Source organism: Enterococcus sp. DIV0724b (assembly GCF_050531475.1).
In the GTDB taxonomy this organism is placed as follows: Bacteria; Bacillota; Bacilli; order Lactobacillales; family Enterococcaceae; genus Enterococcus_L; species Enterococcus_L haemoperoxidus.
The window spans coordinates 1384112-1499454 of record NZ_CP172890.1 but is presented as its reverse complement, the minus strand read 5'-3'; the positions used below and the strand labels follow the sequence as shown (position 1 = coordinate 1499454).

The following is a 115343-nucleotide window of genomic DNA, read 5'->3' as shown; positions in this document are numbered from 1 at the left end:
GATGTTGACGGGACATTTCGTATCATGCAATTTCAACTCAAAAAACCGAAAGCGTTTTTACAATCAGAATGGGAAAATAGCATCACAGAAATCTTCCCTAATCTCGATGATTTCTTTTTTACTACTGAAAATGATGGCGTTTTAATAGAAAAATACGCTAAAAATCACTATACCTTAGAAGAGCTCCAAAGTATATTTTTAACGTTAGATGCAGATTTTGATTCTTCAACGACTGTTTATGTAGGAAATTTCTTCTTAGCTAGTGATGGGATTTTGACATTATTCCAAGAAGAGCAACAAATTTTTAAAGCAGAAGTAGACAATCTTAAGGTTAAATCCACCTTTTCTTTGTCTGATGTGGCTTTGCATTATTTCACTAAAGAGGCAATGAATCAAAGCAAGATCGTACAAACATTTGCCAAACAACTGGTTTTAACAAGTGAACTTCAAAAAATCATCCTTGCTCTTTGGCATAATCAAGGCAATATTAGTTCAGCTGCCAAAGATTTATACATGCATCGTAATACTCTTCATTACCGTTTAGAAAAATTCTACGAGCAAACAGGACTTTCTTTAAAGAGAATGGATGATCTTGTATTTTGCTATTTATTAATCACAAAATAAAATAAGAGTGACTGGGACATAACTCTATGAGTCATACACCTCAGTCACTCTTATCTTTACATCATTTCTTCAACAAAACTGACTAAACGATCTTTCAAATTCTCCGTATTGTCTTTTAAAGATTCTCCGTAAGAAGAGATTTTTTTTCTACCGTCTTTGACCTTACCTAAAACGTTCATCATAGAATCAAGCTCATCATCAGATAAATCATCTACAATTCCTAGCAATTTTTCATTGCCGCCAAATTTATCGTTTACAAATTTTTTTGCTTTAAAACGATTTGAGACATGGTACACTTTTTTTACAATTTTCTCAGATGCGATCACCGCCACTGAAACACCTGCTACCGCAGCAATACTTAAACCGATACTAATTTTTGTTGATGTTTTCATTCTCTTCAGCTCCTTCTTACTATCTATTCTTATGATAACACACTCTTAAAAATTGAGGTAATAAAACAAAACATCGCAAATTTTAATCTCTACGATTGTTACCACCAAACAAAATAATCAAGCGAAGTAATTGTAAAAACGTAGCTAATGCTGCTGCCACATAAGTCAAAGCTGCCGCAAATAAGACTTTTCTTGCCATAGGTACTTCTTCTTCTGTCAAAATATTGCCATCTGATAGAATTTTTAACGCTCTACGAGACGCATTAAATTCCACTGGTAAAGTAACTAATTGGAAAAGTAATGCCAATGAGAACGCCAATATTCCAATATTGATCAATGTCTGGTTCCAACTAAATAACACACCGACTAAAATAATTGGAAATGACAATGCCGAGCCGAAATTCGCAACAGGGACGATAGCTGCACGAATTTTTAATGGACTATAACCCGTATGATCTTGTACCGCATGACCACATTCATGTGCTGCTACACCAATTGCAGCAACTGAAGTTGATTGTGCTGTCGCTTCAGATAAACTTAATATTTTATTACCAGAATTATAATTATCAGTTAAATCGCCTGCGATTTGTTGAACACCAACATCATTGATTTGTTCTTTTTTCAAAATATATTGCGCGGCGTTTGTACCTGTTACATTATTGCGACTTTGAATTTTATCATATTTTTTAAACGTACTATTTACGTATGCTGATGCAGCCATTGAAATCAACAATCCTACAATTACTAGGATATATGTTGGGTCAAATATTGCATAAAAAGGCATCATTTTTATTCCCCCTATTCTTTTCTATATTGTATCATGAGTTTCTAAAAAAAGTGTAACTATTACTTGACGAATTTATGAACTCCAAAATTCAATTTCTAACAAAATTGTCACATTATTTTAAGTCATTTCAATGGCATCCCAACTAAAAAAAAGGCATACTACATTTAAGAGGTGACTATATTGAAAAAATTTCTACTTTTTATCCTGCCATTCACTCTTTTAACTGGCGGTATCTGGTTTGGTTATAATTATTATTTTGGCGGCAAAGACTACTATACTCGTGTGGAAGCACCAAATGAAGTAAAAACAGGAAACTTCTCAAATGGTGAAAAATATACAGAATATGATTACATACAAACTGCCTATAATAAACAAGGTGAAAAAACAGTGCAGAAGACATACGAAATTAGAGATAAACCATTACGAATCAATGCTTACTTAAAACTAAAAGTCAATCCTAGAAAAGGCGTGCTCAGCTGGGAAGAAGTTCCTGAGACGGCTGTTCCGAAAAAAGCACTTGAAAAATTGTCAGAGTAACATTAAATGATTTAAAAAAACTCCTCATCAAGTTTGATGAGAAGTTTTTTTATTATAGTTGATTGCTAATTTTTTCAATGTTTTTCAATACGATCGAGACTGTTCCATCAGGATTATTAACAAATTCGATTAAGTCCCCATTTCGATATACTTCGATTGGAACAATCAATTCAATCCCATTACTCATCTTTAATTTTTGCTTACCAAACTTTTTCTCTGAAATTTCTCTAGCTTCACGAACAGGCGGCGTTTTATCAACAAACTTCGATTCATTGACCTCATCTTGGTAAGCCATGCGTGCCGAAATATTTTCTTTAAAAACCAATTCAGCTACTTGCTCATTGTCAATTGTTCCAGTTTCTTCAATGCTTTCATAAACTGCTTCTTTCACAGAAGCAATCAATTCGAATTCGTCTTCATTGAATTTTTTACCAATCCGTTTTACGGCTTTTTTAATTTCTTTCATGTTTTCTTCTATAGAAGGTGCTGGTTGTGATTCAATTACTTTCTCAGAAAAATACCAAACTTTTTCCCCTGAAAACTCATAACGTTTTTCTAAAAGCTCATATGCTAAAGTATCTAAGTTGACGGTCATCCCTTCATCAGGCTTTTGTGATTTTGAAGGTAAAATAGCTCGGTTGATGATCAATTTGTTATAAACAGCCTCATCTTCATAATCTACATAGTGAGTGTAACTTTCTTTGTAATTTAATTTGATCATTGCTAAATGCATCACTGTATCTAATTCATATAAAATAAAAAGAACATCCGCACTTGGCGCATCTTCACTCCCTGAATAAACATCATACCAATGCTGAGCTAGTTGCTGACTTTTTTGAATAAAGTCATTAGGAATACCTCGCATTTTATCAACGAATGAACTTTCCTCTGCTAAAATACCTGTTTTCGTTTGAGCCGTTGACAGCTTTGTTATTTTGCTTGTTAGATAAACGCGAATATATTCTGTCGTTAAATCTAATTCTTTTGCTGAAAATACCGGAGTTCCGGTTTCACGATCAATAATGTGTAAAATTGCACTTTTTAAATAAATATCCATCTGTCATTCTCCCTTTTATTAAGCCCTATTTAGTCTACCCGAAAGAAACAAAAAAGCCAACTATTTTATTGATTTAAACATGAAATATCTCGTGAAGTTCTTATTAAAAATAGCTCTATCTATGATTGATTGGTTTAGGTAACAAAAAAAGCAAGGCAACAATTTTTTTGCCCTGCTCACTATTTCCTCTATTTATTTAAAACACTCTATTCCTATTGATTTTCTTCTACAAATAATTTCCCAGTTGCTTCATCGACAGGATCAAGTTTGTTAAAAATACCTTTTGTTCTGAAAATATAAGTTAAAACAAATGGAACAACAACTGCAATCAACATTGCGCCGAAAAATGCCAGATAATATTGAGGAACGATAGATAAAATACCAGGTAATCCGCCAACTCCAATACTGATTGCCTTAACATCAAACAGCGTTGAAAATAATCCAGCACATGCAGAACCGATCATTCCGGCAACAAATGGGTAAACATATTTCAAATTGATACCAAACATTGCAGGCTCTGTGACACCTAGATAACAAGAAATCATCGCTGGAATTGATACTTGTTCTTCTTCTTTGTTCCCTCTGTGCATAAAGACAACAGCCAATACAGCAGATCCTTGAGCAATATTAGACAATGCAATCATCGGCCAAAGGTTTGTCGACTGAAAATCAGCAATCAACTGTAGATCGATCGCGTTTGTCATGTGGTGCAGCCCGGTTATTACTAAAGGCGCATACATGAAACCAAATACAGCTCCAAATAACCAGTTAAGCGATGAGGTTAACCCAGCATTAACAATATCTGAAATCCAGCTTCCAATAGCCCAGCCAATAGGACCTAAGATTACATGTGCAGCAATCACTGTTGGAACTAGAGCAAACAGCGGGACGAAAATCATCGAAACTGCCTGTGGTATAACTTTTCTGAAAAATATTTCTAAATAAGCAAGTAAAAATCCTGCCAACATTGCCGGAATAACCTGAGCTTGATACCCTATCATGTTCACTTGAGCAAAACCAAAATCCCAAAAAGGAATATCAGCGGCAGCTGTACTTGCCACAGAATAAGCATTTAATAATTGCGGCGACACTAAAGTGATTCCTAAAACAATTCCAAGAATTTGAGTTGTGCCCATTTTCTTAGTGATACTCCAGGTAATACCTACAGGTAGAAACTGAAAAATTGCTTCACCAATCAACCATAAAAATGAATTTACACCACTCCAAAATTGTGAAACTTCAACAATTTTCTGTCCATCTAAAAAACCAAAAGGAATTCCTTCTAATACATTACGGAAACCTAAAATCAGCCCACCAATAACTAATGCTGGGATCAACGGTGTAAAAATCTCAGCTAAAACTGAAATCGCCCGCTGTACCGGATTTAGATTTTGTTTTGCAGCTGCTTTCCCCTGCTCTTTGGAAACGCCTTCAACTCCTGAAATAGAAGAAAACTCATTATAAAATTGTGGGACTTCATTCCCAATAATCACTTGAAATTGACCAGCGTTCGTAAAGGTTCCCTTTACAGAAGGTATCTTTTCAATTGCTTCAGTATCCGCTTTACTTGGGTCATTAAGAACAAAACGCATCCTAGTTGCACAGTGCGAAACAGCAGCGATATTTTCTTTTCCCCCTACATATTCTAACAGTTTTTTTGCATCTTCTTGAAACTTACCCATTTCCTTAGCTCCTCTCAATTAACTTGTATATACAATTCAGCTGTATTTGTATAATACTTTATTATTTCTTTTTTTACAAGCGTTTTCTTTTTAAAAACTAAAACTTTTTTCAAATCTTAGTCAAAAAACTAAAATCCTAAACCTTACCATGTAATGATTTATATTTTTTTAATTACTGGTAATTATTTCATAAAATGGTACACTTGGATTTATCAAATAAAAAATAAAAAAAATACTGTTCAGGTCAGTATTTCACCGAGGAAAAGATGAAAAAAAAGAAAATTACTAGCATTGTAAAAAAACGTTTATCAGCTGTTCAGGTTTTAGCTTTAGGATTTATTGTTTTAATTTTTATCGGCGGAGCTCTTTTATCCTTACCACTATTTTCACGTAGTGGTAACGCAACACCTTTTATTGATGCATTGTTCACTTCTGTTTCCGCGGTTTGTGTAACTGGTTTAACAACCGTTAACACGGCCTTGCATTGGAATGCTTATGGTCAGCTGATTATTATGATTTTAATTGAAATTGGCGGATTAGGCTTCATGACGATGCCTGTTCTTTTATATTTTATTTTACGAAAAAAAATTACTCTTAGTACCCGTATATTATTACGTGAGGCTCTTAATTTAGATGATATGTCGGGAGCCTTTCGCTTGATGATATATGTCGTCAAACTAGCAGCAATCATTCAAATTGTAGGGGCAATTTTACTTTCAATTCAATTTGTTCCTGAATTTGGCTGGAGGAAAGGTCTCTTTTTCGGACTGTTTCATTCTATATCAAGTTTCTGTAATGCTGGTTTTGATTTATTAGGTGATAGTTTGACTCCTTACCAAACAAATCCATTTGTATTGTTGGTGATAGGTGGCTTGATTATTTCCGGTGGTCTTGGTTTTATCGTTTGGCAGGATTTGTTACAATTAAAAAAGAAACGTAGATTTTCTTTACACACTAAAATAGCCTTGATTACAACGTTTTCTCTGTTGGTTGGTGGCTTTATCTTATTTTTTGTCACTGAACATAACGCAAGTGATTTAACAGCTGGTACTAATTTTTTTGATCGGTTAGCGAATACTTTTTTCATGTCTGTGACACCCAGAACTGCAGGATATTATTCAATTGATTACATGCAGATGACAAATGCAGGACTGATTACAACCATATTTTTAATGTATGTAGGTGGAACACCCGGTTCTACTGCTGGCGGTCTTAAGACCACGACCTTTGCGGTATTGGTAATTCAAATTGTTTCAATATTTAAAGGACGTACACGGGCAGAATTTCAGGGACGAACGATTCGAAACAGTACTGTCTTTCGTGCTTTGACATTGTTTTTTATCACATTGACTTTATGTGTGTTTTCAATCATGCTCTTGACGATTACGGAAAATATTCCTGAATCCTCTGGCATAGAGTATGTGGCGTTTGAAGTATTTTCTGCATTTGGAACTGTTGGGTTAACAATGGGATTAACCCCTGAATTAAGTGTTCTTGGTAAAGTTATTATTATGTTATTGATGTATATTGGAAGAGTCGGGATTTATACTGTTGGCTTTTCATTATTAACAAGAGGTCAAAAACAGCAAGCTAAATATAAATACCCAGACGAAAGTGTTATGATTGGATAAAATAAAAGATAAAAGAAACATCAAGATTAAAAATCTTGATGTTTCTTTTATCTTTTATTTATGGATCTATACTGATAAATAAAAAAATCCCACCTTCTATTGAAAGTGGGAAAAGGAGTTTTACTCTAAAGAGTAAAATGAAAAAATAAAAAGGGTTGTTGTTGGTATGTACTTATAATACTATTATTTGAATTAATTATCAACTATTTCCCCTCGTATATACACTATTTTTTTAAAAATAAATTTAGAACGTTTTCTTTTTTTGAAATAAATAAAAAAATCCCATCTTCTTTCAAAGATGGGAAAAGGAGTTTTACTCTAAAAGAGTAAAATGAAAAAATAAAAAGGGTTGTTGTTGGTATAGTTGTATATTAACTTTAAATAAATAAAATTTCAAGTAATAAGCCTCGAAACTATACATAATTAAAATAATGTAGTCACAAAATCCTATTTTTTTCAAATTTAAATTATTTCCAAACATCTAAACCATATATGGTGAGTTATTTTTGCGTTATTCTAAAAAAAACGACCTAATAAAATATTAGGTCGTTCTGAAAGTCTTTAAATTAGTTTTTTACGATATTTACTGCTTGTGGTCCACGTTGACCTTCTTCGATATCAAATGATACGCTTTGGCCTTCGTCTAAAGATTTGAATCCGTCACCTTGGATTGCTGAAAAGTGAGCGAATAAATCTGTTCCGTTATCTTGAGTAATAAAACCAAAACCTTTGTCTGCGTTAAACCATTTCACTGTACCTGTATTCATAAATGTGTTCCTCCTAGTGCTTTTAGCACGATTAATTTTTGCAATACCTTTGTGATAAAAAAAGAGGAATTAAAACACCCTTACGAATGAAATGACCTATTAATTTAAATTACAATTATACTACATTTGTTATTATACGATGCTATTAAATAGAAGTATACCTTTTTTTTCATTTATGAGAAAATACTAATTTAACTTGTTAGCCACTTCCTTATTTTCCTTAAAAAGTAAAATCCCACCTCACAAGAGATGGGATAAGGATAGTTATTTGTTAAGGTATTGATTTTTCAGACTTACCTAGTCTACTATACAAAACCGAATCATGCAAATACATTTTATAAAACTTTTTCTTTTTTTGCAGCAAGTATGTTTTCCGATACGGCTCACATAAGATTTGGTGCCCATTATTACTAGTGTTTATTTTCACTTCTACTGCTATACAATACTTCAATTTTCTTGACAAAATTTTGTGCCAATTTCTCTGAATACGTGATGATAATGATCGTATCACTCCCTGCAACTGTGCCAGCAATTTCTTCATATTTTACTTCATCAATGTAATTAGTAATGACATCTGCTAGTCCATTTTCCGTATGAATCAACACAATAAAACCTACTTGTTCTATTTTTTTCAATGTCTCTTGTAAAGATTCACGCAGCTTATTTTCACTATTTTTCTGAGATTCTTGATCTACAATGCTATACTTTATTTTTCCGTCTTCTTGATACGTTTTTACAATATATAATTCTCTAGCATCTCTTGAAATTGTTGATTGTGTTGCATTTACCCCATTTTTCCTGAGTAAAGCTAACAGCTCATCTTGTGTTTCAATCGTATTTTGTGTGACAAGCCGTCTAATGATTTTTTGACGTTCCTCTTTATTCATTTTCACACGTCCTCATTTTATAGACTATAACAACAACATAGCACCAATCAAGATCAAAAGATTCAGCAGACTTATAACAATAATTGGTTTCATCATAAATTTAGTCCATGTCGAGTACTCAATTTTAGAAATCTCTAAGCCACCCATCACAACGCCAGATGTCGGTGTAATTAAATTTATCAAACCACAACCAGCTGTGAAGATCATTACCATAACATCGGGGCTTAACCCAATATTATGAGCTAGACCTCCCATTACCGGGATAGAAACATAAGCTAGTCCGGAGGTCGACGGAATCAAGAAAGATAGTAACAGGTACAAAACGTAGGCACCTATCACAAACAAAACAGGCGACAATCCTTGGAGTGCTGAAGCTGATTTATCTAATATGAATAAATCCAAATGAGTCGTTGCCATCAAAATAGAGGCACCTCTAGCGACAACTATGATCAACACAACAGATAAAATATCTTTTACCCCTTCGATAAATGTCGTGATTGTTTGTTTTTCTGATAATCCATATACAATAGCTATCACCAAACTCATCAAGAAAAACCACATGGCCAGATCTCCAAAATACCAATGACCAAAGCTAGTTCCCGTAAGATAAGAAGTCCAACCATTGAAAATATGAACCCCGAAAGACTCCCAAGGAATCAAGGAAACAACCATAATAAGAAACCCAAAAGAAAATATACTCAAAATAATCTTATGCTTTTTCGTGAATGGTAACTCTTTATTCTCATCTTGACCAAAATATTCCCTCATATCCGCTTGTTCTTGCAATGAAAGGATCGTTGACCCTTTATCTGCTTTCACTTTTTTGGCATATTTCATCATATAAAAAATTGAAAATGCCGTCGTTGTAAACCATAAAATCAATCCTATGATCAAAATTACTCCTGTGTTCGGTTTGATATCAATGCTTTTTAATGCATCCATGGCAACCCCTGTTGCAAATGGATTGACAGTGGAACCAATTACTCCAGATCCAGCTCCAAGTAACACCGTCCCCACAGCAACTAACGTATCAAACCCTGCAGCAACCATTGTCGCTGTGATCAATGCGTAAAAAGGCAATGTCTCTTCTGCCATTCCATAAGTCGATCCTCCGATAGAGAATAAAACCATCAAAATGGGAATAATAATCAATTCATTCCCCTTAAGTTTTCTAACAACATGTTGAATTCCAGCTTCTAAGGCTCCAGTTTTCGTAACAATATTTAAAAATCCGCCCAAAACTAAGATAAATACACAAATTTCAATGGCATCTTTAAATCCGTTAAAAGGAGACATGACCAAATCAGAAAGCTTTGCACCCACAACGTGATCAACAGCCTTTGTCCCACCAGAAGGAATGGTTGGTGTAAATGTTTGACCTGATAGAAACCAAGAAATGATTGTTAACGCAATAATGATAATAAACAAAATACTAAATGAAGATAAAGATTTTTTCTGCTTTTTCTGCTCTTTTTTGTCCATTGTTCTTTCTGTATGAAAACCATACTTTTCCTTTCAAATTTTTTCGTTCATTTCAAAATAAGAGGGGAAAAATACAGGGAAATGCTAGTCATGATCTAGCGAAAAGTAAGCTGGATCAAAAAAAATCAACTCTTTATGCAGATACTGGATTTTCTTTTTTTTAACCAGTTTCTTTATTACAAGGCTGGCCGTTTCTCTTGTCGTGCCACTGCTATGGGAAATATCATTCATTAGAATCGGATAGGGTATAACCACCTGATTAAAATAATTTTTTTCACCTAAATCATGCATTAAGATCGCTAGCGTATTTTTAACACGCTGAGAGGCACTAGAAGTTACACAGCTTTCAATTTTGAGCACATGTTTTTTTAAAGTCAAAGACACTTGGTTAAAATAAAACAGCAACTGCTGATTATTTCCCTGTATCGCTTTTTCAAAAACTTTCGTTGAGAGATAACACACTTCAATATCTGTCATAGCGATCGCTGAGAAATGATAGTTTTTGTCTGTAAAAAGTCCAGTTAATGGAAATACCGCGCTGTCTTTGACAAAGTTCAAATAGAAAAGTGTACCGGTTTGATCGATTTTTTCAAATTTCACAAGCCCCTTTTTTAAAATAAACATACGGTTTCTTTCATCACCGGCATCAAAAAGAACTTGGCCTTTTTTATATGCTCTACAATATGAATTTTTCTGGATGACGATAGATTCTTCTTCATTTAATTCTGAAAAATAGGGACATCCTTTTAGTGAGTCATTCTCTTGTAATACTGTCATTTTCTTCAACTCCAACTTAGTCAATAATTTTCTCTACTAATGCTATAAAGACGGCAGTGTTCTATCCTTCAAAGATAACTTCTGTCCCTACCTCATGTTCACCAAAATCACTTAATTTTTCTAATGAAGTAATAATGGCTTTATTAGCAGGTTTGGCTTTTACATATTGAATTGCTGCTTCCACTTTTGGTAGCATACTTCCTGGTTCAAATTGCCCTTGTTTTATATATTCTTCTAGCTGTTTTATAGTGACTTGTTTTAATTGTTGTTCATTTTCTTTGCCAAAATTTATTGCAACATTTTCAACCCCAGTCAAAATGACAAACAGATCAGCATCCGCCAATTCAGCTATTTTCTCTGAAGAGAAATCCTTGTCGATAACCGCTTCAACCCCAATTAATTCATTGCTCGTAACAGGAATACCACCGCCACCACCGCAAATCGTAATAATATCGTGTTTGATCAATGTCTTAATTACTTCGTGTTCTTGGATTGATATTGGTTTAGGGCTAGGAACAACTTTACGCCAACCACGACCGGCATCTTCTTTATATAAGGTATTATTTTCGCTCATTATGATTTGCGTTGCTTCTTTTGTTAAAAATGGACCGATCGGTTTGGTCGGATTGTCAAAAGCTGGATCATTTTCTGATACGATCACTTGTGTGACAAGTGTTGCAATTTCTTTTTTGATTCCAGCATCGTTCAACTCTTTGGCCAATGCATTTTCCAACCAATAACCAATGCTACCTTGGGTCATGGCAACACAAGTATCTAGCGGCATCGCTGGATTTTCTTTAGAATCTGTAGCTTGTTGCTGGATCAACAGATTCCCTACTTGAGGACCATTCCCGTGAGAAATAACAAGTTGATAGCCTTTTTGAATCAACTTAACTAATTGTTTCGCCGTATAAGTCAATGCTTTTTGTTGCGCCTGTGAACTTGCATCTGTCGACAATATTGCATTCCCGCCTAGAGCGATCACAATTGTCGTTTTTTTCATAAAATCCCTTCTTCCTTTTTATTCATTATGATTGTTGTTGTTTAAACTTTGGGAATAAAAAGGTTACCTAAGGTTGCTGCCATAATTGCTTTGATCGAGTGCATTCTATTTTCAGCTTCTTCGAATTGACGTCCGTATTTACTTCTAAAGACTTCATCTGTGATTTCCATTTCACTGATGCCAAATTTTTCTTCGACCATTTTGCCATATTCTGTTGTTGCGTCATGAAAAGCTGGTAAACAATGTAAGACGATTAACTTACCATCGGCATTACCTGTTTTTTGGACCATGTCCATATTGATTTGATAATCTTTCAATACTCTAACTCGTTCTTCAAATTTATCTTCTTCACCCATCGAAACCCAAACATCTGTATAAAGGACATTCGCATTTTTAACGCCTTGTTCTACATCATCCGTAATCATGATTTCACTGCCTGACTCTGCCGCAAATTTTTTCGCATAAGCCACGACAGATTCTTCAGGAAATAGTGATTCTGGCGCGCATATTCTAACGTTTACACCTAAAATGGCTCCTGTTACTAATAAACTATTCGCCATATTATTACGCCCATCACCAACGTATACAAGTGTAATATCTTCAAGCGTACCAAAATTTTCTTTAATCGTCATATAATCAGCGATCATTTGCGTTGGGTGCCACTCATCTGTTAGACCATTCCAAACAGGAACGCCAGAGAATTTCGCCAAATCTTCCACAACTTTTTGACTAAAGCCTCTGAATTCAATTCCGTCAAACATACTCCCTAAGACCTTAGCAGTGTCTTCAACGGATTCTTTTTTGCCTAATTGAATATCATTTTTTCCGAGAAATTCAGGATGCGCACCCAAGTCAATTGAAGCAGTTGTAAACGCAGATCGTGTCCGAGTCGATGTTTTTTCAAAAAGTAGCGCAATATTTTTCCCTTCAAGATAATGATGTGGAATTCCTTGTTTTTTCAATTTTTTTAAATGGATAGAAAAATCGATCAAGTAATTTAATTCGTCTTTTGTAAAATCCTTTTCCGCTAATAAACTACGTCCTTGAAATACTGAATCTATCATAATAATTTTCCTCCTAAATTTAAAAGTGTAACAACTCGGTTAATCCTGTAGAAAATTAGGAAATTAACATTGAAGCGTTCTTTGCTTCACTGCTAATTTGTCTATTTTCATAAGGATTGATTTGTGCAGCTAGATAATGTTGAAAGTGTAACTGGCTCGTTCAGTCTCGATTGAAAAACAGGAAAATATGTTTGTGACGCTTTTTGTCACAGGCATATTTTATCTTTTTTCCGAGAGGTTAGCCTGTGGAACTAGATAACCTTAAAAGTGTAACTGGCTCGTTCAACCTCGACTAAAAAATAGGAAAATATGGTTGTGACGCTTTTTGTCACAGGCATATTTTATCTTTTTTCCGAGAGGTTAGCCTGTGGAACTAGATAACCTTAAAAGTGTAACTGGCTCATTCAACCTCGACTGAAAAATAGGAAAATATGGTTGTGACGCTTTTTGTCATAGGCATATTTTATCTTTTTTCCGAGAGGTTAGCCTGTGGAACTGGATAACATACGTAATTTTGCTCTCCTTAAATATCTGCTCGATCAAACGGCATGCTCATACAACGAGGACCGCCACGACCACGTACTAATTCACTGCCTGGAATATAATTTAATTTAACACCAGCTTCTTCTAATTTTTGATTTGTAATCGTATTCCGGTCGTAAACAACGACTTCGCCTGGTGCAATCGCTAATGTATTGGAACCATCATTCCATTGTTCACGAGCTGCTGCTGTTGGATTTCCACCACCGCAACGAATCAAAGTAACATGATCTAATTCAAGATATTTACATAAAATATGCTCCAACGTATCTGTTTCCTGTGAAATTTGTAATCCGTCTGATCCTTGAGAAATCGAATAAATCGTTAAGTTTCCCTCAATTTCTGGATGAATCGTGAATTTGTCATAGTCTACCATTGTAAATACAGTATCAAGATGCATGAATTTACGTTGTTCCCCAATATCAAATGCTAAAACACGTTCAAAACCTAAATCTTTTTCAAAAATATTTCTTGCTAGTTTTTCGATTGAGGTAACGTCCGTCCTTTGGGAGATCCCTACAGCAATCAATTTTTTAGAAAGAATCAACTCATCACCGCCTTCGATCCGAGTATTTTCATCTCGACTATAAACCATCGGCACCTGTGAATTTTTGAACATTGGATGATAAGCAAAAATATGTTTTCCGTATAACGTTTCGCGTCTTCTCGTGACAGAGTACATCCGATTCAATGAAACACCATGCCCTATCGTCGCAAATGGATCTCGAGTAAAATACAAATTAGGCATTGGATCAATAATGAATGGATAATGGGAATCAGCAAGGTCAGATAAACTTGTTCTTTCTAATGATGTCAGCTCTGACTTTTGAATTCCTGCCATTGTCTTATCGATCAACTCTCTGTCATCTGAAATGGACATCAGCCGTTCTTTTATAAATTGCTTTGTTCGTTCTTCTTTGATGTCAGCTTCATTTAGGTACTCTGTTACAAAGCGCTCTTTGATAGCTGAGTCAGTCAGCGATTCTGCTGCTAAATCTTCTAAATAAAGAACGTCCACTCCTTTCAACCTCAGTGTCTCTGCAAAAAAATCATGCTCTTTTTGCGCTTGTTCCAGAAATGGAATATCATCAAAGAGAAGTGATTCCAGATAATCTGGCATTAAATTCTCTAATTCCTTTCCTGGTCTGTGCAACATTACAGTGTTCAATTTTCCAATCTCAGAAAAAACGTTAATTGGATTCTTCATCAAAATGCCTCCTTCTTTTGGTTCGTACTTAGATTAACAAAATGATAGCGTTCTCTTCTCAGTGTTTTTCGACTTTAAAATACAAAGATGACCACATTATGCAAAAATGTTGTATATTTTTTCATACACAAAAATAAACTGATAAAAATGAGCTAATGGAATTTATACTTATCCTTTTTTTTCGAGATTATACACACTTTTTATTTAAAAATAATTACTAGGTGTCCCTATTCTTAATAAATGACGATTGATTTACTATTTTTTAATGGATAGAGCATGATTTGATTTTCTCATCTTAAGTAAAATTATCACACTAAAACGCAGTTATCTTATTTTAGCTTTACGTAAAAATAGAATAGCTACGCTTGATTTATGTATTTTTGGCTTCATCCGCATTCATTTTCAAATAACAAATAGAGCTTGAGAGACAACCTTTGTGCTTTCTCCAAGCTCTTAATGTGTTTACAGAACTATGCTAATTTCAGTTTTTTAAATTGATTTCGTAAATGAACTCTTTATTTTGCCAAGCATTATCTTGCACTTTATAAATTTTCAAACTTTGATCATCGTATTCTGTAATTAAGAAACTTTTCTGTGTCGCTCCTCCAGATAAAAATACTGGTACATTACCAAAATAGGCTGGTGAATAATATTCCCCTACTTTGTCATGATAATGACCTGCAAAAACAGCTTTCACATTATATTTTTCAATCAATTGAATAAATTGTGCGCTTGGACCACCTTTCCAATCATCGGGTTTATGGACTCCAATCAACACTTTCATTTGGTTGTTCTTAGCATGATTCAAGGCGTTTTCAATGAAAGAAAAGTTAGGCTTTACACCAATTGGTGCAGGCCCCTTCCAAGATGTCGCTTGATAATCCATTGTTGGATAGTTGTTCAATTGTAAAAGTAATATATTCCCTGGAAGTCTAACTGCATAAGCATAACTTTTAATACCACCAATATCGCTAAATAAGACGTTACTTGTGTCAACATGATGGTATAATCTGTCCAAAGAGAGAGTAAAACAGTAATCTTCAGCACAGTCCCCTTGGTTATTTTCAATATCATGATTACCTAACCCAAAATAATATTTTTTGTTTAAAATCGGCAACAATTCATTTTCCATTTTTTTCCATTGCCATTCGTGACCATAAGCTGTGATATCGCCATTAATAACTACTTTCGCACTGCTTTTCGTGGCATTATAGGCATTGACACTTGTGTATTGTTCGCGAATTAAAGCAGCAGAATTTCCTTCTGCATCAGGATCTGTTTCTCCTCGATCCATTTTATCAGTCCATGGATACTGTGGGTCGGAAGTGAAAACGATGGCATGATTTTCTGATACTGGTGGTGTTAAATCATTGGAAATTTTAAATGTACTTCCGCCTCCAAAAGATAAGTCCACGCCATCTTTGGTTACGGCTAAACTAGGGTTGGGATAGTGACTGTTACGAATACCATAGGTACCGTTCGAATTTGCTTCTATCAACCATTTACTAGTCGTTTCATTCTTTGAAGTGATCTTGCCAAATGATATTTTTCCTTTATCGTCTGGATTCCATATATCTTTGTCCCAGAATAAATAGTCAGTCCCCTCATCTTGTTGCGATTTTAAACGGTACTCATTACTATTGGACATAACACTTGAATGCCAGATTTGGGACTTATCTCCTGACCATTTTCCCCACGAGGTTTTGCCATCTGCATATTGTAAAACTTCACCCGACCCGTCATTTTTTTCAATCTTAATATTGGTGTCATTTAAATTAACACTATATTCCGCTGCACTTGCTTTAGCAGGTAAAAATAGCACGAATAAAGAAACGACTGAAGCAACAAATAATAATGTGTTACGCCACAAAACTTTTTGGTTACAAAACTTCATTGTTCTTCCACCTTTTAGGTTTAATCTTGTTTAAAAATGGAGATTGGAATCAATTTAACGTATACGATACCAACCTCCATCAATTAAATTTCTAGCTTAATACTCAACAAGTACATGTTAAACAACTATGTTTACTTTCGAAAAAATCCGGTTCATACGCTACTCGTGTCGTTGATACACTTTGTAAAGCAAGAATTTCTTTCGCCAATAATACACGCCTTCTTTTGAGTGAAGTTAAACATTTTCGTTTTAGCAAACGCAAGTTAAACAACTGATACCGCTCGCAAAAACTTCATCTTCCCATGTTGCAACTTCAGATGTTACTTCTTGTAATGCAAGAATTTCTTTCGCCATGAATACACACCTCCTTTCGAGTGAAGCTGAAAAATTTCATTTTAGCAAACGCAAGTTAAACAACTGATACCGCTCGCAAAAACTTCATCTTCCCATGTTGCAACTTCAGATGTTACTTCTTGTAATGCAAGAATTTCTTTCGCCATTGAAATCCGCTCCTTTCAAGCTTTTATTTAGATTTTTGGGTTGGGGTATATCTATAAACCCAGGCAGATCATTTATTTTTTTAACGTTGGTAGGAAATCAAATGTATCTTCAATTATATTTGTAATCGTTAAAGCAACTCCAGCAAAACCAGAAAATACATCCATCGTTATTTTCGTTCCGTTATCGCCAGCAATAGCAAGACCTGTACCAATTTGTATAAGATGTGGCTGCAATCCCGTTACAAATGATTGGCTTATCTGTTCGGCATCGCCCAATTTCAATTGTCCGTTTATAAGCAATTGGCTTAATTTCAGACCGCTATAACCATTAAATAAACCTGGAAATACAGAAAAATTAGTTTCTAAAGCTCGGTATAACGGCAATTGTTTAGCACAATTCGCTTGCGTTATGTGTTCGCTATTTTTGGCTATCAACAGACCTAAACCCGCGCTTCCAGTTGCTAAATATGGTAACGATCGATGTTGCTGTTTGCATTGCAAAGTATTTTCTTGACTAACCACATAGTTAGTAAGCTCTGTTTGAATCGCCAAATTTAAGCAATCAATCAATAAATCGTCCTTGGTTAATTTGTACGCTTCGGCAAATAACCACCCTAAACCAGCATGTCCATAGAATAATCCTATTGTCTGTTCAGTAGGGTTATTCGTCAGTCGTCCGATTTGTTCTGCATGAAAAAATTGGTCAGGCTGAACTTGATAAGCGCGTGCAAGTTGTCTAAGTTTAATAAGTAGCAGTTCAGTATTTTCATCCGTTAGCCTTCGCTGACTTAAAAAATAGCTCCCCGTTAGTAAAATTCCTGCTAATCCGTTGTACAAATTAAAATTTTGACAGCCCTGAATCATCGGCTTAAAAAATTGGTTAAAATATTTCGTCGCCTGCTCCGTTTCCCCAAGTTGATCAAGTAGCCAGCACGTTCCCGCTAACCCATCAAATAAACCACCTTGTACTTGTTTCGTCAGTTGAATGTCATTTATAGATTTAGCAATGATTCTTTGTTTTGTTTCAGTTAATCTCCCTTGATCTCCTAATAAATTTTCGAGCTTACTATAAGCCCAAATGATCCCTAGATCGGAAAAGGCTATTCCCTGTTTACTTCTCGTCCCATAATAATGAACTGGAAAATGACGAAAATCATAATCGCGTTGCCACATTTGCATCACTGAATTCGCTCCGTTTAAAAGCTGTTTACCCCATGTCTGCAAAGTTGAGACTGCACTTGACTGATTATTTTCTGATAAATAGGGCTGTAAAACTTTGTTAGCTGATGTGACTTCAATTGTTTGAACTTTCTTTTTTAATTCTGTCAACACCTTAACATACGCATCGATTTCTTCTGCTTTGTAACCTAAGGTCTGAAAATACTGTTGTCCCGCACGTTTAGTTTGTTCACCAAATTGATAGACTAAATCGGCTTGCAAAATGAGCGGATAGAATAAAAAATGAGCCACTTGAAGTACGCCATACCAATCAATTTTCTCCGGTGTCAACGCTTTCCCCCAAGCCCTAAATCCCGGTGCTGCCACTTGATGAAATGGTACTGAATGATTCGTAAAAAGCGCTTCTCCCCAATCAATCAACACCGCTTGTTCATCATCAGTGAGGATAATATTGCTTAAATGAATATCTTGATGATAGACGTCACTTTTATGTGCTGTCTCGACAATTTCAACTAATTGCCTGACAATTTTTCGTATTTTTTGCAAATAATCCATTTGTTTGTTAGTTGAAAAAGGATAATGTCCTGTCACCCAGCGATTAAGCACTACACCTTCTACTTTTTCCATCGCTAAATACTGATGCTCCCAAACGGTGCCATACCAACAATAATCGGGCACACCGCATACGTTGCTTAAAATTTCTAGTGCTTTTTTTTCTGCTGCTAAGCGTTCAGTTGCGTAAGTGCCATAATGATCAATACCAGTGTAAGGACGTGCTTCTTTCAAAATAATCTCATTTTTCGAATCTCCTAACACTGCATGATAAATCCCTCCACAATTGGAAAATTGAATGGCTGATTTTATCCTAAACGGCATATTTTTTTCTTCAGTATCTTCCTCATGTAACCAACTTTCCAAAAATTTGGGCACTTCAATCCCTTTTGAAAGATGAAACATAGCCTCACGCTGATCAGCTACTTCACCATAGCTCGTTTTAAGCTTACTGCTATCAGTCGGCATATTTTCATCTGGATATGAATCTCGAAAAACACCATATCGTAAGTAAATGGGTGCCTTTTTCCAACGTTTATCACTTAAAATATATGGACCAGAAAAACCAGAAAGTTTATTTTCCAAAGCCTCCAAAAACATTTCTAACTGTGCCTGATCTGGGTAGCAAGTAATAAATTTCCCGGAAAACCCTCTGTTGATCTGTTTGCCATTGCGAATTTTAAAGACTTTCTCAGTTGCTAAATGTTTAAAACAAACCTTGTTTTGAAAACAGACCTCTGCGGTGTTTTTGAGTATCGCTTCAACATCCATTAAGCTTGCACTAACATGCACTTTCCAACCTTGCCTTTGGATTTTTTTCTGTAACAGCAACAAAGTTGTCCATTCTTTATTACTTTTGATTTCATGCCAGCCGGCAGGTAAAGGGAGCGAATACGTGGTTGACGTATCTTTTGATAAATTATTTTCTCTGAAAAATAATGGATCTTCTATATAAGCATTAAATGAAGTCATCGCTTAGGTTTCCTTTCATTAGCAAACAGTCAACTTTCAGATTGCTTGATAAAATTTTCAATTTCTTTTTCGCTTTTATCTCCCACTAGTGTTGCGATTATCTCTTTATTTTTATAGATAACTAGAGCAGGTATTTGCTCAATTTTAAAATTTTCCAATTCTTTGGAAAGCAGGCTATCTTGGAGATGGTTGTCAATATTGTAATAATAAAGAACTTTCCCTTGCTTTTTCATAACTGCTTTTAATTTAGGGAAAAAATTTTTACAGTGGGGACAAGAATCGCGACCAAAATATATAATTGCTCTCCCATGTTGAGGTAAAACATGATCAATCGATTGTTCTTTTGGAATTTCAGTCAAACTTTCTTTTGGCGAACACCCTATAAGAAACAATACTATTAAAATAACTAGACTTATTTTTTTCATATCCACACCTATTTTCACCAGCTAATAATAGATCAAGGGGCATGGTTAATTCGCATTTTTCCATTTATGCCCCTTGTAAAAGGTTAAATATCTTGAGAATTTACGTTCAATAATTTAGGATTGTTAGGATCAGTAATGTCGTAATCTTTTGTAACAACGCGATGACCACCTACACCTTCAAAGCTGCCTTCTCCTTTGAAGAAAGGTATTTTTTTTCTCACCTGGTACTTTCGTGTTCATATACATACCAGAATTTTCTAACTCTTGTTTATGAGTATCATCTAAATTGTCATAGATAACTGTGAAATCTTTAGTAAAATCTCTCTTATCCGAATAAGAACAAATTACACCGCCTGGTACTCCTCTACAATTACTAGCCTGAGCCTCAAGCTCTATTTTAATATCATTACTAACTGGTTCAGCCGTAAAGTTAACAGTTCCGCCAAACTCAAGTACATACAGTTCCGTCACTACCTTAATTACTTGCTTAGGTTTCACTGTATATGGTTGTGGTGATGTACTTAGTGTTTCTGATTCTGATTCAGTAATGGATTCTGATTTATTGATATCAAACGGCAAATTTATTCTACCAATGCCGATAACATCTGCACCTACAATGACATTAGCGATATCATCTGGTAAGCTAAAACCTTTCTTAACTGAAGTAGTCATTGATTTTGTTTTGGTATAGGAATACGAATGTGTATTTCTTATTTCTGGTTTGTCACTTGTTTGGTTCGTTAAAATATCTTCTCCAAGATGTTTGATCATAACTTCTCTGTTAGATACATCCCCCGTTTGGCCTTTCACATTTACTTTTAAGTTATGTGTGTTCTTTTCTAGAACTTGAGGGTATGTGCAGGTGGTAAAATTATCGTTACACGGTGTATTCGTTCCTGCAATAAACTTTTCATAGTAAAAAGTTCCCGCTTTTGACATTAGTTCATTAACGTTAGTCGTCCCAACTTGTGGTTAAATACCTTCTTGAACAGTTCTGCTTTTGCAGTACTAAATGGAGAAAATAGTAAAGTGCTTATTATAATACTTGCACTAAATAATTTTGCTAATTTCTTATGCTTATACCTTCCTTTCTTTTTTTGTATTTTTAAGTAACTGTTTAATCTTAAAATATTATTTAAAAAGAAAATCATGGAAATTTAAACTCTCAATTCCTTTCTTAATATAATTTACTACTTCCCCCTCCTCCTATCATTATCTTGATCATAAGGTAACAATTTTTTCGCTCGTTTACTATAAACGTTACGGTCTATTTTTTTAAGGACGTGAAATTAGCTTTTGTAATACTTCGAAAAAATCAAAGTTTAGTCGGGTTTAGAAAAGTTTAGAGCATTTATACCAGTATAGAATTGATAACTATTTTGCCTACCCTTTATATATAACTTCAAAATACTTTTTGAACTTTTTGCCCTATAAATTTTTCACTTTTTTTATATTTACTTGTATAATAATTCTATAAACAAACAATTTATCAAAATGAGGTGACGTATGTTTTCTTTAAATTATTTCGTATTTTTTATGCTCTGCTATTTTGCTGTTGTCGTGTTATCTGTGATACTTTTTTTAAAAGACAAAAACAAAATCACTCGAATGTTATTGATCTATTTTGTACTTTGTTTTTTTAGCGCTTTTTCGGATTATATCAATGTTATCCTTTCGCAAAAGCCTGCTTGTTTATTTTGCATTTTCTTCCCGTTAGTAAATATTTCTATTTACATTCTAACGATTATCTATTCATTTTTGCTTTGTAAACAACATATCCCAGCGTCTAGTTTATGGAAACATGTTTTACTATTAACTCTAACGATTTCATTAATTTTATTACCGATGCACATTGGGAAACATTGGACAGCAAGCATTTTAATTGCTTATTTAACAGATAATATCTTTTTTATTTATCTTGGTTACTTAACAAGAAAAAAACCACAAACACCAAATTCCATTCTCAATCAATTTCTTTTCCAAAATAAAAGTTTTGGTTTAACTTTAATCTTGGGAGGTTCCGTTACAATAATTTTGGACTTATATTATTTTTTTTACTTGTCAGATGCCCAATATTATTTCTTCTCAATCCATGGACAGAATATAAACAATGACAGTGTATCAATTCTGCTGTGCTTTTGGTTGGTTAAGTTTTTCATGCAAAGAATTCACATCGAACCTGTAACTTCTCTTTCTTCTGATTCCTTTGAAAGTTTTTGTTCACACTTTCACTTAACGAAACGTGAAAAAGATATCTTAGCTGAACTATTGACCAATATGACTCATCAAGAAATTGCCGATAAGCTATATATATCGATTGGAACAGTCAAAGCTCACTCTCATAATATTTTTTTGAAAACAGAAGTAAATAGAAAAGAAGATTTAATACAGCTCTATGAACGATTTATGAGCAAAAAAATTTAAAAACAGCCTAACAATTCTCTAAATCTAATGAATTTTGCTGTTTCCTTAAAAAGAATTAACAATAGATATCGTGATATCAGAAGTAAAATTTGGATGAATCAGTAAAGAAATTTAAGAATAAAAAAATAATTGCCAACCACCGGCATGAATTTTGGCGGGTGGTTGGCTCGTATAATATAGTATAGTTATTAATTCATCTCATAAAATAACATTTTGAAATAATATTTCATGAAAAATACAATATAAAATTAGAGTGTTTAAACAATCTTATCAAAATAGTAAAAAGAAATGCCTATAGCTTTAGTAACTACTATAATTAGAAATTTTTTTATCCTTAGGGACCATTATTTTCCAGCCAAACAAAAAAGCGTAGAAGTTTTTTCCTTTACGCTTCATCATTTTTCGATTTAATTCTTTGGATTTTCTTCACTAATATTAGTTGACAAAGAGCCTAAATAAAAAAGCACTCACCTATTCCCATAAGTGAGCGCTATCATAAAAGATATTGTCTATTATTATCATATTTAAAGATAAGGATTTACTTACTCAATGTATACGTTATTCCATGAATGGTAATGTTTTCAATTTTATTTGGCCACCCTTTTGTATGCCATTTTCCAGAGTTGGCTTGCGCTTCAATTTTATCTGCTCCCTGTGCATAAAATTTATTCTGATTCTTATTATACCAAGGGTCGTTATGAGGATTAGGACTAAGCTGATATCTCATCTTACCTGGGTTTATTTCGTATCCTCTGTTTGTTCCTCCAAAGGAAGCTTCCATCCACTTATAAGTTTTACCTTCAATTTTCATACTTCCAGCAATTTTTATTGGCTGTACTGACGATACTTCTACATTATTAATTTGATCCTGCGCCTCAACATGTTGGCTACTATAAAACAACGTACCTCCAAGAAAAATTGCTGCTCCTAGACTAAAAACTAAAAATTTCTTCATAAAATACCTTCCTTTCTGTTTATGTTTTTTTAGTACATATATATTATTGCAAAGATTCATTAAATACATGTTAACGTTTGCAATTAATTTAATATTTTTTTATTTTACATTATTGGTTTTTAATTATATTTTACTTTTCGTTTTGTTAAAAACTTCACATGAGGGTGTCCTACCGACAAAAGAGCGATGTCAAGCTAGGTTTAAACTGATTTTTTTCACTGTTTAAGTCATGTGCAGCTTCGACATTTATAATTAACTTATCAATTAATTCCCTTGTGTAGTATCCTCCTTATTCAAACCATTCTGGATGATATTCTTTCGCCCCTACACCTGTAAAACACAGTCTTTTTCCAGACAGTCCTCTAGTTTCTTTTCATTCTATTTTTTTCATTCAGCGCAATAGTTGTTTTCAACGGTTTCCTCATTGCAATCTGGACACAATAGGCAGTCGTAATCGTCTTGCATCTACTACTAACTCTAGATTTTCATGTATGTTGTCGATTGTCTCTGCCGCTTTTCTTATCTCTATTACTGATGAAAACTGAAATTGTTGATATTTTTGAACAACGGCTAAAAGATATTGCCTTTTAAACAAAAAAATCCCACGAGTTTATACGCTCGTGGGAAAAAAATGTGGGAAAATTATAGTTTTATTTTTGCCTAAAACTCTCAAACCCTTGCTATTTTTTCGGTTCGTCCTCATCCATTTTCAGAACAGCCATGAAGGCTTCTTGCGGAACTTCCACAGAACCAACTTGTTTCATCCTTTTTTTACCATCTTTTTGTTTCTCTAACAACTTACGTTTACGTGAAATATCCCCACCATAACATTTAGCCAAAACGTTTTTGCGTAGCGCCTTGATTGTGGAGCGAGCAGTGATTTTTTGCCCGATTGCGGCTTGAATCGGCACTTCAAATTGTTGTCTAGGAATTAGTTTCTTCAATTTCTCAACGATTACTTTTCCACGTTCAAAAGCAAAATCTTTATGCACAATAAAACTTAGTGCATCGACCTTTTCTGAGTTTAACAAAATATCCATCTTAGATAGATTACTCTTACGGTAACCAATCATTTCGTAATCTAATGAAGCATATCCTTTTGTTCCTGATTTTAAACGGTCAAAGAAATCATACACAATTTCAGATAACGGCATATCATAAATGACATTTACTCGGTATTCATCTAAGTAGTCCATTGTGACAAATTCACCACGTTTACGCTGGGAAATTTCCATAACAGCCCCAACATATTCATTTGGGACCATAATTGTTGCTTTAACGTATGGTTCTTCCACAAAGTCAACAGAGCTTTGATCTGGAAATTCAGCTGGATTGTCAACCACGATCTTCGTGCCATCGGTCTTCGTTACATGATAGATTACTGATGGTGCCGTTGTGATCAAATCAAGGTTAAATTCTCGTTCCAATCGTTCTTGAATAACATCCATATGCAACAGACCTAAAAATCCACAACGATAACCAAAACCTAATGCTTGAGACGATTCAGCTTCAAACTGCAGCGCTGCATCATTTAGTTGTAATTTTTCCAAGGCTTCTCGTAACTCAACATATCGTGAATTGTCGATTGGGTATAATCCACAATAAACCATCGGATTCATTTTACGATATCCTGCTAACGCTTCTTTGGCGGGATTATTAGCTAAGGTTACCGTATCCCCTACTTGCGTATCACGAACCGTTTTGATTGCAGCTGTAATGTAACCAACATCACCGACCATTAAGAAGTCACGGCTGATCGGTTTTGGTGAGAATATTCCAACATCTGTCACTTCAAACGTCTTATTATTATTCATCATCATGATCTTATCACCAGGTTTGACAACCCCGTCCATGATGCGGACATTTAAAATAACTCCACGATAACTGTCATAGACAGAATCAAAAATCAACGCTTTTAATGGTGCTTCAAGATCACCAGTTGGTGCTGGAACCAAATCAACGATTTGTTCTAAAATATCTTCGATCCCAATACCTGCTTTAGCACTTGCTAAAACAGCATCACTGGCATCGATCCCGATCACATCTTCGATTTCCGTACGAACTCTTTCCGGATCTGCTGCTGGTAAATCAATTTTATTGATAACTGGAATAATTTCTAAATCATTATCTAACGCTAAATAAACATTCGCTAATGTTTGTGCTTCAATTCCTTGAGCCGCATCTACAACTAAGATAGCCCCTTCACAGGCTGCCAAACTTCTCGATACTTCATAAGTAAAATCGACATGTCCGGGAGTGTCGATCAAATGAAAGATATAATCTTCGCCGTCTTTTGCTGTATAGGTTAGTTCAACAGCATTTAGCTTGATTGTGATACCACGTTCACGCTCTAAATCCATAGCATCAAGTAATTGATCTTGCATCTCACGATCTGACACAGTCTCAGTCTTTTGTAAAATTCGGTCAGCAAGCGTTGATTTTCCGTGGTCAATATGAGCAATAATGGAAAAGTTACGAATTTTTTCTTGTCTTTGCTTCATTTCATTTATATTCATTAATAGTCCTCATTTCTTTTATGAAAGGCTGAATGAGCGTGTGATTTTGTTGGTTCAAATCGTATCAGCTCATCGCTCAGATCATTTTCAATCAGCACTTTCCATTATAGCAAGATTTCCATCAGAATTAAAGAACTTTCCCACGTTTCCCAATTCCTACTTGCACTTTTCAACTAGAGTAACACACTATTTTCTAACTAAAAAATCCTTCTTTACCATTTCTTAGTAAGTAATACTCTATTTATTCACCTTTTTTTGATATACTGGAGGTAGAAAAACAATTGGAGATGGAAAAATGGACCAAAAAGAGTTCAGAGATAATTTAGAATTAAAAGCGGTAGATGAAAAATATGTGGATCAGTTCAATGAATTATTGAGCTATGTCTTCCAGTTTACAGAAGCAGATTTAGAGGAAAGCGGCTATGAAAGTAAAAAAGAGTTGATCAAATCAAAACAGCCGATTTTAGAGCAGTCAAAAGTATTTGGCTGGTTTCATGAGGATCAATTGATTTCCCAAATTGCAATTTACCCATGTGAAGTAAATATTCACGGGAAACTTTTCAAAATGGGCGGTATCACAGGTGTTGGAACCTATCCTGAATATGCCAATCATGGCTTGATGCAGGATTTGATTCATCTGGCCCTTAAAAATATGAGGGCAGATCAGCAGTGGATTTCGTACCTTTATCCTTATAGTATTCCTTACTATCGTAGAAAAGGCTGGGAAATCATGTCGGATAAGTTGTCGTTCAAAATTCGTGATACTCAATTGCCTAAGCAAGTTTCAGTCCCAGGAATGGTAGAACGCGTAAGCGTCGATCATGAAGATGTATTTACTGTTTATGCAAAATTTGCCCGTCAAAATCATGGTGCTTTAATTCGTAGTGAATTTAATTGGGAAGAATATTGGCGCTTTGAAAATGAAGACGAACGAACTGCTGCTGTTTATTACGGCGCAAATCAAGAACCTTTAGGTGTACTTTTTTACTGGGTAGCTGAAGATGTGTTCCATATCAAAGAAATGTTCTATATCAATCAGGAAGCGCGAAATGCATTGTGGAATTTTATTTCGGCTCATTTTTCAATGATTGATTGGGCTGAAGGGGACATTTATAAAAATGAACCACTAGCTTTTTTATTAGATGACAGCCAAATCAAGGAAACGATCGAACCTTATTACATGGCTAGAATCGTCGATGTCAAAGAAATGCTATTGGCTTATCCATACGCTAGCACCGCAAAACCATTTCACTTTGTAGTAAGCGATCCTGTTGCAGAATGGAATAATGGTGTGTTTAGTTTATTATGGGATGAAGATGATCAAGTTTCTGTAACAGATGAGCCATTAGGACAGTCTGTACATATCGATATTCAAACCTTGACTTGTTTATTGATGAATTACCGCCGTCCAACTTATCTACATCGAATCGAACGTTTAGGTACAGATAAGGAAACATTGAATTCATTAGAACGAATCTTGCCTGATCAAGAAGCTTATTTTAGTGATTATTTTTGATCACATTACTAATAAATGCTCAACAAAGGATGATTTTATGAATGACTTTCTTGTTATTCCAACGTTACTAGCCAAAACTACAAACTTACAATTATCATTTGCAGAAATAGAGGCCCAAATGAACCATAATCATATGCTACCTGAACTGGCTAAAACCTATAGTGCCTGGTGGACAAAAAAAGAACATTCTTTTTCAAGTGGATGGGCTGCCTATGGTTATCAAGTTGATAAAGTCGATTTAGTGAATCAGCTCGTCTTTTTTTCAAAAAAATAGAATTACTAAACTAACTTAGAGGTGACACAATGAACATATATTTTGCAGGACCGATGTTTGCTAAAGCAGACTTACTATATAATGAATACTTAGTAAAAGAAATTCGTGCTTTAGATGATTCAATCAAGGTTTATTTACCACAAGAAAATGGTGCAATCAACGACAAAACTGCCTATGCCGATAGTAAGATGATTGCACTAGCCGATACTGAAAAAGTGCTTGAAAGTGATTTGCTTGTAGCTGTTTTAGATGGTATTACAATTGATGCAGGTGTGGCTTCTGAAATCGGCGTAGCTTACGCTAAAAATATTCCAATGGTTGGTCTTTATACTGATACTCGCCAACAAGGAGCTGATAATCAAAAAAAATTAGCAGCAATAGGTGATATTGCTGAAAATCAATTTCATTATCTAAACCTGTATACCATTGGCTTAGTAAAATTAAATGGAGCAGTTGTTAGCGGTGAGCAAGCATTTTTAGGTTTAATCAAAGAAAAGTTAAATAAATAAGCAAATCGGAGGCTTTTATATGAAGTTAGAATTTGAGGATAAACAAGAAAAAAGTGCCTTTTATTTTTTACTTGTGTTTGGTGTTATCACCTTGATCGTCAATATTGTTAAAACATTTGTAGTACAACCAACGGAACAATACGTATTATTGACGTTTGAAATGATTGCAGGAATTGCTGTGATCTTCGTACCCTTTATATTCACAAAATTTACAGGCTTGGTTTTTCCCAAAATGGTACGTCTTTATTATTGGTTTTTCATTTGGATCGCAGTTTTTCTTGGAACGGGTTTACGCTTGATCATTATTGTACCGTTTTGGGATAAAATTCTTCATGCTGTCAGTCCAATTTTATTAGTAGCTGTGGGATATGCGATTATTGGCTATTGTTTACGTGAGTCGGATTTTTCTAAAATCAGTCCTTGGTTGTTTATTATTATGGGATTTGCTTTTGCCGGGTTATGCGGTGTTTTCTGGGAGTTCTGGGAATTTCTTTGTGATTCACTTGGTAATATGAATTTACAGCGTTATATGACGGAAGCCGGACAACCTTATATTGGTCGTGAGGCGCTGATGGATACCATGGGAGATTTGCTTACCAATACGATTGGTGCGTTGATTCTAACAGTATATAGTTTTACGCAACGACATAAACCAGAGTATTTTAAAGCTTATGCATTTAGAAAAGTAAATAAATAAAAAATCGGCACTTTAGATGTTCTAAAGTTGCCGATTTTTTATTTATTCTACTTCTAACTCAACAGAAATATTTCCTCTTGTCGCTTTTGAATAAGGACATACTTCATGGGCTGCCTTCACTAACTCTTCTGCTGTTTCACGGTCAACATCATCGATTTTAACAGATAAAACAACTCCAACTTGGAAACCAGATTGTTCATCGCTAAATAATGATACAGTCGCTTTTACTGTGCTTTTTGATGTGATTTTTTGTTTCGCCATTACAAGTTCTAAAGCACTATTGAAACAAGAGCTGTAAGCTGCTGCGAATAGTTGCTCTGGATTTGTTTTATTTTCTTGATGAGGACCAGGAGAGGTTACTTGATAGCTAAATGATTTATCTGGAGAAAAAACTTCCCCTTCTCTTCCACCAGTGTTGATGATTGTTGTTGAATAGATTTTTTTCATGATTCATTCCTCCACTTCTTATTGTCATAGCTTCATCGTACAATTAAATTGTACACAACATTTATGAATATGTACATTAGTTTGCATCATAAAAAAATGATTTAATAAAAAAGACTTTAATCAGAGGTAGTGGTAAATTACCTTCTTCTTAAAGTCTTTTTGTTCCATCGTTTACTGTTTGATTCCATCGATTTGTTTACTTAAGGAATTGATTAGTTCGATCAATGAAAAATAGTCTTCTTGATTAAAATCCAGTTGTGTTAAACAGCCTTCTACTTGATCATAAATCTCATTTTCCAACTGAATCGCTTTATCCGAAAGTGAAATGATCACGATTCGTTCATCTTCTGGTAATCTATCTCGATGGACATACCCATTTTTTTCCATCCTTTTTAACATTGGTGTCAATGTACCTGTATCCAACGCAAGTTTTTCTCCAATATCAGAGATCCGCTGATCTGAAAATTCCCATAAAACAAGTAACACCAAATATTGAGGATAGGTTAAATGAAATGGTTTCAATGCTTTAGCATACATTCTATTAAATTGCTTTGAAGCTGTTTGTAAAGAAAAACACAATTGTTCTTCTAATCGTCTGCTTTTTTTATCCACTGAATCCCTCTTTTATAATGTTAATATAATAGTTAGATTCTACACAATATCATTTTTAAAATCAATTTTTTTTGCTTATAAAAAGGGAGATAGCCTTAAAAAGACTACCTCAACTTTTAAACTATTCTTCTATTATCGGCTCATTTTCAAAAACTAGCTGTTCATTCAATAAACTGATGGTTACTTTTGTTTTAGGTAATATACGGCCTGAAACAATTTCTTTTGCTAATGGTGTTTCTACTTCTTTAGTAATAAATCGTTTCAATGGACGTGCACCGTAAGCTGGATCATAACCACTTTCAGCAATCCACGTTTTTGCTTCATCAGAAATTACCAATTCAATTTCTTGATGTTCTAAACGTTTTGCTAATTGAGCTGTCATTTTTCCAATGATACCTTTAACGTTATCCAAGCTTAGTGGCGTGAACAATATAGTATCATCAATTCTATTTAAGAATTCTGGTTTGAAATTGCCTCGTAATATCGTCATAACTTCTTCTTCTACTTCTTCTGGAATCGTGCCTTCTGACGTTACCCCTTCAAGCAATAGTTGAGAACCGATATTACTTGTCATGATCAACACAGTATTTTTGAAATCAACTACTCGTCCTTTAGAATCCGTTAAGCGACCATCATCTAATACTTGGAGTAAAATGTTGAATACGTCTGGATGTGCTTTTTCAATTTCATCTAATAAAACGATTGTATATGGATTACGTCGAACAGCTTCTGTTAATTGACCACCTTCTTCATAACCAATGTAGCCTGGAGGTGCTCCAACTAAACGAGATACACTGTGTTTTTCCATATACTCACTCATATCGATCCGAACCATATGATCTTCTGAATCAAATAGGTCTTCTGCTAACGCTTTAGCAAGCTCAGTCTTACCAACACCAGTTGGTCCTAAGAATAAGAAAGAACCTAATGGACGGTTTGGATCTTGCAACCCAGCACGTGAACGAATCACTGCATCACTTACCGCATCTACAGCTTCATCTTGACCAATAACACGTTTGTGAAGGGTTTCGTTTAATTTCATTAGTTTTTCCCGTTCGCCTTCAATTAGTTTTGTTACTGGAATCCCTGTTAAGCGTCCGACAACTTGTGCAATTTCGTTTTCTGTCACTGCTTCTTGAACCATACGCACATTATCCTTGGCGTTTTTAGCTTCAAGTTCTTTTAACTCTTCTTCTAATTGTGGAATCGTACCATGACGGAGAACAGCTGCTCTTTCTAAATCATAATTGTTTTCAGCATCTTCTAATTCATGTTTTGCCTTGTCGATTTCTCCGCGTTTATTGCTGACAGCATTGACTTCTTCTTTTTCTGTTTCCCATTGCATCTTCATTGCGTTGGCTTCTTCACGAAGATCTGCTAATTCTTCTTGTAATGCGTTTAGGCGTTTTTTGCTGGCATCATCCGATTCTTTTTTCAATGCTGCTTCTTCGATCTCTAATTGCATCAAACGGCGTGTTACTTGATCAAGTTCTGTCGGCATTGAATTCATTTCAACACGAATCGTTGCGCTCGCTTCGTCAACTAGATCGATGGCTTTATCAGGCAAGAAACGATCTGTGATGTATCGATCGGATAAAGTAGCTGCAGCGACTAATGCATTATCGTGGATATTAACACTATGATGAATTTCAAAACGTTCTTTTAATCCACGTAAAATACTGATCGTATCTTCTACAGTTGGTTCTTTCACTAAGACTTTTTGGAAACGACGTTCTAGTGCTTTATCTTTTTCCATATATTGACGGTATTCATCCAATGTTGTAGCACCAATCAAGTGTAATTCACCACGAGCCAACATTGGTTTTAACAAATTCCCAGCATCCATGCTGCCTTCTGTTTTTCCTGCTCCAACGATATTGTGAATTTCATCGATGAACAATATGATACGCCCTTCACTTTTCTTCACTTCTTTTAAAACTGCTTTTAGACGTTCTTCAAATTCACCACGGAACTTGGCTCCAGCGATCAAGGCCCCCATATCTAATGAAAAGATGGTTTTATCTTTTAAATTTTCAGGAACATCTTTACGCACGATTCGTTGCGCTAATCCTTCAACGATCGCTGTTTTACCCACACCTGGTTCACCGATTAAAACAGGATTATTCTTTGTTTTACGAGAAAGAATTCGAATCACGTCGCGAATTTCTTCATCACGGCCAATAATAGGATCTTGGTTACCGCTTTTTACTTGTTGGACTAAATCTACCCCATATTTTTCTAATGCTTTGTATTGTTCTTCTTGATTTTGAGAAGTCACACGATCTCCCCCTCTCATGTCTTCGATATTTTTACGTAGTTCTTTTTCTGTGATTCCCTGACTTGTTAGGTATTTTGTTAAACGATAATTTTTCAATTTCATCAACGCTAAAATCACAATTTCAGTTGCTAGAAACTCATCTTGAAATGATTCTCTAAGTTTGTCTGCTTCACCTAGTAAGTTAAACAGATTTTGGCTCATACTTTGACCATACTGAATGTTACTGCCTTGAATACTCGGATATTCATCGATAGCTTTATCAATTTCACGTTCAAAAGCTTCTACATCAACTCCTGCATCTGTATAAAAATTACGTCCAAAATGATTCGGCTGCAAAAAAATCTTCCATAAATGAGCAATATCAATTTCCTGATGATGACGAGTCACTGCTACCTGTTGCGCCTCTGCAATTGCCTCTTGTAATGTCGTTGTCATTTTTTCGATGTTCATAGAATTACCTCCTAAATTTAAAAGCGTAGCAGACTCGCCCAGCTTCTATTGAAACATAGGAAAAATCGACTGTGACTCTGTTTGTCACGTTCTATTTTTATCTTTTTCTGAGGAGCTAGCCTGCGTAGCTGGATAATGTTGAAGTGTAAAGAGCTTGCTCAGCCTTGAAAGCAAAATAGAAAAATCAACTGTGATATTTTTGGTCACAAGCTATTCTTATCTTTTTTCCAAAGCCCCAGCTCATAAATCTCTACTATATAAATAGTACCGTTAGTTTATCAAAAAGACATTAGGTCTTTTGTACTATTTTTCATAAGGCCTAAAGTCTGATTAATTTTGACCTTATAAATTAATTATACCCATTTGGTCAGCAAAGGTCAAATAAAAGCTATCGTTTTTTTGACTATTTTTTTACCTATATCAATGATAACGCAACTTACTATTTTAGCAAAAGATATACGGTTATTCAGATAAAAAAAGATTGACGCCCACTATTTCGTGGACTCAATCTTTTAATCAATATTATAGCAATTCTCCAAAGCGTTTCACATAGAATTTTTTTACGATCATAACTAAGAACAAATATGCAAATATAGTCAAACCTAACCAAGCAAAATAATGAAGTGGCAGTTCGGCTAGCCCTAAATTTTGACCAAAACTTGTAAATGGTAAAATCGTTCCTACAGCAATTCCTAAAGTTGTAATAGTTGTTAAAATAAATGATGCACGGCTTTGTATAAATGGAATCTTCGGTGTCCTTAATGTGTGGATCACCAACGTTTGTGACCAAAGTGATTCTATAAACCAACCAGCATGGAAAATTGCAATAAAGGTCGCTTGTTGTGCGGGATCTAAATCGTGATAGTTCCCACCCACTAATTGAGGACAGATAATAAAGTACATTAACAAATAAGTTGTAATATCAAAGACTGAACTAGTCGGCCCTAACCATTTCATAAACGAACCGATTTTTGATGCATTCCATTTTTTTGGCTGTTCCAAATATTCATCATCCACATGATCCCAAGGAATCGACATACATGAAATATCATAAATCAAATTTAGAAATAGTAATTGCAACGGTAACATTGGTAAAAATGGTAAAAAGATACTAGCAACAACAACCGAAAACATATTGCCAAAATTAGAACTAGCTGTCATTTTGACGTACTTCATAATATTTCCAAAGGTCGTTCTGCCTGCTAATAACCCACGTTCCAGAACCATCAAGTCTTTTTCTAATAAGATGACATCTGCTGATTCTTTTGCAATATCAACAGCTGTATCTACTGAGATACCAACATCAGCTTCTTTCATCGCAGGAGCATCATTAATACCATCTCCCATAAAACCAACCGTGTGTCCAGCTTCTCTTAACACTTGAACGATTCTTGTTTTTTGTTGTGGTGTCAATTTTACAAAAATATTGTATTTTTCCGCAACCATTTTTAGCTCAAAATCATTCATTCTCGCGATTTCATTCCCTGTGATCAGTTCTTCATTGGCTAATCCAACTTGTTTACATACTGATTTTGTTACTAAAGCATTATCCCCAGTCAATACTTTGACACCGACACCATGTTTTTTTAGCGCTTCTAAGGCGGCTTTGGTGGTTTCTTTTGGTGGATCAAGGAATGCAAGATAACCAATCAAGACCATCTCATTTTCATCTGAAACAGAGAACTCATCAACAGTCGCTGGATTTGTTTTTTGAGAAACAGCCAATACACGTAGTCCATCTTCGTTCAGCTCTTCAACAGTTTTCAAAATTTCAGTTTTAAGCGTTTTTGTTAATGGTCTAACTGTTCCTTGATAGTCAACAAAACTTGAAATTTCCAGCATTTCTTCAACGGCACCTTTTGTGATCATTTGAGTTTTACCCGATGTATCTTCGATCACCACACTCATGCGACGTCGTTTAAAATCAAAGGGAATTTCATCTACTTTTTTGTACTTAGAAGAATCGATCGATAATTCATCATTTGCCGCATCAATGATTGCTACATCCATTAAATTTTTCAATCCAGTTTGATAATAGCTATTAAAAAATGCATGACGCAATACCCGGCTATCTTCTTTTCCATCGCAATCTAAATGATATTCTAAAATAATTTTGTCTTGGGTCAGCGTACCTGTCTTATCCGTACATAGAACATCGATTGCACCAAAATTTTGAATTGCATTTAAATTTTTAATAATTGTTCCTTTTTTAGCCATACTTGATGCACCTTTTACAAGATTTGTCGTCACGATCATCGGCAACATTTCTGGTGTTAAACCAACTGCTACAGACAAACCAAACAGAAATGCTTCAAACCAATCACCTTTTGTTAATCCGTTAATCAAAAATACTGCTGGCGCCATTACTAACATAAATCGAATCAACAACCAAGACGTTTTGCTAATGCCAACTTCAAAATTGGTTTGAGGATTTTTATCAGACACATCTTGTGCTACTTTTCCAAAAAGTGTGTCATCTCCTACTGAAACTACGATCCCTTCTGCACTCCCACTGATTACGTTACTGCCCATAAAAACGATATTTTCGTATTCCGTTTCCACACTATTCACTTTCAACTTGTAATCTGCTCTTTTTTCAACAGGGTAACTTTCTCCTGTCATTGCAGATTGCGAAATAAAGAGGTCTTTTGTTTTTGTTAAGCGAATATCTGCTGGGATCATATCACCTGCAGATAATTTTACAATATCCCCACAAACGATTTCTTCGATTGGCAGTTCTACTTGTTTTTTTCTGCGAACAACGGTTGCCGTAATTTTTACCATGTTATTCAATTTTTCTGCTGCTTGATTTGATTTAACAGATTGTATCAATGTCATAGTCCCACTTATCAAGACCATCGCTACAATGATAAGCACACCGATAAGATCCCGGTCAGCTGGCGGTGCAATAACATAGTCCGTTATAAACGAAATAATAGCTAACGTAATCAAAACAATCGTAAATGGGGTAAAATAAGCTTTGATTATTTCAACAAATAAAGGCGTTTTTTTCCCATGTGTAATGATATTCTCTCCAAATTCTTCCCTTGATAAAACGGCTTGCTGGTGAGTTAAGCCCATTCTTGAAGAATTGAAAAATGTTAAGATATTTTCAGCTGAGTTTCTTGCGAAATATTCATATGATTGGTTATTATTTTTGTTCAATACTGCTCTTTTATCCATATAGTTCTCCTTCTTTCTAAAACTCTGATCAATGAAATAACAGACAGCTTTGTATAAACGTTAGCCATCTAGAACTTCATAATGTTATCTCTATTTTAGGAATCGGACTGATGGAAAAAGAGGATCTATTATCGGAGAAATTTACTTAATTACCCTAGAAACAAATAGACAATAATATTTAGTTTCTTCAACAGATTTCTCTATCCATAAGTCCTTGATCATCTGACTACTGTCATCCATTTGTTTCCATCTCCTTTAGCGTTATATGTTTGATGATTCTAGTCTTCGCGTGTTGTTTTTTGTACAAATACGTTTCTCAAATTTTTTTAAGATCACTTGTCCATCTGAGTAAGCATAGCCAATACGTTTATACCCAAAATGATCATAAAATCCCCAAGCTTGCTTACGACCAGTTAAAAATATGGTTTGAAAATTCATCAGATCTGCTATTTTTTCAGCAAATTCAAGTAATTGTTTTCCTATGCCAAATCCTTGATACCGATCATCAATCGCAACTTGTTTGATTTGAGCTACTGTTTGGCTTCTTTTAGAAAGAAGTAAAGTCCCCACAACTTTCCCTTCAACCAGCGCAACCATATGAATATCCTGTTTTTCATTGACAGGTAATTCTTTGATCCATTCTTTCCCCGCACTAGTTTTGAGTAGCTTATTTCTTAAAAAGATTCCTTGCCAATATTCTTCACTGTTCCAATTAATGATTTTGACCATCACTGTTTTACCATTTTGATTCCTCCATTCTTTTAATTGCTCATTTGATTAATTTCAATGACTTCTGATAGTTGAGATAATTCTGAAATAATCGTATTGACTGCTAGTGTGCCATTTCTGGTTGCTTCGATTTCTAAAAATAGTCTTACTTTTTTCCCTGCCAAATCAGTACAGGAAAATTTTGTGAACGTTAAGCAATATTTATCCAGTAACTGGATAATTTCTGTTCTAAGCATGACTTCACTTGTATTGCTGGCAATAACTGATAGATAATGAATCGAATCTGTTTGTGCCTCCTCTCTTTGAACAGTTAAATCGTCTATTTTAAATGATAAATTTCTTAATAAAATATTGACTAACATTAAAGCGAATGCACATATCATTCCTTGAATAACAAATCCTGCTCCAATTAAACTTCCAACAGCAGCTGAACACCATAATGTTGCCGCTGTATTAATACCAGTCACGCTAAATCCTTCACGTAAAATCACCCCTCCAGCAAGAAAGCCAATCCCACTAACTACTTGGGCCGCGATTCGTGTAGGACTACTATCGTCTTGGATCAACGTGGATAATGAAACGAATTGACATGAACCAAATGTTACTAACGTCATTGTTCTCATTCCAGCTAGTTTTTTTCGCCATTGCCGCTCAGCCCCAATGACCATTCCTGCAAAAATACTGGCGATAATGTTGATTAAAAATTCATAGCATACTCCTTTCTTAGATTTGTTGGTATGTTTAGTAGTGACTCACAAGAATGGAAACTGCACTCTCTTCGTTCGCAAATTACTGTTTCTCAGCTATTCTGTCCTTCAATTCTCAAGTTAGGAATTGATAAGATCGAAATGAAATATAGTCATTCACAGCATTTTTCACTGTGACGAAACTTTGGTGAGCAAGCAAAAACCTTCCGCCAAAACTCAGCGGAAGGTCATAAATAAGCGCACAAAAAAAAGCCTGCATGATCTAGTCGTTGAGTTTTGGCACTATACAACGTAAAAAGCAGAGCTTTTAGCTACCTTATGAAAAGCCTTGTAATCGACAATCCCTGTTCTACCCATTGGCATCTCTCGATGTTTTTGGGCAGTAGCCTGTGTTTGTATAGGAGCCTCACCTAACAAATCTATTTAGTTATCTTACAGGTGAAACTATACCATCGTTTTAAAACAAATGTCAATGTTTTTTTATTTAATTTTTTAATGAAAAATAATTTTTGATTTATAAAAATAAAATAACCGCTGTTACAAAGTACTTATTCACGTACTTTATAATAGCGGTCATACATTTCAAAATTATTAAATTTTTTCAACTTTGACAACTGAATTTCCAGCCACTTGAGGTGGGATCGACATTGTCATCGCAGGTAAGCCGACTAAAGTAAATTGAATCTTATCTCCTGTTTTTAGATCATTTTCTGTGATTCCATTGGCCAATTGTTCCTTCGATACATTCAAAATAACACCATCGTTTTTCATCATAGCACTAATTTTTTCTGGATCTTCAACGGCTTCGACTTCTTTTAAAACCAAACGGGTCGATTGATCCACTGTATCATTTTTTTTAGCATCTTCAACTAAAACTGCTGTGAATACCGATTGAGATTTTTCTTGATCTTTAGTGTTCGATGTTTCATTGGTGGTTTGATCTTTTTTACTGCTCATCGAGGTCTCTTCACTTCCTTTTGATGAATCTTTTTTATTTTGTGTGCATGCCCCTAAAGAAATCAATGTGAACACCGCTACTATTGTCATTACGATTTTTTTCATCGATATGTCCTCCAATACTGATACTTTATTATAAACTATACAAACTATCATAGTCCAATACGATCATTCGTTATTTAAAGAAAATAAAAAAACGACAGAGACACATTCATTGAATTATGTCTCTGTCACATAAAATTTGGATAAATAACAAGGGTAAAATTAAATTCTATCCATTTCGTCGATCATTACCAGACATTGTAATCTCTTGTGCTAAGTAACGAATACGCTCCATGATTCGACGAGCTTTTAAAGGTTCTTGTTCTCCACGTTGGGTCACAGATAAATGTTTCTCTAAATCTTTCAAATTCAGATTTGATGAAAAAAATGTTACTAATTGTTCCTGCATACGGTATTGCAAAATAACACTTAATACATCATCACGAATCCAAGAAGTCATTGATTCTGCACCAAGATCATCGATCATTAAAACAGGGGATTTCTTAACAGCATCAAGTTTTGGCCCCACCATATCTTTACCGATTGCTTGTTTCATTTCGACAGTAAAAGTTGGGAAGTGCACGATTGTTGTAACAAAACCACGTTCGGCTAAGCTATTGGCAATCGCACCTAATAAAAATGATTTTCCTACACCAAATGTACCTTGAAGATACAGCCCTTTATGAAATTCTTTAGCATTCGATGTATACTCATTTAAAAATTTCATTGTTTCAGCCATTGCTTGAGCACGTCCCTGTGACGCCGTATCGAATCGACTTAAACTAGCTTCTCGTACATCTTTAGGCATGTCCATTGCTCGAACGCGTTTTCGAATTTCATCTTCTTTTTGCTTAGCAATCAGAGCTTCCGTCGGTACATAGGTAACATCAATGTAATGGAAATTCAAGGTTAATTGAGGCTCATATCCAGGAGCAATCATAGTTGGATCGTTTAATTGATATTTACGTTTTTCTTGGACAAACTCATAAAGTTTTGAATAACTTTTTTGGATATCTTCGTCTGTCAACCGCTCACGGTTTTCTTCGATAAACTGTTGTACATCAGTATCTTTCAGTACCACTTCAACCAGTTCATTATATCGTTCACTCATATCCCTGCTTTGAATAATTTTTGACATTTCTTTTCCTACATCTTCCATTAATTGCCGCCTCCTTTACTCAAGAAATCCTGAATTTCTTTGTCTAGTCGTGCTTGCTCTTCTTTCGATAGTTTCTGCTCTTCTACCGGATTATCCACCCAATCCGGTAATGTTTCTTGACGAATCGGTCCATTATTTTGTCCGTATCGCTGTCTTGTTTGTTTTTGCTCTTTGCCTTTTTTGGCTATTTCACGTACATGATCTATAGCTTTCTCAGGCGAAAAAATACCACTTTGCGCCCACTCATTGGCAATTCGATTCACATATTCAGCCTTTAATGTGGGTTGTTTTTGTATGTTATAAACATAATTAATCAAAATATTGATTACACTGTTCGGCAGACCAGATTTGCTGACAAGATACTTGACCAAAGAACGCTCTTGCGGAGTTGTATACCCACCACGCTCGTTTTTTAATGCTTCTAAATAATTTAATGGAAAATTTTTCTCACTATCCATAATCATCTGAATATCTTGGGTTGAAAAACCATTCATTTTTAATGAATTATAACGATAGGTTTGCTGATCTTCGGCAGATAGATCAACTGAATCATTTTTTTGAAACTCACTTGTCTTTTGCTTTTTATTAGGATCATAGGTTCTATAAACTGCTCGTTCAAAGTCCTTTACATCGATCTTACTTGTATAATAATCGAAGGATTTAGAACAAAAATCAATCATATCTAATTCTGTGATTCCAAATAAATTATGAAAAATAAATACTTCTTCTTTAAACCCAACACTATTATCCGGCAATTTAATCCCAAGTTTTTCAATCCCTTGAACAAAATAGGACCAATCAAAGCTTTCATTGACCGCACTTGGTTTTTGAGCAGGTCTTGGATCATTGAAAGATTGCTCCATTTGACTTAGCAGCTTACTTTGAGAAATAATTTGTTCTTCTTTGAATAGATAAGCATCTTTAAATCCAACTGATACCTCTTCAAAACCAGTTAAGTTAACAAATTTTGGTTTGAAACGCTCAAATAATTTATCTAACTTTCTTTGTCCTACACTATTCAACAAGGTTAGTGACAATACTTCATCTTTAAAGAATCGTTCAGCTGTTTCAGGATGGTTCAACCGATATAAAAAATGCGTTCCCAGTTCGGAATCATTTTTGACAAAGGTTCCTAATAAACCAATTCCTTCTAATTTCATTCTAGCTGCTTGAATTTGTTTGATGCTCATGTCCATCATCGTAATCAAATCAGCATGAAAAAGTGAGGCACTAAGACCTGACTCTTCAACTTCTGATAAAAGTGTCAAATACAAACTAAACGCCTCAGCACCTATAATTGGTTGGTACAACAGAGTCAGTATGGTTTGTTCTTGATTGGATAATGGATAAGATAGTGCTACTTGAAAAATACTTTTAGGATGGACTTCTTTCCAATTGTCTTTCAAGGAAAGACCTCCTTATTCATTTGTTGTATCTGAATTTGAAGATTTTGCTTTATCTACAATGCCTTGCAGTTCTTTTAAGAAAACACTCATATCTTTAAATTGACGGTAGACACTAGCAAATCGGATATAAGCAATTTCATCTAAGTTGACTAAATCTTCCATAACATATTCTCCAACTAATGTAGTTGAAATTTCATTTTCACCTAAGCTACGTACACGGTTTTCAACATTATCAACGATTTGCTCCATTTGTTCCATGGCAACAGGTCGTTTTTCAGCTGAACGGATCAACCCACGTAAAATTTTCTCTCGATTAAATTCTTCACGATCACCATTTTTCTTGATGACTAACAACGGTGCTGCTTCAATTCGTTCAAACGTTGTAAAACGGTAATTGCAATTTTCACATTCTCTACGACGACGAATCGCACGGCCATCATCAGCTTGACGACTATCAATTACACGAGAATTATTATGATGACATCTTGGACAACGCATAGTGTTCACCTCATTTTATCTTATACTATTGATTTTATAGTTTGTTGTTTATATTATAACATGAAAAACGTAAGAAGCCATCTATCTGAGATGACTTATCAAAGAATTTATGGATCATTTAATTCAAAAAAATCGTCTGAATGACCTTATAAAAATAAAAAACGGAAGTGACTGGGACATAACTCTGCGAGTCATATCTCAGTCACCTAGAATTCTGATAACATCGGAATATAAGCACAAGCTTCTGTTCCGACCTTCTTTTTTTATGTTTAACGAGTCGTCCAACCTGTTTTAAAAATCGTTAATAAAGAATAACATCGAATTCCGAGTAATAAAACGGAATAAACAAATGAATAGACAAACGTCATTAAATACGTTTTTAAATCTCGCTTTGTATAAAAAATATTTGATAAGTAACTAACCAAGATGAAATACACAGCTGCTATAAAGGTTACTCCAACGCCCATACCAAGCTTTTGTTGACAAAGCAAAGTAATCGTTACAATAAAATTATATAACCATAAATAAGTTTCTAACACTTGCCAGACCATCGATAGAGGGCGAATAAAACAATATCTAAAGGAAAATAAAGTCATTATCAAAGCAGATTTAGTCCAACGAACTTGCTGTTTAAAAAATTTTTTTAATGAATTCGGCACATCCGTATAACAAACTGCAGTTGATTGATAAACAGTTTTATACCGGCGTTCTAACGAAATATCCGTTAATAAGCGATCATCTCCAGCAGAACACGGAATCCCCAAAAAAGTTTCTTTTCTAAAAGTTCTCATATTTCGCTTTACAAAATTAGCTCGATGCATGCTTAGTGCTCCTGAACAAACAATTACATTGCCGGTTTGAGACTGTGATGCCCTACCGATTTGAAACGAATTGGAATAAATGATATCCTGCAGTCTAGTCCAAAAATTATCGGTTAGATTACGAACTTCTATTTTTCCGACAACAGATCCTACCTTAGAATTGCTGAATGGACGAACCATTTCCTCTAACGTATTTTCAGTAATCTCTCCATCAGAATCAACTAAAAGAAATAAATCCCCAGTTGCTTGAATAAAGCCGACTTCCTGCGCTTTCTTTTTCCCACTATTCTTATCTAAACGTAAACTAGTCAATGTTACATTCTTATTAACACGATGCACTCCAGTCAGCTCATCTATTTTTAGATTTTTAACTGCTAGAAAAGCTTCATCACTATCACTACCATCATCAATAAAAATGATTTCATGAATTGGATAGGTCTGTTTTAATAAAGTCATAACTGCTTTTACAACAGATTTTTTATCTTCATTAAAACTGGGAATAATAACTGAAACTTTATAGTTTCTAACATCTTTTATACAGGGGGTATACATCAAAGCTAAACTTAATTTTGTAACTAAATAAACGAAATTGACAGAATATAAGATCATTATTAAATAATACTCATTGCTTGATGTATACTTTCTCAATAAATAGATCAAAGATAGAAAAAATAAAAACAACGAGATGTAAACAATTTTTTCTCCATAAATTTTTAATCTAATCATCTCTAAACCAATGTCAAATCATAGAACAACTGACTATTATCAATAATATTTTCTTTATTCTTTTCGTAAAGCTCATGGTCAACTGCATAAATGACCATATCAAATTTTTTCAATTGACAATAATCCCCCTCTAGACTAGTTATACTTTCAACTGGAGAATTAGTATTTGATAAAATAATATCATCATAGGCAACAACTGTCACATTCATTTCTTCTAATTCATTAATCAATGTAATAACCGACGACATTCTAGTATCTGCAACGTTTTTCTTATATGTTATTCCTAAAATCGCAACATTCATTTCATCAAGATTTTTGTCACTTTTTTTATTTGCGTAAGTAATAATTTTCTCTAGATAATAATCTAACATCGAATCATTAATTTTTCCTGCCGTCTGAATCAACGGTGTTTCTATTCCTCGTGATTCCATCAACCATGTCAGGTAATAAGGATCTACAGGAATACAGTGTCCACCAATACCTAAATTTGGTGTGAATTTCATAAATCCAAAAGGTTTTGTTGCAGCTGCTTCCAATACTTCTCCTACTTCGATGTCTAAATTATCCGAAATTTTTTGAAGTTCATCTGCTAAAGCAATATTGACCAAACGGAATGTATTTTCATATATTTTAGCTAATTCGGCTGTTTTCAAATTAGGTACAGTGGACACATGGCTTCCAAAAAATTCTTCAACCTTTGATAAACATTTGTCCGTGTGTCCTGCAACGATTCTTGGGATTTTTGCACTAAGAGATTGTGTATTGCCTGGATCGATTCTTTCCGGGGAGTAAGCGATGAAAAGATCGGTTCCGATATGATAACCAAGCTTGGAAAACTCAGCTACGAGGTATTCTTCTGTCGTTCCGGGATAGGTTGTACTTTCTAAAACAATTAATGAACCTGTTTTTACTTTATTTTTAATTAAATCAACTGCTGATTTGATATAACTTAAATCAGGCGTTTTATATTTATCGATTGGCGTTGGCACATCAATAATGTAGACATCTTTATCTTTGATGCGTTGCGCATCATAAGTAAATTCGGCGCCTCTTTCTTTGATCATTCGCACTGTTTCGTCTAATACTGTATCAAGATGACTAATCCCTTTATTCAGCATATCAACTTTTTCTTCGTCAATATCAAATCCAATTACTTTATGGCCATTCTTCACATGATTTATGACACTTGGCAGACCAACATATCCTAAACCAATTACCACTACTTCTTTTTTCATTATACTCTCCACCATCTTTTATTTTTTTACAATCCTTTTGTTTCCAAAAGATAACACAAATCTGGCAGAATTGTCTATATTTTTTTAAAGATTATCGTTATTTTAAATTATACATATAAATGTCTGTCTTTCCATTCCAAATTTTGTTTTAAAGTAAATAAAACACGCCAAAACAATGTTTATAGCGTGTTTTTTATTTATCATCTTCATTATATATACATTATCACTAAATAACGAAAACAACTAATCTGTTATATTATCAATATTTTTTTCTAATACCCATTTTTTCACTATTTTTTCTGTCTCTTGTATACTTTTTTCATTATCGAATACGATATCTGCCTTTTGTTTTTTCTTCTCAATAGACATTTGACTATCGATTCGTTGTTGGGCTTCGTTTATTGTTAAATGATCTCGTTTCATTAAACGAGCTAGTTGCACTTCCTCTGGAACATAAACTACTGCTACTTTGTCCATAAACTTATCATAGCCTCCTTCATATAACAAAGGAATATCAACAATAACCAAAGGTGCTTGATTTTTTTTGTCGGCAATTTGAGTTAAAATTGCTTCTTTTAAAAAAGGAGAGAGCACTTTATTTAGTTTTTTTCTTTTTTCTTCATCCGAAAAAATAATTTCGCCTAATTTTTTGCGATCTAACGAACCTTCGACAGTTACTATTTCTGATCCGAAGGCGTTTACTACTTGTTCTAATCCAGGAGTTCCTACTTCTACAATTTCCCGAGCAATCACATCCGCATCGATAATTGGAAAATTCATACTTTTAAATATAGAAACAACTGTACTTTTCCCCGTGGCAATACCACCAGTCAAGCCTAATATCATGCCCATCAATCAATTCCTCGCTTTCAAGGTTTGACACTTTGGACAAAAATGCGTACCTCGTTGTGCAACTTTGATTTTTTTGATTGGCATTGTACATCGTGGACAAGGTTTGTCCGTCTGACCATAGACATTTAATGAAATTTGAAATGTTCCAGCTTCTCCCAAAGCATTTAAGTAACTGCGAATCGTAGTTCCACCAGCTTCCACTGCACGACCGAGAACATCAATGATCGCATAATATAATCGTTCAACTTCCTTAGGTTTTAAGGTGTCTGCTGGTTGTTCAGGATGAATCATCGCTTCCCATAATGCTTCATCCACATAAATATTGCCTAAACCTGTCACTAAACGCTGATCCAATAACAACGGTTTAATTGCTTTGTGATGCTTCTTCAAACCGACACGAAATTCTGCTAGCTTAAATTCAGTAGGAATCGGTTCGGGACCTAATGATAAAATCCCTTTGTAATTTCTCCCTTGATTCTTAGGTACTAAAACCATACGGCCAAACTTTCGAACATCAAGATAGCGTAATTCAGTCCCGTCAGTAAAGGTAAAAATTACATGGGTGTGTTTGGTCCGCTCATCTTCTGGATCATGAGTTTCGTATTTTCCTTCCATTCTTAGATGAGAAATCATATCGTAATTCGTTAATTTGAAAATCAAAAATTTCCCTCGGCGATCCATTTGTTCAATTGTTTGACCGATCAATTGCTGAGCAAATAATTCAGATTCTGGTGATTCAATAATTCTTGGCCATAAAATGGTAACTTCTTTAATCGTCTTTCCGACAACTAACTTTTCTAAGCCTTTTCTGACTGTTTCAACTTCTGGTAATTCAGGCAACGTTTATCTCTCCTTAGAAAAAAAGACCGAAACGAACGAATCAAAGTTTTTTTAACTTTTTCGTTTAGCCAGTCTTTTCTTCGATTATTTTAGTTCATTATTTTGCTTCGTACCATGTTTTTCCCCAACTGCTGTCAGTCAACAACGGTACATGTAGGGCAACAGCTGTTTCCATCACATCTTTAACTAATGCATTCAATTTTTCTAATTCACTTTCAGGCACTTCAAAGACAAGTTCATCATGAACTTGAAGTAACATTGTCGCCTGCATATTTTCTTCTTTTAATCGTTCTTGCATATTGATCATCGCAATTTTCAAAATATCAGCAGCACTTCCTTGGATCGGCGTATTGATTGCCGTACGTTCTGCAAAAGAACGTAAATTGAAATTACGTGAATTGATATCAGGCAAATAGCGTCGGCGGTTATATAGTGTTTCTACAAACCCTTTATCTTTCGCATCACGAACAATATCTTCCATATATTTTTTAACACCTGGATATTTTTCAAAATAAGTATCGATATATTCTTGCGCTTGCTTTCTCGTGATGCCAAGATTCTGAGACAAACCATAATCACTGATACCATAAACAATTCCAAAGTTTACTGCTTTTGCTTGTCGACGCATGTTCGGCGTCACATCTTCCGGTTTTTCGATACCAAAGACACGCATTGCTGTACTTGAATGAATGTCCTGACCTTCAATGAAAGCCTCTTTCAAATGCTGGTCATCTGAAATATGAGCTAAAACACGTAATTCAATTTGTGAGTAATCAGACGAAAAAATTAACCAGTCATTCTCTCTTGGTACAAAGGCTTCACGAATTTTACGTCCTTCTTCTAAACGAATCGGAATATTTTGCAAGTTAGGATCAACTGAGCTTAGACGACCTGTTTGAGTCAAGGTTTGAACGTAACGCGTGTGAATTTTATCATCTGGTTGGATTACTTTTAATAATCCTTCAACATAGGTTGACTGGATTTTTGCAATTTGACGATAAACTAAAATATCTTCAACGATCGGTGCTTGTTCTTTCAATTGTTCTAATACATCAACAGCAGTTGAATAACCTGTTTTTGTTTTTTTAATTACTGGCAGACCCATTTTTTCAAATAAAATCACCCCTAATTGTTTTGGTGAATTTAAGTTGAACTCTTCGCCTGCTTCTGCATAAATTTTTTGTTCAATTTCATGTAACCGATTTGAAAATTCAATGCGCATTTCTTTTAATCGATTTGCATCTACACGAATTCCTGTAATTTCCATGTCACCTAAAATTTTTGAAAGAGGTAATTCCATTTTATAAAACAAATCAGCTTGATTTTTTTCAACTAATTCAGCATCTAGCTTTTCAGATAAAAAATGAATTGCGTTAACTTTTCGAGCGAGATGGCTAAAGAAAGCTTCATCGTCTTCCGGTAAGCCTTTTTTCGCACCTTTTCCATAAACTGATTCATCAGAATGGATATCGGTGTAACCATAATGTTGTGCCACACCTTCAATATCCGCACTATTATCATTAGTATCTAATAGATAGGCCGCTAACAATACATCAAACTTAATTCCTTGAGGTTTACCAACATAACGATTTAGTGCAACATATGTGCGTTTGGCATCATATACCGTTTTTTTGTATTTATCTGACAATAGCCAATCAACAAAAGGTTTACTTTCAAATAGTTCTAAGCTATTCGTCGTATACACTTTATTCCTCGTTCCCCACGCAACGCCAACAATAGGTGAAGTATGATAATTATCTTCTAACATCTCAACATACAATGCCATATCGTCAGTAAACATCTCTTCAGTGAATGTATCCACCACATCAAAATGGACATCGTCTAACTCAATTGCTTCTTCTTCAACATTTAATTTGCTCAGCATTTGTTTGAATTCCATTTCTTTGTAAAACGGAATTAATTTATCCAAGTCTTTTCCTTCATATTTCAATTCATCGATATTGATCTCGACTGGAGAATCTACATTGATCGTTGCTAAGCGTTTGGACATAAAGGCTTGTTCTTTATCATTGATCAGATTCTCTTTCATTTTACTTTGTTTCAAGCTATCAATGTTTTCATAAACACCTTCGACTGAACCAAACTCTTTCAATAGTTTAATTGCAGTTTTCTCACCTATTTTAGTCACACCAGGGATGTTATCAGAAGTATCTCCAGCTAAACCTTTCATATCAATGATTTGATTTGGTGTTAAACCATCGTATTTTTCGGCTACATGTTCCGGCGTATACGTTTCTAAATCGCTAACTCCTTTAATCGTAATATCTACTTTTACAGATTCTGTTGCTAGTTGTGTTAAATCTCGATCTCCAGATAATACAACAACATCAAATTCGTCTTTTGGCACTTTAGTAGCCAGAGTTCCGATGATATCATCTGCTTCATAATTATCTAACTCATAATATTTCACACCTAAACCAGTTAACAATTCACGAATATAAGGCATTTGTTCTTTAAATTCTCCCGGTGTTTTCGAACGGCCTGCTTTATACTCTGGATAAAATTCGGTTCTAAAGGTTGTTTTTCCTGCATCAAATGCAACTAAAACGTGGGTTGGATTTTCTTTTGTCATCACGTTTTCAAACATATTGTTAAACGCATAAACAGCATTTGTATGTAAACCATTTTTATTTTTAAAACGTTCTAGGGAATTGTGCAAAGCAAAAAACGCTCGAAATGCTACACTATTTCCATCAACTAATAATAACTTATTTTTTGTCATCTTTTTTCTCCTCATCTTCAGCAAACTGGTTTCCTATCTATTTTAACAAAAATCTACCAACTTTGCAGTAGGAAGGAACTAAAGTTCGCAAAGCTTAATTGAAAACAAAAGAAAACCCGCTCTGCACACTCAGAGCGGGTTCATAGGAGTTCACACAAATGAAATTGATTTCTTGTTACTAAAGTCTTTCTTCTATGTCTTTATAGTACAAGAAATTTGTGAATATTATATGAACGAATGATTTCTAAAATGTAACTTTTTTAGCCAAAAACTGCTTATTCTTACAATTTTTTTATGAAAATCATTTAAGTAACATTTTTTTGATTTACAACTTACGGTAAAATATTCCCAGCAGCACGATAAATTTCATACCATTCTTCTCTGCTTAATACAATATCAGAAGCTTTCGCAATCTCTTTAATTCGCTCTTTATTCATACTTCCTGCAATAACTTGCATATTAGCAGGATGTCTTAAAATCCATGCAGTAGCTAGTCCTGTTGAAGTACAATTGTGGCGCTCAGCAATTTTATCCAGAGTTGTATTTAATTCTGAAAATTTTTCGTTGCCAATAAAAACACCCTCAAAGAAACCATATTGATAAGGAGACCACGCTTGGATAGTCATCTCATTTAAACGAGAATAATCTAAAATACTACCGTCTCTGTCTACACTTGCTTCGTCTGTCATATTTACGTGAATCCCTTGATCGATCATGCCGGTATGTTTGATACCAAACTGTAATTGATTCGCTAACAATGGTTGTTTTACTGTCTTTTTCAATAGCTCAATTTGCATTGGTTTTTGATTACTTACACCAAAATATTTAACTTTTCCTTGTGCTTCTAACTGATCAAAAGCAGCTGCCACTTCTTCTGGTTCAACAAGTGTATCTGGTCGATGAAGTAGTAACGCATCCACATACTCTACGTCTAAACGTTTTAAACTTCCTTCAACAGAAGCAATAATATGCTCTTTAGAAAAATCGAACATGCCCTTACGAATCCCACATTTTGTCTGAATGATAATATCTTCTCTTTTAATTTCGGTCTCTTTCAGGGCTTTCCCAAAAATCGTTTCACATTCGCCCCCGCCATAGATATCTGCATGATCAAAAAAATCAATGCCCTGTTCATAAGCAGTTTCAATAATTTCTGCCGGATTTTCTGCACCATTCATTCTCATACACCCAAGAATAACGGAAGCAGCTTGTAAATCACTTGTTCCAAATTGAATCTTCTTCACTGGAAAACCTCCTAAAATTATATTCACAAGTATATTTTAACACATAATAGTGAAAGGGCTTCATTTTCTAACTCTTTTTAGTAATTTGTCTATTTGTAATATTGCCTCTTCCGAAAAATTTGGTTCAATAAGTAAGACAGGCTGGGTATATTTTTGGTTTAAAGCTTGATAAATAACGGTGGTCAAAATAATATCAGCATATGAAAATGATTTTGACGTTCTAGCGTATACAACCACTAGATTAAATTTATTACTGAAAAAATTGCTGATTCTTTCTCCTAACTCCGTCTCTTTTTCAAGCGACAAATCAGTCATTAAACATACAAAAATTCTCTTTTCACCATACACTGGTGAAATAAGTGAGCTTAATATCATAAAATAACGATAATACAATGTATCTTTTGGTATTCGCTGATAAATTGAACTTTTTTCACCCAATTCACATATTCCTTCAGCAAGTTTTCTCATAAAATCCGGGTAATTTTCTTTCAAGGTTGATCTTGTTTGATTTTTTTCAAAAATAAAGCCTGAAACCAACTCATAATATAAATGAAACCCTAAAAATGATACAACACTTGCCTTTGAATGGCTAAACTTGGTATCCCAAAATACTTGCTTCAATTTATTCGTCGCAACTAATGTATTTGAAAAACAAGTTGTCTTCTTCAAATAATGCTCTTCAATAAGATAAGCCTGCATACTTGAGCCAAAATATGGCAAAAAATGTGCCTGAATAATTAAATAAAGATAAGATAACTCTTCAAAATCCCAGTTTATACTATCTTCATCTCTCTTGATTTTTTTTACAAATTTAGAAAAAATAAAACTATTCTCGATATATTGCTTCCACTCTTCCTTAATCCAGACCTTTTTTCCTTTTTGATAGCGCCATATCGCAATTTGAATGATTCGAAAAAGCGATTCCTTCTGTAAATCATTGATTTGCATCTTAAAAAAATGAACTAGTTTATTCGTTAACTGTTGGCTCCTTTCTTTTTTTAGTAATAAAAATTTATTTTCTGTTCCTTGATAGACAAACCAGTAAAAATGTAAAATAAATGCCCGAATCTGTTCTTCCTCTCCCACAAGTTCATACGTTCCGCGTTTTAAATGAATATCAAATTTTTTTAACCATTCATTGATCTTTTTCACTCGTCTTCTCATACTTGATTCACTGATCAACAAGTTTTCTGCTAACTTTTTCGCCTGACTATTTTCTTCCTCAATAATTGCTTTTAAAAATGTAATCTCTGGCAAACCACTTATATACTGAACTAAGAAATAGTCCACATATATGTCATTGTCTCTTTTTAAGTAGAAATAATCCTTTGACCATCTACAAATCGCTAAATGCTCATCTAACTGATAACGTTTAAATAACCGATTGATTTTCTTTATAGATCTTACTATCGTTTTAGCATTGATACCTAATTCATTTGAAAGTTTCTCTAGTGAACTGTTATTATCTGTTGATTTTAATAAATTAAAAAGCTTGAGCAATTTGCTTGATTCAAAATCAAGAATCTCATTGTATTCCATTTCTAGCCTCCACTCTAAAAAATAAATTTTCTTTATATCGATCGAATACAAAAAAAGTAACGAATATACATATAAAATATACGCACTATTCATTACTTTTTATTTTTTAATTGTGAATACGTAATGTCATAGCATTTGCTGCAACAATTACGGTACTTAAAGACATTAACACTGCTCCAACAGCTGGGTTCAATAAAATTCCCCACGGAGCTAAAATACCCGCCGCAAGTGGGATTGCAATAATGTTATAGCCAGCTCCCCACCAAAGATTTTGAATCATTTTACGCCGTGTTTGCTTAGCCAAATCTAAAAAACGAAGAATATCTTTTGGATCACTATCGGTCAAGACTACGTCAGCTGAATCAATTGCAACATCCGTCCCTGCCCCTATTGCAACGCCAATCGTCGCTCTTACTAAACTTGGAGCATCATTAATTCCGTCACCAACCATCATGACTTTTTTTCCTTCAGTAACATACGTTTGAATGATTTTTTCTTTATCTTCTGGCAATAATTCTCCTTGAAATTCATCAATTCCTAAGTAACTAGCAACTGATTCAGCGGCTACTTTATTGTCACCTGTCAACATTACAGGAATGATTCCTTGTGTTTTTAGATCAACGATGAATTGTTTTGCCTCTGGTTTTACCACATCTCCTAATGCAATCATCGCAATCAATTGATCATCGATAATTAAGTAGCTTAAAGTATTTCCTTGCTCTTGATAGCGTTGCTTCAATGAGCGGTCAAAAGAAATAGTCAAACGTTCTACTTCCTTTTCATTCACAATTTTAACGGCTTGTTTATTAACCTTACCGCTAAGCCCTACGCCAGAAATACTTTGGAGATTTTCTGCCTTGTAAGGAGAAATAGCTTTTTCCTTTAGATAATTCATGATGCCGATTGCTAAAGGATGATTGGCATTGTTTTCTAAAGCACCTATCACCTTTAAAGCTTCTTTTTTTGTGATTTCATTCGTGATCATTTCAATTCCTGTTACGGTGAATTTTCCTTGTGTCAGGGTGCCCGTTTTGTCTAACATAACATATTGCATATCGTTAGCTTGCTCCAATGCATTTCGATTTTTTAATAACAAACCATGTTTTGCAGCAATTGAGGTAGATCGTGCCACAACTAAAGGAATTGCTAAGCCTAATGCATGAGGACAAGCAATAATAAAGACGGTTACCATTCGTTCAAATGCAATACTCAAGTCTTTATCGATACTAAACCAAACAACAAATGCTAGCACACCTGCTCCAAGTGCTATGTAAAACAACCATTTAGCAACTCGATCAGATAGAGATTCTAATTTTGATTTTTCTGTCTGTGCCTTTTTGACCATATCCATAACTTTTGAAAGATAGCTTGTCTCCCCAGTACCTGTTACGCTTATTTCGATAGTTCCGCTCCCATTGACAGAACCTCCGATCACTTTGTCATTTTCCTTTTTTGTGACTGTTTTCGATTCACCTGTAACCATTGATTCATCAACTGATGTATTTCCTTTAATGATTATACCGTCTGCAGGTATTTTATCTCCTGATCGAACGACCAAGTGATCAAATTCTTTGACAGCTTGCAACGATACTTCTTCTTCACTGCCATCTTTATTTAATCGCTTCACTTTATCTGGCAAAAGCTCAGCCATTTTTTTTAAGGCATCACTAGCATTGGAAATTGCATTCATCTCGATCCAATGGCCTAATAACATGATAACGATCAAAGTAGCTAGTTCCCAGAAAAAATCCATCACGTGATTTTGCGGCATTAATTTGTTCATGACAAATGCATAAACACTATAAAAATAAGATACCGAAATCCCCATGGCAATCAGCGTCATCATTGCTGGACTTTTTTGTTTCAGTTCCATTTTGGCACCACTTAAAAATGGTTCACCACCATAAAAAAACAGAATAGAAGCCAGAATCAATACTAACCAATCTGAACCTTTAAAACTAAATTGAAAAGGTAAATCAACTCCCATCATTGGTGATAGAAAAATAATTGGGATTGCAAGAATTAATGACAGCCAAAATTTTTGTTTAAAATTCCCCATGTGCATGGTGTGATCCATACTAGACATTTGCTCATGATCATGAGCATTCATTGAACTATGATCCATATTTTCCATTTTATGAGAGTGGTGATTTTTGTGTGTTTCTTCATTGCTATTCATTAGAAATCCTTCTTTCTCAATTTAAGATTTGTTTGTGTAGTAATCTTACTTTTGAACAATTCTTTATGGAAGCAAGTAATATCCTCATTTAAAGCATAGCACAACATATCTTTTGGGAAAAATAAAGTCTCTTGATTCATAAAAACATGGATTCTTTGCGTATATTAATGTTAAGCCAGGTTATTCAATGCCACGTGTAACTCTTTAAAAGCCAACGGGTATATGCTATTTTCTCTTTGATCCTATTGTACTTTCTATTGTACGTATCCTTGATATATCTATAGACATTTTTTTTAGATTCCTGCTTTATTTCAATGTACATTTGTTTGATTGCTTTTCGATTCGCTTTGTATTTTTTTCGATTTCCTCCAGTAAATCCATAAAATATATCGATTCCCTCTGACTCTTTAGTGAGCGGTGAATGCAGGAATAATTCGTTTTGCGCTTTCTTTAATTTTTTTAATAACGCCTCTGTTAGGTCTCTATCAAAATTTTGTTTTATGATCAGCTTGCATAGTCGTGTATACTCAATCTTGGCAACATGATTGTAGACATGACATGCGTAATCTAACCCTTTATACAAAATATTTGCGCTAAAAGACATATTGACCAACAGCTTATACTGGTTCACACAATGTTCTTCCATTCTTTGATTGTTTTCTTGATGAGGAATCTCTCTATTGAGTTTTTCTAAAAATTGATACAAAAGATGATTTTTTTGCTCCTCAACTCTAATTATTTTTTTCATTTACACTTATCCTCCTTTAAAATGAATATTTTTCGGCACTTCTACTTTTTTGAGTGCATCAAAAAAATATATGTATTGTATCTAGTGTATGTTTTTTTCTGATGTTAAATATATAAAATTTCAATCAAAAACATCGCAATCATCTAAATACAAGTACATTCAGCATAAAAATAATGAATACAAAAAAATGACAAATTGAATAAATTTCGGTACAAAAACTATACCATGCCACAAGAGATATTACAAGAATAAAATGAAAAAAAAACGGTACATTTATTCCGAAAGTAATGATATAGTAGAAGAAAGATTTTTAGCTCACAAACAAGCCTAATGTATATTTAATTTAAGGAGGTATTATTTTGGAAATAGATTTAAAAGAAGCTGGAAACAGAATCAGAAAAATTAGAACGCAACACAACTATTCAATGGCTCTTTTTTCTAATCTGGTTGGAAATTCCAGTGCAAGTACAGTAAATAATTGGGAAAAAGGAAATAACCTGCCAAAAAAAGAGCGATTAGAAAAAATAGCGATACTAGGTAATACAACAGCTGATTGGATTCGCTACGGAGAGTTCATAGAGTATGTAAAGAAATTACTGACAGAAGCAAATTTACAAAAAGACCTTAGTAAAGAGCAGCTTGAACGATTAGTTCACGTATTAAAAAAACAAAAAATTACTTACTCTCAAGACTTGAAGATTCTAACTGCAGCAAATGAATTGTTTCCAGATTTATTTGAAACACGTTATAATCTAGAACTTTCAGAAAAAAATACATCACTGATAGCGGAAGATTCTACAACTTATAGAATTGAAAAAAACGACCGTTACAGGGCGAATTTTCTACCAATGATTGAAGAATTATTACTTGAATCCAGTCAAAAAGAAATCAATGCATCCGTTTTATTTTTAGTCTTTGATCTGTTAAAACGTACCGAGACAAGTAGTCACGTTCTATCGATTCCTCAAATTTTTACTATATTGTCAGAAGTTCTCACTAATGATATAGCTTATAAAAATAACTTCCCATCAAAAATAGCTGATTATACTGAACTAACAAAAGTACGGAGAACAAAGAAACCCTTATCTGAGAAAACTATAAAGAAAAAATACGAACAAGCTAAAAATGATTTAGTCGGTTTACTTGATGAATTTTATTCTGAAAATAACGAAAAATAGTGTTACTTTCTTATTTAGAAGTGGTTTTATTAACTATTACAAATATACTTTCTTATTAATAGTAAGTTTCATATATTACAATTAGATGATACCTTTATTGCCGGATTTTAAATTTCACCATTTTCTATTAATCTTACTCTTTAAGCATGATTATTCTTGAAGGACTATGGTATACTTTATCTTGTGTTATTGAAGAATAATAACGATGACTTTTTTGAAAAGTTATCCGTTTAAAATGATTAATATAAAGCGAGGAACGCAACTTGAAGAAAAAATTACTGGTTACAATTTCATTTATGTTATTAGTAAACGCTGCCCCAATGAGCGTATTAGCTGATGATATCGATCAAAAAATCGAAAATCAAACCAAGAAAATCGAAGATATCGTAAAGAGTGAAAAAGATGCCAAAGACTATTTAGCTACTTTAGAAACTGAGATCACAACGATCGAAACAGAGTATCAAACAGTCCTCTCTGAAAAACAAAAACATGAAAAAGAAATGAACAAATTGAATACAGATATTGCAAATTTAGAAACAAAAATCAAAAAAAGAAATGAACAGTTACGAGCTCAAGCTAGAACCACTCAAACTAATCATGAGCAAGAATCGATGCTGACTGTGTTATTAAGTGCTGAATCTTTTTCTGATGCCATTACAAAAGCAATAGCTGTTAATACGTTAGTCACTGCAAATAACGATATTTTGACCGCTCAAAAAGATGATAAAAAAGAACTTGATACATTAAAGATATCACTAACAGAAACATTAAAATCACTTGAGAAAAAGACCGAAGAGCTTGAAGAAAAAGAAGCCGCGTTAGCTGAAGCAAAACTTGAGCAGAATGTAAAAATCAATGAGATTGCTGCAAATCTTGCAAGTGAAACGGCTGAAAAAGATAAGTTTGTTAAACAAAAAGAAGAAGCTATAAAAAGAAAAGAAGCCCAATTAAAGGCAATTGCTGAAGAAAAGAAAAAAGAAGCACAAGCTAAGGCAATTGCTGAAAAACAAGCCAAAGAACAGGCTGAAGAACAAACCAAAGCAAAACAAGCAGCTTCTGCTCAAATACCTGAAAAAGAAAAATTAGTAACTGCACCTGATACTGGCACTAACGATGCCGTTGACAACACTCAACAAGCTCCGACTCCTCCAGCATCTTCCGGTGGTTGGTCTGCTCCCGTTGCAAATTTAACTATTACAAGTGGATTCGGCGGCCGTGAAGATCCTACTGGAATCTCAGGTAGTTTCCACGATGGCATTGATTTTGGTGGTGCCAGCGGCACACCAATCATGGCTGCTCGATCAGGTGAAATCGTCAGTGCTAATTATAGTGGTATGGCTGGAAATCATGTTGTAATCAAGCATGATAATGGCTACTATTCATACTATTTACACATGAGTAGTTTAAGTGTTTCAGCAGGACAAAGCGTGAGCGCTGGGCAAAATCTAGGCGGTATGGGAACAACTGGAAATTCTACTGGTGTCCATTTACATTTTAGTATTTCAACAGGATTATGGAGTGGCTTTGTTAATCCAGCACCATTCCTTGGTTTGTAACAATCATTCGACGATAAGAAATCAGATTTTTTCTGACTTCTTATCGTTTTTTTAAAGTTGATTATTCTTTCCTTTCATCGATTTGTTTAACCTCTGTTAACGAACATGATATAATAAAGTTAGATAAAGAAAGGTGCTGATTAAAATGATCAATAACTACTCAAACATCTTAGTTGCTGTTGATGGATCTAAAAATGCTGAGTTGGCGCTACAATATGGTGTTGCTATTGCAAAAGAAAAAGATGCTACCTTATATTTATTATCTGTTGTTGACGAAAATGCAATCAGTCATAGTTCTTATGCGTATTCGAAAGTGCTCTCTGAAGAAAAGGAAGCGATTGAAAAAGAACTGCTAAAAAATATTTATTATGCCACTGAACAAGGTTTAGACGATGTGATACCGCTTGTTGAAATTGGTAATCCAAAAGAAATGATTTCTTCTGTTGTTCCTACCAATCAATCAATTGATCTAATTATTATCGGAGCTACTGGTAAAGGGATGATTCAATCCAATCAGCTCGGTACTACGACGAGTTATGTTGTACAATATGCTCCTTGTAATGTGCTGGTTGTAAAATAATTGCTTTGTTTTTAGCTAACTAAACATACTAAGACCAGAGCGCAAACTCATACGTTGATAAGTTTGCCCTCTGGTATTAGTTTTTTCTATATTAATCCATCAATTTTTCAATTAACATAAACCTATAAATAAATCCTTTATTCAATTTCATTACATTTTAACTTAATCCATTTTGATCAATCAGTTCTTTAAACCAAAGTCCACTTTTTTTCAAAGAACGCTGATTATTATTTAAATCCAAACGGTAAAATCCATATCGATTTTTATAGCCATTCAACCAAGACCAACAATCAACGAAGGTCCAAGAATGATACCCGAAACAATTACTACCTTCTTCGATTCCTTTATACAACTGATCCAAATGTTCTTTCATAAATTCGATCCGGTAATCATCTTGAATCATTCCATTTTCATCTAGAAAACGGTCTTCTTCAGCTACCCCCATCCCATTTTCTGACACATACCAAGCTATATTGTTGTATTGATTTTTTATCATCATGGCAACGTCATACAATGCCTCAGGATAAATTTCCCATCCTCGATAGGGATTGATTTTTTTATCTGGCCAATCATAATGATCGTAAAAATCAGCCGGTGAAATCGCTGGTTTGTGTACTTTAATCGGTGCTTGAACACGACGCGGTTGATAATAATTCATGCCAATAAAATCAACTATGTTTAATTGGATCAGTTGTAGATCTTGCTCTTTTACTTTCGGTAGCAACTCATTTTCAATCAAACATTCGATCAATTTTTCAGGAATCTTTCCTAAAACGGTTGGGTCTAAAAAGCTTTTCGTGTTCAATAAATCTGCAAGTTCTGCAGCCTTCAAGTCTTCTTCCGATTGGCTCTTAGGATAGCATGGAGATACATTTAAAATAATACCAATTTCTCCTGAATAATGGCCATCTTTAAAGGCTTTAACTGCCATTGTGTGTGCCATCAATGTATGGCTGCTTTTTTCAAATCAATGATTGCAGGATAATGATAGCCATATAGATAACCACACTCCACATGAACCACTGGCTCGTTAAAGGTTGTCCACCGCTCCACTAAATCACCGAATAATTCAAAACAAGTATTCGCATAAAATGCAAAGGCATCCACTGATTCTCGTGTTTCCCAGCCAGCTTTTTCCATCAGCCACCATGGCATATCGAAATGAAATAGATTAATGATCGGTTTTACACCATTTGAACGCAATTCAGAGAAATAGTTACGATAAAAATCAACTGCTTCTTGATTGATAGTTTTACCATCTGGCAATAAACGAGTCCATGCAATAGAAGTCCTAAAGGAGTTCATATGAATTTCTTTCATTCTTTTAATATCTTCAACGTAGGTTTCATACATCATTGATGTATGCTCCGGTCCTTGATTTTTTTGAAATTTCTCTGGATTCATTTCGTACCATTTATCCCAAGTAGATGGAGATTTTCCATTTAAAGAACTATAACCTTCTGATTGCGGAGCAGATGTTGCTGCTCCCCATAAAAAATACTCTGGAAATTTTTTCATTGGTTTTCTCCTATTCACTAATTTTTAGATAATCTAAAAGCAACGTGCAAAACATCATATTCGCCCAAGAAAACCATTCACGAGTATACTGATTTGAATCGTTCACATTGATTCCTTCATGCATATGGTTTGTTCCGGCCTCAGTTTGAACTAGTGTATCTAAAAGTGCCGCTTTTTCAGATCGATTCCCCGTCGTTAATCCTTGGATACATAATGCAATCGGCCAGACATACTCTTTAGGCGTATGCTCACTTCCCACACCTTTTAGCTCAGTTCCTTCATAGTAATAGGGGTTTTTTTCAGATAAAATCAGCGCTCGGGTATTTTGGTAAACAGTATCATTAATTTCGCAGTACCCTAAATAAGGTGCGGCTAATAAACTAGGTACATTCGCATCATCCATCAAGAGATAATTTCCTAGTCCATCTACCTCATAAGCATAAACTTTTCTCCCTAGATGCTCAACGATTCCCCATTTAGAAATACCTTGATCAATTTCTTTTTTCAGCTGATTAGCCTTTTTTGCTAGTAAATCGTCTCCGTAAATCTCCTTAGAAATTTCTTCTAAATACCCTAAAATAACGACAGCAAACATGTTGGCTGGAATTAAATAATTATATGTACAGCTGTCATCACTCGGTCGAAAACCAGACCACGTCATGCCGGTATATCCAAATGGTTCACCTAGCCCATTGTTAGAAAGCGTATCTTCTGGTCTTTCATCAAAACGCTCAAAACGATAAGGTGACGTTTCATGATGTTGTTCTGTTTTAAAAACACCAATAATTGTTTCAGCCGCACGTTTAAAATCACTAGTGAAATGTTTTGTTTCTCCTGTTTTTTTCCATAATAAATAAGCTAATTCAATTGGATAACATAAAGAATCCACTTCATATTTTCGTTCCCAAACCCAGCCGTTCATTTCTGTTATATCTTGATGGTAGCAATGACCATTTTCAGTTTCATTAAATGCATTGGCATAAGGATCGATCAAGATGCATTTTACTTGGCGATCAACTAATCCGCAAATAAGTTGTTTGATTGTATCATCTTCATTTGCTACGACTAAATAAGGCTTGATTTGAGCAGATGAATCTCGCAACCACATCGCTGGAATATCACCAGTAATGACAAAGGTATCCTTAGCAGTTGTTCTTACGGTTGTTTCTATGGTATTATCAAAACAATTTGAGAATACTTCACTCCATCTAGGATTACTAGATCGTTTTGCTACTTCTGTTTTTATATGCTCGATTACCGACTTTGAATAGTTTATACCCATGCTAATTCTCCTTTTACTTTCCTCTTAAGATCACTTCTGATTTGATCCATGACTTGATCGTATCTTCATGATACATCGCCAAAATTTCTGTATATAAAATATCAATCACTGTCAGTACAGGAATCTGAGGTGATATTCCGCCCATATCCTTTTTCCCCATAGAACTTGTTAAGCAAAAGGCATTAGAAAATTCTTTATACGGACTTTTTTCGTTGGCTGTGATTACGATCACTTTAGCATTTTTCTCAGAGACAGTTTTTACTGCTTCTTGAATTGCTTCATTGTCACCAGAAATCGAAGATACAACAACAAGATCACCTTGTTGTACTCCGTGAGCCATCATCGAAATCGAATGCTCGTCTTTGATCACGTTGACAATTTTTCCAAGTCGCGAGAATTTAAACTGAAAATCTTCTCCGCAAAAAGCATTATAACCTGTTCCCCAATAATGAATGATCCGTCCAGCATCGATCATTAGTGCTGCTTTTTTGACTTCTTCTTTATCAAGTTTCTCGATAATATCATTAAGCAACAAAGAATAATTCAAATTCACATAGCTAATACTTGAATCATTTTGATTTTTTGCCCCTTTACTGGAATATTTATATAAGTAAATCAGTTCTTTATAATTAGCTAAACCAATTTTTTTACAAAATCGGGTGATCGATGAATTCGACACGCTAAGTTTTTTAGCAAGCTCTTGAATGCCCAGCTCTTTATTTCCATCAAGAAAATACTGTGCAATCACACGTTCTACATCGGTAAACTTCTTTTGGTTTGCTTGAATGATTAGTTCAATGTAACTTTCCATATTTGATCACACCTTTCATTATAGTAAAGAAAACAAGAGACTGAGCTATTTTCAAGCTCAGTTTGCCTCTTGTTATCTATGAGTATTTACTAATCTTGTGCATTAAGCAATTGGCTTTCATCAAATTTCATATTCATACGTACAAATGGCGCATAAATGAATATATCTAAAACAACTAATACAGCAGTTAAAATCACAGGGCTCAAATGGAATGCACCTAAAATCCAAGTACTGATAAAGATTGGTTCATTTCCTGAATTTAGCACAACAAGTGGCACGACCCAGCCGATTTTTGTCACGATATAAGCGACAATTGCATTAAAAACTGGTACAAATACAAATGGAATAAACATCAATGGATTAAGTACGATTGGAAATCCAAAAATAATCGGCTCATTGATTCCGAATAATCCAGGAATAAAGGAAAGTTTTGCTACTTCGCGTCCACTGTATGTTTTCGGTGTAAAAATCAAGATAGCTAAAATCAATCCAAACGTCGCACCAGAACCACCGATCATTGCATATACGTTTGTCATCGTATTTGGTGCTACGGAGATATCAGCAAAACTTTTTGTTTCTGCAAATTTTGCAACGTTTTCCAAGAAAATTGGCAACCATAATGCTGAGACGACACCCCAAACGATATTAAATCCATGTAAGCCTAGGAACCATAAGATTTGTTCTAATAAAATAACAACAATGATTGCAGGTAATCCTGTTCCTACAGAAGTCAAAGGTTGCACAAATAATTGGCTAACCATATCCATAAAGGAATTAAAATCAAACGCTTCGATTACCACTTTCATCACAGAGCAAACTAATAATACAATCGAAATTGGAATCAAAGCAAAGAAAGAATCAAAGACATTTGGCGGAACATTTCCTGGAAGTTTAATCGCAATTTTATGTTTTGCCAAAATCGAATAAAGAAATACTGCCAGTAATCCAACGATCAACGCTGTAAACATCCCTTCATAACTGAAGAAATTATTTGCATAGCCTTGAACGATATCCGCAGAACTATCTGCAAAATTCACATTGTTAGGGACCATAACAAAATAAGCAGCAAAGGCTAATAATGTTGCCAACAGTGGATTGATATTGGCTTCTGGATGTTTTTTCATCAACTCTTTTGCATAATTATAAGCTGTAGAAAAGACAATCAATAACGCAACGATTCCAAGCGTTCCTAGATAGACATTTCCAAAAATTGCAGAGGCGGTTTGACCGATCGCTGTTTCCCCAAAAAATGCATCGATTTGCATCTTGATCAAGTTAGAAAATGATCCTACCACTGTAAATGGAATACTGCTGATAAACGCATTTTTGATTGCTTGTAAGACACTATTATTGTCTACTTTATTGGCGATTTTTAATAATGGTTCTTGAATTTTCTCGATATTTATTTTCATCTTAAATCGACCTTTCTCTTATTATCTTTCTATTGAAACAGTTTTAATTTCTCCTGGTTTAAACGTCCCTAATGAAACTTCCTTTAACTTACCTAATGATTCAAGTAAATCACCATTTAAATCAACAAAACGAACAGTAGATTCAGTTGCTAAAGTTATTTTTTCATTTGTGACTGCCTCTGTTAATGATGGATTATACAAACGAATATTGACCCATTGACCATCCCGACTTAATTCCAATGCACTAAATACCAATTTTGAATTGTTTAAATCGATAAATTCTTTTAAAGAATTCAATTGGTCAACTTTATTACTTTGGAAATATTGAATTGGATTAGTGAATCGATTCAGCGTTTGAACTTGATAATATGGACTTGTTACTGAGTATATTTGGTATTCTTTTTGAATCATAGCTGGATCAAAATCATCCGTTATGATCAAAGATAATGACATTTCTAAGTTTCCTAATAATTGACTATTTGGAGTTGGAATATAACGATATTGATTCCCAGAAGCATCTCCTGGTCTTCTTAATAACTCTGGTCTGCCTAAAAATCCTACACCTCTAAACAAGGTAATATACAGACTGCTATCAATTACTTGGTATTCTTTGATTCCTTTACTCATTATTGACCAACTAGAAGTGTCGTCATGAATAGTAGAATAGTGAATCATCGGATAAATTTCAGTTGGTTCTTCTTTCCAACCAAGTTTTTTCCAATCATGAATATGAGGGTCTTGGTTATTTCTTTCAACAATTCCAAATAAGGTGTCTGCGTAACTGACTTGAGTTTTAACTGGTGTTTTTACAACTAGGCGCATACGGTGATCCATGGCTTGGTTATTAAGTTTAACGTTCATATCGATTCGCTTAGAATCTTTGCTTAATGACAATGTAAAGGTATAATCGATTTGAACATTTAATTCGCCCACTTTTCTAGCATGTAGGTCTTTTGGCAATGACCACTGACCATTTAAGGTCATCGTAGATAAAAATGCTCCTGTTTGAACAGTAATATCTGTCGTATCAAAGTTTAGCTGGTAGACTTTATCATGATAGGCAGGTGAATAATCATACGTATCCCCTTCGTCCCCTGACTCTTCCATATATAAACAGTTTTCATATGTTTTGCCTTGATTCTTCACTAAAATAGAAAACTTACCCTTTGAAAAGGATATTTTGTACAGCTCATTTTCAATATGTTTATCTTCTACATTCAATGCTATAACGCTAGAATTTGATCCAGTTTGTTCCTTCACGGTTACGATCGTATAGCCAAGCGGTCTGGTTTCTTTTCTAAAACTTACTTTGTGGATATAGTAATATTTTGCTTCATCATAATCGCTTTCTGAGCGTCTTACTTCACCAGCATACACCTTTTCTGTAGACAAGATTTGGCTATCTACTTCATTGTTCATTTCATCAAACAACCTTATTTTCTCATGTTTCGTACTTACTTCTACCACATACGGATCGGTTCTTGTGTAAGGTAATGTGTTAAATAAAATCAAGTCATTTTCTTTGATTCCTTGAATTGATTCAGAAATTTTTCTTACTAAATAGTCGATCGTCGAATAGGATAATTGATCAGCTTCTTTGTACCTAGCTAAAATCATTTCGTTCGTTTTATCCGTATTACATCCACCAATACTATCATGAGCATGGTTTTTCAATAACAATTTCCAAATATAGTCTAGTAGTTCTCGTTTAAATGGAATCCCTAAATCATCGGCCATCAACATTAATGGTTCTAATTGGAAAATCAAGCGATTTTCGATTGTGTCATTTAATTTTTTTAAGTCATATCTTGACGAATAAATTGAACGGTGGATTTTTGAAACACTACCACTCATAAACTCACCTTGAACGGTAGGTAATTCATTTGTTTTCTCTCTTAATAAATTAAAAATATGGGGATAATTGCTTTCTTCGATTTTGTATTCTGTACCGAATTGTTCATTTACATCTTGAATGATTGCTTTTAAATCTCGATCCACTGCGCGCTGATCTCCGCCAACTGGTAATGTTACTATCTCAGTTGCACTATCCTCAGATACAAGTTCCAGCATCGCTTTTTTTTGATAAAGTTCACCTTCAACAAGTGCTACTCCTGCATAATAACCATTGCGAATATTGATCGTTAATACTTTTGAACCATCTTCGGCTGCCCAATAAAACTCACGACTTTTTGTGACTTCATTAGGCATTCCCCGCCAAAATACTGCATCTGTGATACCAAAACCATTATAGATTTTCGGCATATCTTTACCTTGTCCAAATGAATCAGGAAGATAGCCCAGTGAAGTGTGTCCACCTAATCGTTTCGACATATCGATTCCGATTTGTAAATTTTTGACGACTGATTCACCAGCCACTACAAATTCATCCATTTGTGTATACCAAGGACCGATAAATAATTTGTTTGCTTCAACTAATTCTTTGATTTTTGTTTCTTTTTCAGGATAAACTTTTAAGTAATCATCAATAATGCTTAATTGACCATCCAAGTAATAGTAATCTAATTCATTCTTTTCTAATGCATAAATCACCTCGTCCATATGATAAGAAAATTGTATAAACGCTTCATTATCACTAAAGTACCACTCACGATCCCAATGGGTATGAGCGACGACATGTATCTTCTTCATTTTAAATTCTCCTTCCATCACTGTTCACACTTAATATACTCTGAATTACTTAAAAAGAAAACGATTTCGGTAATATTTTCAACTATTTTCTATTTTGTGGACATTTCATGAAAATATTATCAAAAGAGACAAAAAAAAAGACTTCTGCCAGTATGCTCTAACAGAAATCTTTTTTTGTATGCTTATGTTAATACTTCATATTCAGCGATTGTACTTGAAATAATACCAGGACGTTTTTTTTCGTTTGATGATTCTTGTTTGGGTTCTTTCTTTTGATGCATTTTTTTGAATGATTGGCTTTTCACCCAATTTTTTTGATGCTCTTTTGACGTCCAGCGGCTTAAAACAACCAGTTCAGTAACCTCGGGATTGTCTGGCAATGTACGGTGCATTAATTGGAAATTCAAGAATCCTTCCACAGCTTCCATACTTTCTTTGGTATGCCCTGCGGTGAATTGTTGAATGATTTTTTGAGAATGGTCCGTTTCTGTCTGGATCGTATTGGTTACAATGTACATATCTTTGCCTCCATTATTCTTTTATAGTTGGTTCAATAAAGTAATCTTCGATACTATTTCCTTTTTCAAAATGAAGGATTCGCTGACAGGTTTGATTGAGAAACTCTTTGTCGTGCGTAATCACTAAAACTAAAATATTTTCATGGTGCAACCAACGTATCGTGTTACTGACCTCTTCCATATGCATCAAATCCAACCCACTTGTTGGCTCGTCAAATATGATAATTTTTTTCCCTGATAATAAGGCACTTGCAATTGCAACTCGCTGTTTTTCGCCGCCTGATAAGGTTTGCGGATGCCGACATAAAAGTGGTTCTAAATTCAGCATAGCGACAATTTTATCAAACTCATTTGTGTTTTTAGCATTCAAGCTTATCTCTTTTTCAACTGTTTCAAAAAACAATTGTAAATTAACATCCTGCATCACGACAAAACTTTCCTTAATCAACTCTTTTGGATTCATGACTTGCTCGTTTAACTTAATCACGCCTTCTTTTGGTTTGATCAATCCAGATAAAAGTTTTGAAAACGTTGATTTGCCTGCACCATTATGCCCAATAATTCCAGTAATATAAGAGCTATTCAAGGTTAGTGAAGGGATTTTCAGCACAGATGATTGTTTGCGATAATGAAACTCTAGCCCCACACATGTTAAAGTCAGTTTCCCTTCAGTTTTATCTGGTTCTACAACTTTTTTAAGAGATGTTTGTTCAAGAGAACGTAACCCCATTTCCTTGATTTCTAAAGAGGATTTCGTTCTCATTTCTTGACTTGTATACCCTTTAACGATATGTCCTTTGTCCATAACTAAATAGCGATCTGCCAGATCCGTCAAATAATACAAACGATGCTCAGATACAATGATCGTCATCCCTTGATTTTTCAATACTTGCAAGTAGGCTTTTAATTGCTCAATCGTTGCTTCATCCAAATTACTTGACGGTTCATCTAATAAAAATAAACGATGCTTCAGCATACTGGCAGAAGCAAAAGCAATCAATTGCTTTTGACCACCAGATAAATGAAACATACTTCGTTCTAAAAATTCTTCTAACGAGAACAAACTGGTTATTTCATCGATTCGACGGATCATTTCTTCTCTTGGTATGCCATAATTTTCCATCGCAAATGCCAACTCAGAATATACATCACTCGTAAAAAATTGTGTCTTTGGATTTTGAAACACAACCCCAATATCACGCACATACGCATTAAATTCTTTTGTTAACAACTCTTGGTCTAAAACAGAACCTGTTCCCGTTAATTCTCCAGTGTATAATTCAGGAATCAAACCATTTAGAATTCTTAAAAGCGTCGATTTACCGCAGCCACTTTTACCACATAAAACGATAAACTCACCCGATTTGACTTGTAATTCTACTTCTTGGATGATCGTTTCCTGATCTTCATAAGCAAACGTCACATCATGTAAATCAATCATTCAATCAACCTCCTAACAATGCCACAAAGAATCAATGTACCAATCAATAAATAATCTTGAACTTTTAAACGAATCTCATAGACACTGGTATGCGATTGGGGGTTTCCTAACCCACGCACTAATGCCGCCGAAGATAAATCTAACGATGTATTTTCTGCCGACATCAAGATTGGTACAATAATGTACTCCATCGTTTGAAATGGATGAAGGAACAAATCAATCGTAGAAACAGCAATCCCACGATATTTCATCGCATTGCGAATGCTTCTAAAATCTTGAAAAAGTGTAGGAAAGAATCGAAATAGCACCGTTAAGGGGATAATTAGACCAAAAGGCACATGGCACTTTTTTAAAGCCGCAATCCATTCACTAATTTTTGTCCGATTCATAGCAAAAGCTGCCGCCATAATCGTTGGTAGCATCCGCCGATTCCCTACGAATAAAAAATCAAAGAACGCCGCAAAACCATTATCGATATAAGGAAATAATAAATAATCTCCTAAAACAAGCAACCAAAAAATACTAAAAAAAATCGTGCCTTTTTTTAGACTACCATTTAAAATAAATAATCCATACAAGAGCGTCACAAATAAAATTTCTGCTTTAAATGGTAATGGAAACATCAATAAAAAGCTGGCAAATAAAATCGTACAAAGTTTACTTCTGGGATCAAACGTTACGTATGTTTTTTCCATAATTTTTTCCTTTAGCTTTGTCAAAGTGCTTCTCATAAATCCTTTGTCCAATCATTATGCCTAAAATACTACAGATAATGACAGCTGCAACACAAACATAAAAGGTTGTTGTTGTGATCGGTGCAAATACTTTATCGATGTAAACTGCATCTTTGCCACGAGCCACCAATGAATCAATATAAGCATTTTTCATAAACCACAATGGTAGTACAGGTCCCATCAAACCAAAACTAAACACAGTGTAACTGACCATTGTTCGAATTTTTTCAGATAGTTTTGTGTGATACTGAATCCAGTCAGCCGCTACCGCACAAAGGATATTAGGTAAAAATGATAACGGAAAATGACCTGAAATTAAAAAGAATAGCCCCATCACACTACCCATGATCGTAATCGCTCCAAAACGAGGAATGCGGTGGATCACCAATAGATAAACAATCCCTGCAAAAAGTGCTGTAGCGCTCGGAATAAGAATTGAATTAAAGGCTGGAACTGTAAATCGTAAAATGACCATTGCAATCGTTACGACTAAAAAATAAATAGCGGTATAAATGCCGATAGAAATAAAATCCTGTATTTTTAACTTTTTCATTCTTGTAATTACCCTTCTTGTTTTATTGTAAATAAAAATAATAGCTGACCATATACGTCACTCGTAATTTTTAACTGATAACGGCCTGTTTTTTCAAATTGTGCACTTGGCATCAACAATTGCTCTTCCAATAATTCATAGTTTAATGAATAACCGTTTTCTGAAGTCTTTTTGGTTTTATATAACTCAAATTTAGCTTCTTGTTTGGCTAACTCTTTAACTAACCCTGAATCAAGTGACAGACATATCGTCTCACCTAGTGTATATTCCGATTTAGATAATTTCGGTTGAACATTCATAGGCTGTTTTAAGTGTGTTTCAAACCGAACATCTTCAAAACCATCGGCCAATATCTCAATCATTATTGGCTCTTTTGCTTCCCACTCATCAAATTGTAAATACCTTGGTTGTCTAGTATTTGCTAAAAGTCCGAACTCTAAATGATTTTCTGGCTTGTGATACAAGTAATCCGGCCATAGAAGTGGAATGGTTTTACCGTTTTTAGTAATCGTAAAACTGTAGACAAACTTTCCATATGCTTCGTGAAACTGATCATAGGTTGTAATATCATATTCAGGTAAAAATTGAACCATTGCAGCATAACTATAATGTGCAAAATAATACATCTCATTCACATATTCTAATTTCTCTTGAATGGCCTGAACATTTTTTTCCTGGCCTTTTTCAAGTAATTCTCTGGAACCGTATGTACCATCTAATAATAGACGTTTTCTTTTGTAGCCGACAACTAATTCTGCCTCATCTTCAATTATAGGAGTCAATGACTGGATCATTGTCATTTTTTCTCTGAATTTTGCATATTTTTCAGGGTTGTTTTCAGCTAAAATATAATCTTTCGCCGTGACGTAAACAGGTACTTGTTTAATACTATAGCTCTCGCTCTCATTTAATGCAATTTTTTTCTGATTTGTATGAGGAAATCTACCGATAATTTGCAGAAATCTTTCTGATAACCGATAATCAGTTTCTTGAAAATCTGGGCTATCAGCATGGTAGAAATCAAAAAATGTCATGGTTGTTTCACCAATAAAATAACGTGGCAATTTCTTGTCTTCTATATATAGTTGTTCATCGAGCATCACAGGACATTGCTCCGTTTGTACAATATCATAGTTGATTGAAAATTCATTTAGTTGTACTTTTTTCATTGAATCACTCCTTTCCTTATTGTGTTAGTATATCACAACAAAATGATAATGAGAATCATTATCAGCAGATTGAATCTTTTTGTCTTTCGTTCGATTTAATAAGTAAAACAGAAGAGTTTGAGACAAAAATAACTCTTTTATCTCAAACTCTTCCATATCTATTCAACAATAATTCTAATGTGTCGTTCCCGTATTTTCCTCAATATCCACTTCTGTTGTAACTGCTGCTTCAATTGCGTAAGTCAGTGAATCCGCGATCGTTTTGATCGGCATTGAGGGAGTTCCAACTGGACGATCGACTACTTGAGTTGGTTCAAATGGTACATGGATAAATCCGCCTTTAATGCCTGAAAATTCTTTATCAATCATATATAACAAGCGGTACATGATATCATTGCAGACAAACGTTCCTGCTGTATAAGAGATGTATGCTGGTAAGCCATGCTCCTGCACATTTTTCATCATTGCTTTGATTGGTAATGTTGTAAAATATGCTGTTTCTCCATCCACTTCCAATTTTGAACCAATCGGTTGATTCCCTTTATTATCAGGAATTCTTGCTTCCGCTAAATTAATTGCTACCCGTTCAAATGAAACAGCACTCCGTCCACCTGCTTGTCCCACACAAATCACAATATCAGGATTATGCTCTTTGATTGCAGCTTCTAATACTTCACCGCTTTCTTTAAAAACTGTCGGTATTTCTAATTTGATGACTTCGGCTCCTGCCACGTCATCTGGAATCATTTTAACTGCTTCATATGCTGGATTAACAGAATCTCCACCAAATGGATCAAAACCTGTGACTAAAACTTTCATTGTAAGTCTCCTCCTAATTTAAACTATAGTGTAATCGCTAGCTCATGTCGTTGTACTAAACGAAATCAACTCATAAATTGGCTAACCTGTTTCTTTGTAAAACTAGCTACCCGATTATTTAAATAAAATCATATAAACAACTTGGAATACAAACATAAAGATCGCGATAAACCATTGGTTTTTAATGACACCATATTTATCTTTCATCTCTAACATTGCGACTGGAACGACATTAAAATTGGCAGCCATTGGTGTTAATAATGTACCACAATACCCACAAGTCAATGCCAACATACCGATCAATGCTGGATTTGCACCATAGGCTAAAACAAAAGGAGCGCCAATTCCCACTGTCATCACAGTAATCGCGGCAAACGCATTCCCCATGATGATTGTAAATAGCATCATCCCAAAAGCATAGATAATAATGCCCAGTACAACATTTCCTTGCGGTACGATCGTTCCGACTGCAGAAGAAATCACTGTTCCAACGCCTGCACTAGTGAAAACCGCTCCTAATGACGCTAAAAGCATTGGTAACATGCTTAATGGTCCCACGGTTCCAAGCATGTCAGCCGCATCATCTAAAAATGTTGTTGGTTTATTGCTTTTAGAATAAAACATCAAGATCAGAATTGCTACTAAAACACCAACTCCAACTCCAACCAATGCCCCTAGCTTTGTAAATAAAGCAAAGATAATAGCAAATACACCAATACTTAATGCTGGAACAAAAATTTTCATCCCTAACTTATCTGACATTTCTTGCATATATTCTTTAGACGGCAACTTACTTTGTCCTTTACTGACTTTTTTCAAGATTGCTGGAATCGTCATAGAAAAAATCAAGATTCCACTTATCATAGACGGCATAAAACGGCCACCAGCGATCACGATCCCTAAGGCACACCAAAAGTAACCTGTCCCATAACGATGGGGGTTACTTTTATCAAATAAATTCTTTATACCAGTATAAATCAAAATCAAGCCCATCAAAATATATAAAATTTCTAATAATTTCTCACCAAGTAACACTTCTGAATTCATAAAATAGCTCATGATTGGTCTCCTTTCTGCTCACTATCACCATAATATTTTTTCATCAAGCGACGGTCTTTTGTATAAAAGTAAATACTAGCTGTAACCAATGCAACGAGTGCTACAGGAATTTCAACTGCTGCCAATTGAACTAATGTCACTTCATAGCCTAATTCTTTTAACGTTGATTGAACTAACAATCCACCTGAACCACCGATAAATAATACTTGTCCAAAGAACCAACAAATATTTTCCATTGCTGAAGCCATTCCTTTAAGCTCTTCTTCATATTCTTTGTTTAATTCTAAATTTTGAGATTCAACAGCTCCAATTGACATTGGTAAAATAATGGGACGAACAAATCCAGCAACACCACCGAAGCTGACATTGAATGCGGCAAAAATCATCCGAAAAACACCATAAATATCGATAATCAAGCCCGCTGAAACTTTTTTAAAGCGGCGAATCAACGACGCTGCTGATTCTTTTAACCCATTTCTTTCCAAAGTTCCGGTAGCCAACATAATAATAATAAAAATAGCCATCCCTCTGTTACTAACGAAACTTGTACCTAATATATCTAACATCCCTTCTAAACCAATTCCCCCGACAAGGGCCGTCACAACTAAGGCAATCATAACAATCAAAATCGAGTCTAATTTCATTGCAAAACCGACAATGACGATCAGAACGCCTAGCAAACTAAGAATATTTTCCACTGCTCACACTTCTTTCTTTTTTACTTGTATTAAATTTTGATAATCAATAACCTCTTCATTATACACAAAATTTGTTTTATTTTTAATTTTTACTATACGATTCATTTCTAAAAAAAATATTTACTTTAGATCACACAAAAAAGTTACAACTGAATTTTAATTTTTTCAGTCATAACTTTTTTTAGTTCTCTTTAGTAAATAATCAATAAACGCCAATTTTTTCTTCTTCAGCGTTATCATAAATTGTCTTTTTCTTGAAATCGTCGATCTTTTCCCATTCATCTCCGAAAATATGCTCTAAACGACCATAATCATCGTAAGACAGAATAAAGCGATGTTTGTCATCCTTATCGTTGATGATCGTATATAGCTTATCTTCATCGTCTTGACTGATTTGCCAAGTACCAGCTTCAAACTCTTGAGCTATCGGCATTGAACGATTCCTTTCCAGCAATTTCTTTACATTTTCTGTTGCATATTCTGGATTGTCTTTTAAATTTTCATTACGTTCATCTGACAATAAATAATATACAACAAAGAATTTTTGAGACATCATTGGACGAACTTGAATATCTGCCCATAGTGCTTCAAATTTCTCTTTAGGTAGTACTTCCCAACCGTTTCCAAAAACATTTGAGATTTTTTCATCTTTGTCTTCTTGCAGTATAATGAACGGCTCCTCTTCGTCTAAAAGAGTGAGAGCAGTCACAGGACCATAGCCTGCTACATTATCTGGTGAAGAATAAAAATCATATCTGGAATCGATCACCGTTTCGGGTAATTCAGAAATCATCACTCTTTGCGCTTTTTCTTTAGCTTGGCCAACTAAGTTTGTGTCTATAAAATTTGCTCGCTCTTCATCTTCTCGATCAATATAAAAATAATAGATAAACTGATCATAAATATTTTCACTTTCTTTCAATTCTAGAAGATCAGCATAACTATCACTATACTCTGAATCATTTTCTCCACTAAACGAGCTTTCAAGATCAGGAATTGAAGAATAAGAATTTTGTTCGTTATCTCTTGAAATAATTCCGTTTATTTTAGAAACAACCATAACTAATAGAAAAATAACCCATAAATAGTGCCACATACTTTTTTTCTTCTTTGGCAAACTGCGCATTGGTTCTGTTAACTGTAGCATAGCTAATTCTTTTGGTCTAAACAATGAAGGGTTCTTTTTACTTAGTTCTCCCCAGCATTCCTTTACACGAGAGTGGCGACTTAGACTGAAATACACATATCCTATTAGTAATTTGAAGATTGTTACAGGTATTGTTAACTCACTGTTATTGTATATCAACACATCATTTGTGGAACCCTTTTGTTTAACCCATTCATAATAGGCATTAAAAAAAGCACTGGTTTTATTTGCTTTTAAAGTATTGGCTTCACCAATAAGTACTTTGAATTCAGTGACTGTTTGTTCTTGTTCCATTCTAAAATCATTTAGTAATAGATACGAGATTTGCAAATTGATCACATCGTAGTCTTTCGTGGTAATTGTCTTACACGCATTCAATCGTTCAAACCAAGAACTCTGGTTTGCAACAGCACCTTCCACTATTTGAAATAATTCATAACGATTCGTGAAATACTCAATGCGTTCTTCTTTTGGAATATCTTGATAAATATCAAATGAAAAAGGCGGCACATGTTTAATTTTTGTCCAAGTATATCGGAAATTATCTTCAATTTTATATTCTTTAGCTAGTGAATCAAAGTCAAAAAAGGTTTCAAAATAAACAATGATCTGTCTTGATAGCACTCGATAATTTGACTGTAAAAATATTTGGATGATTTCTGTTATTTCGTTGTACTCATCACTTGTCCATTTCAACTCATTAGAAAATAGAGGTGTCCATTTTTCGACATCTGAAAAAAAGTCCATTTTTTCGTAAATCATTGCTAATTCTTGTTTAAAAATCAGCACAGAAGTAGTCTGTTTCCGTTCTTCTGTTTCATTTTCAGGTAGAGCCTTTTGTACTTCTTTTAACGGCATCCGTTTATTATTTAATTCAACAGCTGACTCTTTTACTATGAAGTGTTCAACATCATTTTGATTTGCTTTGGTTTCAGCTTCTGTAGTAAATGTCGTAGTACCGATGTTACTATCATTTACTTCAACTGAAGGAGTATCAAGTTCTACTGGCCGATTGCTTTCAATGATCGCACCAGATAAGAAAATCGCTGAATCATAGGCATCTTTTAACTTTTGAAATGCGAGTGGGTCTTCCTCCACATTGATCATTTTGACCTTTTCATCATAAGCTTGTTTGACTTTCGTTTTATCTGAAGTCGGTTCTAGCGCTAAAATTTCCCAACAATTCATAACCCCAGCTCACTTTCTCAATTCTCCTGATCATTTAGTTATATATCTCCTACTATTATTATGGCAAAGATAATTAGGAATAACAATACTAGAAAGTACTTTGGACGTAATAAAAATAATAAAGTAAAAATCTGCTGTTCTTAAAACAACGCTTTGTACTTATTATCCATTTATCTTTACTTTTCGTTCATAATTTTTTTAAGTCTTCAGCGATACGATAGTGTCCAAACAACTTTTCCTTTAGTAACATCTGATGCTTGTTTTTTATGCAGTTCAAACAATTTATCTAACGTAGTAGTTACAACTAACAGTAAAAGAATAGGCTACCTAAAAGGATACATTTGAATCAATCTTCTCAACACACCGTCAATAATAGCTTCTCTTGATTGAAAATGGTGATAAATAGCCTCCCGAGATAAACCGTCCATTTCATTAACAGTATCTTGAACCATGGCTTCGGTATCATATCTTTTCACCATTTTTTTAATCTCCTTCAAAAACATACCGAATGATTTTTTGCAGAATGCCCTTTATTCTTAACTCTGTCAATGAAAAGAAAGTCCAAAAAACCTGTCCAACGATTCCTAAACTGAAGTCGTTTGACAGGTTAATTTTAGCTATTTTTAGTTAAAGTAATCACTTGAGTAGCAACTTTTTCCAAGAAAGCTTGGTCATGTTCTACAATCAACATTGTTGGCTTTACTGATAAAATCAGTTTTTCTAATTGCTCTTGGTTAAAAACATCTAGATAATTTAACGGCTCATCCCAAATATAAAGTTCCGCTGGCTGTGCCAAAGACTTTGCTAACTCAACTTTTTTTCGTTGCCCCATGCTCATTTGTTCGATACGATTTTGAAAGACTTCTCTTTCCATCCCTAATTTGTGTAAGTTATTGAGAAATTCTTGGTGATTGAGGTTTTGTTCTTCAGAAAAATCAAGTAATGTTCCTCTGTTATCTTCATAGTTTTGGCGAACATAACTGATTTTTAATTTATCTGGGCTTGTGATTACACCTTTACTTACACCATCAAATTGATCAAGTAAAAAACGAATGATCGATGATTTTCCAGAACCATTTTGTCCTGCTAACGCAATTCGCTGCCCTTGGTTTAGTTCAAAAGAGATTTCTTGAAACAAGCTTTGCTCATCGTAACTTAAAGTCAAATTCTCAACTGTCAGTAATCGCTTGTGGTGTTCTGGTTGATAGTTCATTGTCAGTGGATCGATATATTCGATATCTTTTAAAAGACTTTCTTTTTCTGATAACTGTGTTTCCATTCGATGTTCGATCGTCTTCGCCCGTTTCATTGTCCGAGCTGCTCTTGCACCAATGAAGCCAGTATCATAGATTGCACCGCTGCCTTTTTCTGAAGCTTTTCCATATTTATCTTGCTCTTTAGAACGAGACCATTCAGCTTTTTCAGCAGCTGTTTTTTTCAAACGACTAACTTCTTTTTTTAGTTTTTCATTTTGTGCAAACTCAAACTCATCTTTTATTTTCTTTTGTTCTTCATAAACTGTAAAGTTTCCTTGATACAGTTCTAACTGACTTTTTTCAATCGACAACACATGATCAACCACTTCATCTACAAATGAACGATCGTGACTGACAACAATATATCCCTGACGCTTCTTTTTTAAATATTCTGCTACTTGTTTGCGTCCTACAATATCTAAATGGTTGGTTGGTTCATCGATTAATGGAAAATGATGTTCATCAATGAATAATAGTGCCAAAAGCACTTTCGTTTGTTCACCACCAGAAAGTGTATCAAATGAGCGCCATAAAATTTCTGGATCAACTTTAAGAAGATTTAATTCACGCTCAATTTCCCATTGTTCAAAATCGCTGATTTCTTGCAGTACGTAATAGGTTAACTGCTGTTTCTCTTTAATTGGTTGTGGGAAATATAAAAATTCTAGCTGATGGTTAACTTGACCGCTGTATTCTAGCTGATTCAGTAAAATCTTCAGTAGCGTAGTTTTCCCGCGACCGTTTCTGCCGATCAACCCTAATTTCCATTGCGTATCAAAATTTAGATTTGCTTGATCAAATAGTAAAGTCCCTTGGGTGTCATACCCGAATGTTATATTTTTCATTTCAATTTTTGACATAATCTCACCTCGTTAACTAAAGCGGAAGGAATATAACTACTTCCTTCAGTTCTTCACAGAATCGGCAAGACGTTTACGAGTACACAAAAAGACCCGTACGCTGAAAAAATCAATGCCAATCCTGAAAATCTGCACACTGCTCCCTTGAGAATTCTCAAGTTACAGTCTGAATGCAGCTTCAACAAATTGACTTAATTTTTCAACGCACGGATCCCTCACTTCGTTTTTTATTGCATTTACTATACCATGGTCTTTTTTGCTTTGTCAACAAACATTTACCACACTTCCTATATTTAGCTAGTAGTAAGAATAAGCCGTCTGATGATCATTACGTGATGGAACTTTCCATGTCGATTGTTTCTAAAGCATAACTATTTGGTTTTGCTCTTCAATTATTTACTATTCTTGCTGCTTTAAAGGAGACTTTTTCGATCGTTGATTTTATCCATCGTAATCATTAGTTATTGAATAAAAATTATCACGTTTAATGGTTGACGAGCATTATTTTTGAGAAGATTCTTTCAATCTCTCTGTTTTCCCTTTTTCAATACTACTTTTGCATTATACTAACAATGTAAATAAATTTTTTTGAATCAATTATATCTAGTAAGGAGAGTATTTTATGAAAATTGAACATATTGGATTATGGGTAACAGAGTTGGAAAAGATGCGCAAATTTTATGAAACCTATTTCAACGCTACCTCTTCTGAGCTTTACCATAACAAAAAAACAAGCTTCCATTCTTATTTTTTAACTTTCACTGATGGCGCTAGACTTGAGATCATGCAACGAGATGACGTCACTCACCGTAATCATGAGGAAGAAATTTTAGGATTTGCTCATTTGGCTTTCTCTTTAGGTAGTAAGGATAATGTCGACAACTTAACAAATATCTTAGTTCTAGAAGGCTATACCTTATTAAGTCCTTGCCGTACAACTGGTGATGGGTACTATGAATCTGTCATTACAGATCCGGAAGGAAATCACTTAGAGTTAACCATTTAATTTAGATACGAGATGGAGGAATCGGAATGGATATAAAAGCAATCGTCTTAGACATTGATGGAACACTTTTAAATGATGATAAAAAACTGACTAGTCAGACAAAAGAAGCTTTGATCAACGCTCAAAAAAATGGCATAAAAGTAATTCTAGCATCAGGAAGACCTACTCCTGGTATGATGAAGTATGTTGAAGAACTAGAAATGGCTCGATATAATGGTTTGATTGTATCGTATAATGGTGCACATGTACTTGATGTTCGTACACAAAATGAATTGTTCAGCCAACCTCTTTCTGTTGAAAGTAGTAAAAATATATTGGAACATCTTAAGCAGTTTGATGTAAAACCGATGATTGCTAAAAATGAATATATGTATGTCAATAACGTCTTTGATGGAATGTTGGATTTGGAGTTCTCAGATGGGTTGTTCAACATTATCGAATATGAATCACGCGGTGGCAATTTCCAGTTATGCGAAAAAACAGATTTAGCATCTTTTGTTGATTTTCCGCTGCATAAAATACTTGTAGCAGCTCAGCCAGAGTATTTACAAGAACATTGGCAACAAATTCTTGCGCCTTTTGAACAGACTGTTAGCGGGATATTTTCTGCTCCGATGTATTTTGAATTTACTGACAAAGGAATTGACAAGGCTAACGCCTTAGAAAAAACATTAAAACCTTTAGGTATCAATCAAGAACATATTATTTCATTTGGTGACGGTCATAACGATCTATCGTTGATCAACTATGCTGGAATCGGTGTTGCAATGGGAAATGCCGTAGATGAATTAAAAAAAGCTGCGGATAAAATCACTTTGACAAATAACGAAGATGGGATTGCCAAAGCATTAGCAGAACTTTTATAATGTAAAAAAATAGATTAAGAGCTGACATGCTTCTAATCTATTTTTTATTTCTAACACAATACGCCATAATCAGTTATAATTCATTTATACAACCCTAACTGAAAGGTGGTTTGCGTGATGAACTTAATCCTAAAATTAAAAAATTTAGACAGATTGACTACAAGTGAAAAAGCACTTGTCGACTATATCCTTGATTCTCCAGAAAAAGTGATTCATTTTTCACCTAAAGAATTGGCTAATCATTCTTATGTCTCTATTTCAACGATTTACCGTTTGATTAATAAGTTAGATCTTGATGGATTGAACGATCTTAAACTAGCATTGGTAAACTATTTAAATGAGCATAATTCTGAGCAGATTATTGATATGGATTATCCTATTTCTGCAGAAGATAATCATTATGCGATGACTAAAAAGCTAAAAACAGTTTATGAGCAAACTGTCCAATCAACGATTGACGTAAATACTGTTGAAATGATGGCGATTACTAGTTCATTAATCGACAAATCAGCGTTGATTGATATCTACGCCTCGTCTGCAAATATTTATTTTGCTCAGAATTTTCAATTTCAGATGCAAGAAATCGGTAAAAGAATTAATGTGCCGATTGATGATTATATGCAAAATCTATCAGCAGCTAACAGTACTTCTGATCATTTAGCCATCATTATTTCTTATGAAGGACGTGGCTCTAGCGTTAAAAAAATAGTGGACACTTTGAAAAAAAATAATAGTAAGATTTTATTAATTACATCAAAAAACAGTACGCTTCTAGATGAAAAAGTGGACGGAACATTATTCTTTTCTTCTCTGGAAAACCATTACAATAAAATCTCGTCCTTCTCAACACGGATGTCCTTAATGTTTCTTTTGGATCGTTTATATCTTAGTTTTTTTAATCAAAATTATGAAAAAAATTTAGCGTATAAATTAGAGAATTATCAAAAAATGAACCCAAATTTGATTTGAAAAATTGCAGAAAAAGCCCTTGAGAAAGCTAAAAATCAGCTTTCTCAAGGGCTTTAAATAGAATAAACAGCCGACAAAAAGTAGACTACACTCCATTTGGATTACATCAACTTCTAAGAATTGAAACTCATTGAAGTGCTGTAAAACACAACGAAATATGAGTTGATATTGCACAGTATCTACTTGATTCTCGGAGCTATACATTTTTGTTTCAACTAATTAAGATTTTCAATAAATACATCAATTATTTTAGATCCACCAACTAATTTGAAGATGATAAAAACAATAATAAATGAAATTAATACGATCACCAAAGTAAGACAAAATCGACCAAGAATATCTTCTCTTTTCCACAACCGATCTGTAAAAGATAAACTGATCAATAATGCGGACAAACAAAACAATCCCATCACGATCATATAAGAGTCAATCGGTAAAAAAGAAAACAGGAAAGCGATTAAACTACTATATACCGTTATACTTACCGGACTAAAAAGTGTATGAAATGAATCTAAAAACGATACTTTTTCTCGGCCGAGTTTGTTTGATGCAAAAAAGTACACCAGAATAAACAGGAAAAAATAAACACCAATCAATAACAAACTTTCAATAAATAATGCTATTGGGCTTTCATTCCTATAGTCACTCATCCTTAAAATACTGCGACTTATTGCTAAAGCGTTCAATATAATCAACAAGAAGAAATTAACTACACCAAAAAATTGGGTCTTTTTTACATTGCCTTTCTCTTCCCCTTTGATTTGATTATTCAGCCAACTAAAATAGTTTTTACTTTCAGTTGTTACCTGCTGCATAGTTTGATTATTCTTCAATTGTTCATTTAAACTAGTTTGAAGTTGTGTTCCTTTTTTTAAAATAGTTTCTACTGAAGTTGCTTCTGCTGATTCTTGAATTTGACACTTACCACACAATGGACAAAAATTTGCCTCTTTTTTTATTTCTTTGCCACACTGAATACAATAGTTCATACAACCACACCTCTACCAATTTATTAACCCTATATCCATTTTCATTTTTAACACTCGATAAACCGATTGATTCAACTCTTTTTCAGTATATACTCCTTCTTCGATTCCTTGTAAAACATATGGAATCTGTTCTTGAAAAGAAGAAGACAAAATTAAATCATTTCCTGCTTTTAATGCAGCCAGTCCCGCTTCTTTTTGCGAAATAAAATCTGCCAGCCCCGCCATATCCATATCATCTGTCATGATAACGTTTTGAAATCCTAATTCATTTCGCAAAATATCATGAACTGGTCGGGAGATCGATGCTGGCATTGCTTCGTCAATACTCGTAATGATATTGTGAGAAATTAGAACACTGTCTGCTCCTGCTGCTATTCCTGCTTTAAAAGGCAAGAAATCATTATTTCTAAGCTCATCTAGACTGCGAGTATCGTAAACAATTTCTACATGAGAATCTCGATTATTTCCATAACCTGGAAAATGTTTCAACGTTGAAGCAATTTTTTGTTTTTTTAACTCCTCCACAGTTATTTTCACGTATTCACTTGTTTGTTGCGCATCAAGTCCTAATGTTCGGTCATAGATAAAAGCTTCGGGATCAGTTGACACATCTGCATCAGGGAATAAACCACCTTGAATCCCATAAGAATGTAAGACTTTGGCTTTTTCCTGAATATCTGAGCGAATCCCTTCCCATCCAGATTCTTGATATACTTGCTGTGGTGCTTTAAATTCTGCTGGAACTAAATCTGTTCCTCTACTCAAACGAGAAACTGTCCCTCCTTCTTCATCTGATGCAATGAATAACGGTAATTTACTGCTAGATTGATAGCTTTTTATTTTTTCCTTCAGTGAATCTGACGTTTCCATCTCAACGTCACGACCAAATAGAAGGTAACCACCTAAATGATATGCTTCAATACTCTCTAATTGTCCTTCTATCGGTACACGAGCTAAGAATAACTGCCCGACTTTTTCCTCGATACTCATTGAAGAAATCGTGTCATTGATCACTTCTTCTTGATTCTTCGCAGATTGTTTTTCGTTTTTCTTCATCGAATTCGTTGTTTCTTCAGTCCCCTTTGTGAGTGTACTGCTCGAACTTTTTTGCTCCACTGTATTGTCGGTCTGATTAAATAATAAAATAACAGCTAAACTAATGCTAAAAATCAAAAGTAAAATAAGTACCGCGCTGACAATCATTTTTTTATTATTGATGATGGTTCCTCCTCTAAAAGTGCAATGAGCTCGTTCAGGTTCCCATAAAAAAACAGGAAAATATGAGGGTAGTTTATGAAACTAATTAAGCTCAGTCGTTTAGTCTATTCCACCATTATCTACCACTTCAAAATTCTCTTTACCGCCTAAACTTTTGATAGCAAACTGCTTTTCTTCTTCATTATAAATAAGTGTTGCTTTTTTGTAACGAAATAGTTGCGTGACATCTGGTTGTTTATACTCTTTATAATTCGTTTTGTATTTGATTAAGTATTGAACATCGTAACTGTTTTTCCCAGTCATTTTAACCGACTCCACAGTTGGGGAACCCGTTACCGAGCTTTTGACTTTACTATCACGCACTGATTGAATAAACGTATTGAAATCTTGATACTCCGCATTGTCTTTGCCATCAATAAAATGATTCGAAAACTTTTGTTTCGTTGTTTCATCATAAGTTGAATACGTACTTGTATAGCCAGAAACAGTTGAATAAAAACTGTTTAAAAACCATTCAATATTGGACTCTCCTTGAATACCAGCAAAATCCAGTTTAATAATCGAAGAGTACGATTCTGGATCATATTCGCTTGCATCAAAAGACGAATCGTTTATTATATAAGGTTTTGTTTCAATAACACTTTTATCTTCTAGCGCTTGTTTCAATTGAACAGTCATTTCTTGGTGCCAAATCAGATTTTTTACTTCGTATTCGCCAGCCAACAGTTGTCCTATTTTTTTATCATTAATAAAAACATCGGCTTCAGAGATATTAGAAGTAAGTTTAAATGAGATTTTACGAAAGTCCAAATTTACTTGATTCGTTTGATTATCACCAGAATTCTGACGTTGAAGCAAGTCGATTGTTGTTTCGCTTTTTTCACCAGCTAACTCACCTTTGACTGTATATTCTGCTGGAGTTAACGGCCCCCATACAGTTTGAAACTGCGCTTTATCGGTTGTCTCTTTTTCTTGATTATTCAAGAATAACTTCATATCTTTTTGATTCGCTTTAATCGTTATGTAGCCTGGTTTTAAAGCCCATTGATAATGATCAAACAGCAAAAACTTTTTGCCATTTTTTATCAGCGATAACACTCCTGTATGATTATCAACGTTGCCTAATTGTTCAATCAGTCGAGAAAAAGCTTCTTTGTGTTCGTTACGTCCATAATAATCAAAATACTTTTTTATTTCTTTTCTTGTTACATTATAATTAGGATCCACTGAAACCGTCAATTGTTCCATCTTATTGACATCTTTATTTTTAACGATTTCTACCATTCTCTTAAGCTGGTTCTCTTGACTATAATAATTTTTCGCAGCAAAATAAGTGCCAAAAACTAGGCACATAAGCGCAACAGATAGCGTAATTAAAATCTTTTGTTTTTGTTTCATTGGTTGTTTTACTTTGCTTACCTGAGCATCTTCTAGGTGATAAGTGGGATCTTTTGATACAGATTCCCCACAAGTTGTACAGAACTGGTCTTCTTCCTCTAATACTGTACCGCATGAACAGGTATTATTTCCAGCTACTTCTGGTGTTTTTAACTCAAATGTATCATCATTTTCCGCTTGAGTAATCGGCTGTGTTTTGATCTTATCCCCACAATTTTCACAAAACAGTGCTGCTTCTTCGTTTTCATGTTGGCATGACTGACAAATCTTCATTTTTCTCTCCTATTTTTACTATTTTTTTGGTTCCTCTCTATCATTCTATTTTATTGACAAAAAGTCAACTTTTTTTACAATAAAAATAAGTATAATTTAAAGTCTCATAGTAAAATAAAGAGAGGTTTCCTTATTTAAATAACAGACTTAACTTAATTCTTTATTTTTGACAAAAAATTCAGCTCATGAGATGCTCTAATTGCACTAAACAACAAAAAGAGAGAAGGTTGAATTTTTATGGCAACAATGGTATTTGTAAATTTCCCAGTAACAGATGTAGCACGTTCTACAGAATTTTACGAAAAATTGGGATTCAAAAAAAACCAAGAATTTTCTACCGAAGAAACAAGCTCAATGGTTTGGGATGATAACTTTTGGGTTATGTTGTTAAATCATGATTTTTACAGTAAATTTATCAAAGACAAAAAAATTGCAGATACAAAAACAACTAGTGGTGTTTTAGTTGCGTTTAGTCTGGAAAGTGCAGATGCTGTGAAGAAATTTGCTGAAACGGCTAAGGCAAATGGTGGCGATTTTTATAAGGTTGATATGGGTATTCCAGAAGATATGATGTTTGGTCTTGAAGTGCAAGATCCAGATGGAAATTCTTTGGAACCGACATGGATGAGTATGTAAAAAAACAATACACATAAGTTATAATTTTGAGTTTGGGCCAATAGTCAGAAAAAATCTGATTTTGCCCCAAACTCATTTTTCTTAATTTATCTAATTTTTATTTCTATAGGCGTTATCATCAAAAGATCAGCATTCTCATTGTAACTGTCAATTGTTGCAATTATGTGTATATTAAGACCTTCTGAAATGGAGTCAGGAATGTTATCACCTGTTAAATGTAAATCGTAAGTAACATTCTTATTGTTAATTTGAAAATTAGCTCCACTATTACCATTAGAGTCATAGTTACCAGGCGTTATTAAGAAATCATATCGAGTTTTATTATTTCCGTGTAAAGACATGTAAGCAATATTTCCATCAAACTCTACTTTACGATTTTTATATTTTTCTGCAAATTCTTTGTAGGCTTTATAATCGTCAATACCTGTTAATACATTTACAAATTCTGAATTATTTTCAACAGTAATAATTTCATTATCTGCTTTTTCTTCTATTTTTACTTCTTGAGTAGAAGAAGATTCAGACTTCTTTGGTGAGTTAGACGTGCTATTTTCTCTTGTTAAAGAATGACTACTGCTTTCCTCTTTAGAATTAGAAGGTGTGCTATCTTCCTGAGGGAAAACATGATAAATTATTACTACTTCCGCAGTTTTATCAAAAGAGTCACCTTTTTCAAATTTTGTATCACCATCAATTGATATAGAATCTACATCACCTTCTTTAGATAATAAACCTATTTTTAAGTCAGCTTCTTCTTTTAATACAATGTCCTCAAATCCAGCTTGGTTGAAAAGTTTTTGTACATCTTCATAATTTTCTTTCTTTAATTCCTTTGCACTTGCTGGAGTTTTTATCATTGTATCTTCTTTTTTCTCACTATTACAGCCAACCAATATAAAACTAAAAAAAATTACCACAATAGTAAACAAAAAACCTTGTATCTTTTTCATCTTAATAATCTCCTCGTGCGATTCATATGTAACGACCATTCATTTAATTATAAATAATGCTACCTGTCATTAGTAATTTTGTTTAAAATTTAACTGTAAGTTTTCTTCCTAAATCTATTATACAATCATTCTTGTACGTTCCCACAAATTTCCCATCATGTTTGATTGTTATTTAATTATGAATTGAATTAACTTGATTTCATACGGATATTTTGATTTCAACTTTTCTGATATTTTTAAATTCAACTTTTTTTATAAAATGAAAATCAATGTTCTCTGAAAAATTTTTATCGCCTATCACTTATGTATTTTCTGCGTTATTTAATCTTTAATATGGGTATTTGAGATAAATCAATATTTCATTTCCAACGGTTGGTTATCTAAATTACTGTTAAAAGCTACCAAGTTAATTTTTAGACGTTTTAAATTAGAGTGCATTGCCTAATTACACCTCGTCAATAATACGCACTAGGCAGGCTCCTATAGCCGTTAAAAATAGAAGTACAAAAAAAGAGTCATCAATGTAATTGCACCTCTCACCTGATAAATTATGCTTTTATAAGTCATCAAATTGCTCAGTGGTTTGTTTAAATATTTGTTCTGCTTGCTTTACCCATTGCCCTTTTGCTGATGTTTTAAAACTGGATAGATAACTGGAACTTGTACTTTTTAACCCGATCATCTTTTCTTTTTCCATTTGGTTCATCATTTGTTTACGATTTTCAGATGTTGCATGGCTTTAATTAGCTACAAATGTTTGAATCAACTTTTTTTCTAATTCTTTTCGGATATCCGCTAAATTTTCTTTTAGTGCATCTAACATTTAAGAATTCCTTTCTTTTCTTGCTAGTAACATATCCTCTTCATAGGACATTCTTTTTTTTTGATACGAAAGCCTTTGTTCTTCTTGCTCATCATCTAATTTATTCAATGTTTTCTTAATGACCATTTGACCTTCTTCTTGCGCTTCTTGAAGGAATCTATAAGCTTGTTGCAATGCTTCAGGTTCAGTAGCTTCTTCACTTTTTGCCATGTATCTTACATAATCAGCTAAACTTTCAATTTCCCTACGGAACGCCCGATTCTCCTGATGAACATCCTCTATTGTTTCTTTTATTTGTTGTTTTTCTTTTCTATAGTCTGTTTCTAAAGCATCCAATTTTTTAGATAGCTCTTCTTCTTTGTCCATTACATGCTCCTTATCTGATTCGCTAACTCTTGGTCTGTTTGTAATTGTTTCGTAATTGACTCCCTTATTTTCTGTAATAATTCATCATAATTTCGGCTTATCTTTGTAGCTTTCGCTAATTTCTCCTCATATTCACGGACTGGTTCTCTTACAATATTATTTTCTGTTGCATTTCCTCTAGCTAATGCATCTATACACTCTCCATAAGATAAATGGGAACCCGTATTTTCAGCATTCGATTTGGTTGTTCTCCACAAATCTCCTGCATTTTTGATACCGTCTGTATACATTTGTTTGAGCTCTGTAATTTCGCCACTGATTGTTTGTTTCATCCCTTGGGTGATTGCCATTGCTTCTGATGCATCAAGAAAAATCTCTTCAGATTTAGAAAGACCACCACCGCTTTTCATAAGACTCTTTCTCATCATATCTATTGCAGATAGTTGTTGAGTTACCATGTATTTAGCCAGTTGGAGACTCCCTTCTTTTGGAGCCTTAATACTTCCATCTTTATTAAAATCATATCCACCCCACATATGTTGGTCAATAAGTCCTACTTTTTTGGAGTTTATTCTAATAATATTTCCTACTGATAGTTTACCCGAACCATAACCGATTGCTATAATGTCTTTTGAATCAACATAATTAAATAATTTGTTTAGTTTTGTTAATGCATCTGCCGTTGCTTGTTGTTTTGGGGAAAGAACACCATAGATATTTGGCCCTTCATAAAAAAATCCACCTGCAATACGTAAACTATCCTTATCAGATAAATCTGAAACTGCGTATTGCGCATTCATGGAACCTAATGAGTGTCCCTAAACAAATACTTGTGCATTTGGATATAGTTCCATGGCATTTTTTAAGGTTTCTGCCGAAGACTGCAATTGTGGCGTTGCTACTGCTCCACCACCATTAATCACTTGTATTCCAGTGGGAATATCATTTAATAACCAGTCTTTGGCAGCATCTGATGATAACTCAAAAGAAGAACCACGATAAATTACCGTAACTTCTTTTACTTGGTTTCTTTGTTCGATTGATGAAGAGGCAGGACAATACTTATCTGTAATAACAAAAGATTGTTCTCCAGTGGATTTATCATTCACAATGGATATCACTCCAACTAAATCATTATTATCAAGTCTGACTTCATCTTTTATTAACCATTCTTCGTATTCTTTGGATGCAATTTCAACACGTTCCTCATCAGAATAAGCTTTAGTCATCAATTGTTCCCCCTCTCAATTTCTCACCTAATTTCGAAGAGTTACCTGAAATTACAGATTTTTTAAACTGCCCATTATTGTTTTTGTCTAAATGAAACCTTACATATAACTCTTTATCTGCATCAATGATTAAAGTACCGTTAATTCCACCCATAGGATTATGTTTGATACTTTCTTCATCAATTTCATACGATTTAATAATTCCTTCTTCTGTGAGTGCTTTCGGGTCTAGTACTTTTAAACCATTCTCAAATACTTCTTTTGCTTCTTGACTATTCACAATCTTAATCATTTTATCCTCTTGTTTCTTATTGTCTAACATCACTTTCCCTCCAATCCCAATGGTAATTATTACAATAATACCTATAACTACTAATAGTTTCTTTTTCATTTTCCACCTACTTTTTCCATTTACTAAAAAAGTGTACTTATCATAATTAAACTTTAATTCTAATTACTATTTATTTTACGAAATGTACAATAAAATTGATAGAGTTGAAACTATGAATATACTATTTTTATATGTTGAAATTATGATTTTTATCCAAGTTTGTCCATTTAAAAAGAGTTTGCAAGTTTTTACACTTACAAACCCTTTTCTTATTATACTAAGTTATTAATTGCTTGCTGTAGTTCAATAACAGCATGCTCAATATCTATTTGGCTAGCCTCACTGCTATCATATACGTATTTGGCATCTGCAAGTTTAATCATTAAAATTGATCAAGTTATTATCTTAAAACCACCAAAACAGGTTCCTAGGACTTAATAAATATAGTCTTCAAAAATCGGTGATTTTATTTATTTAATTCTTGTACATCTCCCATAAAATCAAATTCCAACCTTCCCCATTATCAACTTTATTCGTTGAGTTATACATACGCCACTTTAATGCTATATTAATAACAATAATGAAAATACCAACTATGGTGCAACTTTACAAGCTATTGCAGATAGTTTAGGGAATACCTTTGATGTATTTATAAAATATTATGCTCATCCTCAAGAGAAATTACAGAAAAAAATAGCTTGTATCGACTTAAAAAACTAGAGTAATTGCCCTAATAGATACACTAGTTTTTCTACAAATTATTACATCGCTTCGTTCATCAGAACTTTTATGGAGACATTAAAAAAAACCTAAACCTATATGTACTAAGGTTTAGGCTTGAACTATGCGGCCAAGAAGACTCGAACTTCCACGGGGTTGCCCCCACCAGCCCCTCAAGCTGGCGCGTCTGCCATTCCGCCATGACCGCATTTTATGTTTTATGAAATAAGTGTATCTTAACATATGATAAAATACGGCCTACCTTTTGTCAATGGTTCATCTAACAGGCAAACGTACATAATAAAAGTTAACGCTGCTGCTTATACGCATATACTTGACATAGCTCATCATAAGCCCTACTGACATTATTTGGAATTTCTACTTCCCCGATGTAATTACTTCCTTTTGGTCCGTAACCATATTCATCGTTTCTCAATCGAGGAATCTCCCCTAAAACTAAAGACAGAAAATATTCTTTTGTCCATAAACCATTAAGTCTATCATCTTCAAAAAGAATGGTTTTATCTATAGATTTCAGATAAGGCACGATTGGTACATAATTTGTAAACATTGTGTTCGTTTCTTGCCAATGTTTTTCAAAGGTCGCCTTGATTCTTCTTTGTAAAATCGGATCTTCCAGTAATAAGACCTTCTTTTGCGCTATTCTAGCTTTTTTTACAACCTCTAAAGAAAAGAGTGCATTTTCACCAGAATTGGTTGAGTGCATTTCTGTTAAGAATAACTCTGGAGCTATATCATATTTCATTTTATAATACTCTAAATACATTTCAGTTTCACTAGCATCCGAGACGTCAATTCCCATATTTTTAAAATTATTTCGTAAAAAAGGCGTAGCGTGACCGATACCACCTACAAGTAAAACCGCAGATACTTTTTTTTGTTTATATAAGTGTATCAGTTCATCGGCAAGATAAGGAAGACTATTTCCAGCCAAAATTGCTAAATCATAGCTTCCTGTTATTTTTTCTTGTGCAGCTAAATAGTTGATTACTTCATTCCATTGGCGAATCATCTTGTTCCCTACTTTCCTTTTCCGTCAATAATACAAAGAGGGTAGCACAAAAGTGTTTAGCTCTTCTTTCTCAGAGCTAAACACTTTTGTCTAAACTTCTACAAGTTTCCCTCGACATTTGCCGCAAACAAATTTTTGGGTATTGACTCTACGTTTTCTTAAAATCAATGTTTGACATTTTTCGCATTGATATTGATGATAAGATTGCGGCTTTTGCTCTACTAAAGGTCGAACATAACGACTTCCACCCGTTTTTTTTAACAATGTCTTAAAGTCAGAATCTTTATGCTGATAGCCCTTGCCGTCAATATGAAGATGATAATGACATAATTCATGTTTGATGACTTTGATTAATTCGTCTTCGTCATAAAGTTCAATAACTTTCGGGTTAAAATCAATATCATGAGAATTTAAATGATACCGCCCACCTGTGGTTTTCAACCGTCGATTGAAAAAAGCTTTATGCCTAAACTTTTTTTCAAAAAAAGCCAACGAAATTTCTTCTACTAACTTTTGTAACTGTTCATCGGTAAATACTGGCTTTGTTGGTTTTCCTTCTTTCGAAAAACTGCTCAAAATCAATCTTTCCTTTCAGCTTGCGGCAACATCGTTAGACTAATGCGCCCTTTCTTCATGTCTACATCTTCTACCCAAACGGTCACAACGTCTCCTACAGCAACGACATCTGTAGGATGTTTAACAAATTTTGTACTAAGTTTTGAAATGTGGACTAAGCCATCTTGTTTTACACCAATATCAACGAAAGCACCAAAATCGATAACATTTCGAACTGTACCTTGCAACTCCATTCCAGATTTAAGGTCTTCCATGGATAAGACATCTTTTCTTAAAAGAGGAGCAGGCATTTCATCACGCATGTCTCTTCCTGGCTGGACTAATGCTTGGATGATATCTTTCAAGGTTTCACTCCCAACAGCTAATTCAGATTCTAATTGATCTAATGACAATCCTTTAATGCTTTGGGCAGCTTCTGGAGTTCCAAGTTCTGCTAATTTAACGTTGGCTTTTTCTAAAATTGCCTTAGCAACATCATAACTTTCTGGATGAATCCCTGTATTATCCAATATGTTTTTCCCATTTGGAATTCGCAAGAACCCAATCGCTTGTTCATAAGCCTTTGGACCTAAACGAGGAACTTTTTTAACTTGATTACGAGCCGTAAAGGCACCATTTTCATCTCGATAGGCCATTAAGTTTTGAGCAGTCGTTTTGTTTAAACCAGAAATATGTTGTAATAATTGTGGGCTAGCTGTGTTTACATTTACGCCGACTTGGTTAACAGCTGTTTCTACAACAAAATCCAATTGTTCTGCTAAACGTTTTTGGGAAACATCATGTTGATATTGACCGACGCCGACCGCTTTCGGATCGATTTTTACAAGTTCTGCTAAAGGATCTTGCAAACGGCGAGCAATACTGACCGCACTTCTTTCTTCTACTTGTAGATCTGGAAATTCAGTTCTCGCTACATCACTCGCAGAATAGACAGACGCTCCTGCTTCGTTAACGATCACATAGAAAACGTCCCGTTTGATTTGTTTTAATTGTTCAGCAACAAATAGCTCAGATTCACGGCTAGCTGTTCCATTACCGATCGCCACCATTTCAACTTGATACTTTTCAATCAACTGATTAAAAGCAGGACCTGCTGCTGCACGTTTTTCTCCTGAAGCTGGTTTGTGAGGATAAATCACTTGGATCGCTAATACTTTACCTGTGGCATCGACAATCGCCATTTTGCATCCTGTTCGGTAAGCTGGATCAAACCCTAAAACGACTTTGCCTTTCAATGGTGGTTGAAGCAATAGATTACGTAAGTTCTCACCAAAAATATTGATTGCTTGTTCATCGGCTTTTTCAGTCAATTCATTACGAATCTCACGTTCGATGGCTGGACCAATAAATCGTTTGTAACTATCCAAATACGCTGTTTCAACATAAGGCGCTGTTGGAGATTGTTTATTATTTCCAATCAATTGTCGTTCTAAATAAGAATTGATTTTTTCTTCCTCTACCAAAAGAGTAACTTTCAAGATATCTTCTTTTTCACCACGATTTGTTGCTAAGACCCTATGAGAAACCATTTTACTAACAGGTTCAGAAAAATCATAATACATTTCATAAACTGATTTCTCGTCTTTCTCTTCGTCTTTAACTGTACTTACGTATTGCCCATGTTTAAAGGTAAAATCACGAATCCAAGTACGGAATTTAGGCTCATCGGATACTCGTTCAGCAATGATTTCATGCGCACCTAGCAATGCTGCTTCCGCTGAATCAACTTCTTTTTCAGCATCCACATATTTATCAGCCTCAGCCGTTACATCTGCCTGAGCTGGAAAGCTCATTAACCAGTCTGCTAAAGGTTCTAGTCCTTTTTCTTTGGCAATTGTTGCTTTGGTACGACGTTTTTGCTTGTAAGGGCGATATAGATCTTCCACTTGCTGCATTTTTGTCGCTTTTTGAATGGATTTAGCTAACTCATCTGTCAGTTTTCCTTGCTCTTCGATTAAACGAAGTACTTCTTCTTTGCGTTTCTCTAAATTACCTAAGTAGGTGTACCGTTCTTCAATTTCACGAATTTGCACTTCATCTAAACTGTTCGTCATTTCTTTACGATAACGGGCAATAAAAGGAACAGTGTTGCCTTCACTTAATAAAGTCAGCACTGTTGTGATTTGTTTGGGACGATATTCTGTCAATTCTTTCTGAAGTAAATCAACTACTTCTTGGTTATAAGCTTCTGCCATATTTACATACCTCTCTTCATTAACATACTGTTTCATTTTAGCATATTTTCTTGTTGAAATATAGGACGAGCAAAAAGCTTAAAAAAGACTTTACTCGGTTCAAATAGAAACAGTTGTTTAAAAATCAGGCTGCCAAGGTCCATTTAAATTTTGATATTCAATATCTTGCACGATTCCATTTTGATCGAAAATCACACCATGAACGGAACCACCAAACACAGCGCCCCCATCAATCCCAATTTTATTATCGGACAGCCACAAGTCAGTTGTCTCCATATCTCCATGAAGCATTGGAGTAATGGTATGACCAAACACAATTTTTTTACCTGTATGATTTTTTCCTTGATGAAACGCCTCTCTGATCCAGATAAAATCATGCGGACTCGTTTCATGCCAGTCTTTTTTAGTTAAGTCTACTCCAGCATGAACAAAAATATACTCTTCCCATTCAAAGTAACGTGGCCGCTCAGTCAAAAATTCAATCAACTCTTTATATCTGCTGCGAATCATCATGCTGATCTCAGTTGGGGAATATTCTTCTGTTGCTCCTTTATGAAGCAAACTTTCCATCGTTTCTTTACCACCGTTACGAATGTAACTAGTAAACCAGTCCTCTGGTTTATTTAGAAACTGCAGAAAATATTCTTCATGATTTCCTCTAAGGTAAACGGCTTTATATTTCTCAACCAATTCTTTTCCAAGTAAAAAGCTCTCTTTTGTTTTGGGGCCACGATCATTTAAGTCACCGATCAATACTAATTGATGCATCTTCGGATCAAAGTATTGGATCAATTTTTCAAACAACTCGTATTCCCCGTGAATATCACTGATTGCGTAGATAAATTTTTTCATAAACTAAGCTCCTTTTTACCATTCTTTTTCTATATTATAACGCAAAAAACAACATGTACTTCAGATTATCAATTCAAAACATATAGGGACAGTCGTTTATTTAGGAATATTTTAAAAATTGAAAATTAATCTTAGACTTTTCATGAAAAAGAGAGTAAACTTATATGAATGACACGATGTCATAAAATTAGTAGAAAAGAGCTGAAATTTATGAAGAAAAAAACAATTTTCGGTATTCTTGCAGTTTTAGTTGTTGTGGTTGCTATTTTCTTGATCGTTCAAGGAAATTCAGGAAAATCAAAAGCTATTACTGTTCGAACTGGTGAAGTAAAAAACGAAACGATCGTTGAAAAACTTTCTACAACCGGTACGTTAATTCCCAATCAAACACAAACACTTATGGGAACTGGTAATGTTGTCGATGTGTTTGTCAAGACCGGTGATAAAGTAGAAAAAGACAAAGTTTTAGCAACATATGATAACGGCTTACAATTAACTGCCGGATTCAATGGCACGGTCACTCAGGTCAACATTAAAGCCAAACAAGCCGATACAAATGCTCAGCAAGGAAAACCATCGATTCAGCTAGATGATCTTTCTACCTTAAAAGTTCAACTAGCATTATCTAACTCAGAGGCTTCTGCTGTAGCTGTTGATCAAAAAACGGAAATCACAAGCGGTAATGAAACGTTTTCAGGAAAAGTCGCTGAAAAAGATCCTGCTGCTCAAAGTACTCAATCAGCAACAGGAACAAGTGCAAGTTTAGGTGCCGTTGTAACCTTTGATCAAGCACCAGAAAAACTGTTCGCAGGTTTTGATGTAGATGTCGATATCACAACAAATACCGTTGAAAATGTCCTAGCCTTACCGATCGAAGCTTTAACCTATAATGATAAAAATGAACCGATTGTATTCGCGGTTAAAGATGGCCGTGCCAAAGAAACAAAAATTGAAATCGGCATTCAATCAGATAAATTGATCGAAGTCAAAAGCGGACTAAAAGAAGGAGAAACGGTGATTCTTTCTCCAAGTTCTGATATCAAAAACAATACTGAAGTAACCAAAGAATAGAAGGTGAAATGATTGATCGATTTAAAAGATGTAGTAAAAATCTACCGTACCGGCGGAGAAGAACTAGAAGCTTTAAAACACGTTTCTCTGCATATTGCAGAAGGAGAATTCACTTCTATTATGGGTCCTAGCGGTTCTGGTAAATCAACCATGATGAATATTCTTGGTTTATTAGATCGTTTTGACGAAGGAACCTATCACTTGAACGGACAAGACGTTACCAATTTGACGAGTAACGAAAGTGCTCACGTTAGAAATAAAGAAATTGGTTTTGTTTTTCAATCCTTTAATTTGATGCCGCGGATGTCCCTACTAGACAATGTTGCTCTACCGATGGTTTATTCTGGTATTTCGGCAAAAGAGCGCAAAGAGCGCGCATTAGAAGCTTTGAGAAAAGTGGGTTTGGCAGATCGTATAGCTCATAGACCAAATGCTATTTCTGGCGGACAAAAACAACGTGTAGCCATCGCTCGAGCTATCGTAAATGATCCAGCCGTTTTAATGGCTGATGAACCGACAGGTAATTTAGATTCAAAAACAACACTGGAAATCATGAAGATTTTCCAAGATTTAAATGATACTGGTACAACTGTTGTCATGGTTACACATGAACCGGATGTAGCGCAATACACGAAGCGAATCGTGTCATTTAGAGATGGTGAAATCATTGATGATCAACCAGTATTAGATCGAAAAACACTATAGAAAGGAGCCATTTTCATGGGAATTATTGAAAGTTTCAAAATGGCGATCGATAGTATTCTAGCGAATAAAATGCGTTCGTTTTTGACTATGCTGGGAATTATTATCGGAATTGCAGCTGTGATCGCTATATTAGCTGTGGGTAATGGTGCGACTAGTCAAATCACAGGCACATTCAGCGATTTGGGTGCTTCTACGATTTCTGTTTCTACTAGTCGAGACGCAACCGATAGTCAAAAAATCACCAGTAAAGACATCAAAGCATTAAAAGATGGCATCCCGCAAATCGACCATCTCTCTCCTGTTGTTTCAATCCAAGCAGTCGGAGCCGCAAATGAAAAATCAAAAGCAACATTGATCATGGCAGGAACGCCTGATTTACAATATACCAATCAAACAATGGATAAAGACATCGTCTATGGTCGTTATTTCAATACAACCGAATACTCTGAAGGCAGCAAAGTAGCTGTAATTAGCGCTGACACCGCTCGCTATTTTTTCAACGGACGAGAAAACGTTGTGGGTGAAAAAATTAACTTACGCGGACAAAAAGGACAAATCAGTGCCCGAATCATCGGCGTAACCAAAAGTACCGTAGAAAAAATGGTTGGCTCTTTTGACGAAGAGGAAATGATGGGTTATGTCTCCATTCCACTAACTACAGCGGATAATTTAAATCCTGATGCCACTAAAATCACTAGTTTAACTGTAATTGTCAAATCCAAAGATGATATCGATGCAGTTTCGAAACAAATCGTAAATATCCTCTCTGTTCGTCACAATACAGTCGGTGAAAAAGTCTATACTGCAACGAACTTCTTGCAAGCACTTGATCAAGTGAATAATGTTTTAGGTTTATTTATCAACTTTATTGCAGCTGTTGCGGCAATTGCTCTGCTTGTTGGAGGTATTGGTGTGATGAATATCATGCTTGTTTCGGTAACGGAACGAACTAGAGAAATTGGAACAAGAAAAGCGTTAGGCGCAACAGATAGTAATATCTTATTTCAGTTTCTGACAGAATCGGTTATTCTGTGCTTGATTGGTGGACTGATTGGATTAACATTAGGTGCAATCTTGGCAGTTACTGTTGCTAGTGCTTTGGATATCACAGCACAGTTTACGTTAAGCTCAATTGTAGCTGTACTTTTATTTTCAAGTGCTATTGGGATTTTCTTTGGTGTTTATCCAGCAAGAAAAGCTGCGAAACTTGATCCAATCGAAGCATTACGTTACGAATAATTATTTAATATTGTAAAGCAAAATCAGGACGAGACTATTTTCTCTGTCCTGATTTTTTATTTATCCTTTTTTCATTCCAGAAGCGATGAAGTTGAACAACTCCTCTGGAATTTGAAAATGACCAAATCTCAAGCGTGATCGATACTCCTGCCACAATGGAAAATCTGCAGCTGCTTGTAGTGGAACGGATTGAATATTTTCCAAAAAGGTAATGTCTTTTCTATTTGGAATAAAGCCTGGAGCCATTTCAAATGGATAGGCTTCTCCTGGTAAAATTTGTCCCAACGCAATGAACTCTTGGCAAGGCTCTTTGGTTTTCATACTTTGCTTAGGTGCATAATAAATCAGCCAATCACCTGCCTTCATTCTATTCAGAGGAGCTGACTTTCCGTGACATAACTGGCAAAAACCACCTGCTACACCAAGTTCTACATGATCCTTAGATGCAACACCGATCCAATACTTCATAGTATTCCCTCCTTTTCATTCTTATAAGTTAATCGTTTCCCGACTGTCCATTCCTAGAATCACGATGGCTTGAGTGAAGTGAATTTCGTATAATGCCAACATAGAGCCAGCTTGTTCGATATTATCTTTATAACTAGGAATTTTTTGAATCCATTGGTCTGCTACCTCATAAACGGTCAAATCACTTGTTTTCACTTTTGCATAATGTACACGAACATGATTAGTATCAAGGGTCGGAATTGTTGTAAACGCAACATTGGGATTTGCTTGAAACTCAGTGATTTTTTCATTTCCTTTAAAGGTTGAAAAGAAGAGACATTTTTTGTCTTCATCATAAAAAAAGTTGACGATTCTTACATTCGGTATTTTCTCAACACTTGTTGCTAAAGCGATCTCTGTTTGTTCACTCATTATTTTTTTAAATGCTTCTGTTAGTGTCATAAAATAATAGCTCCTTATTTTTCATTTGTCTGACTGACAAATTCATTCTAACAAACAAACCCTGACAACTGATTGTCAGGGTTTGTTAAATCTTTTTAGAAGCTTCTTTATTTTATAATTTATTCAGTGTCCAAGTAACCGTATCTCCATCTTTTAGAAAATATTCCACAGCTCCAACATCTGGTTGTTTGCCATTTACGTCGTACATCCAATATTTACTTGCTTTTGCATCTTGTAGATGACCGTCGATACCACTGACAAAATCTTTCGACATTTCTATTTTATAGTTTGTTTCCATGACTGTTTGCAACGACTCATCTTTTTTAACGTTTACTTCTTTTTTGTCGAACTCCTTATCGTCTTCCTTCAAAATAATCGTGACTTTAAGCAAATCTTCACTTGATTTAGTTGTATCTTTTTTGTCTGTTGCTTTGCCGCAAGCACCTAATAAGAAGAGCACCATAACGACCATAGTTGCTTTTATAATTTTTTTCATTTTTAATTCCACCTTTATTTGAATTATTTTATATCATATTTGATTAAAATACGTTGAAGCTTCTTTTGAATTGACCTAAAAAGCAAACACGAAAAGAAAGCATTTGCAAAGCAATAGGAAATTGTATAAGGTATGGCAGTCACTAGTAATGCTAGATATCGTTGCCAAGAAAAATAGCGATCGATCGAAAAAACTGTCCATACGTCCATGAAAAAGGAAAAGAAAAGTCCTGCTAAAATTCCATAAAGCGCTAAAAACCAATAGCTTTTTCTAAGTATCTTCTGTATCAAAGGTAAGCCAGCAAGAAAACCGATTAATCCCCAAGAAAACATTTGAAATGGTGTCCACGGACCTTGACCAAATAACATATTTGATGTAATAGCTGACAACGAACCTACTAAAAATCCTACCTCAGATCCTAAACAAATACCTGAAATAATAATAATCGCCGTCATCGGTGTAATCGCTGGAATCATGTAAAACAAAAACCTACCTAAAACTGCAATCGCTGTTAATAACGCAATCAAAACTAATTCTTTACTATTTAACTGTTTTTTTTCATAGCGATAATAAATTGGAAAACAAGCACCTATCGCTAATAACATAGAAATTATTTGATATTGACTGGCTTGAAATAATGAAACACCTATCATACATAATAGCAGTACAAGCAACGCTCTGAAAAAAAATCGTTTGGTGTTATTTTTGATCATCTGTCACACCCTCTACTGCTCTACACGCATCAATCACTTGTTGGGTTGTAACTAAAGTACGAAAGGTCTCGCGAGAAACTCGACTAGCCGCAGTTGTATAAAATGTATGACCACTGAAAAATACTTTTGGTGCTGCCGTTGTCAATACATTATTTTGGAAAAATAGTCCGCAACGGTCAGATAATTCTGCAGCAAAATCCAAATCATGTGTTACGGCTAAAATTGTTTTACCTTGTCTTGCTAGCTCTTTTAATACCTTAATTAGTTGCTTTTTCCCGTAGTTATCAATTCCTTTTGTCGGTTCATCCAGTAACAAAATTTTTGAGTCAGTTAAAAGTAATTTACCTAATGCCGCTCGCTGACATTCTCCACCGCTTAAATCTAAAGGATGTTGTGATAAGATTGTGTTTAATTCGAACAAATTTGCAACAGTGTTTATCTTTTTTACTTGTTCCTGTTCATCCATTTTTATGTTGTCTAAATAATTTTTATAGTCCTCTTCCACTGAATCTTTGATAAAAAGTGTTTGAGGATCTTGGGGTAAATAGGCTACAGCTTTTTGATTTTTTTTGATTGGTTGATTAAAAATAGTGATTTTCCCTCGGTAACATTTGTAGATTCCGGCAATGACTTTCAACAATGTGGTTTTCCCAGTTCCATTCCCTCCAACCAAAGAAAAAATTTCTCCTTCATACACCTCAAAATCGACACCTGCTAAAATATCCCGTCCACTTTTTTCATAGCGAAACCAGCAATTTTTTAATTGAATACTTTTACTTGCTAGGTTCTGAGCAACTAGCTCTGGGGGTTCTTCCTGTGATGAAACAATAGCAGGAAAATGGCGAGCTAAAAATCGCTTGCCTTCGATGACATTGACAGGACATTTATCCTGTATCCCACTCTCCAGATAAATTTGCGCAGCACTAGGCAAACTAACGATAAATCGACTAAGCTCAGGTTTATTGCTCTTAATTTCATTGGATATACGTCTTGGCTCATCTGCAAAAATCAGTTGACCTTTATCAAGAAGAACAACTTTATCCACCTGAGAAAAGACTGATTCCAATCCATGTTCAGCTAATAAGATCGTTAAGCCCATTTCTCGATTTAGCCTTACAAGTATATCAACAAAATTTTGTGAAGCGATCGGGTCAAGTTGGGTTGTCGGTTCATCTAAAAGCAAAATATCCGGTTTCATCACCAAAACAGAAGCTAGATTTAGCAGTTGCTTTTGCCCACCAGATAATTCGCTTGTTTTAGATTCAAGTAATGCTTGAATACCTAGAAAGCTAGCCATTTCAGCGATTCGGCTTTTAATTTCAGAAGCAGATATACCTATATTTTCCAAACCAAAGGCCAGTTCCTGCCAAACACCATCTGTCACAATCTGGTTTTCAGGATTCTGCATGACATAGCCGATTTTACTGGTTGTAAAAAGTTCTGGAAGATCAGTCATTTTATTATTATTTAGATAGATATTGCCGGTCTGTTTTCCAGCAGGTGTAAGTTGTGGTTTTAACAGTTTTAATAACGTTGATTTACCACTGCCTGAAGCGCCGCAAACCAAAATAAAAGCACCTCGATCAATTGATAATGTCAATTCTCTCAATATAGGTTGATCACTTCCAGCATATTGAAAACTCAGATTTTTGATTTCAAGATAGTCCATACGATCGTCTCCCCTACTTGATTAATCAACGGTAACAATGCTAAAACAAAAAGAAACAAGTAATTTAACCAGTGTTGTTGTACTAGTAAATAGACATTTTCTTGATAAGGATAATAATTAAATTGATAATGCCCGTCCATCATTCCTAAAATAAAAAAAGCACTTGATAGAATAATCATGATCAAAAATAACGTATCCATTTTTCTCCAACGATAGCTCAGTCGGCTGCTTCTGATCATCATCCCATACCCACGTGCCTTCATAGAGTCTGCCGTGTCCATTGCATTTTCTAAGGACCAGGAAAATAAATTTCCAAATAAATCCATCCCATAAGAAGCTCTTTCTTTAAAACTTTGTTTTTGTGCTCCTTGAACCGTTTTTTGTACTTGATTTAACTCTTGATAATACTGCCTAAGTAGCGGTATAAAACGAAAAACTAGCGTTAAAATCAATGTCGCTTTAGGAAATCGTTTCCCGAAAAGATAAAAAAATTGCTCCGAGTCTACTGCCACCTGGAAATTTTGAAATAAGTAGATTACTGTCGCAATCATCATACCCATAAAAAAACCATAGATAAATGCTTCTTTAGTAATCGGTTTATTCAATAAAAAAAATAATATCGTTGCTCCTCTATGAACAAATAAAGGATTCGTCACAGTTATAAGAGCTAAAAAGATCAAAGGATAAATCACTGACTTTTTTTGCTTTCCTTTCAAATAAATCAACTGAAAAAATAAGCTTCCAAAGAAAAAAATACTGATAATCACTGGATTTGTCGTACTCATTACGATCAATAACATCACTATATAATAGCTAGAAATGACCAGAGGATGCGGTTGTCTAAAAAGTACTTTGTTCATATCAGACTTCCTTTCTTTACTTGTTGGTTACTCTTGGATAATAAAAAAACAGCCTACACTGTTATTTTAAACACATTTAATTTTCTATTGATTCATTCGCGTCATAGCCTTTTTAGCTTAAAGCAACATTCATATTATATAAATCTACATAACGAAAGTCAATAAATCTTGATTATTCACTGGTGTACAAACATTTAAAGATCTATTACATCACCTAAGAGCAGATTTTTCGTTATAATAAGGTAAACGATTCTCGATAAATAAACAAAGGAAGGATATAGTTCTATGAAAACAGAACGTCTACTAGCAATCACGATGATCTTATTAGAAAAAAAACAGATCAGTGCCCCTCAGTTAGCTAAAATGTTAGAAGTTTCAGTCCGAACTATTTACAGAGATATTAATTCTCTTAGTGAGGCTGGAATACCAGTAACCTCTTGCCCCGGCGTAAATGGCGGTATCCAAATTATGGACAATTACAAAATAGATAAAAATTTTTTTACCTCTTCAGATATTACGTCTTTACTGATTGCGTTAGAGAGTTTATCCCAAAACGTTTCTCCAATTCAAACAAATCAACTATTTCAAAAAATAAAAACACTTGCCCCAGAGGATTTTTTAGAAGAAATTGAATTTAAAACCAACCAAATTACAATCGATTTAACTCCTTGGACCCGTAATCATACACTGCAACCTTTTTTAGAACTCATCAAATCTGCTATGGACCAACACCGCATACTTGAGTTTGGTTACGAAGATAATCAAGGAAGAAAAACCAAACGAACTGTTGAGCCTTATCGTCTTGTTTTGAAGGAAATCAGTTGGTATTTACAAGCCTATTGCTTAGAAAAAGCTGATTTTAGAACCTTCAAAATTTCTAGAATGCTTGATTTAGACTTGTCATCCTCGACTTTTATTCCACGAGAATTTAAAGCAAAACCTTTGGGAAATGAACCATTCTACGGTAAAAATTTTACAATCACTACTCTCAAAGTAACGCACAAGATCAAAGAACAGTTGATTGATAAATTTGGACAATTACGTTTTTCTCCTTCTAATGATTCTGATAGATTGATTGTTGAATTTCCTTTTATGGAAGATGAGTTTGGCTATAATTTACTTTTAGGTTTTGGTAATCAGTGTGAATGTCTTACGCCACCTCATGTTAGGAACGAATTGAAACGACGTATCGAAAATTTGCTTGAACTTTATCAATAACCATAGATAGCATAAAAAAGCTTCTCAGCTTGTACGGATATAGTACAGTCTGAAAAGCTTTTTCACTTTATTTCTTTTTCTTACCGCCAAAAGCGTCTTTCATCTTATCAAAAAAACCTTCTTCTTGCTGTTCACTTACGGTCTGACCGCCAGCTTTAGCAAATGTACGTAATGCTTCTTTTTGCTCATCATTCAAGTTTTTTGGTGTAATGATCTTAACTTTTACATGCTGGTCACCATTTGCGCCGCCGCGTAGGCGTGGTGCACCCTTACCGCGTAAACGGAAGTTTGTTTCCGTTTGAGTACCAGCAGGTATTTTTAATTTTACATCGCCGTGAACAGTCGGTACTTTGACTTCGTCACCGAGTGCAGCTTGCACAAAACTTAATGGTAAATCGTAGTAAATTTCAGATCCTTCACGGTCAAAAATATTGCTGTCTTCTACGCTGAATACAACATATAAATCACCATATGGTCCACCGTTCATTCCAGCTTCCCCTTGATTTGCCAAACGCATTTGTTGTCCGTCTTCTACTCCAGCTGGAACATTGACCTTGACTTTATGCGCTTTTTTCTCATGTCCAGTTCCATGACATGTTGGACATGGATCTTTGATTTCTTTACCAGTACCATGACAAACATCACATGTTTGTCGGCTCATCACACGACCAAGTGGTGTTTGACGTTCAACATTGATTGAACCAGAACCGTGACACTTGTGACAAGTCTCTGGATGAGTACCTGGTTTTGCGCCATTGCCTCCACAAGTTTCGCAATTATCTTCGCGATTGTACTTAATTTCTTTTTCAACACCAAAAATCGCTTCTTCAAATTTTAGGTTAACTGTATACTGTAAATCAGATCCCTGTCTTGGTGCAGTCGGATCAACACTACGAGAGCCACCGCCAAAGAATGAATCGAAAATATCTTCAAATCCACCAAAGCCGCTACCTCCACTAAACCCGCCGCCGCCAAAACCACCGAAACCACCGGCACCGCCGTAGTTTGGATCAGTTCCAGCATGACCATATTGATCATACGCTGCTTTCTTTTGAGGATCACTCAATACTTCATACGCCTCAGAAACTTCTTTAAATTTATCTTCAGCATCTGCTTCTTTATTGATATCCGGATGATATTGCTTGGAAAGCTTACGGTAAGCTTTTTTTATTTCGTCATCTGAAGCACCTTTAGCAAGGCCTAGCACTTCATAATAATCTCTTTTCGTAGCCATTAGTTCCCCTCCAACTATTATTCCATTTATTCTAAAATAGGATCGACGCCAACTTATTTGTATAAAAACATCGTTGTAATCATACCACAAATCAAACAAAAGAAAAATAGCTTCCCCCTGATTTGCTCTCTAATTTTCTCTACAAATAAAGATAGGCAAAGACCAAAGCGATGACTTTGGTCTTTGCCAGCTTGTTAACGATTATTTATCGTCGCCTTCTACTTCTTCAAAGTCAGCATCTACAACATCATCTGCTCCACCTTGTGCAGCTTCAGGATTTTCTTGCGCTTGTTGTTGCGCTGCTTGTTCATAAAGTTTTACCGTTAAGTTTTGAACGATTTCGTTTAATGAATCACGTTTTTCTTTCATTTGTTCGATATCATTCGCTTCAACAGCTGCTTTTAACTCATCACGAGCATCTTCAGCTTTTTTCACTTCGTCTGCGTCTACTTTGCCTTCTAATTCTTTCAATGTTTTATCAACAGTGAATAACAAGGCATCAACGTCATTACGTAAGTCAACTTCTTCTTTACGTGCTTTATCCGCTTCAGCATTAGATTCGGCATCTTTAACCATACGTTCGATTTCATCATCTGATAAACCTGATGAAGATTTGATTGTGATAGTTTGCTCTTTTTGAGTTCCTAAATCTTTGGCACGTACGTTTACGATACCATTTTTATCGATATCAAAACTTACTTCGATTTGAGGCACACCACGAGGAGCGGCTGGAATATCTGTTAATTGGAAACGACCTAATGTTTTATTATCAGCAGCCATTGGACGTTCACCTTGTAATACATGAATATCTACAGCTGGTTGATTATCAGCGGCTGTTGAGAATGTTTGAGATTTACTTGTTGGAATCGTAGTATTACGATCGATCAACTTAGTAAATACGCCACCCATAGTTTCGATACCTAATGATAATGGTGTTACGTCTAATAACACAACGTCTTTCACATCACCTGTGATAACCCCACCTTGAATTGCAGCACCCATTGCGACTACTTCATCAGGGTTAACTGATTTGTTTGGTTCTTTGTTTGTTTCTTTACGAACAGCTTCTACAACAGCTGGGATACGTGTAGATCCACCAACCAAGATTACTTCATCGATTTCAGATGGGTTCAAACCAGCATCTTTCAAAGCTTGACGTACAGGTGTTTTTGTACGTTCTACTAAATCACTTGTTAATTCATCAAATTTAGCACGAGTTAAGTTCATTTCTAAGTGTAATGGACCAGCGTCTCCTGCTGTGATAAATGGTAAGCTGATTTGTGTTGAAGTAACACCTGATAAATCTTTTTTCGCTTTTTCAGCAGCGTCTTTCAAACGTTGAACAGCCATTTTATCTTTAGATAAGTCAACACCGTTTTCTTTTTTGAATTCTGCTACCATGTAGTCGATGATTTTGTTATCAAAGTCATCTCCACCTAATTCGTTATCTCCGGCAGTTGATAACACGTCGAATACGCCATCACCTAATTCAAGGATCGATACGTCAAATGTACCTCCACCAAGGTCAAACACTAACACTTTTTCGTCTTTATCTGTTTTGTCTAAACCATAAGCTAATGCAGCAGCTGTTGGTTCGTTAACAATACGTTCTACTTCTAAACCAGCAATTTTACCAGCGTCTTTTGTTGCTTGACGTTGTGCATCATTGAAGTAAGCAGGAACAGTAATAACTGCTTTATCCACTTTTTCACCTAAATAGTCTTCTGCGAAGCCTTTTAAATATTGTAAGATCATTGCAGAAATTTCTTGTGGTGTATAAGATTTGCCATCTGCTTCTACTTTATAACCTGCTTCGCCCATATGACGTTTGATTGAGGCAATTGTATGTGGGTTAGTTACTGCTTGACGTTTTGCCACTTCACCTACTTGAATTTCACCATTTTTAAAAGATACTACTGAAGGGGTTGTGCGGTTACCTTCTGGATTTGCAATAATTTTTGCTTCTCCGCCTTCTAATACTGCAACTGCTGAGTTTGTTGTTCCTAAGTCAATACCAATAATTTTACTCATAATTAATGTTCTCCTATCTTCTATTTTAATTTTTTTCAATTTATATTATACAAACATATTTTATGCTGCTACTGAGCAACAATAACCATGCTTGCTCGTAAAACACGATCATGTAACTTATAACCTTTTTGTAAGACTTCAACGATTGTATCTGCAGGTGTTTCGTCACTTGCTGGAATCGTTTGAACTGCTTGATGTAGATTAGGATCAAATACTTCGCCCATTGTTGGGATTTCTTCGATTCCTTCGTCTTTTAATGCAGCTTGTAAACTTTCAAGAACCATTGAAATACCTTTTTTCAAACTTGTACCTTGTTCATCATCAACTTCGATTGCCATCGCACGTTCAAGGTTATCAAGTGACGGCAATATTTTTTTGCCTAAATCTTGTGATCGATAGCGTACAAGCAACTCGCGCTCATTTTTGAAGCGATTGCTCATATTGGCAATTTCAGCACGTGCTCTTAAAAATTTGTCTTCCATTTCTGACAATTCAGCTTGAGCTTTTTCTAATTCTGTCATCTCAGCTTCTGTTTCAGAAACACCAGAATCGTCAATTGCTTCCATATGTTCTTCGTGTTCTTCATGAATTTCTTCGTTTGTCTCTTCTTTATTACTCACTCTGGCAACTTCCCTTCTCATTTCCGTAGAATTATTAGAATTCTATATTTTCAACTTTTTACTTACTCATCTAGAAAACGATAATAAGCACCAAGTTTTGACGCTAATTCATTGCGGAAAACATCCACTAAACCAAACATTTTTGAATATGGCATACTTGTCGGTCCTAATAAAGCAATAGTTCCTTTACCGTGCCCTGTTACTTCATATGTCGCGGTAATCATACTCATATTATCCAATAGATTATTTCCTATTTCTGAGCCGATACGAATCGCAATTGGGGAGTCCGCTTCAGCTGTTAACAAATGCGTGATAGCATCTGTATTTTGCATAAATGAATAAACTGATTTTAATTGATCGATATCTTGTTTCACACCAAAATCTAATACATTCATGCGGCCACTGACAAATACTTTCTCTTCAAATGCATGACCTAACATTGCATCGAATAAATTCATCATGCCGTCTGGTGTTTGAAAATAACGGTGTAAAATCATTGGAATTTCTGTTCTCAAGCGATGATAAACCGTTAATAATGGTTGTCCCACAAGCTTGTCGTTTATGATTTGCGTCATTTTCTCTAGATCTTGGCTGGAAACGGAAGCAGGTATTGCAAACACTTGGCTTTCTACATTTCCTTTATCTGTTACGATAACCGCTATGATTTGTCGGTCATTTAAAGGAACAATCCGAAAACCTGTTAGTTTCCGTTCTTTCACCTCAGGACCTAACGAAAAAGCTGTGTAACTAGTCAGGTCAGAAAGGATTTCAGCGGATTGTTCAATGATGTCATTGATCTCATGAAACTCTTTTCCAAAGGAATGACGAATTGTTTCTAATTCATCATGTGCAACTTGTGTTGGACTTAGTAAATGATCCACGTAATAGCGATAACCATCCATTGAAGGAATTCGGCCAGAAGACGAATGTGTCTTCAATAGTAAACCGTGTTCTTCTAAAGCCTTCATATCATTACGAATCGTTGCAGAGCTTGACTTAATTCCATCTTCCATCAACTTCTTTGATCCCACAGGTGTTCCTGTATTCGTGTATTCTTGGATGATAAGTCGCAAAATATTCTTTTGTCTTTCAGTTATCATAGTTACCACCCTTCATTAGCACTCATGTTATTCAAGTGCTAATACAATTATTAATATATCAAGTTCCTTTAAAATTGTCAAGAGAAAAACAATCTTTTTTAGCACTCTTTATGACTGAGTGCTAAAAAAAAGACGAGAGTCGTTCAAACTCTCGCCTCACTCTATAGAATCCATCCCAACAATCGTTTTTTTAAGTTCACTCTTTCTCAATAAGAAATTCTTCAAATACATCATTCCCTACAAAAAGTCCCTGTTCGGTAAGTTGGATATGACTGGCATTTTCCAATAATAATCCTTTTTGAACCAGATTAGGAATCGTTTCTTTGTAAACCTGATCCAATGATAAACCAAATTTTTCTTTAAAACGCTCTTTTGAAACACCTGACATTTTTCGTAAACCCAAAAAAAGTTCTTCTTCCATTTGATTATTCAATGTCAAAATCTCTGTTTCAACTGTGGGCAGCTGATTTTCTTTTAATGGTTTTAGATAATGTTGAATCGGGCCATGGTTACGATACCTTGTATGTCCTAAATAACCGCTGGCACCTGCTCCGAATCCATAATAGTGATCATTGTTCCAGTAAACTAAATTATGCTGGCTTTCTTGTCCCTTTAAAGCAAAATTACTTACTTCATATTGATGTCGCCCTGCCTTTTCCATCGCAATAATCGTTTCTTCAAACATTTGCGCTTCAACATCTTGATCTGGCAACTGCAAGCGACCTTGTCGAACCCAGTTCATAAACATCGTTTTATTTTCCAAAATCAAAGAATATAATGAATAGTGAGGTAAATCAAGTTCAATCGCTCGTTTCAAGGTATCTCTAAATCCTTCTAGCGTTTGGCCCGGCAATGCATAAATTAGATCAATACTCACATTTAGAAAATCTTCTTTTTCCAAAAGTTTCATCGTTTCATAAACATCTTCTGCAGTATGCTTACGTCCGATTTTTTTAAGCAATTTATTATCAAATGTCTGAACCCCCATAGACAAACGATTTATGCCATATTCTTTCATCACATGCAGCTTTTCTTGTGTTAAATCACCAGGATTTGCTTCTATTGTAAATTCATTTGTCTTATCGATTGGTAGTAACTCCCGCACGCCTTTTAGCAATACATCCAGTTGCTTAGCCGATAAAGAGGTTGGCGTTCCACCTCCTATGTAAATCGTTTCCGTTGTCTTGCTAGGATATTGATCTTTGGTCAAACGAATTTCCTTTAAAAGACTTTGAATATATTCACCAACTGGTTGTCCTTCCAAAAAGACTTTATTAAAGTCACAGTAAAAACAGATGTGTTCACAAAATGGGATATGTATGTAAGCTGAAATCTTAGTATTATCGTTTTCCAATTTTTTTATTCCTCCAATTTAGAAGACTTCTATTCTACTTGCTATTATATAGAAGACGTCTCTTATCTTACCATATCCCAACATAAAATGTTCTAATTTGATTCAATAAATTCTGCTTCCCTATTCAAGTAACACTATTGATAAACACGTATAAAAAAAGACACCTTGATCCTGCTAAAGAAGCAAAGGTGTCTTATTGTATTATAGTTACAAAAAACTTTTTGACTACAGTAACTCTTGATATTTCCTCATATAAATCTTTTTGATCACAGTTACTAAAAGTAAATAAGCAACGATTGTTGGAATCAGATAGAAGAAGTAGTTACCTGGTAATGGAGCAAACCCGATACTAGCACCTAAATTTGTAAATGGTAAAATAGTCCCAATTAAAATCCCAATCGAAGTAACCAGTGTCAAGATGCCAGAGGCTCTACTTTGAAGGAATGGTATCTTCGGCGTCCTCAAGACATGAAGTACCAACATTTGTGACCATAGCGACTCGATAAACCAGCCAGCATGAAAAATAGCGATAAATAGTAGTTTTTTATCCGCTGTTAATGAGAAGAACCCACCACCTAAAATTGCAGGGCAAATAATAAAGTACATAAATAAATACGTTACGATATCAAAAATAGAACTTGTTGGTCCAAACCATCTCATGAATGAACCAATCGATTTTGCTTCCCATTTTTTAGGCTTTTCTACATACTCTGCATCCACATTATCCCAAGGAACAGACATGCATGATGTATCGTAAATCAAATTCAAAAAGAGTGATTGAATCGGCGCTACTGGTAGAAATGGTAAAAAGATACTTGCAGGAATAACAGAAAATACATTACCAAAATTTGAACTTGCAGTCATTTTGATATACTTCATTGTATTACTAAAAACTCTGCGGCCAGAAATGATTCCTTTTTCTAAAACCATCAAGTCTTTTTGTAATAAAATGACATCTGCCGATTCTTTGGCAATGTCGACAGCTGTATCGACAGAAATGCCCACATCTGACACCTTCATCGCTCCAGCATCATTGATCCCATCTCCCATAAACCCAACTGTTTGTTCATTTTTTTTCAGTGCTTTAACAATTTTTGTTTTTTGATCAGGGGTTACTTTTGTGAAAATATTGTATTCATTAACTGTTTGTTCTAATTCGGTATCAGAAAGTTTAGCAAGAGCTGAACCATTGATCATTTTTTCAGCACCAAGACCGACTTCTTTACAGACTGAACGGGTAACTAACTCATTATCGCCTGTTAAGATTTTCACTGAAACTCCGTTATTTTTCAATGCTTTAATGGCTGCAGATGCGGTTTCTTTAGGTGGATCTAAGAACGCTAGATATCCTTGTAAAATCAGTTCTCTTTCGTCTTCAACTGAATAGTCATCTAATTGATTATTGACTTCCTTATCCGCAATTGCTAACACGCGCAAACCATCTTCATTTAATTCGTTTACTGTTTTTAATACTTGTTTTTTTATTTTGGGTGTTATCGGAACAATCTCTCCGTGCTGATTGATATGCGTACATGCTTGCAGCATCTCTTCAACTGCTCCTTTAGTGATCAAGAAGCTTTGATTTGATCTTCTATTTTTAATCACCACACTCATTCTTCTACGGTTAAAGTCAAACGGAATTTCATCGATTTTAAAGTAGTCCTCTTCGTCAATGGATAATTCTTTTGATGTCGCTTCAATGATTGCTTTATCGATCAAATTACGAAGACCCGTTTGAAAATAACTATTTAAAAAGGCTGATTGCAACACTTCTCGATCTTCTTGACATGACGTATTGTAATGATATTCTAAAATCACCTTATCTTGGGTTAATGTCCCCGTCTTATCTGTACATAAAATATCCATGGCACCAAAGTTTTGAATGGCATTGACGTTTTTCATGATCGTGCCCTCTTTTGCCATATCTCTAGAGCCTTTAACTAAATTAGTCGTAACAATCATTGGTAACATTTCTGGCGTAAGACCAACTGCTGTCGCAATCGCAAACATCAACGCTTCACTCCAATTGCCTTTTGTGATGCCATTGATCAAAAAAACTGCTGGTGTAATGACCATCATAAAACGAATCAACAACCAAGTCGTTTTATTCACACCTAATTCAAAGCTGGTTTTTTTCTCATCATCCGCTACATCTTGGGCAATTTTTCCAAATAATGTATTGTCACCCACACGAACGACTACACCTACTCCGCTACCACTAACTACATTACTTCCTAAAAATAGTAGATTTTCATAATCTGTTTGGTTATTATTGGTTGAAACAAAATTTTTAACTTTTTTTTCAACTGGGAAACTTTCACCCGTCATAGCTGATTGTGATACAAATAAGTCTTTTGCATGAATCAAACGAAGGTCTGCTGGAATCATATCTCCAGCTGAAAGTTTCACTAAATCCCCACAAACTACTTGATCCATAGGAATTTCCATTTCTTTATTTTCTCTAGTGACTGTTGCAGTGATTTGGATCATATTTTGTAGTTTATTGACAGCGTTACTGGACTTAACCGATTGGACTAATGTCATAGTGCCACTCAATAAAACCATAACAAGCATGATCAAAACGCCGGCAATATCTTTTTCACTTGGCTCCGCATAGACATATTCGGTAAAAAACGAAATGGTTGCCAGAATCATTAATACCACAGTAAACGGTGTGACATAAGATTTTATGACAGTATAGACAATTGATTTCTTTTTATCATCCGTGATTTTATTGACGCCAAACTGTTCTTTTGAACGCTGGACTTCTCTGGCTTTCAACCCATCCCACGAAGAGGAAAAACTTTCTAAGACTTTATCAATAGATAGATTTGCTAATTTTTGATAAGCTTTTTCATGGATCATGTTCTTCATTTCTTTTTGCATCTGGATTATCCTCTTTTCTTTTCGTTGATTTCTGCTTGATCGAACTATCTTCTGGCACCTTAACCACATCCTTTCCACACAAAAAGAGCGCACTGAAAACTCAGCCCGCTTTGCCGTGAGTCTTCGTAATCGTTGAGTTTTGGCACTGTACAACGTAAAAAGCATCTGCTTTTAGCTACCTTAAGAAAAGCCTTCGTTCGACAATTCCTGTTCTACCCATTGGCGTCTCTCGACATTTTTGGGCAGTAGCCTGTGTTTGTATAGGAGCCTCACCTAACAAGAAGAATTACACTGTTATTCTAATGATTTATACTAGTATTTTATAGACTAAAAAAATTATATAGCTATAACTTTTTTTGAATGTAGTTTTAATAAGTCTTTAGATTTATGCGAAATCATTAAGAAAAAAGAATATATTTATAAATAAAACTGAATAGTCTTTTTTTATGTTTTTATTTATGATAGTTGTATAAACGAACTTCCCAACTTCGTTTATGCATAAATCCATACTCCTTTTTACAAAGTAAACTCTGATAAATCCCACTTCGTCTTTCCTGCGAGGTGGGATTTATGGTCTCAATGATTTTTATACCTGATTACCTAAAAAGGAATACCACTATAAGTAAAATGAAATAGTTTAACTTTGTCTTCAAGTCTATAATGAATGAGTAAATAACTTATTTACAGTGCATAAGCAAAAAAGTTCATCATTTTTTTATCAGTTAGAATATACTGATAGAAGCTCTTTCAATTGGTTTGCTATCACCAATTGAAGGGGCCTTTTCCTTTTTCATTTAATGTACTATTAATTTTTTATTTAGTTTTAAAAAAAAACAACTATTTCAGAAAAAATTATTTTATCTTGTAAGAGACGAGTTTTTTTATTCGAATGAAGGGGATGAGCAAATGAAACTAAAACATTTAGATTATTTTTTAGCATTATGTAAAAATAAAAGCTTCACAAAAACTTCAGAAGAATTAGGCATCTCTCAACCTTATTTAAGCACTCATATTCGAGAATTAGAGCAGGAATTGAATGCACAATTAATAACTAGAGATTACGGTAATAATACGTTAACACCTGAAGGGATGGTTTTAAAAAAAAGAGGGGAAAATATTTTTCACGAGTTTGAAATGGCTATTGATGAAATTAATCAGCTTGTTCATAGTGGCGAAACTGCACTTATCAGAATTGGAACTAATTTGGCTGACACTGATTATCTAATGGCAAAATTATTAACTGACTTTCACACGAACTATCCTTCTGTTTCAATCGATTATTGCTATTATAACAATCTAGAAGAAGTTTTGGAAAAAGGAGAAATTGATATAGCAATCGGAATCCTCTCTGAAACAAATCCTAAGATAATGAGTGACTTAATTTTATCTGAATCATATGTGCTTTTTATCAGTAATAACAACAAATTTTCTGACTTAGATGAAGTCTCAGCGGAGCATTTACTTCAAATCCCGCTAATAAATTATTCCAATCAAATTTATGAAAAAATAGTAATTGATTCTTGGATAGAAACAGCTCATCCTAAACTTAAATACAATCATCATTATGAACTACCTTCAACAATATCCATTTTAAACTTAGTCGATCAAGACTTTGGTGTAGCGCTTTTACCATACTCCTTAACAGATTCACTTCCTAATTACTTGAATGTTAATTCTGTTGAAATCATCGATGGGCCTTTTAGAAATATTTCTATTGGTTATGCCTCAAGTTTTACACGTTCTAAGACACATGACTATCTAATAAAGCAACTTCAATTTATCTTTTAATTTCCCATTGAAAGGAGCACGAAATCATGGAATTAACTCATTTAAATTACTTTTTGGCCCTCTGCGAACAAAAACAATTTACTAGAGCCAGTGATATACTAGGCATCTCACAAGCTGCACTGAGTAAACAAATAAGAAATCTCGAAGATGAAATCGGCACTTCGCTATTTTATAGAAATGGTTCTGAATGTCAACCTACTCCAGCTGGAAAAATATTGGAAAGACATTGTTGGCGCATCAAACAAGAAATGTACTATATTGGTGAAGAAATCAACGATTTGTCTGATACAGCTGAATCTAACATTACAACGATCAATGTTTCACTTTTTTTAAATGATCTTGAATTCAAATTGAATGATACACTTTCTGCTTTGTTCCGTGAATATAAACAGTTGAGAGTAAATACGATTGTTTCAGACAATATTTTCAAGTCCCTTGAAACATTGGAAACCGATATTGGCATTGGTCCAGCTATAAAGAATGTACCTACAACGATAAATAAAATAGACATTTACTCCAATGAGTACAAAATTATCATGCGCAAAGAGCATCCTATTCTCGAACACCCAACCATCACCCTGGATCTACTTGAGCACTATCCATTTGTATTTTTCAATAAGAGATTCCTTGAGACAAAAACGATTTATGATTGGATGGATACTAATCTTCCTTCGAGGTCTCAAGAGTATGACATTCAAGTCGACACAACTGAATTAATCCTTTATATGGTAAGTAACACGAATACTTTTTCAATCGTTCCTCAGTATCTTGAGTGTCACTTAGATCATTTAGATATCGCCTCGATAAGCCATAATAGCCTGCCTACAAGAGTAATGTCCGTTTATTATCTTAAGAATAAATACATGAACACTCAATTAAAACAAGCATTATCTTCTTTTACAAATACTTCATTTTATTAATTCAAAGAAGCTGAGACATAACTCCAAAAAGTTATCACTCAGCTTCTTTTCGCTTAAAAAACTGGCGAACCCAACCACAACAAACAACTCAAAAAATAAATTAAGAACCATTACATCATTCTACTGTTTTTAGTTCAATGAAGGTTCATCTATCACTTTTTCTTTTTTGTAGTAGATTCTGATGTTTTTTTATCAGTCTCTTTAGAATCGGAAGTTTTGTCCTCTTTATTTTTACTAGATTCTAAAGAACTACTACTTTTTTTCACTTCGGAGGACGTCGGTGTTTCAGATTTATTTTTTTCCGTATTTTTCCCGCATCCTACTAAAGCTAGTGAACACAGCAAGATAGTTGTACCTAAAACGATTTTTTTCATGGATTTCATCCTCCTAAAAATTAGTAAGCAATTATTTTTGCTTATCATTCATTATGACAGATTATAAAATACAAACCATCCTATAATAATTATAGTGCTATTCCGTATACTTAAAAACAATTGATAAACAAAAAAACTGAATAAGTTGCGATCTAAGCGTCGCAACTTATTCAGTCTATCAAACCTATCAACAGTTCTTATTCGAAAAATAATCAGCAGTATCTTGCTCGTCTTGTTTTAACTGTACAATCAAACTTTCTGCGCCATCAAATTTAACTTGATCACGTAAATAATGATTCCAACAAACAGTAACTTGCTCACCATAAATATCTTGATGAAAATCTAAAATATACACTTCTACGGTAAGATCGCGACCGTCACCAAACGTGTCATTATGTCCGATTGAGCCCATACCAATATGCCAATTGTTGCCTACTTGAATTTTCACAGCATAAACACCTATTCTAGGTAAACGCACTGTGCTTTTTACTTTGATATTGGCAGTCGGAAATCCCAATAACCGACCTCTAGCATCCCCGTGAACAACTGTCCCGTCTGTTTCATAGACATAACCTAACAATTCAGTAACACCTTCCATATTCCCATGTTCCATTAGCTCACGAATCCGTGTTGAACTGATTTTAGCACCATCTAACTCTTCTTTACCCACAGTAACAATCTCAAAGCGATTTTTAGCATATCCCGGTAAATGAGCAACATCTGCGATATCTTTAGGACCATAAGTATAATCAAAACCAGACACTGCCACTTTTGCGTGAAGGCCTACAATATATTGATCCACAAATTCTTGCGGGGCTAAATGAGCAAAAGCAGAAGTAAATTCAATCACATATAGAATATCTACCTCTTGTTTTTCCATCAATCGCTCTTTTTGTTCTAAGCTATTCAAATATTTCATATTCTCAGGTAGAACCTTTTGGAAAACGATAGATGGATGCTGGTTAAACGTCATTACTGCCAGCTTTAAGCCTTTTTCTTGTGCAATTTTTTTTGCTGTTTCAATTACTTTTTGATGCCCACGGTGAACCCCAT

General features: G+C 34.6%; 99 protein-coding genes, 1 tRNA gene, 1 pseudogene and 2 riboswitches (2 of these 103 running past the window's edge). Of the genes and pseudogenes, 21 read left to right on the top strand and 80 right to left on the bottom strand.

Features of this window, described 5'->3' with window-relative positions; translation table 11 throughout:
- Positions 1 to 624 carry the 3' portion of a helix-turn-helix domain-containing protein gene (locus IGJ02_RS06925; protein ID WP_010761102.1) on the top strand. It extends 231 nt beyond the left edge of the window, so 624 of the gene's 855 nt are visible here — the last part of the coding sequence; its start codon lies beyond the left edge, outside the window; its stop codon occupies positions 622 to 624.
- Positions 625 to 680: 56 nt separating this feature from the next.
- Here IGJ02_RS06925 and IGJ02_RS06920 read toward each other — a convergent pair whose 3' ends face one another.
- The gene (locus tag IGJ02_RS06920) at positions 681 to 1016 is read right to left on the bottom strand and encodes a hypothetical protein (protein WP_010761101.1); all 336 of its coding nucleotides are present in this window, start codon (positions 1014 to 1016) and stop codon (positions 681 to 683) included.
- An 82-nt stretch (positions 1017 to 1098) separates the two neighbouring features.
- A complete protein-coding gene (locus IGJ02_RS06915) occupies positions 1099 to 1803 on the bottom strand; it encodes a zinc metallopeptidase (protein ID WP_010761100.1) in 705 nt (234 codons plus the stop codon).
- 180 nt (positions 1804 to 1983) lie between these two features.
- Between IGJ02_RS06915 and IGJ02_RS06910 the strand changes: the two genes are divergently transcribed.
- Positions 1984 to 2340: a YxeA family protein gene (locus IGJ02_RS06910; protein ID WP_010761099.1), complete on the top strand. Its 357-nt coding sequence runs from the start codon at positions 1984 to 1986 to the stop codon at positions 2338 to 2340.
- A 52-nt stretch (positions 2341 to 2392) separates the two neighbouring features.
- On the opposite strand, the gene IGJ02_RS06905 is transcribed toward IGJ02_RS06910, so the two are convergent.
- Positions 2393 to 3397, bottom strand: a complete 1005-nt coding sequence (locus IGJ02_RS06905; protein WP_010761098.1) for a nucleoid-associated protein — start codon at positions 3395 to 3397, stop codon at positions 2393 to 2395.
- Between the two features lie 212 nt (positions 3398 to 3609).
- Positions 3610 to 5079 carry a PTS system trehalose-specific EIIBC component gene (gene treP / locus IGJ02_RS06900; RefSeq protein WP_430603815.1) on the bottom strand — a complete coding sequence of 490 codons (1470 nt, stop codon included), beginning with the start codon at positions 5077 to 5079 and terminating at the stop codon, positions 3610 to 3612.
- 266 nt (positions 5080 to 5345) lie between these two features.
- Between treP and IGJ02_RS06895 the strand changes: the two genes are divergently transcribed.
- A complete protein-coding gene (locus IGJ02_RS06895) occupies positions 5346 to 6710 on the top strand; it encodes a TrkH family potassium uptake protein (RefSeq protein WP_430603814.1) in 1365 nt (454 codons plus the stop codon).
- Between the two features lie 566 nt (positions 6711 to 7276).
- Here the strand turns inward: IGJ02_RS06895 and IGJ02_RS06890 are convergent.
- The 11 genes from IGJ02_RS06890 to IGJ02_RS06840 form a co-directional block, all read right to left on the bottom strand.
- Positions 7277 to 7477 (bottom strand): cold-shock protein, encoded by a 201-nt coding sequence (locus tag IGJ02_RS06890; RefSeq protein ID WP_010761095.1) that lies wholly within the window; start codon positions 7475 to 7477, stop codon positions 7277 to 7279.
- Between the two features lie 410 nt (positions 7478 to 7887).
- Complete coding sequence (gene argR / locus IGJ02_RS06885; protein ID WP_430603813.1) at positions 7888 to 8364, bottom strand: arginine repressor; 477 nt, start codon at positions 8362 to 8364, stop codon at positions 7888 to 7890.
- Between the two features lie 24 nt (positions 8365 to 8388).
- Entirely contained in the window at positions 8389 to 9846 is a 1458-nt protein-coding gene (locus IGJ02_RS06880; RefSeq protein ID WP_430603811.1) for a YfcC family protein, read from the bottom strand.
- Between the two features lie 84 nt (positions 9847 to 9930).
- On the bottom strand, positions 9931 to 10623 hold the full coding sequence (locus IGJ02_RS06875; protein WP_430603809.1) for a Crp/Fnr family transcriptional regulator: 693 nt from the start codon (positions 10621 to 10623) through the stop codon (positions 9931 to 9933).
- Positions 10624 to 10684: 61 nt separating this feature from the next.
- Positions 10685 to 11626 (bottom strand): carbamate kinase, encoded by a 942-nt coding sequence (arcC, locus tag IGJ02_RS06870; RefSeq protein ID WP_430603807.1) that lies wholly within the window; start codon positions 11624 to 11626, stop codon positions 10685 to 10687.
- A 41-nt stretch (positions 11627 to 11667) separates the two neighbouring features.
- Positions 11668 to 12687 (bottom strand): ornithine carbamoyltransferase, encoded by a 1020-nt coding sequence (gene argF, locus IGJ02_RS06865; protein ID WP_430604078.1) that lies wholly within the window; start codon positions 12685 to 12687, stop codon positions 11668 to 11670.
- Between the two features lie 526 nt (positions 12688 to 13213).
- Positions 13214 to 14437, bottom strand: coding sequence for an arginine deiminase (gene arcA, locus IGJ02_RS06860; RefSeq protein WP_430603805.1), 1224 nt, complete (start codon positions 14435 to 14437; stop codon positions 13214 to 13216).
- Between the two features lie 481 nt (positions 14438 to 14918).
- The gene (locus IGJ02_RS06855) at positions 14919 to 16331 is read right to left on the bottom strand and encodes a metallophosphoesterase (protein ID WP_430603803.1); all 1413 of its coding nucleotides are present in this window, start codon (positions 16329 to 16331) and stop codon (positions 14919 to 14921) included.
- A 572-nt stretch (positions 16332 to 16903) separates the two neighbouring features.
- Complete coding sequence (gene lanKC, locus IGJ02_RS06850) at positions 16904 to 19534, bottom strand: class III lanthionine synthetase LanKC (RefSeq protein ID WP_430603800.1); 2631 nt, start codon at positions 19532 to 19534, stop codon at positions 16904 to 16906.
- Between the two features lie 29 nt (positions 19535 to 19563).
- Positions 19564 to 19959, bottom strand: coding sequence for a thioredoxin domain-containing protein (locus tag IGJ02_RS06845; RefSeq protein ID WP_430604077.1), 396 nt, complete (start codon positions 19957 to 19959; stop codon positions 19564 to 19566).
- Between the two features lie 177 nt (positions 19960 to 20136).
- Positions 20137 to 20898, bottom strand: coding sequence for an ETX/MTX2 family pore-forming toxin (locus IGJ02_RS06840; RefSeq protein WP_430603799.1), 762 nt, complete (start codon positions 20896 to 20898; stop codon positions 20137 to 20139).
- A gap of 567 nt (positions 20899 to 21465) precedes the next feature.
- Here IGJ02_RS06840 and IGJ02_RS06835 point away from each other — a divergent pair.
- Positions 21466 to 22383: a helix-turn-helix transcriptional regulator gene (locus IGJ02_RS06835; protein WP_430603797.1), complete on the top strand. Its 918-nt coding sequence runs from the start codon at positions 21466 to 21468 to the stop codon at positions 22381 to 22383.
- Between the two features lie 538 nt (positions 22384 to 22921).
- Here IGJ02_RS06835 and IGJ02_RS06830 read toward each other — a convergent pair.
- Both IGJ02_RS06830 and lepA read right to left on the bottom strand, forming a co-directional pair.
- Positions 22922 to 23338, bottom strand: coding sequence for a hypothetical protein (locus IGJ02_RS06830; RefSeq protein ID WP_010761082.1), 417 nt, complete (start codon positions 23336 to 23338; stop codon positions 22922 to 22924).
- A 680-nt stretch (positions 23339 to 24018) separates the two neighbouring features.
- A complete protein-coding gene (gene lepA / locus IGJ02_RS06825; protein ID WP_010761081.1) occupies positions 24019 to 25854 on the bottom strand; it encodes a translation elongation factor 4 in 1836 nt (611 codons plus the stop codon).
- Between the two features lie 295 nt (positions 25855 to 26149).
- On the opposite strand from lepA, the gene IGJ02_RS06820 reads away from it, so the two are divergent.
- Genes IGJ02_RS06820 through IGJ02_RS06805 form a run of 4 tightly spaced genes read left to right on the top strand, consistent with a single transcriptional unit; the run spans position 26150 to position 28850 of the window.
- Positions 26150 to 27370, top strand: coding sequence for a GNAT family N-acetyltransferase (locus tag IGJ02_RS06820; protein ID WP_430603795.1), 1221 nt, complete (start codon positions 26150 to 26152; stop codon positions 27368 to 27370).
- 37 nt (positions 27371 to 27407) lie between these two features.
- The gene (locus IGJ02_RS06815; RefSeq protein ID WP_010761079.1) at positions 27408 to 27644 is read left to right on the top strand and encodes a DUF7662 domain-containing protein; all 237 of its coding nucleotides are present in this window, start codon (positions 27408 to 27410) and stop codon (positions 27642 to 27644) included.
- Between the two features lie 29 nt (positions 27645 to 27673).
- Positions 27674 to 28153: a nucleoside 2-deoxyribosyltransferase gene (locus tag IGJ02_RS06810; RefSeq protein ID WP_430603794.1), complete on the top strand. Its 480-nt coding sequence runs from the start codon at positions 27674 to 27676 to the stop codon at positions 28151 to 28153.
- Positions 28154 to 28172: 19 nt separating this feature from the next.
- Entirely contained in the window at positions 28173 to 28850 is a 678-nt protein-coding gene (locus IGJ02_RS06805; protein ID WP_430603793.1) for a hypothetical protein, read from the top strand.
- A 42-nt stretch (positions 28851 to 28892) separates the two neighbouring features.
- On the opposite strand, the gene IGJ02_RS06800 is transcribed toward IGJ02_RS06805, so the two are convergent.
- The 19 genes from IGJ02_RS06800 to IGJ02_RS06710 form a co-directional block, all read right to left on the bottom strand.
- The gene (locus IGJ02_RS06800; RefSeq protein ID WP_069645003.1) at positions 28893 to 29297 is read right to left on the bottom strand and encodes an organic hydroperoxide resistance protein; all 405 of its coding nucleotides are present in this window, start codon (positions 29295 to 29297) and stop codon (positions 28893 to 28895) included.
- A 171-nt stretch (positions 29298 to 29468) separates the two neighbouring features.
- Positions 29469 to 29909, bottom strand: coding sequence for a MarR family winged helix-turn-helix transcriptional regulator (locus tag IGJ02_RS06795; protein WP_430603792.1), 441 nt, complete (start codon positions 29907 to 29909; stop codon positions 29469 to 29471).
- 121 nt (positions 29910 to 30030) lie between these two features.
- Complete coding sequence (gene clpB / locus IGJ02_RS06790) at positions 30031 to 32637, bottom strand: ATP-dependent chaperone ClpB (RefSeq protein WP_430603790.1); 2607 nt, start codon at positions 32635 to 32637, stop codon at positions 30031 to 30033.
- A gap of 522 nt (positions 32638 to 33159) precedes the next feature.
- On the bottom strand, positions 33160 to 35820 hold the full coding sequence (gene mgtA, locus IGJ02_RS06785) for a magnesium-translocating P-type ATPase (RefSeq protein ID WP_430603788.1): 2661 nt from the start codon (positions 35818 to 35820) through the stop codon (positions 33160 to 33162).
- Between the two features lie 261 nt (positions 35821 to 36081).
- Positions 36082 to 36549: a GNAT family N-acetyltransferase gene (locus IGJ02_RS06780; RefSeq protein ID WP_430603786.1), complete on the bottom strand. Its 468-nt coding sequence runs from the start codon at positions 36547 to 36549 to the stop codon at positions 36082 to 36084.
- A gap of 32 nt (positions 36550 to 36581) precedes the next feature.
- On the bottom strand, positions 36582 to 37229 hold the full coding sequence (locus IGJ02_RS06775; RefSeq protein ID WP_280512752.1) for an MgtC/SapB family protein: 648 nt from the start codon (positions 37227 to 37229) through the stop codon (positions 36582 to 36584).
- A gap of 281 nt (positions 37230 to 37510) precedes the next feature.
- A riboswitch (M-box (ykoK) riboswitch) is annotated at positions 37511 to 37681 on the bottom strand.
- A 166-nt stretch (positions 37682 to 37847) separates the two neighbouring features.
- Positions 37848 to 38318 carry a hypothetical protein gene (locus IGJ02_RS06770; RefSeq protein ID WP_430603785.1) on the bottom strand — a complete coding sequence of 157 codons (471 nt, stop codon included), beginning with the start codon at positions 38316 to 38318 and terminating at the stop codon, positions 37848 to 37850.
- Between the two features lie 166 nt (positions 38319 to 38484).
- Positions 38485 to 39414 carry a primosomal protein DnaI gene (gene dnaI, locus IGJ02_RS06765; protein WP_010761068.1) on the bottom strand — a complete coding sequence of 310 codons (930 nt, stop codon included), beginning with the start codon at positions 39412 to 39414 and terminating at the stop codon, positions 38485 to 38487.
- Positions 39414 to 40820 (bottom strand): replication initiation and membrane attachment family protein, encoded by a 1407-nt coding sequence (locus IGJ02_RS06760; RefSeq protein WP_430603784.1) that lies wholly within the window; start codon positions 40818 to 40820, stop codon positions 39414 to 39416. The genes dnaI and IGJ02_RS06760 overlap by 1 nt, the downstream gene beginning before the upstream one ends.
- Positions 40821 to 40832: 12 nt before the next feature.
- Complete coding sequence (nrdR, locus tag IGJ02_RS06755; protein WP_010761066.1) at positions 40833 to 41318, bottom strand: transcriptional regulator NrdR; 486 nt, start codon at positions 41316 to 41318, stop codon at positions 40833 to 40835.
- Positions 41319 to 41587: 269 nt separating this feature from the next.
- Positions 41588 to 42748, bottom strand: coding sequence for a glycosyltransferase (locus tag IGJ02_RS06750; RefSeq protein ID WP_430603782.1), 1161 nt, complete (start codon positions 42746 to 42748; stop codon positions 41588 to 41590).
- 119 nt (positions 42749 to 42867) lie between these two features.
- A complete protein-coding gene (locus IGJ02_RS06745) occupies positions 42868 to 44100 on the bottom strand; it encodes a nucleotide sugar dehydrogenase (RefSeq protein WP_430603780.1) in 1233 nt (410 codons plus the stop codon).
- 243 nt (positions 44101 to 44343) lie between these two features.
- A complete protein-coding gene (coaE, locus tag IGJ02_RS06740; RefSeq protein WP_010761063.1) occupies positions 44344 to 44952 on the bottom strand; it encodes a dephospho-CoA kinase in 609 nt (202 codons plus the stop codon).
- Between the two features lie 3 nt (positions 44953 to 44955).
- Positions 44956 to 45792, bottom strand: a complete 837-nt coding sequence (mutM, locus tag IGJ02_RS06735; protein WP_010761062.1) for a DNA-formamidopyrimidine glycosylase — start codon at positions 45790 to 45792, stop codon at positions 44956 to 44958.
- A gap of 97 nt (positions 45793 to 45889) precedes the next feature.
- The gene (gene polA / locus IGJ02_RS06730) at positions 45890 to 48535 is read right to left on the bottom strand and encodes a DNA polymerase I (RefSeq protein WP_430603778.1); all 2646 of its coding nucleotides are present in this window, start codon (positions 48533 to 48535) and stop codon (positions 45890 to 45892) included.
- Between the two features lie 332 nt (positions 48536 to 48867).
- Positions 48868 to 49779 (bottom strand): aldo/keto reductase, encoded by a 912-nt coding sequence (locus tag IGJ02_RS06725; RefSeq protein ID WP_010761060.1) that lies wholly within the window; start codon positions 49777 to 49779, stop codon positions 48868 to 48870.
- Positions 49780 to 49839: 60 nt separating this feature from the next.
- On the bottom strand, positions 49840 to 51318 hold the full coding sequence (locus IGJ02_RS06720) for a helix-turn-helix domain-containing protein (protein ID WP_430603777.1): 1479 nt from the start codon (positions 51316 to 51318) through the stop codon (positions 49840 to 49842).
- Between the two features lie 106 nt (positions 51319 to 51424).
- Positions 51425 to 53497, bottom strand: a complete 2073-nt coding sequence (locus IGJ02_RS06715) for a heavy metal translocating P-type ATPase (RefSeq protein ID WP_430603775.1) — start codon at positions 53495 to 53497, stop codon at positions 51425 to 51427.
- A gap of 184 nt (positions 53498 to 53681) precedes the next feature.
- Entirely contained in the window at positions 53682 to 54245 is a 564-nt protein-coding gene (locus IGJ02_RS06710) for a hypothetical protein (protein ID WP_430603774.1), read from the bottom strand.
- Positions 54246 to 54604: 359 nt separating this feature from the next.
- Here IGJ02_RS06710 and IGJ02_RS06705 point away from each other — a divergent pair, with 359 nt between their 5' ends.
- From IGJ02_RS06705 to IGJ02_RS06695, 3 genes are all read left to right on the top strand, one after another.
- On the top strand, positions 54605 to 55423 hold the full coding sequence (locus IGJ02_RS06705; RefSeq protein ID WP_430603773.1) for a helix-turn-helix domain-containing protein: 819 nt from the start codon (positions 54605 to 54607) through the stop codon (positions 55421 to 55423).
- A 263-nt stretch (positions 55424 to 55686) separates the two neighbouring features.
- On the top strand, positions 55687 to 56979 hold the full coding sequence (locus IGJ02_RS06700; protein ID WP_430603772.1) for a murein hydrolase activator EnvC family protein: 1293 nt from the start codon (positions 55687 to 55689) through the stop codon (positions 56977 to 56979).
- A gap of 145 nt (positions 56980 to 57124) precedes the next feature.
- Complete coding sequence (locus IGJ02_RS06695; protein ID WP_010761054.1) at positions 57125 to 57559, top strand: universal stress protein; 435 nt, start codon at positions 57125 to 57127, stop codon at positions 57557 to 57559.
- A gap of 157 nt (positions 57560 to 57716) precedes the next feature.
- On the opposite strand, the pseudogene IGJ02_RS06690 reads toward IGJ02_RS06695, so the two are convergent.
- The 16 genes and pseudogenes from IGJ02_RS06690 to IGJ02_RS06615 form a co-directional block, all read right to left on the bottom strand.
- Positions 57717 to 59077: pseudogene (locus tag IGJ02_RS06690) on the bottom strand (glycoside hydrolase family 1 protein).
- A gap of 10 nt (positions 59078 to 59087) precedes the next feature.
- Entirely contained in the window at positions 59088 to 60359 is a 1272-nt protein-coding gene (locus tag IGJ02_RS06685; RefSeq protein WP_430603771.1) for a glycoside hydrolase family 125 protein, read from the bottom strand.
- 13 nt (positions 60360 to 60372) lie between these two features.
- Positions 60373 to 61170: a MurR/RpiR family transcriptional regulator gene (locus tag IGJ02_RS06680; RefSeq protein WP_430603769.1), complete on the bottom strand. Its 798-nt coding sequence runs from the start codon at positions 61168 to 61170 to the stop codon at positions 60373 to 60375.
- An 89-nt stretch (positions 61171 to 61259) separates the two neighbouring features.
- The gene (locus IGJ02_RS06675) at positions 61260 to 62582 is read right to left on the bottom strand and encodes a PTS sugar transporter subunit IIC (protein ID WP_430603768.1); all 1323 of its coding nucleotides are present in this window, start codon (positions 62580 to 62582) and stop codon (positions 61260 to 61262) included.
- 21 nt (positions 62583 to 62603) lie between these two features.
- Positions 62604 to 65231 carry a glycoside hydrolase family 38 C-terminal domain-containing protein gene (locus tag IGJ02_RS06670; RefSeq protein WP_430603766.1) on the bottom strand — a complete coding sequence of 876 codons (2628 nt, stop codon included), beginning with the start codon at positions 65229 to 65231 and terminating at the stop codon, positions 62604 to 62606.
- A gap of 182 nt (positions 65232 to 65413) precedes the next feature.
- The gene (locus IGJ02_RS06665) at positions 65414 to 65749 is read right to left on the bottom strand and encodes an antibiotic biosynthesis monooxygenase (protein WP_010761048.1); all 336 of its coding nucleotides are present in this window, start codon (positions 65747 to 65749) and stop codon (positions 65414 to 65416) included.
- A 13-nt stretch (positions 65750 to 65762) separates the two neighbouring features.
- Positions 65763 to 67190: an ABC transporter ATP-binding protein gene (locus tag IGJ02_RS06660; RefSeq protein WP_430603763.1), complete on the bottom strand. Its 1428-nt coding sequence runs from the start codon at positions 67188 to 67190 to the stop codon at positions 65763 to 65765.
- Positions 67187 to 67885 carry an energy-coupling factor transporter transmembrane component T gene (locus tag IGJ02_RS06655; RefSeq protein WP_430603762.1) on the bottom strand — a complete coding sequence of 233 codons (699 nt, stop codon included), beginning with the start codon at positions 67883 to 67885 and terminating at the stop codon, positions 67187 to 67189. The genes IGJ02_RS06660 and IGJ02_RS06655 overlap by 4 nt, the downstream gene beginning before the upstream one ends.
- Positions 67860 to 68477: an MptD family putative ECF transporter S component gene (locus IGJ02_RS06650; protein WP_430603760.1), complete on the bottom strand. Its 618-nt coding sequence runs from the start codon at positions 68475 to 68477 to the stop codon at positions 67860 to 67862. Before IGJ02_RS06650 ends, IGJ02_RS06655 begins: the two co-directional genes overlap by 26 nt.
- 8 nt (positions 68478 to 68485) lie before the next feature.
- On the bottom strand, positions 68486 to 69646 hold the full coding sequence (locus IGJ02_RS06645; RefSeq protein ID WP_430603759.1) for a hypothetical protein: 1161 nt from the start codon (positions 69644 to 69646) through the stop codon (positions 68486 to 68488).
- 174 nt (positions 69647 to 69820) lie between these two features.
- Positions 69821 to 70465, bottom strand: coding sequence for a pyroglutamyl-peptidase I (gene pcp / locus IGJ02_RS06640; RefSeq protein ID WP_430603757.1), 645 nt, complete (start codon positions 70463 to 70465; stop codon positions 69821 to 69823).
- Positions 70466 to 70579: 114 nt separating this feature from the next.
- Positions 70580 to 71524 carry a DUF979 domain-containing protein gene (locus tag IGJ02_RS06635; RefSeq protein ID WP_430603755.1) on the bottom strand — a complete coding sequence of 315 codons (945 nt, stop codon included), beginning with the start codon at positions 71522 to 71524 and terminating at the stop codon, positions 70580 to 70582.
- Positions 71521 to 72222, bottom strand: a complete 702-nt coding sequence (locus tag IGJ02_RS06630; protein ID WP_010761041.1) for a DUF969 domain-containing protein — start codon at positions 72220 to 72222, stop codon at positions 71521 to 71523. The genes IGJ02_RS06635 and IGJ02_RS06630 overlap by 4 nt, the downstream gene beginning before the upstream one ends.
- A 202-nt stretch (positions 72223 to 72424) precedes the next feature.
- A complete protein-coding gene (locus IGJ02_RS06625; RefSeq protein WP_430603753.1) occupies positions 72425 to 74557 on the bottom strand; it encodes a hypothetical protein in 2133 nt (710 codons plus the stop codon).
- Positions 74558 to 74880: 323 nt separating this feature from the next.
- Positions 74881 to 75036, bottom strand: coding sequence for a hypothetical protein (locus IGJ02_RS06620; protein WP_430603751.1), 156 nt, complete (start codon positions 75034 to 75036; stop codon positions 74881 to 74883).
- A 134-nt stretch (positions 75037 to 75170) separates the two neighbouring features.
- Positions 75171 to 76673 (bottom strand): Lsa family ABC-F type ribosomal protection protein, encoded by a 1503-nt coding sequence (locus IGJ02_RS06615; protein WP_430603749.1) that lies wholly within the window; start codon positions 76671 to 76673, stop codon positions 75171 to 75173.
- 622 nt (positions 76674 to 77295) lie between these two features.
- Here IGJ02_RS06615 and IGJ02_RS06610 point away from each other — a divergent pair.
- The 3 genes from IGJ02_RS06610 to IGJ02_RS06600 all read left to right on the top strand — a co-directional run bounded on the left by IGJ02_RS06610 (position 77296) and on the right by IGJ02_RS06600 (position 79514).
- Complete coding sequence (locus IGJ02_RS06610; RefSeq protein WP_010761037.1) at positions 77296 to 77679, top strand: VOC family protein; 384 nt, start codon at positions 77296 to 77298, stop codon at positions 77677 to 77679.
- Positions 77680 to 77705: 26 nt separating this feature from the next.
- Complete coding sequence (locus IGJ02_RS06605; protein WP_010761036.1) at positions 77706 to 78545, top strand: Cof-type HAD-IIB family hydrolase; 840 nt, start codon at positions 77706 to 77708, stop codon at positions 78543 to 78545.
- Positions 78546 to 78662: 117 nt separating this feature from the next.
- Positions 78663 to 79514, top strand: coding sequence for a MurR/RpiR family transcriptional regulator (locus IGJ02_RS06600; protein ID WP_430603747.1), 852 nt, complete (start codon positions 78663 to 78665; stop codon positions 79512 to 79514).
- A gap of 215 nt (positions 79515 to 79729) precedes the next feature.
- Here IGJ02_RS06600 and IGJ02_RS06595 read toward each other — a convergent pair whose 3' ends face one another.
- From IGJ02_RS06595 to IGJ02_RS06585, 3 genes are all read right to left on the bottom strand, one after another.
- Entirely contained in the window at positions 79730 to 80503 is a 774-nt protein-coding gene (locus IGJ02_RS06595; protein WP_430603746.1) for a zinc-ribbon domain-containing protein, read from the bottom strand.
- Positions 80504 to 80515: 12 nt separating this feature from the next.
- Positions 80516 to 81706 (bottom strand): glycoside hydrolase family 3 protein, encoded by a 1191-nt coding sequence (locus IGJ02_RS06590; protein ID WP_430603744.1) that lies wholly within the window; start codon positions 81704 to 81706, stop codon positions 80516 to 80518.
- A 114-nt stretch (positions 81707 to 81820) separates the two neighbouring features.
- The gene (locus tag IGJ02_RS06585; RefSeq protein ID WP_430603742.1) at positions 81821 to 83392 is read right to left on the bottom strand and encodes a zinc ribbon domain-containing protein; all 1572 of its coding nucleotides are present in this window, start codon (positions 83390 to 83392) and stop codon (positions 81821 to 81823) included.
- Between the two features lie 237 nt (positions 83393 to 83629).
- Between IGJ02_RS06585 and IGJ02_RS06580 the strand changes: the two genes are divergently transcribed.
- On the top strand, positions 83630 to 84028 hold the full coding sequence (locus IGJ02_RS06580) for a VOC family protein (RefSeq protein ID WP_010761031.1): 399 nt from the start codon (positions 83630 to 83632) through the stop codon (positions 84026 to 84028).
- A gap of 86 nt (positions 84029 to 84114) precedes the next feature.
- Here IGJ02_RS06580 and IGJ02_RS06575 read toward each other — a convergent pair whose 3' ends face one another.
- The 11 genes from IGJ02_RS06575 to IGJ02_RS06525 all read right to left on the bottom strand — a co-directional run bounded on the left by IGJ02_RS06575 (position 84115) and on the right by IGJ02_RS06525 (position 93103).
- Positions 84115 to 84978, bottom strand: a complete 864-nt coding sequence (locus tag IGJ02_RS06575) for a DUF4839 domain-containing protein (RefSeq protein WP_430603741.1) — start codon at positions 84976 to 84978, stop codon at positions 84115 to 84117.
- Positions 84979 to 85534: 556 nt separating this feature from the next.
- Positions 85535 to 85675: a hypothetical protein gene (locus IGJ02_RS06570; protein WP_430603739.1), complete on the bottom strand. Its 141-nt coding sequence runs from the start codon at positions 85673 to 85675 to the stop codon at positions 85535 to 85537.
- A gap of 126 nt (positions 85676 to 85801) precedes the next feature.
- Positions 85802 to 86167, bottom strand: coding sequence for a hypothetical protein (locus IGJ02_RS06565; RefSeq protein WP_430603737.1), 366 nt, complete (start codon positions 86165 to 86167; stop codon positions 85802 to 85804).
- Positions 86167 to 86967 (bottom strand): hypothetical protein, encoded by an 801-nt coding sequence (locus IGJ02_RS06560; RefSeq protein WP_430603736.1) that lies wholly within the window; start codon positions 86965 to 86967, stop codon positions 86167 to 86169. Before IGJ02_RS06560 ends, IGJ02_RS06565 begins: the two co-directional genes overlap by 1 nt.
- 18 nt (positions 86968 to 86985) lie before the next feature.
- Entirely contained in the window at positions 86986 to 87396 is a 411-nt protein-coding gene (locus tag IGJ02_RS06555) for a hypothetical protein (RefSeq protein WP_430603733.1), read from the bottom strand.
- Positions 87389 to 87787: a DUF1310 family protein gene (locus IGJ02_RS06550; protein WP_010761025.1), complete on the bottom strand. Its 399-nt coding sequence runs from the start codon at positions 87785 to 87787 to the stop codon at positions 87389 to 87391. Before IGJ02_RS06550 ends, IGJ02_RS06555 begins: the two co-directional genes overlap by 8 nt.
- Before the next feature lie 785 nt (positions 87788 to 88572).
- A tRNA-Leu gene (locus tag IGJ02_RS06545) sits at positions 88573 to 88655 on the bottom strand.
- 99 nt (positions 88656 to 88754) lie between these two features.
- Positions 88755 to 89480, bottom strand: a complete 726-nt coding sequence (locus IGJ02_RS06540) for an ElyC/SanA/YdcF family protein (RefSeq protein ID WP_010761024.1) — start codon at positions 89478 to 89480, stop codon at positions 88755 to 88757.
- Positions 89481 to 89570: 90 nt separating this feature from the next.
- On the bottom strand, positions 89571 to 90056 hold the full coding sequence (locus IGJ02_RS06535) for a SprT family protein (protein ID WP_430603732.1): 486 nt from the start codon (positions 90054 to 90056) through the stop codon (positions 89571 to 89573).
- A gap of 2 nt (positions 90057 to 90058) precedes the next feature.
- The gene (locus IGJ02_RS06530; RefSeq protein WP_430603731.1) at positions 90059 to 92251 is read right to left on the bottom strand and encodes a Tex family protein; all 2193 of its coding nucleotides are present in this window, start codon (positions 92249 to 92251) and stop codon (positions 90059 to 90061) included.
- A 117-nt stretch (positions 92252 to 92368) separates the two neighbouring features.
- Positions 92369 to 93103 carry a metallophosphoesterase gene (locus IGJ02_RS06525; protein WP_430603729.1) on the bottom strand — a complete coding sequence of 245 codons (735 nt, stop codon included), beginning with the start codon at positions 93101 to 93103 and terminating at the stop codon, positions 92369 to 92371.
- A gap of 210 nt (positions 93104 to 93313) precedes the next feature.
- Here IGJ02_RS06525 and IGJ02_RS06520 point away from each other — a divergent pair, with 210 nt between their 5' ends.
- The 3 genes from IGJ02_RS06520 to IGJ02_RS06510 are packed head-to-tail and all read left to right on the top strand — an operon-like array spanning position 93314 to position 96118.
- Entirely contained in the window at positions 93314 to 94174 is an 861-nt protein-coding gene (locus tag IGJ02_RS06520; protein WP_430603727.1) for an efflux RND transporter periplasmic adaptor subunit, read from the top strand.
- A gap of 12 nt (positions 94175 to 94186) precedes the next feature.
- Positions 94187 to 94879, top strand: coding sequence for an ABC transporter ATP-binding protein (locus tag IGJ02_RS06515; protein WP_010761019.1), 693 nt, complete (start codon positions 94187 to 94189; stop codon positions 94877 to 94879).
- A gap of 15 nt (positions 94880 to 94894) precedes the next feature.
- Positions 94895 to 96118 carry an ABC transporter permease gene (locus IGJ02_RS06510; protein ID WP_430603724.1) on the top strand — a complete coding sequence of 408 codons (1224 nt, stop codon included), beginning with the start codon at positions 94895 to 94897 and terminating at the stop codon, positions 96116 to 96118.
- Positions 96119 to 96178: 60 nt separating this feature from the next.
- Here the strand turns inward: IGJ02_RS06510 and IGJ02_RS06505 are convergent, their stop codons facing one another.
- The 6 genes from IGJ02_RS06505 to IGJ02_RS06480 all read right to left on the bottom strand — a co-directional run bounded on the left by IGJ02_RS06505 (position 96179) and on the right by IGJ02_RS06480 (position 100765).
- On the bottom strand, positions 96179 to 96586 hold the full coding sequence (locus IGJ02_RS06505; RefSeq protein ID WP_430603723.1) for an EVE domain-containing protein: 408 nt from the start codon (positions 96584 to 96586) through the stop codon (positions 96179 to 96181).
- A gap of 21 nt (positions 96587 to 96607) precedes the next feature.
- Positions 96608 to 97027, bottom strand: coding sequence for a pyridoxamine 5'-phosphate oxidase family protein (locus tag IGJ02_RS06500; RefSeq protein WP_010761016.1), 420 nt, complete (start codon positions 97025 to 97027; stop codon positions 96608 to 96610).
- A 112-nt stretch (positions 97028 to 97139) separates the two neighbouring features.
- The gene (locus IGJ02_RS06495) at positions 97140 to 97523 is read right to left on the bottom strand and encodes a DUF4430 domain-containing protein (RefSeq protein WP_010761015.1); all 384 of its coding nucleotides are present in this window, start codon (positions 97521 to 97523) and stop codon (positions 97140 to 97142) included.
- 23 nt (positions 97524 to 97546) lie between these two features.
- The gene (locus IGJ02_RS06490) at positions 97547 to 98236 is read right to left on the bottom strand and encodes an ECF transporter S component (protein WP_010761014.1); all 690 of its coding nucleotides are present in this window, start codon (positions 98234 to 98236) and stop codon (positions 97547 to 97549) included.
- Positions 98223 to 99905: an ABC transporter ATP-binding protein gene (locus IGJ02_RS06485; protein WP_430603721.1), complete on the bottom strand. Its 1683-nt coding sequence runs from the start codon at positions 99903 to 99905 to the stop codon at positions 98223 to 98225. The genes IGJ02_RS06490 and IGJ02_RS06485 overlap by 14 nt, the downstream gene beginning before the upstream one ends.
- Positions 99878 to 100765, bottom strand: a complete 888-nt coding sequence (locus IGJ02_RS06480; protein ID WP_430603719.1) for an energy-coupling factor transporter transmembrane component T — start codon at positions 100763 to 100765, stop codon at positions 99878 to 99880. The genes IGJ02_RS06485 and IGJ02_RS06480 overlap by 28 nt, the downstream gene beginning before the upstream one ends.
- Positions 100766 to 101050: 285 nt before the next feature.
- On the opposite strand from IGJ02_RS06480, the gene IGJ02_RS06475 reads away from it, so the two are divergent.
- Complete coding sequence (locus tag IGJ02_RS06475; RefSeq protein ID WP_010761011.1) at positions 101051 to 101983, top strand: helix-turn-helix transcriptional regulator; 933 nt, start codon at positions 101051 to 101053, stop codon at positions 101981 to 101983.
- A 67-nt stretch (positions 101984 to 102050) separates the two neighbouring features.
- Here IGJ02_RS06475 and dnaJ read toward each other — a convergent pair whose 3' ends face one another.
- The 6 genes from dnaJ to mgtA (IGJ02_RS06445) form a co-directional block, all read right to left on the bottom strand.
- On the bottom strand, positions 102051 to 103217 hold the full coding sequence (gene dnaJ / locus IGJ02_RS06470; protein WP_010761010.1) for a molecular chaperone DnaJ: 1167 nt from the start codon (positions 103215 to 103217) through the stop codon (positions 102051 to 102053).
- A gap of 201 nt (positions 103218 to 103418) precedes the next feature.
- Complete coding sequence (dnaK, locus tag IGJ02_RS06465) at positions 103419 to 105248, bottom strand: molecular chaperone DnaK (protein WP_010761009.1); 1830 nt, start codon at positions 105246 to 105248, stop codon at positions 103419 to 103421.
- Between the two features lie 68 nt (positions 105249 to 105316).
- On the bottom strand, positions 105317 to 105889 hold the full coding sequence (gene grpE / locus IGJ02_RS06460; RefSeq protein ID WP_430603717.1) for a nucleotide exchange factor GrpE: 573 nt from the start codon (positions 105887 to 105889) through the stop codon (positions 105317 to 105319).
- Positions 105890 to 105930: 41 nt separating this feature from the next.
- Positions 105931 to 106968, bottom strand: a complete 1038-nt coding sequence (hrcA, locus tag IGJ02_RS06455) for a heat-inducible transcriptional repressor HrcA (RefSeq protein ID WP_010761007.1) — start codon at positions 106966 to 106968, stop codon at positions 105931 to 105933.
- A 196-nt stretch (positions 106969 to 107164) separates the two neighbouring features.
- Complete coding sequence (hemW, locus tag IGJ02_RS06450) at positions 107165 to 108322, bottom strand: radical SAM family heme chaperone HemW (RefSeq protein WP_430603715.1); 1158 nt, start codon at positions 108320 to 108322, stop codon at positions 107165 to 107167.
- Between the two features lie 225 nt (positions 108323 to 108547).
- Positions 108548 to 111208: a magnesium-translocating P-type ATPase gene (mgtA, locus tag IGJ02_RS06445; protein WP_430603714.1), complete on the bottom strand. Its 2661-nt coding sequence runs from the start codon at positions 111206 to 111208 to the stop codon at positions 108548 to 108550.
- 117 nt (positions 111209 to 111325) lie between these two features.
- Positions 111326 to 111496: riboswitch (M-box (ykoK) riboswitch) on the bottom strand.
- A gap of 618 nt (positions 111497 to 112114) precedes the next feature.
- Here mgtA (IGJ02_RS06445) and IGJ02_RS06440 point away from each other — a divergent pair.
- Together IGJ02_RS06440 and IGJ02_RS06435 are read left to right on the top strand one after the other, a co-directional pair.
- Complete coding sequence (locus tag IGJ02_RS06440) at positions 112115 to 112996, top strand: LysR family transcriptional regulator (protein ID WP_010761004.1); 882 nt, start codon at positions 112115 to 112117, stop codon at positions 112994 to 112996.
- Between the two features lie 26 nt (positions 112997 to 113022).
- Positions 113023 to 113916: a LysR family transcriptional regulator gene (locus IGJ02_RS06435; RefSeq protein WP_430603712.1), complete on the top strand. Its 894-nt coding sequence runs from the start codon at positions 113023 to 113025 to the stop codon at positions 113914 to 113916.
- Positions 113917 to 114068: 152 nt separating this feature from the next.
- Here the strand turns inward: IGJ02_RS06435 and IGJ02_RS06430 are convergent, their stop codons facing one another.
- Complete coding sequence (locus IGJ02_RS06430; protein WP_430603711.1) at positions 114069 to 114290, bottom strand: hypothetical protein; 222 nt, start codon at positions 114288 to 114290, stop codon at positions 114069 to 114071.
- A 187-nt stretch (positions 114291 to 114477) separates the two neighbouring features.
- Positions 114478 to 115343 carry the 3' portion of a riboflavin biosynthesis protein RibF gene (ribF, locus tag IGJ02_RS06425; protein ID WP_430603709.1) on the bottom strand. It continues 82 nt past the right edge of the window, so 866 of the gene's 948 nt are visible here — the last part of the coding sequence; its start codon lies beyond the right edge, outside the window — the gene reads right to left on this strand; the stop codon is at positions 114478 to 114480.

Coding starts and splice junctions, on each gene's coding strand:
- IGJ02_RS06920 (WP_010761101.1), bottom strand. CDS start 1,016: ATGAAAACATCAACAAAAATTAGTATCGGTTTAAGTATTGCTGCGGTA.
- IGJ02_RS06915 (WP_010761100.1), bottom strand. CDS start 1,803: ATGATGCCTTTTTATGCAATATTTGACCCAACATATATCCTAGTAATT.
- IGJ02_RS06905 (WP_010761098.1), bottom strand. CDS start 3,397: ATGGATATTTATTTAAAAAGTGCAATTTTACACATTATTGATCGTGAA.
- treP (WP_430603815.1), bottom strand. CDS start 5,079: ATGGGTAAGTTTCAAGAAGATGCAAAAAAACTGTTAGAATATGTAGGG.
- IGJ02_RS06895 (WP_430603814.1), top strand. CDS start 5,346: ATGAAAAAAAAGAAAATTACTAGCATTGTAAAAAAACGTTTATCAGCT.
- IGJ02_RS06890 (WP_010761095.1), bottom strand. CDS start 7,477: ATGAATACAGGTACAGTGAAATGGTTTAACGCAGACAAAGGTTTTGGT.
- argR (WP_430603813.1), bottom strand. CDS start 8,364: ATGAATAAAGAGGAACGTCAAAAAATCATTAGACGGCTTGTCACACAA.
- IGJ02_RS06880 (WP_430603811.1), bottom strand. CDS start 9,846: ATGGACAAAAAAGAGCAGAAAAAGCAGAAAAAATCTTTATCTTCATTT.
- IGJ02_RS06875 (WP_430603809.1), bottom strand. CDS start 10,623: ATGACAGTATTACAAGAGAATGACTCACTAAAAGGATGTCCCTATTTT.
- arcC (WP_430603807.1), bottom strand. CDS start 11,626: ATGAAAAAAACGACAATTGTGATCGCTCTAGGCGGGAATGCAATATTG.
- arcA (WP_430603805.1), bottom strand. CDS start 14,437: ATGAAGAATCCAATTAACGTTTTTTCTGAGATTGGAAAATTGAACACT.
- IGJ02_RS06855 (WP_430603803.1), bottom strand. CDS start 16,331: ATGAAGTTTTGTAACCAAAAAGTTTTGTGGCGTAACACATTATTATTT.
- lanKC (WP_430603800.1), bottom strand. CDS start 19,534: ATGACTTCATTTAATGCTTATATAGAAGATCCATTATTTTTCAGAGAA.
- IGJ02_RS06845 (WP_430604077.1), bottom strand. CDS start 19,959: ATGAAAAAAATAAGTCTAGTTATTTTAATAGTATTGTTTCTTATAGGG.
- IGJ02_RS06840 (WP_430603799.1), bottom strand. CDS start 20,898: ATGTCAAAAGCGGGAACTTTTTACTATGAAAAGTTTATTGCAGGAACG.
- IGJ02_RS06835 (WP_430603797.1), top strand. CDS start 21,466: ATGTTTTCTTTAAATTATTTCGTATTTTTTATGCTCTGCTATTTTGCT.
- IGJ02_RS06830 (WP_010761082.1), bottom strand. CDS start 23,338: ATGAAGAAATTTTTAGTTTTTAGTCTAGGAGCAGCAATTTTTCTTGGA.
- lepA (WP_010761081.1), bottom strand. CDS start 25,854: ATGAATATAAATGAAATGAAGCAAAGACAAGAAAAAATTCGTAACTTT.
- IGJ02_RS06820 (WP_430603795.1), top strand. CDS start 26,150: ATGGACCAAAAAGAGTTCAGAGATAATTTAGAATTAAAAGCGGTAGAT.
- IGJ02_RS06815 (WP_010761079.1), top strand. CDS start 27,408: ATGAATGACTTTCTTGTTATTCCAACGTTACTAGCCAAAACTACAAAC.
- IGJ02_RS06810 (WP_430603794.1), top strand. CDS start 27,674: ATGAACATATATTTTGCAGGACCGATGTTTGCTAAAGCAGACTTACTA.
- IGJ02_RS06805 (WP_430603793.1), top strand. CDS start 28,173: ATGAAGTTAGAATTTGAGGATAAACAAGAAAAAAGTGCCTTTTATTTT.
- IGJ02_RS06800 (WP_069645003.1), bottom strand. CDS start 29,297: ATGAAAAAAATCTATTCAACAACAATCATCAACACTGGTGGAAGAGAA.
- clpB (WP_430603790.1), bottom strand. CDS start 32,637: ATGAACATCGAAAAAATGACAACGACATTACAAGAGGCAATTGCAGAG.
- mgtA (WP_430603788.1), bottom strand. CDS start 35,820: ATGGATAAAAGAGCAGTATTGAACAAAAATAATAACCAATCATATGAA.
- IGJ02_RS06780 (WP_430603786.1), bottom strand. CDS start 36,549: ATGGTCAAAATCATTAATTGGAACAGTGAAGAATATTGGCAAGGAATC.
- IGJ02_RS06770 (WP_430603785.1), bottom strand. CDS start 38,318: ATGAAAAAAATCGTAATGACAATAGTAGCGGTGTTCACATTGATTTCT.
- dnaI (WP_010761068.1), bottom strand. CDS start 39,414: ATGGAAGATGTAGGAAAAGAAATGTCAAAAATTATTCAAAGCAGGGAT.
- nrdR (WP_010761066.1), bottom strand. CDS start 41,318: ATGCGTTGTCCAAGATGTCATCATAATAATTCTCGTGTAATTGATAGT.
- IGJ02_RS06750 (WP_430603782.1), bottom strand. CDS start 42,748: ATGATCTTATATTCTGTCAATTTCGTTTATTTAGTTACAAAATTAAGT.
- IGJ02_RS06745 (WP_430603780.1), bottom strand. CDS start 44,100: ATGAAAAAAGAAGTAGTGGTAATTGGTTTAGGATATGTTGGTCTGCCA.
- coaE (WP_010761063.1), bottom strand. CDS start 44,952: ATGGGCATGATATTAGGCTTGACTGGTGGTATTGCCACGGGGAAAAGT.
- polA (WP_430603778.1), bottom strand. CDS start 48,535: ATGACAAAAAATAAGTTATTATTAGTTGATGGAAATAGTGTAGCATTT.
- IGJ02_RS06720 (WP_430603777.1), bottom strand. CDS start 51,318: ATGGAATACAATGAGATTCTTGATTTTGAATCAAGCAAATTGCTCAAG.
- IGJ02_RS06715 (WP_430603775.1), bottom strand. CDS start 53,497: ATGAATAGCAATGAAGAAACACACAAAAATCACCACTCTCATAAAATG.
- IGJ02_RS06710 (WP_430603774.1), bottom strand. CDS start 54,245: ATGAAAAAAATAATTAGAGTTGAGGAGCAAAAAAATCATCTTTTGTAT.
- IGJ02_RS06695 (WP_010761054.1), top strand. CDS start 57,125: ATGATCAATAACTACTCAAACATCTTAGTTGCTGTTGATGGATCTAAA.
- IGJ02_RS06685 (WP_430603771.1), bottom strand. CDS start 60,359: ATGGGTATAAACTATTCAAAGTCGGTAATCGAGCATATAAAAACAGAA.
- IGJ02_RS06680 (WP_430603769.1), bottom strand. CDS start 61,170: ATGGAAAGTTACATTGAACTAATCATTCAAGCAAACCAAAAGAAGTTT.
- IGJ02_RS06675 (WP_430603768.1), bottom strand. CDS start 62,582: ATGAAAATAAATATCGAGAAAATTCAAGAACCATTATTAAAAATCGCC.
- IGJ02_RS06670 (WP_430603766.1), bottom strand. CDS start 65,231: ATGAAGAAGATACATGTCGTCGCTCATACCCATTGGGATCGTGAGTGG.
- IGJ02_RS06665 (WP_010761048.1), bottom strand. CDS start 65,749: ATGTACATTGTAACCAATACGATCCAGACAGAAACGGACCATTCTCAA.
- IGJ02_RS06660 (WP_430603763.1), bottom strand. CDS start 67,190: ATGATTGATTTACATGATGTGACGTTTGCTTATGAAGATCAGGAAACG.
- IGJ02_RS06655 (WP_430603762.1), bottom strand. CDS start 67,885: ATGGAAAAAACATACGTAACGTTTGATCCCAGAAGTAAACTTTGTACG.
- IGJ02_RS06650 (WP_430603760.1), bottom strand. CDS start 68,477: ATGAAAAAGTTAAAAATACAGGATTTTATTTCTATCGGCATTTATACC.
- IGJ02_RS06645 (WP_430603759.1), bottom strand. CDS start 69,646: ATGAAAAAAGTACAACTAAATGAATTTTCAATCAACTATGATATTGTA.
- pcp (WP_430603757.1), bottom strand. CDS start 70,465: ATGAAAGTTTTAGTCACAGGTTTTGATCCATTTGGTGGAGATTCTGTT.
- IGJ02_RS06635 (WP_430603755.1), bottom strand. CDS start 71,524: ATGAGCTATTTTATGAATTCAGAAGTGTTACTTGGTGAGAAATTATTA.
- IGJ02_RS06625 (WP_430603753.1), bottom strand. CDS start 74,557: ATGAATTGTTGGGAAATTTTAGCGCTAGAACCGACTTCAGATAAAACG.
- IGJ02_RS06620 (WP_430603751.1), bottom strand. CDS start 75,036: ATGGTGAAAAGATATGATACCGAAGCCATGGTTCAAGATACTGTTAAT.
- IGJ02_RS06615 (WP_430603749.1), bottom strand. CDS start 76,673: ATGTCAAAAATTGAAATGAAAAATATAACATTCGGGTATGACACCCAA.
- IGJ02_RS06610 (WP_010761037.1), top strand. CDS start 77,296: ATGAAAATTGAACATATTGGATTATGGGTAACAGAGTTGGAAAAGATG.
- IGJ02_RS06605 (WP_010761036.1), top strand. CDS start 77,706: ATGGATATAAAAGCAATCGTCTTAGACATTGATGGAACACTTTTAAAT.
- IGJ02_RS06600 (WP_430603747.1), top strand. CDS start 78,663: ATGAACTTAATCCTAAAATTAAAAAATTTAGACAGATTGACTACAAGT.
- IGJ02_RS06595 (WP_430603746.1), bottom strand. CDS start 80,503: ATGAACTATTGTATTCAGTGTGGCAAAGAAATAAAAAAAGAGGCAAAT.
- IGJ02_RS06590 (WP_430603744.1), bottom strand. CDS start 81,706: ATGATTGTCAGCGCGGTACTTATTTTACTTTTGATTTTTAGCATTAGT.
- IGJ02_RS06585 (WP_430603742.1), bottom strand. CDS start 83,392: ATGAAGATTTGTCAGTCATGCCAACATGAAAACGAAGAAGCAGCACTG.
- IGJ02_RS06580 (WP_010761031.1), top strand. CDS start 83,630: ATGGCAACAATGGTATTTGTAAATTTCCCAGTAACAGATGTAGCACGT.
- IGJ02_RS06575 (WP_430603741.1), bottom strand. CDS start 84,978: ATGAAAAAGATACAAGGTTTTTTGTTTACTATTGTGGTAATTTTTTTT.
- IGJ02_RS06570 (WP_430603739.1), bottom strand. CDS start 85,675: ATGGAAAAAGAAAAGATGATCGGGTTAAAAAGTACAAGTTCCAGTTAT.
- IGJ02_RS06565 (WP_430603737.1), bottom strand. CDS start 86,167: ATGGACAAAGAAGAAGAGCTATCTAAAAAATTGGATGCTTTAGAAACA.
- IGJ02_RS06560 (WP_430603736.1), bottom strand. CDS start 86,967: ATGAATGCGCAATACGCAGTTTCAGATTTATCTGATAAGGATAGTTTA.
- IGJ02_RS06555 (WP_430603733.1), bottom strand. CDS start 87,396: ATGACTAAAGCTTATTCTGATGAGGAACGTGTTGAAATTGCATCCAAA.
- IGJ02_RS06550 (WP_010761025.1), bottom strand. CDS start 87,787: ATGAAAAAGAAACTATTAGTAGTTATAGGTATTATTGTAATAATTACC.
- IGJ02_RS06540 (WP_010761024.1), bottom strand. CDS start 89,480: ATGATTCGCCAATGGAATGAAGTAATCAACTATTTAGCTGCACAAGAA.
- IGJ02_RS06530 (WP_430603731.1), bottom strand. CDS start 92,251: ATGGCAGAAGCTTATAACCAAGAAGTAGTTGATTTACTTCAGAAAGAA.
- IGJ02_RS06525 (WP_430603729.1), bottom strand. CDS start 93,103: ATGAAAAAATTTATCTACGCAATCAGTGATATTCACGGGGAATACGAG.
- IGJ02_RS06520 (WP_430603727.1), top strand. CDS start 93,314: ATGAAGAAAAAAACAATTTTCGGTATTCTTGCAGTTTTAGTTGTTGTG.
- IGJ02_RS06510 (WP_430603724.1), top strand. CDS start 94,895: ATGGGAATTATTGAAAGTTTCAAAATGGCGATCGATAGTATTCTAGCG.
- IGJ02_RS06505 (WP_430603723.1), bottom strand. CDS start 96,586: ATGAAGTATTGGATCGGTGTTGCATCTAAGGATCATGTAGAACTTGGT.
- IGJ02_RS06500 (WP_010761016.1), bottom strand. CDS start 97,027: ATGACACTAACAGAAGCATTTAAAAAAATAATGAGTGAACAAACAGAG.
- IGJ02_RS06495 (WP_010761015.1), bottom strand. CDS start 97,523: ATGAAAAAAATTATAAAAGCAACTATGGTCGTTATGGTGCTCTTCTTA.
- IGJ02_RS06490 (WP_010761014.1), bottom strand. CDS start 98,236: ATGATCAAAAATAACACCAAACGATTTTTTTTCAGAGCGTTGCTTGTA.
- IGJ02_RS06485 (WP_430603721.1), bottom strand. CDS start 99,905: ATGGACTATCTTGAAATCAAAAATCTGAGTTTTCAATATGCTGGAAGT.
- IGJ02_RS06480 (WP_430603719.1), bottom strand. CDS start 100,765: ATGAACAAAGTACTTTTTAGACAACCGCATCCTCTGGTCATTTCTAGC.
- IGJ02_RS06475 (WP_010761011.1), top strand. CDS start 101,051: ATGAAAACAGAACGTCTACTAGCAATCACGATGATCTTATTAGAAAAA.
- dnaJ (WP_010761010.1), bottom strand. CDS start 103,217: ATGGCTACGAAAAGAGATTATTATGAAGTGCTAGGCCTTGCTAAAGGT.
- dnaK (WP_010761009.1), bottom strand. CDS start 105,248: ATGAGTAAAATTATTGGTATTGACTTAGGAACAACAAACTCAGCAGTT.
- grpE (WP_430603717.1), bottom strand. CDS start 105,889: ATGAGAAGGGAAGTTGCCAGAGTGAGTAATAAAGAAGAGACAAACGAA.
- hrcA (WP_010761007.1), bottom strand. CDS start 106,968: ATGATAACTGAAAGACAAAAGAATATTTTGCGACTTATCATCCAAGAA.
- mgtA (WP_430603714.1), bottom strand. CDS start 111,208: ATGCAAAAAGAAATGAAGAACATGATCCATGAAAAAGCTTATCAAAAA.
- IGJ02_RS06440 (WP_010761004.1), top strand. CDS start 112,115: ATGAAACTAAAACATTTAGATTATTTTTTAGCATTATGTAAAAATAAA.
- IGJ02_RS06435 (WP_430603712.1), top strand. CDS start 113,023: ATGGAATTAACTCATTTAAATTACTTTTTGGCCCTCTGCGAACAAAAA.
- IGJ02_RS06430 (WP_430603711.1), bottom strand. CDS start 114,290: ATGAAAAAAATCGTTTTAGGTACAACTATCTTGCTGTGTTCACTAGCT.